Source organism: Paenibacillus phytorum (genome assembly GCF_013141715.1).
GTDB lineage: Bacteria > Bacillota > Bacilli > Paenibacillales > NBRC-103111 > Paenibacillus_E > Paenibacillus_E phytorum.
The window spans coordinates 1-115343 of record NZ_WHOA01000039.1 but is presented as its reverse complement, the minus strand read 5'-3'; the positions used below and the strand labels follow the sequence as shown (position 1 = coordinate 115343).

The 115343-nt window shown below is 47.3% G+C and carries 66 protein-coding genes and 3 pseudogenes (1 of these 69 running past the window's edge); 9 read left to right on the top strand and 60 right to left on the bottom strand.

Annotation, left to right across the window (positions count from 1 at the left end; genetic code table 11):
- From GC098_RS06795 to GC098_RS06755, 9 genes are all read right to left on the bottom strand, one after another.
- Positions 1 to 358, bottom strand: the 5' portion of a protein-coding gene (locus GC098_RS06795; RefSeq protein ID WP_171642209.1) for a hypothetical protein. It extends 26 nt beyond the left edge of the window; the window shows 358 of its 384 coding nt (coding positions 1-358); it begins with the start codon at positions 356 to 358; its stop codon lies beyond the left edge, outside the window.
- Between the two features lie 38 nt (positions 359 to 396).
- Entirely contained in the window at positions 397 to 1680 is a 1284-nt protein-coding gene (gene ectB, locus GC098_RS06790; RefSeq protein WP_171642207.1) for a diaminobutyrate--2-oxoglutarate transaminase, read from the bottom strand.
- Between the two features lie 50 nt (positions 1681 to 1730).
- A complete protein-coding gene (locus tag GC098_RS06785) occupies positions 1731 to 3512 on the bottom strand; it encodes an ABC transporter ATP-binding protein (RefSeq protein WP_171642205.1) in 1782 nt (593 codons plus the stop codon).
- Between the two features lie 3 nt (positions 3513 to 3515).
- Positions 3516 to 5297 (bottom strand): ABC transporter ATP-binding protein, encoded by a 1782-nt coding sequence (locus GC098_RS06780; RefSeq protein WP_246358460.1) that lies wholly within the window; start codon positions 5295 to 5297, stop codon positions 3516 to 3518.
- Positions 5298 to 5321: 24 nt separating this feature from the next.
- The gene (locus tag GC098_RS06775) at positions 5322 to 17999 is read right to left on the bottom strand and encodes a non-ribosomal peptide synthetase (protein WP_171642201.1); all 12678 of its coding nucleotides are present in this window, start codon (positions 17997 to 17999) and stop codon (positions 5322 to 5324) included.
- Between the two features lie 126 nt (positions 18000 to 18125).
- Positions 18126 to 25805, bottom strand: a complete 7680-nt coding sequence (locus GC098_RS06770; protein ID WP_171642199.1) for a non-ribosomal peptide synthetase — start codon at positions 25803 to 25805, stop codon at positions 18126 to 18128.
- Between the two features lie 78 nt (positions 25806 to 25883).
- Positions 25884 to 33566 (bottom strand): non-ribosomal peptide synthetase, encoded by a 7683-nt coding sequence (locus GC098_RS06765; protein WP_171642197.1) that lies wholly within the window; start codon positions 33564 to 33566, stop codon positions 25884 to 25886.
- 31 nt (positions 33567 to 33597) lie between these two features.
- Positions 33598 to 50667, bottom strand: a complete 17070-nt coding sequence (locus tag GC098_RS06760; protein ID WP_171642195.1) for a non-ribosomal peptide synthetase — start codon at positions 50665 to 50667, stop codon at positions 33598 to 33600.
- Positions 50668 to 50697: 30 nt separating this feature from the next.
- Positions 50698 to 51501: a thioesterase II family protein gene (locus GC098_RS06755; RefSeq protein WP_171642192.1), complete on the bottom strand. Its 804-nt coding sequence runs from the start codon at positions 51499 to 51501 to the stop codon at positions 50698 to 50700.
- A gap of 460 nt (positions 51502 to 51961) precedes the next feature.
- Here GC098_RS06755 and GC098_RS06750 point away from each other — a divergent pair, with 460 nt between their 5' ends.
- Positions 51962 to 53548: an esterase/lipase family protein gene (locus GC098_RS06750; RefSeq protein WP_171642190.1), complete on the top strand. Its 1587-nt coding sequence runs from the start codon at positions 51962 to 51964 to the stop codon at positions 53546 to 53548.
- Between the two features lie 189 nt (positions 53549 to 53737).
- Here GC098_RS06750 and GC098_RS06745 read toward each other — a convergent pair whose 3' ends face one another.
- From GC098_RS06745 to GC098_RS06715, 7 genes are all read right to left on the bottom strand, one after another.
- Positions 53738 to 55180 (bottom strand): alpha/beta hydrolase family protein, encoded by a 1443-nt coding sequence (locus GC098_RS06745; protein ID WP_171642188.1) that lies wholly within the window; start codon positions 55178 to 55180, stop codon positions 53738 to 53740.
- Between the two features lie 79 nt (positions 55181 to 55259).
- The gene (locus tag GC098_RS06740) at positions 55260 to 55949 is read right to left on the bottom strand and encodes a 4'-phosphopantetheinyl transferase family protein (RefSeq protein ID WP_171642186.1); all 690 of its coding nucleotides are present in this window, start codon (positions 55947 to 55949) and stop codon (positions 55260 to 55262) included.
- Positions 55950 to 55964: 15 nt separating this feature from the next.
- On the bottom strand, positions 55965 to 57167 hold the full coding sequence (locus tag GC098_RS06735) for an ABC transporter permease (protein ID WP_216625181.1): 1203 nt from the start codon (positions 57165 to 57167) through the stop codon (positions 55965 to 55967).
- Positions 57167 to 57853, bottom strand: coding sequence for an ABC transporter ATP-binding protein (locus GC098_RS06730; protein WP_171642182.1), 687 nt, complete (start codon positions 57851 to 57853; stop codon positions 57167 to 57169). The genes GC098_RS06735 and GC098_RS06730 overlap by 1 nt, the downstream gene beginning before the upstream one ends.
- Positions 57850 to 58959 carry an efflux RND transporter periplasmic adaptor subunit gene (locus GC098_RS06725; RefSeq protein ID WP_171642180.1) on the bottom strand — a complete coding sequence of 370 codons (1110 nt, stop codon included), beginning with the start codon at positions 58957 to 58959 and terminating at the stop codon, positions 57850 to 57852. Before GC098_RS06725 ends, GC098_RS06730 begins: the two co-directional genes overlap by 4 nt.
- Before the next feature lie 254 nt (positions 58960 to 59213).
- Positions 59214 to 61301 (bottom strand): hypothetical protein, encoded by a 2088-nt coding sequence (locus GC098_RS06720; RefSeq protein ID WP_171642178.1) that lies wholly within the window; start codon positions 61299 to 61301, stop codon positions 59214 to 59216.
- A gap of 208 nt (positions 61302 to 61509) precedes the next feature.
- Entirely contained in the window at positions 61510 to 61680 is a 171-nt protein-coding gene (locus tag GC098_RS06715; protein ID WP_171642176.1) for a hypothetical protein, read from the bottom strand.
- Positions 61681 to 61923: 243 nt separating this feature from the next.
- Between GC098_RS06715 and GC098_RS06710 the strand changes: the two genes are divergently transcribed.
- The gene (locus GC098_RS06710; protein ID WP_171642174.1) at positions 61924 to 64347 is read left to right on the top strand and encodes a beta-propeller domain-containing protein; all 2424 of its coding nucleotides are present in this window, start codon (positions 61924 to 61926) and stop codon (positions 64345 to 64347) included.
- Positions 64348 to 64410: 63 nt separating this feature from the next.
- Here GC098_RS06710 and GC098_RS06705 read toward each other — a convergent pair whose 3' ends face one another.
- The 13 genes and pseudogenes from GC098_RS06705 to GC098_RS06650 form a co-directional block, all read right to left on the bottom strand.
- The gene (locus tag GC098_RS06705) at positions 64411 to 65643 is read right to left on the bottom strand and encodes an MFS transporter (protein ID WP_171642172.1); all 1233 of its coding nucleotides are present in this window, start codon (positions 65641 to 65643) and stop codon (positions 64411 to 64413) included.
- A 144-nt stretch (positions 65644 to 65787) separates the two neighbouring features.
- Positions 65788 to 66519 carry a hypothetical protein gene (locus GC098_RS06700; RefSeq protein WP_171642170.1) on the bottom strand — a complete coding sequence of 244 codons (732 nt, stop codon included), beginning with the start codon at positions 66517 to 66519 and terminating at the stop codon, positions 65788 to 65790.
- Positions 66520 to 66931: 412 nt separating this feature from the next.
- A complete protein-coding gene (locus tag GC098_RS06695) occupies positions 66932 to 68164 on the bottom strand; it encodes a hypothetical protein (RefSeq protein ID WP_171642168.1) in 1233 nt (410 codons plus the stop codon).
- A gap of 18 nt (positions 68165 to 68182) precedes the next feature.
- Entirely contained in the window at positions 68183 to 70045 is a 1863-nt protein-coding gene (locus tag GC098_RS06690; protein WP_171642166.1) for a glycosyl hydrolase, read from the bottom strand.
- Between the two features lie 469 nt (positions 70046 to 70514).
- Positions 70515 to 70672: pseudogene (locus GC098_RS39850) on the bottom strand (alpha-L-fucosidase); the annotation flags it as partial.
- A gap of 19 nt (positions 70673 to 70691) precedes the next feature.
- Entirely contained in the window at positions 70692 to 76652 is a 5961-nt protein-coding gene (locus GC098_RS40745) for a rhamnogalacturonan lyase family protein (RefSeq protein WP_171642236.1), read from the bottom strand.
- A gap of 352 nt (positions 76653 to 77004) precedes the next feature.
- Positions 77005 to 77766, bottom strand: a complete 762-nt coding sequence (locus GC098_RS06680; RefSeq protein WP_171642164.1) for an SDR family NAD(P)-dependent oxidoreductase — start codon at positions 77764 to 77766, stop codon at positions 77005 to 77007.
- Positions 77767 to 77928: 162 nt separating this feature from the next.
- The gene (locus tag GC098_RS06675) at positions 77929 to 78879 is read right to left on the bottom strand and encodes an aldo/keto reductase (RefSeq protein ID WP_171642162.1); all 951 of its coding nucleotides are present in this window, start codon (positions 78877 to 78879) and stop codon (positions 77929 to 77931) included.
- A 96-nt stretch (positions 78880 to 78975) separates the two neighbouring features.
- A complete protein-coding gene (locus GC098_RS06670) occupies positions 78976 to 79293 on the bottom strand; it encodes an NIPSNAP family protein (RefSeq protein ID WP_171642160.1) in 318 nt (105 codons plus the stop codon).
- 267 nt (positions 79294 to 79560) lie between these two features.
- The gene (locus tag GC098_RS06665) at positions 79561 to 81318 is read right to left on the bottom strand and encodes an alpha-1,3-galactosidase-related protein (protein WP_246358459.1); all 1758 of its coding nucleotides are present in this window, start codon (positions 81316 to 81318) and stop codon (positions 79561 to 79563) included.
- A complete protein-coding gene (locus GC098_RS06660; RefSeq protein WP_171642156.1) occupies positions 81305 to 81535 on the bottom strand; it encodes a hypothetical protein in 231 nt (76 codons plus the stop codon). Before GC098_RS06660 ends, GC098_RS06665 begins: the two co-directional genes overlap by 14 nt.
- Positions 81536 to 81665: 130 nt before the next feature.
- Positions 81666 to 83046, bottom strand: a pseudogene (locus GC098_RS06655) (NAD(P)-binding domain-containing protein).
- A gap of 106 nt (positions 83047 to 83152) precedes the next feature.
- Positions 83153 to 83494, bottom strand: coding sequence for an ArsR/SmtB family transcription factor (locus tag GC098_RS06650; protein WP_171642154.1), 342 nt, complete (start codon positions 83492 to 83494; stop codon positions 83153 to 83155).
- Positions 83495 to 83768: 274 nt separating this feature from the next.
- Between GC098_RS06650 and GC098_RS06645 the strand changes: the two genes are divergently transcribed.
- Positions 83769 to 84953 (top strand): MFS transporter, encoded by a 1185-nt coding sequence (locus GC098_RS06645; protein ID WP_171642152.1) that lies wholly within the window; start codon positions 83769 to 83771, stop codon positions 84951 to 84953.
- Between the two features lie 54 nt (positions 84954 to 85007).
- Here GC098_RS06645 and GC098_RS06640 read toward each other — a convergent pair whose 3' ends face one another.
- From GC098_RS06640 to GC098_RS06620, 5 genes are all read right to left on the bottom strand, one after another.
- Positions 85008 to 85172: a hypothetical protein gene (locus GC098_RS06640; protein WP_171642150.1), complete on the bottom strand. Its 165-nt coding sequence runs from the start codon at positions 85170 to 85172 to the stop codon at positions 85008 to 85010.
- Between the two features lie 30 nt (positions 85173 to 85202).
- Entirely contained in the window at positions 85203 to 86609 is a 1407-nt protein-coding gene (locus GC098_RS06635) for an MATE family efflux transporter (protein WP_171642234.1), read from the bottom strand.
- 263 nt (positions 86610 to 86872) lie between these two features.
- Positions 86873 to 87253, bottom strand: coding sequence for a TMEM175 family protein (locus GC098_RS06630; RefSeq protein WP_171642148.1), 381 nt, complete (start codon positions 87251 to 87253; stop codon positions 86873 to 86875).
- 246 nt (positions 87254 to 87499) lie between these two features.
- Positions 87500 to 87658 carry a winged helix-turn-helix transcriptional regulator gene (locus GC098_RS41460; protein ID WP_216625180.1) on the bottom strand — a complete coding sequence of 53 codons (159 nt, stop codon included), beginning with the start codon at positions 87656 to 87658 and terminating at the stop codon, positions 87500 to 87502.
- A gap of 6 nt (positions 87659 to 87664) precedes the next feature.
- Positions 87665 to 88123 (bottom strand): VOC family protein, encoded by a 459-nt coding sequence (locus GC098_RS06620; RefSeq protein ID WP_171642146.1) that lies wholly within the window; start codon positions 88121 to 88123, stop codon positions 87665 to 87667.
- 200 nt (positions 88124 to 88323) lie between these two features.
- On the opposite strand from GC098_RS06620, the gene GC098_RS06615 reads away from it, so the two are divergent.
- Positions 88324 to 89079, top strand: coding sequence for a YheC/YheD family protein (locus tag GC098_RS06615; protein ID WP_171642144.1), 756 nt, complete (start codon positions 88324 to 88326; stop codon positions 89077 to 89079).
- Here GC098_RS06615 and GC098_RS39835 read toward each other — a convergent pair.
- The 17 genes from GC098_RS39835 to GC098_RS06535 form a co-directional block, all read right to left on the bottom strand.
- The gene (locus GC098_RS39835; protein ID WP_312880001.1) at positions 89044 to 89301 is read right to left on the bottom strand and encodes an alpha/beta hydrolase fold domain-containing protein; all 258 of its coding nucleotides are present in this window, start codon (positions 89299 to 89301) and stop codon (positions 89044 to 89046) included. The two genes, GC098_RS06615 and GC098_RS39835, sit on opposite strands and share 36 nt — an antisense overlap.
- Before the next feature lie 22 nt (positions 89302 to 89323).
- Entirely contained in the window at positions 89324 to 89527 is a 204-nt protein-coding gene (locus tag GC098_RS39830) for a hypothetical protein (RefSeq protein WP_246358458.1), read from the bottom strand.
- A 286-nt stretch (positions 89528 to 89813) separates the two neighbouring features.
- A complete protein-coding gene (locus GC098_RS06605; protein WP_171642142.1) occupies positions 89814 to 91067 on the bottom strand; it encodes an MFS transporter in 1254 nt (417 codons plus the stop codon).
- Between the two features lie 86 nt (positions 91068 to 91153).
- On the bottom strand, positions 91154 to 91600 hold the full coding sequence (locus GC098_RS06600; RefSeq protein ID WP_376773844.1) for a cupin domain-containing protein: 447 nt from the start codon (positions 91598 to 91600) through the stop codon (positions 91154 to 91156).
- A gap of 100 nt (positions 91601 to 91700) precedes the next feature.
- Positions 91701 to 92144 carry an SRPBCC family protein gene (locus GC098_RS06595; protein WP_171642140.1) on the bottom strand — a complete coding sequence of 148 codons (444 nt, stop codon included), beginning with the start codon at positions 92142 to 92144 and terminating at the stop codon, positions 91701 to 91703.
- Positions 92137 to 92457 carry an ArsR/SmtB family transcription factor gene (locus GC098_RS06590; RefSeq protein WP_171642138.1) on the bottom strand — a complete coding sequence of 107 codons (321 nt, stop codon included), beginning with the start codon at positions 92455 to 92457 and terminating at the stop codon, positions 92137 to 92139. The genes GC098_RS06595 and GC098_RS06590 overlap by 8 nt, the downstream gene beginning before the upstream one ends.
- Positions 92458 to 92600: 143 nt before the next feature.
- Entirely contained in the window at positions 92601 to 93371 is a 771-nt protein-coding gene (locus GC098_RS41115) for a carboxymuconolactone decarboxylase family protein (protein WP_312880005.1), read from the bottom strand.
- 4 nt (positions 93372 to 93375) lie between these two features.
- Positions 93376 to 93765 (bottom strand): MerR family transcriptional regulator, encoded by a 390-nt coding sequence (locus GC098_RS06580; protein WP_171642134.1) that lies wholly within the window; start codon positions 93763 to 93765, stop codon positions 93376 to 93378.
- 71 nt (positions 93766 to 93836) lie between these two features.
- Positions 93837 to 94730, bottom strand: coding sequence for a F510_1955 family glycosylhydrolase (locus tag GC098_RS06575; protein WP_171642132.1), 894 nt, complete (start codon positions 94728 to 94730; stop codon positions 93837 to 93839).
- 121 nt (positions 94731 to 94851) lie between these two features.
- A complete protein-coding gene (locus tag GC098_RS06570; protein ID WP_171642130.1) occupies positions 94852 to 95667 on the bottom strand; it encodes a DUF8832 domain-containing protein in 816 nt (271 codons plus the stop codon).
- A gap of 93 nt (positions 95668 to 95760) precedes the next feature.
- Complete coding sequence (locus GC098_RS06565) at positions 95761 to 96828, bottom strand: sensor histidine kinase (RefSeq protein ID WP_171642128.1); 1068 nt, start codon at positions 96826 to 96828, stop codon at positions 95761 to 95763.
- Positions 96825 to 97520: a response regulator gene (locus tag GC098_RS06560; RefSeq protein WP_171642126.1), complete on the bottom strand. Its 696-nt coding sequence runs from the start codon at positions 97518 to 97520 to the stop codon at positions 96825 to 96827. Before GC098_RS06560 ends, GC098_RS06565 begins: the two co-directional genes overlap by 4 nt.
- 24 nt (positions 97521 to 97544) lie before the next feature.
- A complete protein-coding gene (locus GC098_RS06555; protein ID WP_171642124.1) occupies positions 97545 to 98165 on the bottom strand; it encodes a nitrite/sulfite reductase domain-containing protein in 621 nt (206 codons plus the stop codon).
- Positions 98166 to 98189: 24 nt separating this feature from the next.
- Complete coding sequence (locus GC098_RS06550) at positions 98190 to 100619, bottom strand: heavy metal translocating P-type ATPase (protein WP_171642122.1); 2430 nt, start codon at positions 100617 to 100619, stop codon at positions 98190 to 98192.
- Positions 100620 to 100714: 95 nt separating this feature from the next.
- Positions 100715 to 100918 carry a copper chaperone CopZ gene (copZ, locus tag GC098_RS06545; protein ID WP_171642120.1) on the bottom strand — a complete coding sequence of 68 codons (204 nt, stop codon included), beginning with the start codon at positions 100916 to 100918 and terminating at the stop codon, positions 100715 to 100717.
- A 17-nt stretch (positions 100919 to 100935) separates the two neighbouring features.
- Entirely contained in the window at positions 100936 to 101268 is a 333-nt protein-coding gene (locus GC098_RS06540) for a metal-sensitive transcriptional regulator (RefSeq protein ID WP_171642118.1), read from the bottom strand.
- Positions 101269 to 101487: 219 nt separating this feature from the next.
- Positions 101488 to 101652: a hypothetical protein gene (locus GC098_RS06535; RefSeq protein WP_171642108.1), complete on the bottom strand. Its 165-nt coding sequence runs from the start codon at positions 101650 to 101652 to the stop codon at positions 101488 to 101490.
- A gap of 117 nt (positions 101653 to 101769) precedes the next feature.
- Between GC098_RS06535 and GC098_RS06530 the strand changes: the two are divergent.
- Positions 101770 to 102009, top strand: a pseudogene (locus GC098_RS06530) (MFS transporter); the annotation flags it as partial.
- Positions 102010 to 102247: 238 nt separating this feature from the next.
- Positions 102248 to 102670 (top strand): DUF1801 domain-containing protein, encoded by a 423-nt coding sequence (locus GC098_RS06525; protein WP_171642106.1) that lies wholly within the window; start codon positions 102248 to 102250, stop codon positions 102668 to 102670.
- Positions 102671 to 102930: 260 nt separating this feature from the next.
- Here the strand turns inward: GC098_RS06525 and GC098_RS06520 are convergent, their stop codons facing one another.
- The 9 genes from GC098_RS06520 to GC098_RS06480 form a co-directional block, all read right to left on the bottom strand.
- Positions 102931 to 103737 (bottom strand): response regulator transcription factor, encoded by an 807-nt coding sequence (locus GC098_RS06520; protein WP_171642104.1) that lies wholly within the window; start codon positions 103735 to 103737, stop codon positions 102931 to 102933.
- A 17-nt stretch (positions 103738 to 103754) separates the two neighbouring features.
- Positions 103755 to 105590 (bottom strand): cache domain-containing sensor histidine kinase, encoded by a 1836-nt coding sequence (locus GC098_RS06515; RefSeq protein WP_171642102.1) that lies wholly within the window; start codon positions 105588 to 105590, stop codon positions 103755 to 103757.
- 113 nt (positions 105591 to 105703) lie between these two features.
- A complete protein-coding gene (locus tag GC098_RS06510; RefSeq protein WP_171642100.1) occupies positions 105704 to 107338 on the bottom strand; it encodes an extracellular solute-binding protein in 1635 nt (544 codons plus the stop codon).
- A gap of 40 nt (positions 107339 to 107378) precedes the next feature.
- A complete protein-coding gene (locus GC098_RS06505; protein ID WP_171642098.1) occupies positions 107379 to 108254 on the bottom strand; it encodes a carbohydrate ABC transporter permease in 876 nt (291 codons plus the stop codon).
- Positions 108255 to 108271: 17 nt separating this feature from the next.
- Positions 108272 to 109222 carry an ABC transporter permease gene (locus tag GC098_RS06500; protein ID WP_171642096.1) on the bottom strand — a complete coding sequence of 317 codons (951 nt, stop codon included), beginning with the start codon at positions 109220 to 109222 and terminating at the stop codon, positions 108272 to 108274.
- Between the two features lie 199 nt (positions 109223 to 109421).
- Positions 109422 to 109931: a GyrI-like domain-containing protein gene (locus tag GC098_RS06495; RefSeq protein WP_171642093.1), complete on the bottom strand. Its 510-nt coding sequence runs from the start codon at positions 109929 to 109931 to the stop codon at positions 109422 to 109424.
- Between the two features lie 194 nt (positions 109932 to 110125).
- The gene (locus GC098_RS06490; protein WP_171642091.1) at positions 110126 to 110665 is read right to left on the bottom strand and encodes a P-loop nucleotide/nucleoside kinase family protein; all 540 of its coding nucleotides are present in this window, start codon (positions 110663 to 110665) and stop codon (positions 110126 to 110128) included.
- 65 nt (positions 110666 to 110730) lie between these two features.
- Positions 110731 to 110967, bottom strand: coding sequence for a GyrI-like domain-containing protein (locus GC098_RS06485; protein WP_376773843.1), 237 nt, complete (start codon positions 110965 to 110967; stop codon positions 110731 to 110733).
- A gap of 226 nt (positions 110968 to 111193) precedes the next feature.
- A complete protein-coding gene (locus GC098_RS06480; RefSeq protein WP_171642087.1) occupies positions 111194 to 111832 on the bottom strand; it encodes a cell wall hydrolase in 639 nt (212 codons plus the stop codon).
- Positions 111833 to 112485: 653 nt separating this feature from the next.
- Between GC098_RS06480 and GC098_RS06475 the strand changes: the two genes are divergently transcribed.
- From GC098_RS06475 to GC098_RS06465, 3 genes are all read left to right on the top strand, one after another.
- Positions 112486 to 113904, top strand: a complete 1419-nt coding sequence (locus GC098_RS06475; RefSeq protein WP_171642085.1) for a DUF7948 domain-containing protein — start codon at positions 112486 to 112488, stop codon at positions 113902 to 113904.
- Between the two features lie 82 nt (positions 113905 to 113986).
- A complete protein-coding gene (locus tag GC098_RS06470) occupies positions 113987 to 114391 on the top strand; it encodes a hypothetical protein (RefSeq protein WP_171642083.1) in 405 nt (134 codons plus the stop codon).
- Positions 114392 to 114428: 37 nt separating this feature from the next.
- Entirely contained in the window at positions 114429 to 115136 is a 708-nt protein-coding gene (locus GC098_RS06465; RefSeq protein ID WP_312880000.1) for a glycosyltransferase family 2 protein, read from the top strand.
- Positions 115137 to 115343: the final 207 nt, after the last annotated feature.

Genomic DNA, 115343 nt, shown 5'->3' with positions numbered 1-115343 from the left:
TGAATATGACAAACCAAATAACAAAAAGACAATCCGTCACTAAAAAAGTTGTATTAATAGAAATGCTTTTCTTATGGTTGTTTCTACTACTCAAATGATCTTGCTTACATGTATCATTTGCTTCATTATCCAATAAATGTACTTTCAATTTGTTAAGATGATTGGATGCAGAAAGTAAAGCAGAGATTGAAACAACCGGCCATAAGAATAAAGCTATCAACAATACGGCTAAAGCATTCATTAAGTACTCATTTGGTAAAACAATCTTCCATTTAATGATTATCATGGCTACAAGATTAAAAGCAAGAATACCTAGGCCCAAATAACCTATTATTATTCCTTTTTTCTTATTTCTCATATGAATCTCCATATCGTTGCTTTCCCGCAATTTGGCTATCAGATTAAAGCGTGTTGCCTTATTCCGGATCTCTCAAAGCATTCTTGAACCGCCTGTCTCAAAATGCTGCAGCCCTGCTCAAGCTCCTCCATCGATATAGTTAACGGGGGCATCAGCTTGATGACAGCATCTTGACGGCCCACTCTTTCCAAAATGAGTCCCAACTCATAACAGCGGCTGGCAATTTCTTTGGAAATGTTCTCATGCTTGCTTGCGGATACATCAACGCCCCAGAGCAGACCCATTCCCCGAATCTGGATATCCTCGCTTAACGGAGCGATTTCCTCCTGCAAAAACCGGCTGACAAATTGAGCTTTCAGATGAACCTCCGCCTCTAAGCTATATAACTCCCCGTACTCCAGTGCAGCAGTTGCACCGACAAACGCCATTTGGTTGCCGCGGAAAGTCCCATTATGCTCCCCTGGGTTCCAGATATCCAATTCCGGCTTTAATAAGGTAATGGCCATCGGAAGACCATAGCCGCTTATCGATTTGGACAACACCACAAGATCTGGAACGATACCCGCCCGTTCGAAAGAGAAAAACGGACCTGTTCGGCCGCAGCCAACTTGAATTTCATCGCAAATGAGCAAAATATCATGACGAGTACACAGCTCGCGAAGACGCTGCATCCACTCAATCGGCGCTTCATTCAGGCCTCCCTCCGCTTGCACGGTTTCAAAGATAATGGCAGCCGGCTTGTCGATACCGGAATGGTCATCCGTCAGTACCTCATCTATATATTTGATCGTGTCAAATGTACGCATGTAACCGCATGGAAAAGGCATAAAGGAAACATTGTGTAAATCCGTACCCGCTGCCATTCTGTGGTACAGGTTGCTGGTTGCCGATAAGCTGCCAAGCGACATGCCGTGAAAAGCCCCCATAAAGGAGAAAATACCCGAACGGCCTTTGACTTTGCGAGCCAGCTTTAACGCCGCTTCCACAGCATTCGTTCCGGTCGGGCCGCAAAATTGAACTTTATAATCAAGCTCTCTCGGCTTCAAAATGAGCTCTGAAAATGTATGCAGAAACGACTCTTTCGCCGAAGTAAACATATCGAGGCCGTGGGAGATGCCGTCCGATTCCAAATATTCGACCAGCTTACTTTTGATGTAATCGTTATTGTGACCGTAATTCAAAGCGCCCGCTCCCGCAAAAAAGTCGATAAACGTTCTACCGGACTCAGCGTACAGCATAGAACCTTTTGCTTTCGTGAACACATCGGGAAAAGACCTGCAGTAAGAACGTACATTCGATTCCATTTTTTCAAAAATAGACATGAATTCCACTCCTCTTATCTTTCGATTGATTTCATGAAAGCATCCTTCTCTTACGCGGTGACAGGTTCCGTCTCGTGCTCTTTATGCGATTGCTGCCGGTACAGCTTTGCATATATTCCTTCTCTGGATAAGAGCTGCTCGTGGCTTCCCTTTTCCTTTACGACACCTTGTTCCATCACATAAATGACGTCCGCCTGTTCGACAGTAGATAGCCGATGAGCGATCATCAGGGTCGTCCTGTTTTTCATCAATGTATGTAAAGCACTTTGTACCCAAAACTCGGATTCAGCATCTAGCGCTGAGGTAGCCTCATCGAGCAGGAGAATCGGGGCGTTTTTGAGCAAGGCCCGGGCAATGGCAATTCGCTGACGCTGTCCTCCGGATAACGAAGTTCCCCGCTCGCCTACCATCGTATCGTAACCGTCTGTCAGCTCCATAATAAATTCATGCGCATAAGCCGCTATTGCCGCATCCCTCAAGTCTTGATCCGTGGCATCGGGTTTGCCGAATCGGATGTTATCGCCAATCGTACCGTGAAACAAATAAGGATCCTGTGGAACATAGGCAGTTAGCTCCCGAATTTCGGAAAGCTTATAATGACCCAGCGGTTTGCCAAGCATGCGGATCGTCCCGCCTTTAGGCGGATAGAAGCCGAGAAACAGCTTCATGACTGTGCTTTTACCGCTGCCACTGGCGCCAACGAGGGCGGCTACCTGACCTTTCTGCACGGAAAGTGTACTCCCGGATAGAATGCCAGCAGCAGTACCGTAATCGAAGATCACTTCGCACATTTCCAATTCTGCACTTGGAATCGCCTCCTGCTCGCTGCCCTGCGGGGGTACGGACGAATACCGGTCCGGTTCCGCCCTTTCATCAAGCAGTTCGAATACGCGTGCGGCCCCGGCAAATGAATGCTGTATCAGAGAAACGATGCTGCCAAGCTGCAGAAATACCATCGAAACACCCGTTTGCAGCTGAATGATTTGCCCTAGAACGCCGAGCTCGATCATATTCTGCGAATACATGATAATCCCAACAACGAGCATTCCGCCTAAGCTCATGAAGTTAATTATGAAATTCACTGCTTCAAGAAGACCCGTTTGATGCCCCTGCTTCATCGCTGAAGCTGTGACCTCCCCATTCCTATCATGGAAACGTTTCGTTACCGTACGATGAAGCGAGAACATCTTGATCACTTGCAGACCAGCGAGCAGGTCAGCCAAACGTTCGGTCAAACCGCCGGTTTGCGCTTGAAACCGATCGCTTATTTTTCGTAAAGGGCGTGCGAAGCGCGTATTGATCAAGATGGACAGCACACCGAGCACCAGCAATACCAAGGCAAGCCGCCAATCGAGTACAAACATAACGGTCAGGGAGCCGACCAATGTCAAGCATTCTACAATGATCGATTTCAAATGTTCAGTAAACGTTTGTTCCATCAAGTGCATATCATTCGTCGTTCGCGAAACGATATCTCCGGAATGATGGGATTCATAATAGCTCTGCGGCAGCCGTCCCAGCCGTTCGAAAACGAGCAGCCGGATGTCCACCATCGTTTGTTTCACACTGCGATGATACATATAGCTAAAAAACGGCGACAGTACACTCAGCATGACGAACGTGCCGCCAACGATCCAAACCGCCTTCATCAGCACAGCCTGATCGCGATGAACGGAAAATTCAAGTAAATATTGAATAACAAAAGACATCAGGATAGCAATGCTGGCATTGCTTAGGCTATCTCCGATTAATCCGATGAAATACCTTTTACGGCGCAGCTGCATAAAAGACATCAGTCGTTTAAATTCCTTGTAGGACTGCCTAAGGAACATGACTTAAGCCCCCTCTCTGTCCGCGCTGGCGGTACCATCTTGCAGCACAAATTGTTTGAAGTACAGCTTCTTGTAAGGACCATTGCTGCGGATTAATTGTTCGTGTGTGTTGCATTCCACAATTTTCCCATCGCTCATAAAAATCACACAATCCGCTTTATCAATCGTTGTCAGGCGATGCGAGATGACGAGAACAGCACGGTCTTTCATCACCCGTTCGATCGCTTCCTGAACGATGGCTTCGGAGTGCGTATCGAGCGCGGATGTCGGCTCATCCAGCAGCAGAATCGGCGCATCCTTCAACAGAGCGCGCGCGATCGCAATCCGCTGCTTTTGACCTCCGGACAAGGAACCCCGTTCTCCGATGACCGTTTCATACCCTTCAGGCTGCTGCATAATAAAATCGTGCGCATTCGCTTCTTTGGCCACCCGTACGATATCGTCACGGGTCGCATGAAGGTTCCCGAAACCGATGTTCTCAGCAATCGTCCCCGGAAACAGGTGGGTGTCCTGAGAAACGAGTGAGATTTGGCTGCGAAGCTGCTTCAGATTCCACTCATGTAAGGGCCTGCCGAGCACCTTAATCGTACCGCCCCCCGGCGACAGTTCGTAAAAGCCGCAAAGCAGCTTGAACAGCGTACTTTTCCCGCAGCCACTGGAGCCTACAAGAGCGATCGTCTGCTGATTTTGCAGCCAAAAACTTAAACCATTCAGCACATTCGTTTGTCCGTCATAGGAGAACGTGACGTTCTCAAATTCAATCGGTGCCGCATTTAGATCCACATCTAGGAATGAGTGGATGTCCTGCTCCACCGACATATCAAGAACATCAAACAACCGCCTGGCTGCCCCGGTCACTTCCTGTACCTGAGCGGACAGCACCGGGATCATCGATATGGGCTGAAGAACAAACGAAAACATATACAAGAAAATGATGATGTTGCCAGATGTCAGTTCGCCTCTTTCAATCAAGTAGCCGCCGATGGCGACCATAAAAATGAGCGGTGTTGAAAGCAGTAGAATACTGATTGGCGACATGAGCGCGCGACGCTTTTCGAGCAGCAGGCTTTTGAACAAAACCTGCTGCATCACTTTGCTATACTTTTCGAAAAGCGTATCCTGCCTGTTAAAAGCTTTGACCATCGAGATTCCGCCGATCATATCTTGGGTGACCGCATTAGCAGAGCCCAATTGTTCCTGCAGCTGTTCGGAATATTTGCTGATCGGCCTGCTCAATACGGCGGTAACGGCAATGCCAACAGGCAGCAGGATGAGACTGAACAGGATCAGCTTCCAACTCGTAAGCAAAAGAATCGTAAGCGCACTAACAAAGACGACCGGCATGTAAAATATATTCGCAAAATGGTGGATAAAAAAGTTTTGCAGCACCGTCGTATCATTCGTCAGACGGGATACGAGATCGCCCGATTGCTGCTTCTCTACGGTGGAAACCGGCAGGTTCTCCAGATGATTCGCAACCGCATTGCGCAAATCGCGCAATGCGTAGGCACTAAACCGGGTTGAAGCATATTTGATCAAATACTTCGAGATCACACCGATCAGTGCCATAATGCCAATGAAACCTGCGGAGAACAGCAGTTTATCCGAAGAGCTGTCGACCATTTGCTCAATCAACTTTCCCATCCCGATATCGACGCCTGCAGCCATGAGCGAGGTTACAATCGTCAGAAGAACCCAAAAGCTGTAAGGCTTAATATAGGCCATTAGCCGAAAGAAAATCGGCTTCGGTCTTGGTGGCTGCGACTTGCTTTTTCGACTGGCCAAAGTATCGCTCCTCTTCATCACGGGTTATAAGGATAAGATTTCCTTGACAATCTCTGCATTTTTGGCGGCATATGGCGCATCCAACATGTCTTCATGAGGACCTGCTCCCTCATAGCTGCGGTACTTCGCAGTGGTAGATTGGTTCCACAATGTGCTGCCGCTTAACTTGCTGCTTGGTTTGATTCCATTTTGTACAAAATGGACGTTTGCACGAACGGAGCCGCTATTTTGCAAACCATTCAGGTAGATCATGTAGCTTTTCATTTTTTGAATCACACTGTTTTTGATAAGTTCGTTACTTACATAAGCTTCGTATTTTGCGTTAGACTCGGCTTCCTGGAGCAAAGCGTCGACCTCTTTTGCCACTACCTTTTCGGATTGACGTATAACTTTGCTTTTCCTTGAAGCATCCAACATGATCAGATCCGAGACAACGTACCCTTTTGCCTCCATCGCCTTCGTCAGCTCGAACATGAGGTTGCCGCCGGCGGAATACCCCATAAAGACATACGGCCCTTCTGCCTGAACACTTGTCACAAGCTCGATGTAACGTTCCAGGCGATCCTCGCTCTCAATAAAATCAAGACCGTAGAGGGCATGCGAACCGATCTGCTCCGCGAGCTCTTTAAACACAAAACCGATGCCGCCGACCGGCGGGAAACAGAATACTTGACGATCCGTTTTCCGGTTCAATAAGGTAATAGGTTTGTTAAAATCGATCCTCAGCTCTTTGGAGTCCATGTATTGAGCCATTTGTTCAACGGTCGGATGCTGGAATAAGTACTGCAGCGGTAATTCCTCCCGCATCGATTCGTAAATTCGCGTCACAAGCTGTATAGCTTTCAGCGAATGGCCGCCAATTTCGAAAAAGTTGTCGTGAACGCCAACTTGCTTCAGGCCAAGGATCTCCTGCCAAATAGCTGCGAGCCGCTCCTCAGTAGCGTTACGAGGTGTGACATATGCTGCGCGTGCCAATGTGCTTTCATCCGGTTTCGGCAGCGATTTTTTATCCAGCTTACCATTCGGAGTCAGCGGCATGGCTTCCATGCGGATGAAATAACTCGGGACCATGTAAGCCGGCAGCTCGGAGGAAAGATACGCTCTCAGCTCTGCCATGTCCGTACTTTCTCCCGCAACAATGTAGGCGCAAAGCACCTTCTCCCCGTTCATCTCTTCAGTCACGACGACAGCTTCCTGCACATGTTCATGTCTAAGGAGATTAGCTTCTATTTCTTCCAGTTCGATCCGGTAGCCCCTAATTTTCACCTGCTCGTCGAGGCGTCCGATGTATTCGATCGTACCATTTGACAGGAGGCGGGCAAGATCTCCCGTTTTGTACAATCGTATATTTGTGCCTGCTTTGGTTGTGAATGGATTCGCTACAAATTTTTCGGCAGTCAGGTCATCACGATTCAGATACCCTCGGGCCAAACCGTCTCCTGCGATACACAGTTCGCCAATGATGCCAATCGGCTGTAGATGATGGCTGGTCTCATTCACAATGTATACTTGTGTATTTGTGATCGGACGGCCGATTGTAATGTCCTTATCCGGTGCCAGATCACGCAGGAATGTGGCTACGACGCTGCTTTCCGTAGGACCGTATTCATTCACAAGCTCAATGTGCGGGTAAAGCTGTTTGCTCCGCTCAATCACATGTTTGTTTACCTTCTCGCCGGCAACCGTAATGATACGCAGCGATTCAGCTTCTTCGGTGTTCATACACTCGAGCAGCGCTGCATACAAGCTTGGCACGCTGATAAAATGCGTAATGCGATGCTCCGCGATTTGCTTTTTGAGGGCGAAAGGGTCTTTCGCTTCTTCTTCCTGCGGCAGGATGACCGTAGCTCCCGCCAGAATCGGTGTGAAGAAGCTAGTCACGAAGCCATCGAAAGCAAATGAGAACAGCTGCAATACTTTATCGTTTGTGCTCAGCGCATATTCCGACTTTCTCCACAAGAGATTGCCGGCGATGCTGCGGTGTTCGATCATGACGCCTTTCGGTTTACCCGTCGTACCTGATGTATAAATGATGTAGGCCAAATCCGTCAGCGCATTGACCTGCTTTAGATTGGAGCCATCAGCAGCATAGTGCTGATCGTCGTTCAGATCCAGCAACTCTCCGGAGAAAGCCGGCTTTAACTCCCCGCTCATGCCCGCGATCACCCGCTCCTGAGTCAGCACGATCGCAGTGCCGCTATCCTCTAGCATGTAGCGAATCCGCTCTTGCGGATACTGCGGATCAATCGGCACATAAGCTCCGCCGGCTTTCAGTATCGCCATGATACCGACGATCAGCTCGAGCGAGCGGTCGGCCATAATGCCTACCCGCATCTCCTGGCGAACGCCCTTATCCCGCAGCGTTCTTGCCAACTGGTTGGCCTTCGTATTCAACTCCGCATAAGTCAGCTGCCGGCCCGCACAGACGACTGCCGTTTGCTTCGGAGTTCGCGCCACCTGCTCCTCAAACAGCCCGTGCAGCGTATTATTGTTTAGCACGTCAGTCTGAGTTGAGTTGAAGAGAGCTATTTGCGAAAGCTCATCTTCCGTCACTATGTCAATCTCAGCTAACGACGTATCGGGACGATCTAATAAGTTATCGATCAGTTTTAACAAATGGCGGCCCATACGCTCTACCGTTGCTTTGTTAAACAATTTTGTGCTGTACGCTAGATTAAATCCGATCTCACCTTCAGTCTCAACCGCTGTTAACGCGAGATCGAATTTGGCGACTTTATGCTCGAGAGGGAACGGTTTGAACTGCAGTTCGTTAAGTTCGATCACCGCTTCATCTGTATTTTGGAAAATAAAGATCGTATCGAACAGCGGATTACGGCTTAAGTCCCTTTGTACGCCCAACTTTTCTACCAACAGCTCGAACGGGTAGTCCTGATGCTCGTAAGCATGCAGCGAGGTTTCCTTGACTTGCTGAAGGAAGTTCTGGAACGTCAATCCGGCTTCTGGACGGCTCCACAGCGCTAGCGTATTAACGAACATCCCGACGACGCTTTCCACGTCCGCATGCGGTCTGCCGGCAATTGGCGTTCCCACCACAAGATCATCCTGACCGGAATATTTGGCAAGCAGCACGTTAAATGCGGCGAGCAGTACCATATACAGCGTCGTTCCCTGTGAAGCTGCCAACCGGTTCAGCTGCTCCATCCTTTTAAGACCAGAGCCGAAAACGATATAATCCCCTGCGAAGCTTTTCACTTGCGGTCTAGGGTAATCAGTCGCGAGATTTAGCAGCGGCACTTCGCCGGCAAACTTGCTTAACCAGTATTGCTCATGCCTCTGCATGACACCGCTTTGGAATTGCTCATTTTGCCATACCGCAAAATCCTTGTACTGGATAGTCAACTTCGGCTGCTCAGCACCGGCATACATGGCAGCAAAATCATTCACGATGATGCCGCTCGATACACCGTCTGAAACGATATGATGCATATCTAAGACAAAGACATGCTTATCGTCCGCTCGTCGAATCACAGCTGCTCGAATCAATGGCGCTTCACTTAGGTTGAATGGACGAATGATAGACTGTACGAGTTGAACGGCAGCTTCGTCTGAATCAGCCTCGAAGACCTCGATTTGAGTATGAAGTTCAGCATCCGTATGCACCATCTGTCTCGGCTCCCCGTCCACCGTATGGAATGAGGTGCGGAGCGCTTCGTGCCGACTAACGAGTGCCCGATAAGCCTGCTCAAATCTCCCAAAATCCAACTCGCCTTCGATCAGCATCACATCCGGCATGTTATAACCGACGCTGCCCGACTCAAACTGCTGCAAAATGAACATCCGTTTCTGAGCGGATGACAACGGGTAATATGGCTGCTCTTCAGCAGGCTGAATCGCGTGGTAATCGTGCGATGCGGATTGGTCAATAAACTTAGCAATCTGCTGCACCGTCGGCATCTCGAACAGCGTACGGAGCGGCACTTCCACACCCGTTTCACGGTGAATCTGGGCGAGGAGCATCATCGCCTTCAAAGAATGGCCGCCCAATTCAAAAAAGTTATCATGAATGCCGATCCGGCCGATTCCGAGTATAGGCTGCCAGATGCCGCAAAGCGTACGCTCCGTCTCATTGGATGGTGCCATATAGTCGTGCTCTTGCCCACCATCCGGCTCCGGAAGCGCTTTGCGGTTAATTTTACCGTTTGGTGTCAAGGGAAGCTGATCCATTTGGACAAAGTAAGAAGGCACCATATAACCTGGAAGCTCCTTGCTTAAGCTTTCCTTTAGCTCCGAAGCTGGCATCATTTCGTCTGAAACGAAGTACGCGCATAAGTACTTTTGAGTATGGGAATCCGTCCGATCGATGACTACGGCTTCTTTGATATCTGCTTGTTTCAGCAAATTCGCCTCGATTTCGCCGAGCTCGATCCGGTAGCCTCTGATTTTAACTTGATGATCTACCCGTCCGATATATTCCAAATTGCCGTCTGGCAAGAAGCGTGCCAAGTCGCCCGTTTTGTACATGCGAATACCTGTTTCGCTGCGGAAAGGGTCCTCCATAAACACTTTCTTCGTTCTCTCCGGGTCATTCAAATAGCCGCGCCCAACCCCGATGCCAGACACACATAATTCGCCTTGAACGCCAATCGGCACAAGCTTCATATAAGGGTCAACGATGTAAACATGCAGGTTTTGCACCGGCTTGCCGATCGGCACTGTCTCCAGCTTCGGCGCCTCATCCATCTCGTACAATGTAATGTCGTCCGACGCTTCCGTTGGCCCGTATGCGTTGACTAGCTTCACGTGCGGATAGCGCTCGAACCATTTTCGCGCCAGTGGAGGTTTGATCGACTCGCCAGTCACCAGCACATATTGCAAGTCGGGAAGCGGAATGGCTTCCGGCAAATCCAACATCGCGGTCATATAAGAAACGACTACCTCCAGAACGGTTGCCTTATCTTCCGCTACATGCTTCATAAATTCACGTGCATTCAACACGAGTTCATGACTGTACATCGCCGTCCGTCCACCAATCACCAAGGCGGTAACCAACTGCCAGACGGAAATATCGAAGCAGTGCGGGGCATTCTGGACAATGACACTTTGTTCATCCAGATGGAAGGCGCTGATCATCGCATCCATATGATTCAGCATGCCTGCATGCTCCAGCATGGCGCCCTTCGGCTTTCCGGTAGAACCGGATGTATAAATGACATAAGCAAGATTCCCCGATACGGGTACAGGAAGCTTGACATTCTCTTCCTCTACCTGACGGATGACCTCATCGTCCGTGTCGATCGGAATGATTACTCCGTTATAGTCATGCTGGATTGCAGGTGTTACGTATGGCATTTCGGTCAACAGGCACACAGCGCCAGAATCAGCAAGCATATCGCGTATTCTTTGCGGCGGATAGTCTGGATCGATAGGCACATAAGCGCCGCCCGCCTTCCAAATGGCCAGGATGCACACAATCATCTTTGGTGAACGGTGCAGCAAGATGGCACCCAAATCCTCCTGCTTCATGCCTTTTAAAAGCAAGTAACGAGCTAACCGGTTTGCCCGCTCATTCAACTCGCGGTAAGTGATGTGCGTACCTTCGAAGCTGACCGCGATGCGATCCGGTGTTTGCGCCGTTTGTTGTTCGAACAGCTGCGGCATCGTAACATCCAGGTTGAACGGTTCTCTCGTATCGTTAAATACATGGATGATCTCATGCCTCTCCGCAGCGCTAAGTATATCGATCTCAGCTAGTTTCATATCGGGGTTCGAGACGATTTGATGGATCGCCCGCAAATAATGGCTAGCTAATCTTTCCATCGTCGCTCTGGTAAATAACCGCGTGCTGTATTCCAAATTGAAGCGGATTTGATCCTCTTCTTCCGTTGCTTCCATCGAAAGATCGAATTTGGCAATTCGGCTCTCCGTTTCATAAGGCGTAAATTGGAGCCCTTCCATTTGTGCCGCCCGAACAGAAATGTTCTGCATGCTGAACATGGTGTCAAACAACGGGTTACGGCTTAAATCACGGGCCATGTTCAATTTGTCGACAAGTGATTCGAAGGGATAATCTTGATGCTCGAATGCGCTGAGCGTCGTGTCTTTCACCGATGCCAAGAACTGCTTGAACGTTTGCCCGCCTTCCGAGCGGTTACGCAGTGCCAGCGTGTTTACGAACATGCCGATAACCGGTTCAAGCTCTGCACGGGGTCTTCCAGCGATCGGTGTTCCGATCACGATATCTTCCTGCCCGCTGTATTTGGACATCAACACATGATAAGCCGCTAACAGCACCATGTACAGCGTTGTGCCGGTTTCGGCGGCAAGTCCTTTGAGCTCGTCGGTCAGCTCTTTACCTGAGAGGGCGGTCATATAATCGCCCTCAAAGCTTTGGATGGATGGTCTGGAGAAATCGGTCGGCAAATCAAGCACCGGAATTTCCCCTTCAAATTGAGATAACCAATAAGTCTCCTGCTTTTGCATTAATTCCGACTGGAAAAACTCGTTCTGCCACACAGCAAAATCTTTATAGTGAATCGAAAGCTCCGGCAATGGTTCGCCTTGATACAAACGAACGAATTCATCAACGAGAATAGCCATCGATACGCCATCGGAAATGATATGGTGCATATCGAAAAGGAATAAATGACGTCCAGGCTGTAGATGAATCAGACCTACGTGAAGTAAGGGCGCCTTCGTTAAATCGAACGGTCGTACGAACTGTTCTACCAAACGGTCTACTTCCGTATCATCTTGAACGCAATCTATATATTCAATCTCAAATTGCAGATTACGGTGAACGATTTGGACCGGTTCGCCATCTACGACAGAGAAAGAGGTTCGCAGCGATTCGTGTCGTTCAACCAAGCGAATGAACGACTGTTTGAATCTTTCAAGGTTCAGCTCACCTTCGATGAACATGCTACCTGGCATATTATAAGCCGTTCCGGAGCCTTCAAATTGCCCAAGTACAAACATCCGCTTCTGAGCGGAGGAAACCGGGTAATAGTCACGCGGCTCCACTGGCTTGAGCGCCGTATACGCCTCTCTATCGGCCTGTGCGATATGCAGGGCTAGCGCCTCTATCGTCGGAGACTCGAAGAGCACCCGCAGCTGCACATTAACTTGAAGCTGCTGCTTGATCCGCGCCAGCAGCGTCATCGCCTTCAGCGAGTGGCCGCCGAGCAGGAAGAAATCGTCGCGGATGCCGACCTGCGGCACGCCAAGTACGTCCTGCCAGATGACGCAGAGCAGCTCTTCCGTTTCATTGCTTGGCGCTGCGTATTCCGTTTCGGATCCTAAGCCACCTTCCGGCTCGGGCAGCTCTCGGCGATCGATTTTGCCGTTAACCGTCAGTGGCAGCTTCTCCATCTGCACCACGTACATCGGCACCATGTAGGATGGAAGCTCTTGCGCCAGAAACGCCTTTACTTCCGGCGCACCCAGCTCCTGCTCCACCACGATGTAGGCGCACAAGAACTTCTGCCCGTTCGCGTCCTCGCGTGCGATCACTACGGCATCCTTCATGGCAGGATGCTTCATCAGCTCCACCTCGATCTCACCCAACTCAATCCGGTACCCCCGGATCTTCACCTGCTGATCGATGCGGCCCCTATATTCAATCGTCCCGTCTGGCAGCCATTTCGCCAGGTCGCCGGTGCGGTACATCGTCTCTCCCGCTATGAATGGGTTCGGTACGAAGGTCTCGGCCGTCAGCTCCGGCCGGTTCGCGTACCCTCGCGCCACGCCATCACCGCCGACGTACAGCTCACCCGGCACGCCGACTGGCTGCAGCTGGTTGTACTTGTTTACGATGTACGCAATGGAATTGCTGATCGGACGCCCGATCGGAATGCTTCCCTCGTAATCGCGTTCGATCGGAAATGTCGTGGAGAACGTGGTGTTCTCCGTCGGCCCATAGCCGTTAATCAAACGCAGACCTGGACACTTGCTGCGCACATGATTAATGTGGCTTGGCGACAGCGCATCTCCGCCGACCAGCAGCTGTCGCACACCCGCGAACAGCTCAGCATTCTCCTGCGAAAGCTGGTTGAACAGCGGTGAAGTGAGCCACATCGTCGTGATTCGATTTTCGGCGATAACCGCGCCGAGCTGCTCACTATCTAGGATGACGCTCTTATCGGTTAGGTAGAGCGTACCTCCGTTCAGCAGCGCCCCGAAGATCTCGAACGTGATCGCATCAAAACCAAGCGCTCCTGTCTGCAGGATCCGCTCATCCGCACTCCACTGAACGTAGTTCGTTTCCTTAACTAGCCTTACGACGCTGCGCTGCTCGATGAGCACCCCTTTTGGCTTGCCGGTGGAGCCAGACGTGTAGATGACATACGCCAGATCGCGCGATGAGCCGGGCAGCTCCAGGTTGGAGCAGTCGTTATCATAAGGGACAACCTCATCGTCAAGGATGATCACTTGAACAAAAGCAAATGCCGTAGTCTGCTGACGCAGGTGCCTCTCCGACAGGATGATACGAGCTCCGCTATCTTCGAGCATGAACTTCATGCGCTCTACAGGCACATCGAGATCAAGCAGCAGGAAGGCGCCGCCAGCCTTTAGAATGCCAAGCAGGCCAACCATGAGCTCCAGCTTATGTTCCGCCATCAGGCCGACGACATGATCGGGCCCTACTCCTTGTGCTATCAGCGTCCGAGCTAGCCGGTTCGCTTGCTCATTGAGCTGACGGTAGGTCAGCTGCTGACCCTTCCAAGTGATGGCTGGATGATCAGGTGTTTGCTGTGCCTGCCGCTCAAACAACGCAGCAATGGTCATTTCACTCGGGTAATCCGTTTGCGTATCGTTGAAATCAACCAGAATTTGTCGTCTTTCTTCCTCTGAGAGCATGTCGAGCTCCGCCAGCTTCCTCTCCGGTTCCTGTACAATGGATTCGAGCAGTACGAGGTAGTGGCGTCCCATTCGCTCGACGGTTTCCCTTTCAAAAAGATTCGTGCTGTATTCGATATGAACGGTCAGACCGTTCGCCGCTTCCTTCGCTTCCAAGGACAGATCGAATTTGGAAATGTAATTCTCAACAGCGTACGGCTCAACATGCAGCTCTTCGAATCCGGCCTCCTGCACATCAATATTTTGCACCATGAACATCGTGTCGAACAGCGGATTGCGGCTAATATCACGCACAATGTTCAGCTTTTCGAGCAGAGATTCAAACGGGTAATCCTGATGGGTGTACGCCATCATCGCGTTCAACCTGACTTCCGCTAAAAACTGCTTAAATGTTTTGTGGCCCTCAGGCTTATTTCTCATCGCCAACGTGCCGACAAACATGCCAATGATGCCATCCACATCAGCATGGGATCTTCCGGCTGTCGGCGTGCCAACTACGATGTCTTCTTTTCCAGAATATTTGGAGAGCAAGATGTTATAGGCGGCAAGCAGCACCATGTAAAGCGTTGTTCCTGTTTCCGCAGCGATGCGCTTTATACCATCCAAAATTCGTTTTTCCGCCTGCAGCGATAAATGATCGCCCTCAAAGCTTTGCACCGTAGGTCTTGCATAATCAGTCGGCAGCTCCAGCTGCGGCAGTTCCCCTTCAAACAAGTCAAGCCAGTAAGCTTCCTGTTTTTTCAGTTTCTCGCTGTGAAGACTGTCGTGCTGCCATACGGCAAAATCTTTATATTGAACGGAAAGCTCCGGCAGCGATGCTCCATGATACAATTCTGTAAATTCTTTGACGAGGATCGACATGGACACCCCATCCGAAATGATATGGTGCATATCACACATGAATAGGTGATGCTCATCGGCAAGCTGAATCAACCCTACGCGGAGCAGCGGAGCCAACTGTAAATCGAACGGCTGAATAAATAAACGGATCAACGCCTCGACCTCGACACGAGATGGCTCTCCCCCATCAACCTCCGTATAACTGATCTCAAACGGAACTGATGCGTGTACTCTCTGAAAAGGCTCTCCATTTACCGTTTCGAACGATGTTCGCAGCGTCTCATGGCGTTCGATCAATCGGCGGAACGCCTCTCCCAAGCGATTTCTATCCAGCTTCCCTTTCAAAATGAACATGCCAGGCATATTATAGCCTGTGCCTGATCCTTCAAATTGATTGATGATATACATCCGCTTTTGTGCCGAAGAAACGGGGTAAACATCCTGCTGCGGTGCAGGGCGAATCGCCATAAATCCGCCACTTTCTACGTCTACAACTTCTATAAAACGAGCCACCGCTTCAATATTCGGCGTCTCGAATATCAAGCTTAACGGTACTTCCACATCGTACGCTTTGTGCAGCGCTGTGAGGAGCGACATCGCCTTCAACGAATGACCGCCAAGCGCGAAGAAATCGTCCAGCATCCCGACCTGGCTGCAGCCGAGTACCTCCTGCCATATTTGCGCGATCCCCTCTTCCATTTCTGTTCTCGGCGCTACGTAAGCCGTGCCTGAGTCCAGCCCGCCTTCCGGCTTCGGCAGCGCTTTGCGGTCGATTTTGCCGTTGGCGGTTAGCGGGATTTTGTCCAGCTTCACAAAATGCGACGGGATCATGTACGCCGGCAGATCGCTGCCGATATGCGCCCTAAGCTCGCTCACGGTCAGCTCCCCGTCTGAGATGAAGTAGGCGCACAGGAACTTCTGCCCTTGTTCGTCATCCTGCGCCAACACCGTCGCTTCCTTGATCCACTCGTGCCGCAGCAGCTGCGTTTCGATCTCGCCGAGCTCGATGCGGTGCCCTCGGATCTTCACTTGATGGTCGATCCGTCCGAAGTATTCCATCTCGCCACTGGGCAGCAGACGCGCAAGGTCGCCAGATCGATACAGCCGTTCCTCCGGCTTGTAAGGATTCGCGACGAACCGCTCTGCCGTCAGCTCCTCGCGGTTCAAATATCCGCGTGCGACGCCGTCTCCGCCTACATACAGCTCGCCGACGACGCCGATCGGCACCAGCCTGCGCTGCGCATCGAAGATGTAGCTCGTCAGCGTCGGAATCGGACGGCCGATGTTGCTCAGGTTCGTTTCGATTTCGCGATCGGTTATTTCTTTATAGGTAACATGCACGGTCGTTTCAGTAATCCCGTACATATTGATCAAGAGTGTGTCCGGATATTTTTCCTTCCACGGCTTCAGCATGACCGGGTTCAGCGCTTCCCCGCCGAAGATGACGTAACGGATGGCTAGCTCCTTGCCCGGCTGCTGAAGTTCCTCTTGGATCAGCGTGTAGAATGCAGTCGGCGTTTGATTCAGTATCGTCACTTGCTCCTGCAACAGCAGCTGCGCGAATGCTTTCGGGTTTTGCGCGGTTGTCTTCGGCACAACTACACACCTGCCGCCATACAGCAGCGCGCCGTACATTTCCCACACGGAAAAATCAAAGCAGAAGGAGTGAAATACGGTCCACACGTCGCGTTCGCTGAAATCGAATTGCAGCCGGTCATGAACGAGCAAACGCACGACATTCTGATGCTCGATCATAACGCCCTTCGGCTTGCCGGTCGTGCCGGACGTGTAGATGATGTAGGCCATATCATGCGGCACATTCACTGGTTCCAGGTCAGCAAAATCCCAGGCGTACAGCTCATCATCACTCATATCGAGTACGACGCCGTCATAAGGTACTTTTCCTGCTAGATGCGGCTGCGTCAAAAGGACGCGTGCCCCGCTGTCCTCCAGCATGAACTGCGTACGCTCCGGCGGATAATCCGGATCGAGCGGCACATAGGCACCTCCGGCTTTGAGCGTCGCAATGATGCCGACGAGCATATCGAGCGAGCGCTCGACAAGCAGGCCCACCCTAACGTCCGGCCATACTCCGTAGCTGCGGAGGTTGCGGGCGAGGCTGCTCGCGCGTTCGTTCAGCTGACGATACGTCAGCCGTTCCTCGCCGCAAGATACAGCGATGCGCTCCGGCGTCCTTTGCACCTGTTCCTCGAACAAACCATGTATCGTTTGATCCTGCGGGAACGCCGCCCCAGTTTGATTGAATTCGTCCAGCAGCGTCATTTTTTCAGCCTTGGAAACAAGCTCAAAATCCGCCAGGCTGCGGTCCGGCTCATTCAAAGCCGATCGCATAAAATGAATCAGGTGAAACACAATTTGCTTCATCAAAAATTCGCTATACATGCCGGTATTGTATTGGACGACCAGTTCAACATGCTCCTCGGCTTTTGAGAACTGAAAAATAACGTTGGATTGGACATGATCAACGATGCTGCGGTCATGAATGCTATCGAGCAAAACGAGCGTAGGCAGGTAATGTTTGTCTTCGCTCCCTCTCGGCAGATCGAGCAGTTCCGCCAATTTCGCAAAAGGAAAATTTTGATGCTCATTGGCAGATAGGATGATTTCTTTTACAGCTGTCAGCCATTGCTTGAACGTACAGTTATCCTGGTTGAAGGTCGTTTGCAATAGCAGTAGCGAGTTCACCAGAACGGAACTTTGCTTGTTTTGCTTGAAAACAGGCATGCCGACGATAATCTCCGATTGGGACGTATACCGATGCAGGATGTATGTAACACCAGACAAGAGGATCATATAAGAAGCAAAATCGGACTTACTCGTGATATTCTGCAGCTTTTGCGAGAGCTCTGACGGGAAGTCATATTTCATAGCCGACATTTTGTCGGGAAGAGCAGCTGATCGATCGGCATCCCTCGGAAATTCCGAAAGAACGATTTCACCCTGCAGCTTGTTCAACCAATACTGCTGCTCTTTCTCAAATTGACCGCCGGCAAGCATCATATTTTGTGAATATTTATCGATCATGAGCATCCTCCTGAGAGTTTTCCATAGGAAAACTGACTTCGTAAGCATTAGCTGAGTTTTGCTTTAGCAAAACTAACTTCGTAAGCATTAGCTGAGTTTTGCGTAGCAAAACTTACTTCGCTATGGCTAAAATAGAAACTCCACTGCCCCATCCAACACATTTTCCAGCTTGTCGTAGTGCGTAAGTAGAATCTCTCTCAACAAAATGTCCGGATTTTCCGTAACCTGCTGCAGTAACGCTTGATAATCGGTCATCATCCGTTCAATCGTCTCTTTATTAAACAAATGGATGCCGTATTCCGCATGGAGCACAATCTCACTCTCATCCTCGATCGCTTTGACAGACAAGTCGAACTGGGCGATTTTGTTTTCCCTGTGGTAAGGCTCAAAACTAAGACCGGCAAACTCCGAAGCCTTCAATTCCTGGTTCTGCACACTGAACACCGTATCGAAGAGCGGATTTCGGCTTAAATCCCTGCGCAGCTCCAATTGATCAATAAGCATCTCCAGCGGGTAATGCTGGTGTTCCAGAGCAAGCAATGAACTTCGCTTCACTTCCTCCAAAAACTGTGCGAACGTTTTGCCGCTTTCCGGCTGGCTGCGTATCGCGAGCGTATTAACGAACATACCTAGGATGTTCTCCGTTTCAGCAAGCGGCCTGCCTGCTACCGGTGTTCCAACGATTACATCCGTCTGCCCGCTGTATTTGGAAAGCAGTACTTGATAAGCAGCAAGTAACATCATATAAAGCGTGGCTCCATAATCGGACGCTATTTTGTGAATTTGATCATGCAATGGCTGCCCTAACCTAACGGTGACTGCATCCCCTTCAAAACTTTGCACGGCTGGTCTCGGAAAGTCGGTCGGCAGCGCCAACACCGGAATATCGCCGGAGAACGTCTCAAGCCAGTACGCTTCATGAATACGCATCGACTCGGAAGAGAGCATGCTGTTCTGCCAAACGGCGAAATCTTTATAATGAACCGTTAATTCAGGCAGATCATCTCCGTGATACAGACAAGCGAATTCATTCAACAAAATGCCCATCGACACACCGTCGGATACAATGTGGTGCATATCAAACAGCAGTAAATAGCGCTGAGCACTTACATGTACGAGCTTGACTCTCAGCAGCGGCGCCTTTTGCAGATTGAATGGCTGTACAAACTCCGTAACGATCGATTCCAGTCCATCCTCTGTGCTTCTGGCGTACTCAACCTGAAAATCAACTTCCGTATGTACGATTTGCACCGCTTCGCCGTGGGCCGTCTCGAATGTCGTCCGAAGTGATTCATGCCGGGCAACCAAGCGCCGGAACGTTTGCTCGAATCTCTCCAGATCCAATTCGCCTTCTATGAACATGACGCCTGGAATGTTATAGCTCGTGCCCGAGCCTGTAAATTGGCTCATAATAAACATCCGCTTCTGGGCTGAGGAAACCGGGTAATAGTCGCGTGGCTCCACTGGCTTAATCGTCTCATATGCATCCCTATCGGCTTGTGCGAAATGCTGGGCCAGCGCCTCTATCGTTGGCGACTCGAAAAGCACCCGCAGCGGCACGTTCACTTGAAGCTGCTGCTTGATCCGCGCCAGCAGCGTCATCGCCTTCAGCGAGTGGCCGCCGAGCTGGAAGAAATCATCGCGGATACCGACCTGCGGCGCACCAAGTACGTCCTGCCAGATGACGCAAAGCCGCTCTTCCGCCATGTTGCGAGGCGCTGCATAATCTGTGCCTAGCCCCAAGCCACCCTCCGGCTCAGGCAGCTCGCGGCGATCGATTTTGCCGTTAACGGTCAGCGGCAGCCTCTCCATCTGCACCACGTACGCCGGCACCATGTAGGATGGCAGCTCCTGTGCCAGAAACGCCTTTACTTCCGGCGTACCAAGCTCCTGCTCCGCCACGATGTAAGCGCACAAGAACTTCTGCCCGTTCGCATCCTCACGTGCGATCACTACGACATCCTTCATGACGGGATGCTTCATTAGCTCTGTCTCGATCTCGCCCAATTCAATCCGGTACCCCCGGATCTTAACCTGCTGATCGATCCGGCCTCTATATTCAATCGTCCCGTCCGGCAGCCATTTCGCCAGATCACCGGTACGGTACATTGTCTCTCCCTCTTTGAATGGGTTCGATACGAAGGCCTCGGCCGTTAGTTCTGGACGGTTCGCATACCCTCGCGCCACGCCATCACCGCCGACGCACAGCTCGCCCGGCACGCCAATCGGCTGAAGTTGGTTGTACTTGTTCACGATGTACGCTGTGGAATTGCTGATGGGCCGCCCAATCGGAATGCTTCCCTCGTAATCCCGTTCGATCGAGAATGTTGTGGAGAACGTTGTGTTCTCCGTCGGCCCATAGCCATTAATCAAAAGCAGACTCGGACACATATAGCGCACGTGATTAATGTGGCTCGGTGACAGAGCATCTCCGCCGACCAGCAGCTGTCGCACACCCGTGAATAACTCGGCATTCTCCTGCGAAAGCTGGTTGAAAAGCGGTGAAGTGAGCCACATGGTCGTGATTCGATTGTCGGCGATAAACGCGCCGAGCCTATCGCTATCCAGAATAACGCTCTTATCAACTAGATACAGCGTACCTCCGTTCAGCAGAGCGCCAAAGATCTCAAACGTAACCGCATCGAAGCCAAGTGCGCCTGTCTGCAGAATGCGCTCATCTTCGCTCCACTGAACGTAGTTCGTCCCCTTCACCAGCCGCACGACGCTGCGCTGTTCGATAAGCACGCCTTTCGGCTTGCCTGTAGAGCCGGACGTGTAGATCACGTAGGCTAGATCGCGCGGTCCTCCCAGAGACAGCAAGTTCTCGTTAACTCCACTATTCGCATACAATGCGTCATCATCGAGGTCGATCACATGTTCAGCGAGCGCCACCTGTGCCATCCAGTACAATTTCCGTTGCGCCAGTACGATGTGGGCGCCGCTATCTTCGAGCATAAATCTGATCCGGTCCGCAGGCATCTCTAGGTCAAGCAGCAAATAAGCGCCACCCGCCTTCAGAATCCCCATCAGACCGATCATCAGCTCAATTGAACGATCCGCCAGCAGGCCAACGACCTTGCCTGCGCCAACCCCCTGCTTCCTCAGTTCGCTTGCAAGTAGATTCGCCCTCTCGTTCAGTTCTCGATAAGTGAGTTGTTTGTCTTCATAAACGACAGCCGGATGATCCGGCGTCAACACTGTCTGCTTCTCAAACAGCGTGGCGATCGTCTCGCTGTTCGGATAATCAGAGCTTGTATCGTTGAATTCTTGGATGATTTGCCACGCTTCTTCATCAGTTACCATGCTTAGCTCAGCCAGTGATTGATCTGGCACTAATGAGATATTTTCTAACAAGCATACGAAATGGCGCGCCATCCGCTCCGCTGTCTCCATCGCAAACAAATTCGTGCTGTAATCCAGCTGGAACTCCAGATTTCCCGCTCCTTCCCGCACTTCCAGTGTCAGATCGAATTTGGTGATGCCGCTTTGCCACACGTGCGGCGTAAAGGTCAATTCCCAAAAGCCAGTTCCGCCCTCTTGGCCTAGTCCAGGATCGATGCTCTGCATACTGAACATCGTATCGAACAGAGGATTGCGGCCGGGATCGCGCCGAATATTCAACCGATCCAGCAGCGAATCAAACGGATACTCCTGCGCTTCAAATGCTTGAAGGGCATACTCCTTTACTTCCGATAAGAAGGTGCGGAATGTTTTCCCGCCTTCCGGACGGCTTCGCAGCGCCAGCGTACCGACGAACATCCCGACGACATATTCCAAGTCAGCCTGGGAACGGCCGGCCGTCGGCGTTCCTACAACGATATCTTCCTGTCCGGAATACTTGGAAAGCAGCACATTATAAGCAGCAAACAGAACCATATAAAGCGTTGACCCATTTTCCGCAGCCAAACGTTTCAATGAGCCGAGCATTTCAGTATCAACTTCAAAGCGTATATGGTCACCTTCGAAGCTCTGCACCGCAGGACGAGGGAAGTCAGATGGAAGCTCCAGCTGCGGCAGCTCGCCAGCAAACGAATTCAACCAGAACGCTTCTTGCTTGCGCAGTGATTCACTCTCCAGCTGAGCCTGCTGCCAAACCGCATAGTCTTTATATTGGATGGACAACTCAGGCAAAGTACCACCGCCATACAGCTGAACAAACTCCTTCACAATGACGGACATTGATACGCCATCTGAGATAATATGATGCATGTCGTACAGGAACAAATGCCGCCGTTCCTGGAGCTCTACGAGCGCCACACGGATCAATGGCGCCTTTTGCAGATCGAACGGACGCATAAAACGTTCGACCATACGTTCAATGACTTTGTTTTCTGCTGCCAAATCCTCGGCGCCTTCAGACAGTCGTGAGAACTCTACAGTGAAATCGACGTTTTCATGAATCTTCTGAACCGGCTCCCCGTCGATCAACTCAAAGGACGTGCGCAGCGCTTCGTGCCGCAGAATGAGGCGCTGGAAAGCTCCCTCGAACTGGTCGCGATCTAACCCGCCTTCGATGATGAACACTCCGGGCATATTGTAGCCTGTACCTGCATCATCCAAATCTTGCAGCACAAACATCCGCTTTTGTGCGGAGGAAACCGGATAATACGGCTTTTTACCCGCTGGTTGGATCGCTTTCCTGACATCCTCCTCCGCCTCGCGGATCTTGCGTGCCAACCCTTCCGTCGTAGGCGATTCAAACAGTTCGCGCAGCGGTATGTTGACGCCGAAATGCTTGTTCAAGCGCGACATTAGCGTCATGGCCTTCAGCGAGTGACCGCCGAGACTGAAGAAATTGTCATGAATGCCGATGCGAGCAATCCCCAGCACTTCCTGCCAAATCGCAATAAGCGCTTCTTCCACGACATTTGTTGGCGGTACGTACTCCGTACCCGACACGAATTCCCCATCAGGCTCAGGCAGCGCGCGACGGTCTGTTTTGCCGTTCGGTGTCACAGGCAGCTTATCCAGCTCCATAAAAAACGACGGAACCATGTATTCCGGCAGTTCTTTAAGCAAATACGCCCGCAGCTCTAGCGAATGGAGCGGTCTATCTGACACATAATACGCGCATAAATAGGTTCCGCCCTGCGCATCTTTGCGGTCCAACACGGCTGCAGCCATCACCGAAGGATGATTCAGCAGCTGTGATTCAATTTCACCAAGCTCAATACGGTGCCCGCGGATTTTCACCTGATGGTCGATACGGCCGAGAAACGCAAGATTGCCGTCCGGCAGGAAACGAGCCAGGTCACCTGTTCGATACATACGCTCGCCATTGCGGAATGGATTTTGCATAAATTTTTCCGCAGTCAGCTCGTCGTTGTTCCTGTAACCACGCCCCACATTATCACCGGCAATAAATAATTCTCCCGGTGCGCCGAACGGTTGAAGCTGCAGTCCGTCATTCAAAATATAGATGCCGTTGTTCGCAATCGGCCTTCCAATCGAAGGCAGCTCAGGAATGTCTCCGTTTGGCTCCATCTGAAAGACGGTAACGACGTGGGTCTCCGACGGTCCGTAATGGTTGTGGAGATACACACCATTTTTTTGCAAAAAGGAACGAAGCTGATTCGTGACCACTAGCTGCTCGCCGGCAGTAATGATATGTCGTACACAGGACGGAAAACCGCTGGCGTATTCTTGCTCATTAAATATAAATTTCAAGAAGGAGACCGGGAGGAACAAGACTTCAATTTGCGCCTCTTCAATCAAATGAAGCAGCTTGTGCACCTCTCGCTTCGTATCTCCGTCGATCAGATATAATTTCCCTCCCGAACACAATGTTGAAAAAATCTCCTGGTAGCACACGTCGAAGCTCATCGTTGTGTATTGCAGAACGGTACTGCCGTAATTGACTTTGTCGTGGCGGAAAACATGGTGAAGCAGGTTGACCATATTGCGATGCTCGAGCATGACACCTTTCGGCTTGCCTGTCGTACCCGACGTATAAATGATATAGAATAAGTTGTCGGCGCTGCAGCTTAACTCCAGGTTGCTGCCCTCCGAGTCATATACGTAATCGCTAGAAATATCGAGGATTTCCCCGCCAAACGCTACCTTTTCGTATAAATGGCTTTGTGTTAGCAAAATGGACGCTCCGCTGTTGTGAAGCATATAGCCCACGCGTTCTTCCGGCAGCTCTGGATCGATCGGCACATAAGCGCCTCCCGCTTTCAGAATCGCCAGAATACCGACTACCAATTCCGGTGATCGTTCCACCATAATCCCGACAGCTTGATCCGCTCCAACGTTTTTACCTTGAAGCGTTCTGGCTAATCGGTTGGCCCTTTCGTTCAGTTCACGATACGTCAATTGCCGTTCCCCAAATACCACGGCCACTTTTTCCGGCGTTTTCTCCGCCTGCTCCTCAAACATACGATGAATGGTCAAATGGCTTGGAACTTCTTCCCTCGTATCGTTTAGCTTCAGAAGAAGCTGCTTTTCTTCATCGGTGACCATAGCAAGATTCTGCAGGCGTATCTCCGGATGTTCCACGATCGTCCGTGCGACGGTGTTCAAATGCCCTTCGATGCTACGCAGAAATTGCGTGTCGTACACGTTCGCGTTATAGTTCAGGCGCACCGCCAGCTCCCGGCCTGGCATAACCAACAAGTTCAAATCGTAGCTCGTCTGCTCGATCATACTCACATCCGTTGCTTCAAATCCTAATTGGCTTTCGAGCGATCCATTTTGCACGGACTCTTCTACGGGATAGTTTTCGAAAACGAGAATATGATCGAACAGATTACTCTTAAGCACGCTTTGCGCCTGAACCTCAGCAAGCGGCAAGTAGGTGTACGATTCGGCAGCCAGCGCACCCAGCTGCACACTTAGCAGCACATCCGAGAATGATTGATCCGCGGACGATTTCACGCGTACCGGAATCGTATTAATGAACAAACCGACCATTTTCTCTATGCCAACAACCTGCGACGGTCGACCGGAAACGACGGAACCAAATACGACATCATGGGCATGACTGTACCTTTGCAGCACGATGCCCCAGATCGTCTGAAACACCGTGTTCAACGTTACCTGATGCTTGCTCGCCAACTGCTGCAGCTTCGCAGTCAGCTTCTCATCGAACCGGATCGTCAGCTCTTCCTGCTTATATCCGCGCATAGCATTATCCGATACTGCAGCTGTCATCTGCGGCACAGACGCCAGTTGTTCGTATCCGGACAGCGCCTCTGCCCAAAAGCGTCTCGCTTCTTCCTTGTCCTGTCGTTCCAGCCATTTGATGTAGTCGCTGTATGGATACGTCCTTTCCAACTGGTTCGGCGCTTGTTCCCGCAAGGAGGCATAGATTTGAAAAAGTTCGCCGACGATGATACCGAGGCACCATCCATCCATTAGAATGTGATGGTGGCTCCAAAAGATTTGATATTCGGACTCACCCGTCTGAATGACGGAGACACGCATCATCATGTCCTTGGACAGATCGAACCCCCGCCCCAGATCTTCCTGTTTAAACCGCTCTACAAATAGCCCACGTTCCTGCTCAGGCAAACTGGTGACATTTTCGAAATGGACCTGAATCTGTCGCTCTTTCAGCACCACCTGCACGGGACGTTTCACTTTTTCATAAAGGAACACGGTGCGAAATACGTCATACCGCTGAGCGATTCGGTTTAAGCTGACCGAAAACAAGCCAATATCGAGCGTCCCTCGTACGCGGATGGACATTTGTTCGAAGTAAGCATTCGATTGACCCTGCTCGAGCAAGTAATGAAACAGCATCCCTTCCTGCATCGGGGATAAAAAATACATGTCTTGGACGTGTTCTTTTTTAAATTGGCTCATACAGCGGCTTCTCTCCTTAGAATTTACATTAGGGACGTAAGCATTTGCTATGCTATCATTTCGCGCATCTAGCCATGATTACAGCTTCTCGCCAAGCAATTCGAAGATATCATCGACGTCGTCGGTGGTCAGCCCTTTGGAGCTGAAATCACTCGCGGTCCGCTCGCTTTCCTCTTTGTTCCTACAGTGATCGATGATGCGGAGCAGATGATACTTGAACGCAGCGGATAAACATTGCATGGTGGATTCCTCATACTGTCTCGGGCTATACGAAAATCGGAAGCTCATCTCGCCGTTTGCTATCATTCCGTTCATGATGATTGGATACATGCGGTGTGAATTCGGATTAATCGGTTCTCCCATGTCATACGGGGACGGACCGAACGCATCATGGACGAGATTCGCATCGAACTGACCGAGATAATTGAAGCAGATCTCCGGCTTTAGCTTAAAATGCAGCCCGGACCGTTTGTCTTCCGGTGTCAAATATTTCAGAATGTCATAGCCGATTCCCTTGTTCGGAACCTGTCTGAGAGTCTCCTTCACCGACTTGATTTCCCTGGATAAATCACCATCCGTCAGATCAAGCACGATCGGATACATGGAGGTGAACCAGCCGACTGTCCGGGAAATGTTGACGTCTTCCATCATCTCTTCGCGCCCATGGCCTTCGAGTTGAACAGCAATACGATCGGTCTGACCCCACTCTTGAACCGCCAATCCTACAGCGGTTAAAAGAATGTCGTTCATTTCCGTATGGTAGGCATGATGGACATGCTTCAGCAGATGCTCGGTCTGTTCCCTGGTAAGCGCCATTTCTGCCGTTGCGCTCTCGCCTAATGTACAGGTTTCAACCGCAAAATCTTTATACAATGAGCCAACTGATATATTTTCCAATTGCTTCCAATAATCAATTTCCTGCAGCAATTCCTTGCTTTCCGCGTAGGCCGTTAACCGCTGAGACCAATATTGGAACGAATCCGTTTTTTCCTGAAGTGCGGTGTCTTCGCCTGCAAGGGCCTGCGCATAGCTTGTCGCCAAATCTTCAAAGAGGATGCGCCATGAGATACCGTCAACGATTAAATGGTGAGCGGCAAGCAGCAGGTGATCACCTTCAGCTGTTTGGAACAGAGCAGCTTTCAGTAGAGGACCTTGACTCAGGTCGAAGCTTTGTTGAATGTGATTAGCTGCCGATGCAATGCGCACTTCTGTGTCAGAATGATCCGTGAAATCGAACCGTTCGAATCCGTACATCTCGCCTTCTAGGCCGCGGTTGAACTGAACGATCCGCCCGTCCTGCTCGTCGTAAACCATACGAAGCGCATCATGATGCTGGACAAGATCCCGCAGCGCTTTCTCCAAAGCCAGCGAATCGAATCCGTCAGACTTATGCAGCATAACGGATTGATTCCAGTGATGCTGGTTTGCAAAACGCTGATCGAAAAACCATTGCTGAATCGGTGTCAATCCGACTTCACCCGTTACTGTCTCCTGACTGATTTGGCGCTTGACCAGCGCAACTAAGCCACTCAACTCCTCGATCGAAGGGTATCGGAACAGATCTTTCATCTCAAGCTGCAGCCCGTGATTGAACAGACGTGATGCTACTTGAATGCCTTTGATCGAATCGCCGCCGAGATCGAAGAAATTGTCACGTATACCAATCCGGTCCGATCCCAGCACTTCCTGCCAGATGTGCACCAGCTTTTCTTCCAACTCGTTTCGAGGCGCAATGAACTCGGCACCTGTCTTCAGCCCACCCTCCGGCTTCGGCAGCGCCTTTCGGTCAACCTTGCCGTTAGATGTCATCGGCATTTGCTCCAGCCTTACAAAATGTGACGGTATCATGTAAGCCGGCAGATCCTCGGATGCATGCGCCCGCAGCTCCGCCACGGTCAGATCCTGATCCAACAGCAGGTACGCGCAAAGGAACTTTTGCCCCTGCTCATCGTCCAGCGCTATCACGACGGCCTCGCGAATCGCCTCGTGTTTCAAAAGCTGCGTCTCGATTTCGCCCAGTTCGATCCGATGCCCGCGGATTTTAACCTGGTGGTCGATTCGGCCCAAATATTCCATTTCTCCGCTGCGCAATAATCTGGCGAGATCGCCAGATCTGTACAGTCTCTCCTCCAGCTTGTAGGGATTCGCGATGAACCGCTCAGCTGTCAACTCATCGCGGTTCAAGTACCCGCGAGCTACGCCTTCTCCGCCCACATACAGCTCTCCCGTGACGCCAATCGGAACGAGACGCTGCTCGCTATCAAAGATATAGCTTGTCAGTGTCGGAATCGGTCGGCCGATGTTGCTTAAGCTCGTCTCCATGTCCTGTTCCGTTATTTCTTTATAGGTAACGTGAACGGTCGTTTCTGTAATGCCGTACATATTAATCAGCTGAGTCTGCGGGTACTTTGCCTTCCATGGCTTCAGCATGATCGGATTCAGCGCCTCGCCGCCGAAGATGACATAGCGTACCTGCAGATCGTTGTCCTGACGTCCAAGCACCTCGTGAATCAGCGCGTAGAACGCGGTCGGCGTCTGGTTAAGCACAGTTACACCCTCTTGGCGCAGCAGCTGTGCGAACTCCTTCGGATTCTGTGCCACCGCTTTTGGCACAACGACACAGGTGCCGCCGTACAGCAAAGCGCCGTACATTTCCCAAACGGAGAAATCGAAGCAGAAGGAGTGGAACACAGTCCACACGTCGCGTTCTGTAAAATCGAACTTCATCTTGTCATTCAGCATCAGACGAACGACATTGCGGTGCTCGATCATGACACCCTTCGGTTGGCCAGTTGTACCGGACGTATATATGATGTATGCCATGTCCTCAGGCTGATTTACTGACTCCAGGTTCGAGCCATCTCCGCTGTATAGCGCTGGGTCACTCATATCCAGCACCGTCCCATTAAACAGCACTTTACCAGTCAGTTGAGGCAGGGTCAGCAGTACGCGGGCGCCACTGTCGTCCAGCATAAATTGCAGCCGTTCCTGAGGGTAGTCCGGATCGAGCGGCACATAGACGCCGCCGGCCTTCAACGTGGCGAGTATGCCCACGATCATATCGAGCGAGCGCTCTACGAGCAGACCTACCCTATCGTCAGGCAGTACGCTGAGACTACGCATTTCCCGGGCTAGCTGGTTGGCTCGCTCATTCAACTCGCGGTAGGTCATCCGATCCCCGCCAAATACGACCGCGATGCGATCTGGCCATTTCGCAGCCTGTACCTCGAAAAGTTCGTGCAGCGTCATTCCTTCTGGATACTGAGCAGCGGTGTCGTTCAACTCGACCAGCAAATGTCTCTTCTCCGCCTCACTCAGCATATCCATATGAGAAATCGTCTGGTATGGGTTAGCAACCGCAGTATGTAAAATATTCAGAAAATGATCGGCCATACACTTCACGGTTTCCTGCTTGAACAACTTGGTCCGGTAAATGAAGCAAAGCTCGATCCCCTCTTCGTCTTCTCTCGCTTCAATCGTCAAATCGAACTTCGCGATGGGATTGTCTAGTAGGCCTGGCGATATCGACAATCCGTCCAGCTCCATGGCTTCAAGCTCAATGTTTTGCAGGACAAACATCGTATCGAACAACGGATTGCGGCTCATATCTCTGCGCACATCGACCTGCTCAACCAGCGTTTCGAATGGATAATCCTGGTTATCGTAAACATGAAGCATGTTCATCTTGACCTGTGCCAGAAATTCGGCAAACGGAAGCTTGCCTTCTACCCGATTACGGAGCGCCAGCGTACCCACGAACATGCCAATGATCGATTGCAGATCGGGGTGGGATCTGCCTGCAATCGGAGTCCCTACGACGATATCTTCCTGTCCGGAATACTTGGCAAGCAGCACATTGTAGGCTGCCAGCATGACCATAAAAAGTGTAGTGCCCGATTCCGACGCGAGACGTCTGAGCGCCTCCTGCATCTCTTTGCCGATATGGACGATGACCTTATCTCCTTCAAAGCTTTGCAACGGCGGTCTCGGGTAATCTGTTGGGATTTCAAGAACAGGAACATCCCCGCCAAACATCTCGACCCAGAAGGTTTCCTGCCGTTTCATTACTTCGGATCCGAACCATTCGTGCTGCCAAATGGAAAAATCTTTGTACTGAATCGCAAGCTCCGGCAAGTGGTTCCCTTGATACAGGAGCATGAATTCCTTGACGATAAGACCCATCGAGGTACCGTCGGAAATAATATGATGAAGATCGAACAAGAAGAGGTGCTGTTCTGCAGCGAACCGGATTAACTCCACGCGCAGCAGCGGTGCCTTGCATAAATTAAACGGGTGTATGAAGTCGTTCAACATCTCCGCAGCGTCTTCTTCGTTCGCCTCTTTTACAGGAATTCGCAGCTCAACCTGCGGATGTACGATTTGCACAGGCTCCCCGTCCACCGTATCGAAGGAAGTACGCAGCGTATCGTGCCGCGCCACTAGAGCTTGGAATGCTTCGCGGAACCTTTCTACATCCAAGGGTCCTTCCAGCAGCATGGCCCCTGGCATATTGGAGCTGGTACCTTCAGGGTCAAGACGGTTCAGCACGAACATCCTTTTCTGCGCGGATGATACCGGATAATAATCACGCTGCTCCGTAGATCGGATCGCTGCATAGACTTGTTCGTCTGCGCCTTGAATATACTTGGCAATCTGCCTAATTGTCGGACTGTCGAACAGTACCTTGATCGGTACTTCCACCTTCAGTTCCTGATGAATTTTCGAAATGAGCATCATCGCCTTCAAAGAATGGCCGCCGTTTTCGAAAAAATTGTCCGTGACACCGATATACTCCGTCTTTAAAATCTCTTGCCAAAGCGGCAGCAGATTAGCTTCCGTAAGGTTAGCCGGCGCTTCATACACGGCAGCGGATTTCAATTTCCCTTCCGGCTTCGGCAGTGCTTTGCGGTCAATTTTGCCGTTTGACGTAAGCGGCAGGCGTTCCATCGGTATAAAGTAGGAAGGCACCATATAGGCCGGAAGCGCCTGCAGTAGGTCGTCTTTAAGCTCAGCTGCTGCTGCCCCTGTTTGGAGTGTATAATACACAGCAAGCGCTTTTTCTCCCCCACCGTCTTCGACTACGAGCACTACAGCTTCTTTCACTCGGCGATGCCCCAGAATCGCGGCTTCGATTTCTCCGAGCTCGATGCGGTAGCCGCGAATTTTAACCTGATGATCGATCCGATCGATAAATTCGATATTGCCGTTCGGCAGCCACTTGGCCAAATCGCCAGTTTTGTACATTTTCGTGCCTGGAAGGAAGGGATTGTCGATGAATTTTTCCAAGGTGAGCGCTTCTCTGTTCCAATACCCTCTGGCTAACCCTGCTCCTGCTACGCACAATTCACCCTTCACCCCAACAGGCAGCAGCTGGTGATGTTGATCCAATATGTATACCTGAGAGTTAGCGATCGGATGACCGATCGTTACCGACTCTCCAGGCACAAGGTTACGGCAGACAGTCGAGATGACGCTATTTTCCGTCGGACCGTACTCGTTGACAATTTCCGCTTCTGGAATGATTCTCTTCGTTTTCTCTAGCAAATAAGGCGAAATGCTCTCTCCGCCGAGAGTTACAGCTTTCAGCGATGAGGCTCCCTCGACTTCCATCGAATCCAAAATCGCAGCATACAAACTCGGGACGCAGCTAAAATGGGTAATCTGCATGGAAGAGATTCGTTTCTTCAGCGCCAGCGGATCTTTCGCTTCCTCATCACTCGCTAAGACAACCGTCGAACCGGATACAATCGGAGCGAAAAAGCTGCTGACAAAGGCGTCGAACGAAAACGATAAAAACAGCAATACACGATCATCCGTGCCGAAACCATATTCCTCTTGTCTCCAACGGATCGTATTCATGATGCTTGCGTGTTCGATCATAACGCCCTTTGGCTGACCAGTCGTTCCTGATGTGTAAATCATATAAGCCAAGTCCGCTGGCCCGCTTGTTCCCGAAAGATTGGAAGCATCGGCAGCGAAATTCATCTCGTCTTGCAGATCCAGGAATTCGGGATGGCCCCCTTCGATCTTGTGCATCAAATTCGTTTTGCTCAATAGGAGCTGCGCTCCGCTATCTTCAAGCAAATAGCGGATCCGATCAGCGGGATATTCCGGATCGCATGGCACATAGGCTCCGCCAGCCTTCAGAATGGCAAGCAGACCGACAGACATTTCTAAGGAACGTTCCGCCATGATGGCAACCATTCGGTCCTTGCCAACGCCTTTTTCTTTTAATACCCGAGCGAGTTTGTTGGCTCTTTCGTTAAGCTCCCGGTACGTCATGCTCAAATCTCCGCAAACAATAGCCGTTTGATCCGGTGTTTGCTCCGCCTGCTGCTCAAACAACGCATGGAGCGTTTGCTCTTGGTCCTGCGGATAACGGATTTCCGTATCATTGAAGGAGTGGAGAATTTGCCGTTTCTCTTGCTCTGTTACGATTTGAATATGCTTCAATAGCATCTGGGGATCGGTAACGACCTGAGCGATGATCTGCTTCATATGCCCCTCGATGCTGTTCATCCATTCAGCCGCATAAACAGCTGCATTAAAGCTAAGCTTGATCAAGAGTTCAGCGCCTGGTGCCATAACGATATTCAAAGGATAATTGGTCTGTTCCTCGACATGCACATCCTTGATAGCGAAGCCCAGCGCTCCCTCCCAACCGTTATTCTGCAGTTCTTTGGCGACAGGGTAGTTTTCAAAAATAAGGATATGATCGAATAAATCCTGCTTGTGTCCATTCTGGCTCTGAATTTCGTACAAAGGAACGAAATGATTGGCCTCCGAAGCCAGCGCATTGCGCTGAGCTTCGACAAGCAGGCTGCCAAACGTTTGCTCATCTTGATAGGAAATGCGTACCGGAATGGTGTTAATAAACAATCCGACCATTTTCTCTATGCCCTTCACCTGCGAGGGGCGTCCGGAAACGACGGAGCCAAACACAACGTCGTTCGTATGGTTATATTTGCTTAGAATCAAACCCCAAATCGTTTGAAAAACGGTGTTTACCGTCGTCTGGCAGCTGCCGGCAAGCTGTGTGATCCGCCCCGTCGTCGTTTCGTCTATAACGAAGCTGATCTCTTGCTTTTGATACAAACTGTCCTCAGGTGTGGAAGCTTTAGGTATATGAGCGGATTGCTCGTATCCGTCCAAATACGTTTGCCAATAGGCCAGAGATTCGTCTTTATCCTGCTTTTCCAGCCACTTGATATAATCGCTAAAAGGGTATGCCGCTTCTTGAGGCAGCGTCTTATCATGCTTCAAAGCTTCATAGATTTGAAACAGCCGGTTGATGACAATGCCAAGTCCCCACCCGTCCATCAAGATATGATGGTGGCTCCAGATGAACTGATATTCCTGTTCAGCCGTTTGGAATACAGCAATATGCATCGGTATATCTTTGGCCAGGTTGTAGCGGCCAGCATTCCGTTCGCTGATAAAAGACGAGATACAGATCCGCTGCTCCCTTTCATCCAGATGATCGATTTGTTCGAAGTGAAGCTGAATCGTTCTTTTATTTAAAACGACCTGCCTTGGGCGCTGAAGATTTTGATGCACGAAAGCTGTACGTAAAATATCGTTTTCTGCGATTAATTGGTTAAAGCTTTGTTCGAAAAGGCCGACATCGAGCTGCCCGCAAATCTTTGCTTGCAGCAGGTTATGATAGGCGCTCGAATCAGGATCCATGATTGAATGAAAGAGCATCCCTTCCTGCATGGGAGTGAGCGGATACACTTTTTGGATTGTGTCTGATTTTTTCATTATTCACCTCTAAAGAGTTCGCACTCCGGAATCAAGACTCGAAAATATCAACCAAACCATCCAATTCTTCCAAGGAAAGCTCATGATCGCCGAGGTCGCTCGGGGTCAGCTCAGGTCCTTGTTTATTAACGCAGTGATCCATAATTTCCAGGAGGTGCTTCTTGAAGCTGTTTTGCAGCTGCGTTATCGTCGTCTGATTGTACTCCTGGATATTGTAGCCAAAACGGACACTTAGTTTGCCGCCTTGAATCATCGCGGTAACATCGAGCGTAAACAAACGCTCCGCATCCGGACTCATCGGTTCTCCCATATCATACGGCGACACCGTGAACCATTTTGTCGTTACGTCTGAGTCGAACTGGCCCAAATAGTTGAAGCCAATCTCTGGCTTCGGCGCCAGATTCAAACGCAGCTCCTCCGGAGACATGAATCTCAGCAGATCGAATCCGATACCCTTGTTCGGAATACGCCTTACATGCTCTTTGATCCGCTTAATATGGGAGCCCGTATCGTTCGATCCTTTCAAGTCAAGTACAATCGGGAACTGTGCTGTGAACCAACCGACCGTTCTCGATACATTGACCTGCCCCTCCAAATGTTCCCTGCCGTGCCCTTCCATATTGACGATCACGCTATCCTGCTTCGTCCAGTCTTGAACGCTTAAGCCTAAAGCCGTCAACAAAATGTCCGGAATGTCGGTATGATAAGCTTGATTAACTTGCTTCAATAACCGCTCAGTCTCTTCCTCGTTCAGCTCAAAAGCGGTGCTTCGCGTATGAATGAGTTTCATTTCTTCCGCTTTTTTGTCTTTCGGCAGCGCAACCTCGGACAAATCGTTGATTTGCTGCCAGTAATTCTTTTCCTTTGCCACTTCTTTACCTGCAGCATAGGCCTTCAAATGTTCCGTCCAAACTTGATAGGAATCGGTTTTATCCTGAAACAGGATGTCCTCATCGTTCATCGCTTGTTCATACCCTAAAGCAAAATCCTCCAGAATAATACGCCAGGAAACGCCATCGATCACGAGATGGTGCGCGACGATTAACAGATGGTCACAACTTATCGTTCTGAACAACGCCAGCTTGACCAAAGGCCCCTCGTTCAAATCAAAACTTGACTGCAGGCGGCTCGCCTCTTCGGTAATAACCGAAGACTCATCAGCTTGGTTCCTTACATCGATCACGTTCAGGTGTACCAAGGGTTCCACCAAACCGCGGATCTGTGCAACGACTCTATCGTTATCTACCCGGAAAACGGTTCTTAGCGCATCATGATGCCGGGTAATTTTGGTGAATACTTTGCGGACAACTGACTCCTTAAATCCATGATTACTCTGCAGCATGATCGATTGATTCCAATGATGCATGTCAGTGAATCTCTGGGCGAAGAACCATCGTTGGATTGGAGACAGCTCCAATTCCCCGACAACCGTTTCTTGGCTGCTCTTACGGCCTAATGTTTGTACGTAGGAACTAACTTTTTCAATAAAGGGATTTTGGAACAAATCCTTCATTTCCAGCATCAAATCATGTTTATACAGTCGCGTTGATACCTGGATCGCTTTGATCGAGTCGCCGCCAAGCTCAAAGAAATTATTCTTGATGCCGATTGGACGAACGCCCAGTACTTCTTCCCATACTTCCGCAAGCAGACGTTCCAGATCATTTCTAGGCGGTTCATATTCCGTGCCTGTGATGGCTGTGCCCAGTTCAGGTTCGGGAAGCGCTTTGCGATCAATTTTACCGTTAGGCGTCAGCGGCATTTGCCCCAGTTGAATAAAATACGATGGGACCATGTAATCAGGCAGTAATTCGGCTAGATGCTCTCTCATGTTCGAAATGGGAGCACTGGATCTGCCTGTAAAATAAGCGCACAAGTAATGGTGTCCGTGATGGTCTTCGTGTGCGATGGCGATCGCTTCTTGAATCAAGTCGTGATCCAGCATGACAGATTCAATTTCCGATAATTCAATACGGTAACCTCTAATTTTTACCTGATGATCGATCCGTCCCAAGTACTCGATATTTCCATCAGGCAGCCAGCGGGCAAGGTCGCCGGTATGGTAGATATGTTCACTTGGAGCAAACGGATTGTCCGTGAACTTCTCGTCCGTCAGCTCTGGCTTATTCACATATCCCCTAGCCAATCCGACACCGCCGATGCACAATTCACCAGGTACACCAATCGGTTGCAGCAGGTTATCTGCACTCATGATGTACACCTGCGTATTTGGAATCGGGTAACCGATCGGTACCACCCCCGTATGCAGCTCTGAGTGATTAGCATTCCAAATGGTTGCGCAAATCGTCGTTTCGGTCGGACCGTACGCATTAATGTACTGCACTTTCCCTTCCCACCTACGGATCAATTCGAACGAGGTGGCGGATCCTGCGGTGATCACCTTTTTCAGAGAACTCATCCGTTCCGGATTCAAGTGTGTCATGTAGGTCGGCGGCAAGGTAAGAATGGAGATCCGGTGTTCACTTATATAATCTTCAAACCTTGTGTAATTACCGATGATATCCTTGGACAACACATAGAGCGAAGCTCCCGTCAGCAGCGCCATAAACATTTCCCAAACCGAAGCGTCGAAGGAACTGCTGGCAAATTGTCCGATCCGTTCAACAGCCGTCACACTGAGTTGATTCTCAAAAAATGCCTGTAAATTAGCAATACCCGCATGCTCGAGCATAATCCCTTTCGGTTTGCCTGTTGTCCCCGACGTATAGATGATGTACGCCAAATCGTAGGATGTACTTGCTGAGCCCAAGTTGGTGTCCAATTTGAAAGTCAGATCCGTTTCCTCAAGCGCTACAACTTCGCCGGCAAATCCTACTGGACATTCCGCCTTCTGCGTAACAATTAATGACGCAGCGCTGTCTTCAAGCATGTAGCGAATCCGATCTGCCGGATAATCGATGTCGATCGGCAGATACGCGCCACCGGCTTTAAGAATGGCCAGTATGGTGACGATCATATCAGCGGAACGCTCCATCATGACGCCAACAATGCAGTCTGCGGCGACGCCCTTCTCGCGTAATACCCTCGCTGAGCGGTTTGCCTTGGCATTCAACTGACGGTAAGTCATCCGCTCGTTTTCCCAAACGACAGCCACATGATCCGGCGTCTTTTCCACCTGCCGCTCGAATAGCTCCTGAATCGTACAGTTCTGCGGGTAATCGGCTTTCGTTTGGTTGAAATCTACGACAATTTGCTTCTTTTCCTCCAAAGAAAGCATGTCAATTTGCGCTAACTGCGCATCAGGCTGATCGGCAATTTCCTGTAAAACACGAACGAAATGCCCTCCTAATCGCTCCATCGTTTCCTGTTTGAACAGCGCCGTGCAGTACTCGATCATCAATTCCAATCCGTCTTGATCTTCCATAGCTAGCATGGTTAGGTCGAACTTCGATGTCGTATGCGGAACCTCATGCGGAATAAATGTTAATGGCTTGATGCCGATCGATTGGTTCCCGATATTTTGCATAATAAACATCGTATCAAACAGCGGATTGCGGCTTAAATCGCGCTGCAGCTCCAGCTTTTCCATCAGCGTTTCGAACGGATAGTCTTGATTCTCGAAAGCCATAAGCGCCTGTTCTTTGACTTCGGCCAAAAACTGCCTAAACGACTTGGAGCTTTCAGGCCGATTCCTCATGGCAAGCGTATTGACGAACATCCCAATGACACGTTCCAAATCAGCATGCGACCTGCCAGCAATTGGCGTTCCGACCACAATATCCGTTTGATTGGCGTATTTCGACAACAGCACATTGTACGCAGCAAGCAGTACCATATAGAGTGTCGTGCCGCTCATCGCCGCCAGCTGGTGAAGCTGTCTCAGCAGAGATTTATCCGCTCTGAACGTTACGCTGTGTCCAGCGAAGCTGCGTATGGACGGTCTTCCATAATCCATAGGCAGATCGAGCAGCGGAATCTCACCGTCAAACCTACTTAGCCAGTATGATTCCTGCGCTTTGATCGTTTCCGACTGGAACAGACGGTTTTGCCATGCCGAGAAATCCTTATATTGAATTCGCAGCTGAGGCAAAGGTTCCATTTGATACAACTGTACGAATTCTTGAATGAAAATACCCATCGACACCCCGTCGGAAATGAGATGGTGCATATCGAACAACAGCAAGTGGCGTTCTTCCTCCAGCTTCACCAGTCCGACTCTGAAGAGAGGTGCGGTCTTCAAGTCAAAAGGCCGGACAAAGCGCTCGATCATCTCATCTATCGTCGGAAGCGAATCTGCCGCATACTCAATGTAATCCACTTGTATCTCGAGATTAGGATGCACCCTCTGGGCCGGTTCTCCGTCGACCGTATCAAACGAAGTGCGCAGCGTTTCATGGCGGTCTACTAGGCTTTGGAAAGCTCCTTCAAACTGCTGGATATCGAGCTTGCCTTCGATCAACATGGCACCTGGCATGTTATAGGTGGTGCTTCCGCTATCCAGCAAATTCAAGATGAACAATCGCTTCTGCGCGGACGAAAGCGGGTAATACGGCTGCTCCGCCGCCAATTGAATCGACTCGTACCGAGAGAGTCCTGCTCCTTGTAGGTAAGCTGCAAGCTCCTTGACAGAAGCCGTCTCAAAGACAGCTCTCAACGGAACTTCGACCTGGAATTCTTTATACATTTGAGAGACTAGTGTCATGGCGCTGAGCGAATGGCCTCCAAGGTCAAAGAAGTTATCGAGCATACCGATTTGTCCGATTTCTAGTAAATCCTGCAGCAAACCAATCAATTTGGCTTCCGCTGCACTAGAAGGAGCAACATATTCTTTTTTGACCATAAGATCCGTATCCGGCTCCGGCAAAGCATGCTTATCTACTTTCCCGTTCGGGGTAAGCGGCATGACTAACAGCTGCATGAAGTACGACGGAACCATATAGGCTGGCAGTTTTTTCCCTAAGTGCGCCTTTAAATCATCAAGTGTAAACACATCATCTGCGGTAATATAAGCGCATAGATACGTATGTCCGCGATGGTCGTCCTTCGCTAACACAACCGTTTCGTTAATGAGCGGATGCTGCAGGATGACAGACTCGATCTCGCCGAGCTCGATGCGGTAACCTCTCACCTTCACCTGTTCGTCCAGACGACCGATGAAATCGATCGTTCCGTCAGGCAATCTGCGGGCAAGATCTCCTGTCTTGTACATCCGTTCATTTCCGTTATCCCCGGCTGCAAACGGATTCCGCACAAACTTCTCGGCAGTCAGATCCTCGCGGTTTAAATACCCGCGCGCCAAACCGTTACCGGCGATGCACAACTCGCCGATGACGCCGATAGGCTGCAGACCGCCTTCTCCACTCACAATAAAGATTTGCGTACCGGCAATCGGTCGCCCGATCGTAATCTCTTTGTTTGGCTCTAGGCCTCTTTCGTACGTTGCTACAACACTGTTCTCCGTCGGTCCATATTCATTCACCAACTCGATGTGCGGGTGAAGCTGCATGCTGCGAGAGACCACGTTATCGGTCACTTTCTCCCCGGCCAACGTCACAATACGAAGCGAGCTTGATTCTTCTTCGCTCATGCACTCGAGCAGCGCTGCATACAAGCTTGGTACACTGATGAAATGCGTAACTAGATGCGCAGCGATTTGCTTTTTCATGAGCAGCGGATCCTTCGCTTCCTCTTCCTGCGGCAAGATGACCGTTGCACCGGCAATGATCGGCGTGAAGAAGCTGGTCACGAAGCCGTCAAAGGCGAAGGAGAACAACTGCAGCACCGAATCGTTTGTATCCAGCGCGTATTCGACTTTTCTCCATAACAGATTACTGACAATGCTGGCGTGTTCGATCATGACGCCTTTAGGCATTCCTGTCGTACCAGATGTGTAAATGATATATGCCAGATCAGTGGGATCATTAACCTTCGGCAGATTCGAACCGTCAGCGTTATAATGGCGCTCGTCATGGAGATCGAGCCATTTTCCGTCGAAGGCAGTATGAACATCTTCACTCATGCTTGCGACCAGATGCGACTGACTCAGGACGAGTTTGATGTTACTGTCCTTCAACATGTAGCGGATCCTTTCCACAGGATACTGTGGGTCGATCGGCACATAAGCCCCGCCCGATTTCAGAATCGCCAGGATACCAACAACCAGTTCTAATGAACGATCCGCCATAATGCCTACACACGACTCAGAAATGACGCCTTGATCGCGGAGTGTCCTCGCCAAACGATTAGCTGCGGCATTTAGCTCCGCATAGGTCAATTGCACGCCTGCACAAACGACTGCTGGCTGATCTGGCGTCCTCTCCGCCTGCTCCTCGAACAGCCCGTGCAGTGTCTTGCCTGTAGGCAGATCTGTCTTTGTTTCATTAAATGTAACAAGCAATTGGTGCAGTTCCGCTTCGTTCAACACCGTCATGTCAGCCAGATAGATATCCGCGTTATTAACCGCCGACTGTAACAATTGAACGAAATGTCGTCCGATCCGTTCCACCGTTGCTTTCTTAAACAATTTGACGCCGTAATCAATAAACAATTCTAATTCGTCATTTACTTCTCTGGCTTCAAATGTCAGGTCAAATTTGGCAATGCCGTCATGCATAGCTGATGCAACCAATTTCAAATTGTCGCTTGAGCCATCCGATTGTGAGTGCGTCTCGATGTTCTGCAGGATAAACATCGTATCGAACAGCGGGTTACGGCTTAGATCCCGAGCCACGCCAATGTGTTCCACCAGCCGCTCGAACGGGTAATCCTGATTCGTATAGGCTTCCAGCGCACGATGCTTCACTTCGGCTATTAGCTCACGGAAGGTTTTTTCCGCATCGACCCGATTCCGCATAGCCAGCGTATTAACGAACATCCCGAGCACGCCCTCTGTGTCCGGATGCGATCTCCCTGCAATTGGGGTTCCGACTACGAATTCGTGCTGCCCGGTGTATTTGGCTAGAAGCACGTTATATGCGGCTAGGAGCACCATAAACAGGGTGCTGTCGGTTTGCGCAGCAAGCTGTCCAAGCTGCTTGCAGAGCTCACTTCCGACGACGATATGAACACGATCGCCTTCAAAACTTTGCACGGCAGGTCTAACAAAATCGGCCGGCAGATTGAGCACCGGAATTTCTCCTGCAAACGTGTCTAACCAATAGGTCTCTTGCTTTTTAAAATCATCGGTTTCGAACCAGTCATTTTGCCATACGGCAAAGTCTTTATATTGAATCCCTGGATCAGAAAGACGCTCACCCTTGTATAACCGCATCCATTCGTCCATCATAATGCCCATGGATACACCGTCTGAGATGATATGGTGCATATCAACAAGGAATAAGTGCCGCCCATCGGCAAGTTTGGCCAGACCTGCTCTAAGGAGCGGAGCTCTGTTAAATTGAAATGGACGCACAAACCCTTTTGCGAACTCTGCAAGTTCGATTTCATTGGCATTGATGGTTTCAACAATGGTTTCGACCGAGAATTCAATGTCCGTATGAATTTGCTGCATCGGCTCGCCATGTATCGTTTCAAAGGAGGTTCGAAGGATCTCATGTCTGGCAATAAGCTCCTTCAGAGCTGCTTCCAGCCTAGTCACATCTAACTCGCCTTCAAGAATGAAAGCCTCTGGCATGTTATATCCGGTACCTTCGCCTTCAAACTCGCTGAGTATGTACATCCTCTTTTGCGCCGATGATACTGGATAATAGTCTTGTTCATCCAATACCCGCTCAATGGATACATATGCCACTTTTACGGCCGTTTGGATATACACAGCGATCGCTTCGACGATCGGAGTATCAAACAATACCCTTAAAGGAACTTCCACTTGGTAAGCCTTGTGCATCGCGGAAATAAGCGACATCGCCTTTAGCGAATGACCACCTAGTGCGAAGAAATCGTCCAGCACCCCGACCTGGCGGCAGCCGAGCACCTCCTGCCAAATTTGCGCGAGCTCCGCTTCCAGCTCTGTTCTCGGCGCTACGTAAGCCGTGCCTGAGTCCAGCCCGCCTTCCGGCTTCGGCAGCGCTTTGCGGTCGATTTTGCCGTTGGCGGTAAGCGGGATTTTGTCCAGCTTCACAAAATGCGACGGGATCATGTACGCCGGCAGATCGCTCCCGACATGCGCCCTAAGCTCGCTCACGGTCAGCTCCCCATCTGAGATGAAGTAGGCGCACAGGAACTTCTGCCCTTGTTCGTCATCCTGCGCCAACACCGTCGCTTCCTTGATCTGCTCGTGCTTCAGCAGCTGCGTCTCGATCTCGCCGAGCTCAATGCGATGCCCCCGGATCTTCACCTGATGGTCGATCCGTCCGTAGTATTCCATCTCGCCGCTGCGCAGCAGGCGCGCAAGGTCACCGGTTCGATACAGCCGTTCCTCCGGCTTGTATGGATTCGCGACGAACCGCTCAGCCGTCAGCTCCTCGCGGTTCAAATATCCGCGGGCGACGCCGTCTCCGCCCACATATAGCTCGCCGACGACGCCGATCGGCACCAGTCTGCGCTGCGCGTCGAAGATGTAGCTCGTCAGCGTTGGAATTGGACGGCCGATGTTGCTCAGATTCGTTTCGATTTCGCGATCTGTTATTTCTTTATAAGTAACGTGCACGGTCGTTTCGGTAATCCCGTACATATTGATCAGCAGCGTATTCGGATACTTCATCTTCCACGGCTTCAGCATGACCGGATTCAGCGCTTCCCCGCCGAAGATGACGCAACGGACGGCAAGCCCCTTGCCCGGCTGCTGAAGTTCCTCTTGGATCAGCGTATAGAACGCGGTTGGCGTTTGATTCAGTATCGTCACTTGCTCCTGCCGCAGCAGCTGCGCGAATGCTTTCGGGTTTTGCGCGGTTGTCTTCGGTACGACAACACACCTGCCGCCGTACAGCAGCGCCCCGTACATTTCCCACACGGAGAAATCGAAGCAGAAGGAGTGGAATACCGTCCACACGTCACGTTCATTAAAATCGAACTGCAGCCGGTCATGAATGAGCAGACGCACGACGTTCTGATGCTCGATCATAACGCCCTTCGGCTTGCCGGTTGTTCCGGACGTATAGATGATATAGGCCATATCGTGCGGCCCATTCACCGGTTCCAAATCTGCAGAATCCCAGGCATACAGCTCTACATCGCTCATGTCCAGCATGACTCCGTCATAAGGCACCTTGCCAGCCAAATGCGGCTGCGTCAGCAGGACGCGGGCCCCGCTGTCCTTCAGCATGAACTGCGTGCGCTCCTGCGGATAGTCCGGGTCGAGCGGTACATAAGCGCCGCCGGCTTTGAGAGTCGCAAGGATGCCGACGATCATATCGATTGAGCGCTCGACGAGCAGGCCGACCCTTACGTCCGGCCCCACTCCGTGGGTGCGAAGTACGCAGGCCAAACTGTTGGCGCGTTCATTCAGCTGGCGGTACGTCAGCTGTTCCTCGCCGCAAGATGCAGCGATGCGCTCCGGCGCCATTTGCACCTGCTCCTCGAACAGACCGTGGATCGTTTGATCCTGCGGGAACGCCGCCCCTGTCTGGTTAAATTCGTCCAGAAGCTGCGTTTTTTCCACATCAGAGAGCATATCGATATCCCCCAATTGGATATCTGAATTCGCTGATACAGCTTGAAGAATTTGCAGAAAATGCTGCGCCAGCCTTTCTGCAGTCGCACGATGTAATAAGGCTGTGCCATATTCGAGATGGAACGCGATCCCGTCTTCCCCTTCAGCAGCTTCGAGCGACAGATCGAATTTCGCTACGTTTCTGTCTAAACTGTAAGGTGAGAATGTCAGATCGGCGATTCGAATGGCTTCATCTCCCGTATTTTGCAGCACGAACAATACATCGAACAGCGGATTGCGGCTTAAGTCGCGTCGAACGTTCAACTTATCGACCAACTCTTCGAAAGGATAATCTTGATTTTCAAAGGACCTCAGAGATGTTTCCTTTACCTCAGCCACAAATTGTTTGAACGATTTACCAGCCTCCGGATGGTTTCTAATTGCCAGCGTGTTGACGAACATTCCGATTGTACGTTCCACATCTGCATGCGGCCTTCCGGCGATTGGCGAACCGACTATGATATCCTCTTGACCGGAATATTTGGCCATGAGCACGTTGTAGGCTGCGAGCAGTACCATATACAGCGTCGTACCGGATTCCGCCGCTAGTTTGTGCAGTTCCTGCATTAGCTCCTTGCCGGAATCAAATGTGACGCGATCGCCATCAAAGCTTTGTACGTGCGGTCTTACATAGTCGGTCGGCCAATCAAGCACTGGAATTTCACCGGCAAAAGCGTCGAGCCAGTATGCTTCTTGGCGCTTCAAATCCTCACTTTGCAGCCGTTCGTTCTGCCAAACGGCAAAATCTTTGTATTGTATGCGTAGCTCAGGCAGACTTGCCCTCTCATACAGATCGGTAAATTCACGAATGAGCACCGAAACGGAAATTCCATCCGAGATGATGTGATGCATATCGCACAGCAGCACATGGCGTTCAGCAGCCAATCGTACAAGACCGACCCGCAAGAGCGGCGCCTGACTTAAATTGAACGGCTTGATGAAATCGCGAACCATTTTAGCTACGTTCTCTTCATTCGCTTCCATAACTTCAACGTCGAATGACACATGGTCATGCACCTTTTGTACCGGCACGCCATCCACCGTATGTAGCGAAGTGCGAAGCGCTTCGTGGCGCAGAATCAATCCCCGGAATGCTTCTGTTAACCGTTCATGGTCCAACTTTCCTTCAACCAGCATTACATCCGCCATATTATAGCTTGTGCCTGTTTCATCCAGTTGATGGATGACGTACATCCGCTTCTGTGCTGATGATACGGGATAGAAATCCTGCCCTGGCACAGGCGCAATTACTGAATAGCTCTTCTCATCCGAAACGATCATGTAGGCTGAGACAGCAGCAATCGTCGGATTTTGGAACAAAGTACGCAGCGGTATTTCTGCACCGCAAGCTTTGTGCATTTGCGAGATGAGCATCATCGCTTTCAGCGAGTGACCTCCGAGCTGGAAGAAATCGTCATGAATGCCGATTTGGTCGACGCCGAGCACCTCTTGCCATACAGAAGCAAGCTTCGCTTCCATGACATTCGTCGGTGCAGCAAAAGTGGTTCCTATATGAACACTGCCTTCGAGTGCCATCAGTGCTTTGCGGTCCAGTTTACCGTTTGGCGTAAGCGGCATTTTATCCAGCTGTACGAAATGGGACGGGACCATGTAAGCTGGCAGCTGGCCTGTCAAGTGTTCGCGAAGCTCCGGAATCGTCAGCGTTCTGTCCGCAACGAGATATGCGCACAAATATTTTTGCTGCGCTTGGTCGTCTCTGGCGATAACAACGGCTTCCTTGACGCTTTCATGCTTCAGCAGGCCCGCTTCGATTTCTCCGAGCTCGATGCGGTAGCCTCTAATTTTCACCTGATGGTCGCCCCTGCCGAGGAATTGAATGTTACCGTCCGGCATCCATCTGGCCATATCCCCTGTGCGGTACATACGTTCACCAGGTTCAAATGGATTATCGACAAACTTGTCTGCAGTCAACTCAGGCTGATTGTAATAACCCCGAGCAACCCCGATTCCGCCGATACACAGCTCACCAATGACACCGACCGGCTGCAGCTTCAGTTGCGGGTCAAGCACATAAAACTTCATATTCGGCAGTGGCTTCCCAATCGGCACATTGCCGAAATACGGCAGTGATGCATCGGTGTGTTCATAGAAGCTGGAATCGATACAAGCTTCCGTCACGCCGTAGCTGTTCACAATCCGCATCATATGACCGAATCGTGCTTGCAGATTGGTAAAATCTTCAGCAGAGCAGCTGTCCGATCCCAAAATAAGCAAATTCAGCTGACTCATGTCCAAACCGTGATCGTAAATATATTGCATCAACGGTACAATCAGCGCCGGTGTCGATTCAAAAATATTGATTTCATAGTTCTTAATCAGCGAGTGTATCGAAGCTGGATCGAGCTTTACATCATTTGGACAAATGATCAGCTTACCGCCGTTCAGCAGCGCTCGCGCCATGTCCCCGGCAAATACGTCGAATGCAAAGCTCGCCATCTGCAGCAGGCTAACCTGGAACGTATCCAGTTTGTATGCCTCTCTCCAGGCGAAAGCAACATTCGTGTAGCTGCCGTGTTCGATCATAACGCCTTTTGGTTTCCCAGTCGTTCCCGAAGTATAGATGATATAGGCCAATTGATTCTCTCTGTTAACAATTCCGAGATTGGTTGAAGCCTCAGAGTACAAACCATTATCCTCAAAACATACAATTTCTTTATCAAAAGATACCCGGCGTGCAATCGCGCGCTGAGACAACAATAGTTCCGCACGGCTGTCTGCCAGCATGTACCCAATCCGTTCATCCGGATACTCGGGATCAATCGGCAAATACGTGGCTCCCGCTTTCCAAACAGCGAGCACGCCGATGATCATGTCAATCGAACGATCAACCATAATTCCTACGACGCTTTCAGACTGAATTCCTTTGGTACGGAGCTTCCGCGCGAGCTGATTCGCCATGCTGTTAAGCGTCCTGTAGGTAAGAAGCTCCTCTTCACAAACAACCGCTACATGATTGGGTGTTTTCTTCGCTTGTTCTTCAAAAAGCTCTGTGAACGTTTTGCCAGATGGATACACCCGCTTCGTCTCATTGAACCCTTCTAAGAGAAGCCGGTTTTCATCCCCCGTTACCATGGCAATATCAGCTAGTTTGATATCCGGACATTCCGTAACCGACTTCAAAATTTCGATATAATGCCCAGCCAGACGTTCCATCGTCGACTTCGCAAACAGCTTCGTACAATACTCCAGCTGGAATACAAGTTCCAGTTCCTTTTCCGTTGCTTCCAGTGACAGGTCGAATTTAGCGATACGGTTATCCGAAATGTACGGTACGAAGGTTAATGAGTCGCCCAGCTCCAACATCATCAGGTCTTTCATCTGAAGGCTGAACATCGTATCGAACAAAGGATTCCTGCTCATATCCCGTGCCACATCCAGCTTTTCCACCAACAGCTCAAACGGATAATCCTGATGTTCAAAAGCGTGCAATGCGTTTTGCTTTACTTCTTCCAGGAAATTGCGGAAGCTTACGGCTGGGATCGGCCGGTTGCGGAGAGCAATCGTATTAACAAACATTCCGATCGTATGCTCCACATCAGGGTGAGGTCTACCTGCCACCGGTGTGCCCACAACGATATCGTCTTGACTTCCATATTTAGCGAGAAGTACGTTGTACGCCGCAAGCAGCAGCATGTACATTGTCGTGCCCGTTTCTGCGGCAAGACGGTTTAGCCGAGTCATCAATTGATAGCCCGTACCAAACATGATGCTGTCACCTTCAAAGCTTTGAACAGACGGTCGCGGAAAATCGGCTGGCATATTAAGTACAGGAATATCACCAGCAAAAGCTTCCAGCCAATAGGCTTCCTTCTTTATCATGGCACTTGACTCGAATGATTCGTTCTGCCAGACCGCAAAATCTTTATAAGGCACCGGCGTTGTAGCAGGCTCTAAACCGCGGTATAAGTCCGCCAATTCACTAATGAGAATCTCGATCGACAGTGCATCGGAAATGATATGATGCATATCAAACAAGAAAAGGTGACGATTTTCACCGATTTTTGCAAGTCCTATTCGGATTAGTGGGGCTTGATCTAGTTTAAACGGCTGGACAAACTTGGATACGAGAAAATCAATAGAATCATCGGACCCTTGTAAATCATGTTGAATGCTAAAATTGATGTGGTTATGTACTTTTTGTACAGGGTGTCCATCGATGGTGTGAAAGGAAGTGCGAAGCATGTCGTGACGAACAGCCAATCGGTTAAAGGCGGCTTCCAATTGTCTTGGATTCAAAGGTCCTTCGACGGTAAAAACGCCAGGCATATTATAAGTCGTTCCCGTGCCTTCGAATTGGTTCAACACATAAAGTCGCTTCTGAGATGAGGATAGGGGGTAATATTCTTGTTGTCCCGCAGGTAAAATTGTGGTGTATGTACCTTTGCTAGCTTGATCGATATATGGTGAAATTGCCGTAATCGTCGGCGTCTCAAACAAAACGCGAAGCGGCAGCTCTACATGAAATAACTGATGAATGCGCGAAATGATCTGCATGGCTTTTAAGGAATGGCCGCCCAGCTCAAAAAAGTTGTCCTGCACGCCGATTCGTTCCTGCTCCAATATTTCTTGCCAGATCAAAACAAGCTTTTCTTCCGTATCGCTGTTTGGCGGCATATATTCACGGCCAGTCACAGCGAGCCCTGCAGGCTTAGGCAGCGCTTTGCGATCTATCTTTCCGTTCCCAGTGATTGGCATTCTATCCAAATGTACAAAATGGGAAGGGACCATATACGCCGGAAGCTCCAGCGCTAGGTGCATGCGCAGTTCAGAAACCGTCAGCTCCACCTCGCTAATCAGATACGCGCACAAATATTTTTGCGCCTGCGCATCGTCGACTGCGATAACGGTAACCTCATGAATCATTGGGTGCTCAAGCAATCTCGTTTCGATTTCGCCCAATTCGATACGGTGTCCGCGGATTTTCACCTGATTGTCGATCCGGCCCAAATACGCCATTTCTCCGTTCGGGAGCATTTTCGCCAAATCTCCCGTTTTATATAACCGTTCCCCGGGCTTATACGGGTTCATAATGAAACGCTCCTGCGTCAGTTCATCACGGTTCAAATAGCCTCGGGCTACGCCCGCTCCGCCGACATACATTTCACCCGTAACACCCATGGGCACTAATTTCCTGTTTTGGTCAAAAATATAACAGGTCAACGTCGGAATCGGCGAACCAATATTACTTACATTCGTTTCGATTTCCTGTTCACCAATCTCTTTAAATGTAACGTGCACCGTTGTTTCCGTAATGCCGTACATATTAATCAGCTTCGTCTTGGGATACTTGTTCCTCCATGGTTCCAGCATCTTCGGGTTAAGCGCTTCTCCGCCAAATATGACGTAACGGATTGCCAGCAAGCTGTCTTCCAGCAGCAGCTCTTCATTGATCAACGAATAAAATGCTGTAGGCGTCTGATTTAGCATAGTTACTTTTTCATCTCGGAGCAGCTGAGTAAATTCCTTCGGATTTTGCGCAATAATCCTCGGAATCACTACGCATTTCCCCCCGTACAAGAGGGCGCCATACATCTCCCATACCGAAAAATCAAAGCTAAACGAATGGAACGCGGTCCATACGTCATTCTCGCTAAAGTCAAACTGCAGCTTGTCGTTAAACAGCAGACGGACCACGTTACGATGTTCGATCATTACACCCTTTGGCTTTCCAGTCGTACCGGAGGTGTAGATGATATAAGCCATGTCGGATGGCTGATTCACGATCGGCAAATTGGAACTATTACCTGAGGAAAGCAGCTCCCCATCGATGGTCAATACAGTCCCCGCGAAAGACACTCTTTCCTGCCACTGCACTTCAGTCAGCAATACCAGAGCCCCGCTGTCCTCAAGCATAAACTGGATTCGCTCTTCCGGATAATCAGGATCCAGAGGCACATACGCTCCACCCGCTTTAAGTATCGCGATAATGCCTACGATCATTTCCACAGAACGATCCAACATAAGACCAACCCGATCGTCAGGCTTCACACCGTGATCGCGAAGCATTCTCGCCAAACGGTTGGCACGTTCGTTCAGCTCCCGGTAGGTAAGACTTTCGGTACCGAACACGACCGCAATGCGATCCGGCACGTTTTCCGCCTGTTTTTCAAACAACCCATGTATGGTTTGATCCATTGGATAATCAGCTTCAATACCTGATAAAACATGCAGCAGCTGGTTTTTTTCCTGCTCCTTGCAAAGCTCCAGCTCAAACAACGGTTTGCCCGGATTCTCTAATACATCCTTTAGAAGCACAAGCATGTGCTCAAACATGGTGGAGATTTCTTCACTCGTAAATAAGCCTGTACGATAATCGATGTCCAGCTGCAGCTGGTCTATATCCATACGATCTTTGATATGTATGATGAAATCGTTGGCTTCGTGCCCATTGCCAAACGGTTCCGTAACGTATTCGATCTGTTCTTTTTTCTGCCATTCCATCACCTGATATTCCACGAAAACACCGAACAGCCTGCTGATGTCGCTGTGCTTTTCCCGCAATTCGTTGACCAATACGTTATAAGGGTACTTTTGATATCTGAATATGTTCATCTGCTTTTTGCCGACTTTGCGGATAAACGACAAAGCATCTAGCTCAGGCTCCACTTGCATTCTAAAAGGTGTCGTACTAACGAACATACCCAGCATATTTTTTTCTTTCGCATTCGTCCGATTGGAAAAATTGGTTCCGAGTACAATATCCTCATGAGAGGTGACGCGATAAATATATGTGTACAGCATGGCGACAAACAACGTAAAAACACTGACGTTATGTTCTTTGCAAAATCCCACAATATCATCACGAAGCGTTTGAGGAATAATGATCGATTCTCTCGCCGCTTCGGTGCTTACACGGTATAAATCGTATGTTTTCAAACTCGTAAATTCTGGGATTGTCTGAAATTCCTCATGCCAAAATTTTTGATCTTTCAGGTATCGGTCCGATGCTTCATAGTCCGGCTCATTCCGAACGTAGTCCACGTACGACGGGCGATTCTCTTGAACAGTGTCCTCACCATTCACAAGGCCTACGTAAATATCGATGATTTCGTTAACGGCAAGCACCATAGATATCCCGTCCGATATCAGATGATGAATTTTAATATATACCCGACCCTCGTCACCACTAATTTTGAATATAGCGAACTCAAACAAATCAGCATCATGCAGCTGAAAAGGCTGCTTCAACTCTCTTTCGCCCCATTGCCGTACCGCTTCGCTGGCATCATCAAGGCTGCTGTAATCGTAGAATGGTATTTCGAAAGGGACGAATTCAGTCATATATTGGCGCGGTTCGCTGCTGTGCTGGTCTACTACACGTAGACGAATCGTATCGTTCAACCTGACGAAGTCGTGAATCGCTTGCGCTAACAGCCCGTAATTCAATCGTGCGTCTTTCAGATTAAACGTACCGCCTAGATTGGAAATACTCGTGCCCGGATAAAATTTCTCCGTATACCAAATTCTTTTTTGCGCATGAGTTAACGGGTGAGTCGGTTGGTTCGACATTAGGTTCCCTCCACCATGTTTAATAGTTCTCTACAGCCAAATTACGTTACCGGTATGAACGACTTGCTTTTGGGTCGGTTTCGCAGGGACTTTGTGAAAGCTATCGTAAACCGTCTGCATGATGTTTTCTTGTTGGTTGTGCAGAAAAAAATGATCTCCATCAAACATATGTAGAAAAAATTCGTTATTGGTTTGTTCATTCCAAGCTGCCAAGGAAGCAACGCTCACATCGTAATCGGCATTCCCGCCGAATGCGGATATCGGACAACGCAGCGGTTGATCCTGGATGTAAGAATACGTCTCACATACTTCAAAGTCGGCCCTCAGCCTCGGCATCAGCAGCTGCATCAATTCGTCATGCTGCAGTACCGCTTCTGGCGTGCCATTCATGCATTTCAATTCCATTTTGAACTCATCATCTGCAAGTTGGTGAAGCTTTTTCTTCGTATAAGGTAGCCCAGGGCCAGAACGTCCTGAAACAAATAGATGAACAGGCTGTTTCCCATATTTTCTATTAATTTGGCGGGCTGTTTCGTAAGCAATCAATGCGCCCATGCTATGACCGAAAAATACAAAGGGCGTTTGAAGCAACGGCCCAATTTCCACAACAATCGCTTGGACAATTTGCGACAATGAGGTCATTGGGGATTCAAGTCCCCTGCTCTCTCTGCCAGGTAACTGAACGGGGCACACCTCAACATCCTTTGGGAAAAAACGGGACCATTCACGAAATACCGAAGCACCTCCTCCAGCGTATGGAAAGCAAAACAATCGAAGGTTGGCACGGGAATTCACATTTGCATTTAAGAACCATGAATGAAGTTTGGTTGTCATATCTCTACCTCTTCCACTCTAATAAATTGTTTTTATAATAAAAAGAACACTTCTAACCTAGAAATTGCTATTTCCCCCCTGTCCAGAAACGTACACCTGACCTCTTTAAAGTTAATGCTGAATTATTAGCGTAGTGTTAACTGAATAAGAAATATTTATAAAGAAAATAATGGTAAATATTAAAGTTTATGTGAACGAATTGTTAATTACAGGAAAGTTAACATGGTGAAATATCGGGATGTTACCTGCATTAAACCCCGGATAACCATAGAGAAAGGGCTATTTAGACCAAACTCTTCTGTTATTTAAATTAAAATTATCTTTATAAAAATAAATTATAATGCATGTAAATATCCCATCTTCATAAACAATTAAAATACATAAATAGGAAAATAATGAGATAATTGAATCGGCTGGCCAGCCAATTTGATTACTATTAAGAAATGAGAGGAATGAAATCATGAAGAAATTTACCACTTCCATCATTCTAGCTTTCATACTAGTCATAAGCTTCGTTATCGCTCCTGCCTCCGCTGCCGTTTCTAACCCTAACTTAAACCGTGTCCCAGGCACATGGTCACCGGGAGTAACCCCAGCCAACTTGAATGCGAAATTGCCTGTCATTTTATTCGTACAAGGACTCGGGGGTAATGCAGGCTCTTGGTATGACACCAATGATATGTATCAAACAGCTTACAATAACGGCTATCAGACTGCTTTTATCGAACTGAACGATTCGGCCGGAACTCCCAAAAATATGTGGGACAATGGACAGCTGTTAGCTCAAAAAATTGCCGTCATCTCCCAATACTTTAATAAGAAACTTGTGATCGTCGCACACAGCAAGGGAGGCGTGGATACGCAAGCTGCTCTTGTGCACTACAATGCCTATCCTTACGTTACAAATGTGATTACACTGAGCTCTCCGCATCATGGTTCTGAGTTGGCCGATCTTGCTTATTCAAGCTGGGCGGGGTGGCTAGCCGACCTCATCGGCTACAAAAACGACGCCACTTATTCCATGCAAACCTCCTACATGAACTACTTCCGCTCTGTTACCGATTCGAACCCTAATAGTTCTTACAATAAGTTCTATACATTGGCTGGAAAAGGCTGGGCCTCATCACCTAGCAGCTCCTATTTTGCCGGCGGACTTTACTTGTCGCTATTCGGAAATAACGACGGTGTGGTTACTGTAAACAGTTCCTATGTACCTAAGGGCACTACGGTCAAGATCGGAGATTGGGATCATAATACGATCCGCAAAGGATCCACCACATTCTCTTTATTCAAACCGTATTTAACAGCCACTAGCACAGCATCGGCAAAAGCTGCTGTTCCTAGCGACCTCGTCACGACTGCAAGCAATAAACCAGCTGATGCTTCGCAAGAGAATACGGTCGGGACAGCGAGCAATTTATTAGTACGTGGCGGAGCGTACAGCGGAACTTCCAGCGAAAGCTTTCTTGTTGAAAACGACGTTAAAAGTATTACTGTGGACTGGATCTCCGATCAGAAAGCAGATCAAGTGGAACTGATTTCCCCTTCAGGCGGTCAAACGAGCGTAAATGTCAAATCTTATCAAGATGAGCAGGTGTTCAAAAACACTTGGCATCACATTGCCGTGGTGAATAATCCCAAACAGGGAGAATGGACACTTAAGACTCACAGCCTTAAATCAGGCGGCTACCTGATGACAGTTCGATATGATTCAAATTTGGACAAATCCATTCGATTGAAGCTAAACGATGACAAGACAAAGATACAGGTCGAACGCGATAAGGCTTCATTGCAAGGAGACAAGCTTAAAGTCCAATATCAAGTTGATTTTACTCCTGAGGGCAGCAACGCCGACAAAAAGCAAACTACCAAATTAAAAAATCTCGCAACCATCGATTCGAACAGTGATGTAGATCTATCTGACGTAAGCAGTCCAGGTGTCTACCAAGCTTCATTCGTCATAAAGGGACAAACAGAGAAAGGTGTTCCTTTCGAAAGAACGCTGATTCGTTCCATTTACATCGATGAGAAGGGTGACAGACACTAAACGGAAGGCAACTTTGGAGGATTTGGCGGAAGTATCTAGGTATAACGGGAAAACATCCCTCTAATTAGGTAGTTTCAAGAGAAATTAAGAAATTAACTGGAAATTATACCTCTAAATTGTAAGGGCTCTCCCTCAGGTCGATTCTGACCTTCTGGGACAGCCCATTTTTTATTATGAAACGTTATAAAATCATTTTTTCTCAATGGTTACTTCATTAAATGGCGGTATCGGTTCATCCAAAATAGTAGATGCCTTTTGATTCAAATATTTATCGAAAAATGCGAGCACGTAGCTATTAATGATATGCCGTGCCTGCATGGGGGGCAATTTCAAGCCATCCATAAGCCGAAGTCCGGGGGACCATAAATAATAGTCCGTAAAGCTCATATGCTTGATCCCACGGATGGTTACCGCATAACCGCCACCGTTTCCGAACAAGACGCGATTTCGAATCGGTATCTCCGTTTTATATTTATCGTATGCTTGTTTGGTAACTCCGATCTTTGCCAATTGCTGTTCGGTCGGTTCCACATCCGTATTCGTCTCTAGAACCTCCGTCTTCATCTGCATGAAGGGTTGTTTTAGGCCGTTTACAATGGTTTTGCCGAATGGAGTTCCATCCATGTTGATACCGGCTTTTAGCCGTTGATCCGCATAGAGCGTTTGGATCGTTGCCGCCCCTCCAAAGGAATGGCCTAGCATGCCGATTTTATCCACGTTTATTTTTCCGGTTAGCAGACCCTGCGGATCTTGTTTATTCAGCTTTTCGAATTGGTCCAGTACAAACTGAGCATCCTTCACCCATACATCGATCATTCGATCCCAACCGTCAATGTCGATTACGGCAGGAAGCTTATTCGTCTTGGGAGCGATGCGCTGATCAGGAAACACCGTAGTCATCGCATAGTAGGGATGCTGAATCGCAGCAACAAGATAGCCGTTGCTTGCCAGTTCCTCCATTTGAGACGTACTCGTAAACCGTGTGCCTGGCAGCCCATGCGAGAACACAATGAGCGGATATTGGACTTGTTCTGCAGAGAGCGGGGACACCACATAAGAATTCGTTTTTATATAGCGCAAATAATGGAAAATGAATGCGGGGATCTTGTATTCCTGCTGCAGCGCTAGCCCAAACTGACGATACTCAGGTATATAAAGTGCCTTAGCTGAGGCATGATCGATTTGAGCAGGATACCACAATTGAACAAGAAGCTCTCGCCGATCATTAGGGGTGTCCGTTAATATTTCCTCTCTTGACGGATCGGTCCAATGATAGGTGACTGTCCCTACCGAATAAGGACCGGATGGAGAGTCGATTTTAAATACGGGAAGCAGGATGGGCAGTATAGCAGAAACAGCCAATAAGAACGGCAGCAGGAAGCTCCGAATTGAATGGGGCTGCTTACTTCGCTCTTTATTGCGTCTTGTCTTTACAAACAAATACAGTAAATAGCCTGCTGTCAGAGCGTAGAGCGGAACCATTTGCCATCTGTAGCCTTCGAAAATGAAATGAAACAGGGCAATACCAATAGCCAAGCAGCCTGCTACGCCAACCGCTTTTCGCCTAAACCATCTATCAACGATCCATAGCATTACATTGCCTACAAGCAACATGATCTCGAATATTCGCATGGAGCCCTCCCTTCCGGTCATCTCTACCATTATGTTCCAATTACACACATAATATAAGAATTCGGATAGGATTGGAAATTTATGTCTCGAGCAAGTCGACGTCAACGTGAATGACTTTATCAGGAAAAAGTCGTGATATCGCACACAAGGATAGTTTATAGGCCGGATCAATCTCATATTGTTTAAAATGATATTTCGCTATTTCGTCTCCGGCGATCAGCTGAATATCGGAACCTTGCTTGTTAATGCTGAACGAATCCAAAGAGAGGCTAAGCCCTCTCCCATCTGCTTTGATTAAGCTTTCCTTTAACGTCCAGATGTCAAAAAAATAGGCCAAACGATGCGAGGTGGGCAAAGTCATCAATTGCTCGTACTCCGCTGTGGAAAAAAATTGACGAGCGATTTGCATATCCATCGAATGAACCTTCTCAACATCGATTCCCACAGAGTCTGAATCAATGGCGCAGACGACCCAGTCTCCTGAATGTGAGACATTGAAGTAGACGGAATCTGTACCGTCAAGGTAGGGCTTTCCATAGGCATTCATGCCAAAACGAATCTTATGCCGAGGCAGCTTCGTCATCGTGCCAATCGCATACTTAACCAACAACTCACCCACCAACGAACGAACAGCATCATCATATTTCAACATCCGCCGAACCTTGCTTTGTTTCTCCAGCGATAATTGATTAAACATCCAGTCAAACTTCTGTCTATCCAGTTCTTCCGATAGATGCACAGCAAAAACCTGCAGCGTGAGCAGATACACACCCTCCTACTTCGCTTATTCGTATCTCAATGATTCAATAGGCTGCATGTTGGCCGCCTTTTTCGCAGGATACCAGCCAAAGAACAGACCTACAGCCGTAGAAAATCCAAAAGCGATCACGATCGTCCACCCTGACAAAATGAATTGCCATTTGGTGATGAGCGAAAAGGCAAACGAACCTAGTACGCCGATTGAAATACCAACCACCCCGCCAAGAAAGCAAAGAATGATTGCCTCCATCATAAACTGCTGTAAGATCAGCCCTGGCGTAGCTCCAATTGCTTTGCGGGTGCCGATTTCCCTCGTGCGCTCCGTAACGGACACTAGCATAATATTCATGACGCCGACACCGCCGACTAACAAGGAAATGCCTGCAATAGAACCTATCAGGATCTGCATAACATTAAATACAACGTCGAGGTTTCGCTGGAAATCCTCTACCTTCTGAACTTCATAATCACTGCTTTCTGTGTTATGCGCTTTGGCTAAATGGCTCGTTATCGCTTTTCCCGACTTATCCTTTTCCATGGAATTCGTGGTGTTTGCAATCACCATCAGTGAGTCCAGTTCATTGTTAGTGCCCTCTTTGAGCAGAGGCAAGGAATCATAAGGCATATAAGCAGAATAATTTTTACCATCCAGTCCTGATAAAATCGATTTATCGGACTTGTACACACCAACGATCTCGTATTTATTCCCATCCAACGTGATCTTTCGATTTACAGCCTGTTCTGCGGAGCCAAACTGACTAATTGCATAGTCTGATTCTACGACGATCACCTTTTGGCGCGACTTTTGTTCGCTTACGGTAAAAAACCGGCCCGATTCCGTTTTCAAGTTCATAAATTTGACGATGTCCGCAAACGTGCCTGTCACGTTAAAATTGATCGTCGAGTCCCCCGATTTGGAAGCCATGGTCATGGCTAATGAGCCTGAAGCAGCTTGAACGCCTTCTAGCCTGCTCACCTGCTTTAAATCCGTCATCGTTATTTGGATCTTATCGGCTTTAGTCGCGGTAGTGGACGGCGTTACGAAGAAAACGCCTGGAGAGTATTTAGCGAGCTCCGATACGACGGAGCCTTTGCCAATTTGGCCGATGGATACAACCAAGACGACGGATGCAACACCGACGATAATGCCGATCATCGTAAGCAAAGAACGGAGTTTGTTCACTCTCAAGCTGTCCAAGGAAATCAATAGATTTTTCCATATACTCACTATCGCTCACTTTCCTTTCGGCGATCTTCGATGATTTCCCCATCTCCGAAGCGGAGTATGCGTTTGGCATGCTCCGCAATGTCCATTTCATGGGTAATGACAATCACCGTAGATCCTTCATCGTTCAGTTGAGTGAATAGCGCCATAATCTCATGAGACGACTTTTGATCCAAGTTACCTGTCGGCTCATCGGCCAGCAGTATCGCTGGATTCATCGTCAACGCTCTTGCTATCGCGACACGCTGCTTTTGTCCGCCGGACAATTCGCTCGGGCGGTGATGAACGCGACCTCCCAAGCCGACTTTCTCCAGCAAGCTGCTTGCCCGTTCCGTACGAACCGAAGAGGCAATGCCTCCGTACAGCATCGGGAGCTCCACATTGCTCTGAACCGTTTGCCTGGCGAGCAGGTTGAAATTTTGGAACACGAACCCAATCTTCTTATTCCGAACCTTGGCTAATTCTTTTTCCGTCAACGATTGGACTTCTTGACTATCCAACTTATAGGTACCACCACTTGGAATATCCAAGCAACCCAAAATGTTCATAAGCGTCGATTTACCAGATCCCGAAGGTCCGATGATCGCTACGTAATCCCCTTTCTCGATCGTCAAATTCGTCGGTTTAAGGGCTTGAACTTCCAACGCGCCGTTGCGATAAACTTTATGAATTCCCTCCAATGCGATCATTTTATGACCACCTGCACGCCTTCTTTCACGTCAGCGGAAGGTCCTTCAATAATCTGATCACCTGGTTGCAGTCCTTCGAGAACTTCGACAAATTCGTCGTTTTCCTCCCCAAGCTTAACGTTGGTTCGAACAGCTTTATTCTCAACAACCTTAAATACGTAAGACTGTTGACCATCCCGCTTTACAGCGCTAAGAGGTACGATATGGTGAGCAGCGTTCTCGATGGTTATTTGAACGGTCGCTTTATATCCGGGACGAAGCTCTACATCCGACTGTTCGAGATCGACCCTGAACTCAACGACTGACTCCTTGGCATCCAGCTCGGATGTGACGGCAACTGGTGATATATAGGAAATGCTTCCTGCATAGGTATTCGTGAATGCGTCGCCCGATACCTTAACCTTCATCCCTACTTTAGCTAGGTTGGCATCGTTTTCCGCCAAGTTCGCTTTGATCTGTAATTGAGACACGTTTGTAATCATAAATGATGATGTTCCCAGCGTGATCTCTTGTCCTTCTTTGACGGAAATCCCAGTCACGATGCCATCGATATCAGCAAGTAATTGATTCTTTTCAAGCTTTTTCTGGATGTCATCGATATTGGACTCTGCGTCTTGAATTTTTAGATCGTACAATTTCGCATCAACAGCACTATTTTCGTCAAAGGATTCCAAACTCACAGCTGAGCCTGTTTCGCTCATTTCTTTTTTCACCGTTTCGAACGTTTGCTTTCTCACTTTTTCCTGATCTTTCAGAAACTTCTCCTTCTCAGCGAGATTCAATTGAAGTTGATGCCTCTCTTGTTTCAGCTTCGCATTCAAATCCGTCGTTGACAACGTAAGCAGCTCCTGACCTTTTTTGACAGGATCGCCTTTTTTGACGTGAATTTTCTCAATGATACCGCCGGATGTTACAAATTGTTCCTTGATAACTTTTGACTCAATCTTACCATTCGCGAATACTTCTTTCGTTATATTCCCTTCTTTCGTTGTGGAGACTTTTACGGCAACCGCCGTACTTCCTTTTGAGGTTAAAACACCTGTAACTAGTACTGCAACAACCACTAGGACGACAACCAATACTCCCCAAAGCGCTTTTCTCAACACGATCATTCTCTCCCCATTCTTTAGGTATCTAAATGTATGCTTTTGTGCCAAAAAGCACTAAAGCTTCTTGGCATAAAAGCATGAGATGAATAGTTGAAACCCTTCTTGAAGGAGTGGAACAATCACAGATGGATGACTAGAAGGATGAATCATGAATATATTAACCTTGTTATGTTTTCTGAGTGTTATTTCCAAATAAAGGTTTTATTGAGATAAATGCGAAGTCCTGACGCTCCGATCAAATGCTCCCCACTTTAGTCCGTTGTAATGAACCAGTCCGCCTTTTGGGTTGCCAATAGCTTTCTTTGCCCTTGATATTCTTCATATAAACTAAGTTTATACTGCTTCAAGAAAGAAGATTTGAATATCAAATCGGCATCTGTTACTTGTATTTTAAAGTTCTCATGTTTGCCGATTTTCAGCTTCGTCCCCACTGTTTCGGGCGTTTCACCTTCGACTGGATCGAAATCCTTCATCTCGAACGACTTCTCAAAGGACTTTTCTCCGCCACCGTCTTCAAACACAAGTACCAGCTTGTGTCCGTCTACATTCGTTTCTAGATAGCCTTCGCGGCTGATTTCATAATTGAATTTAAGGGTAAACGTGCTGTTTTCGACCATTGTTCCAAATTGATAGAGTGAAATCTGATAAGGGTATACGATAACGTTCTTCAGTGAGTCCTTCACATCAACCTTCATTTCAGGAAGCATGAACGCCACGGGTTTCACGTAAGAATCGGGTTTGCCTCCGCTTTCCGTCAGCTTGCCTTCCGTTACGGACTCACCGATGATCAGGTGCATGTTTTCCGTAGAAAACCCTTTAGGAAGCGAAGCGGATACGTTCAGGAGTGCAGTGCCATTCGGACTTACTTTATTTTTGACTTCGGCAACCGAGGCTGGAAGCACCGTTCCGTCAGCTGCCCTGAAATGAGCGACTAGCTTTGTGGGCGCCGTATATCTTTTCTCCATATTCGTCGCTTCTACTTGTGCGATAACCAATGAGCTTGCCTGGCTTGTATAGCGATTAAGGCTGCGGATCTTAAAGCCGGTTTTTCTACCCGCATCGTCAAGGATGTACGGCTGATCCAAACTGTGGAAGGGAATCGCCTGCAGCTCGGATTGACTAGTAAACTCAACCACATCCGTTGTGACCGTGTCGCTTTCTTTCTCCTGCAGCACCAACTTCATTCGCGAATACTTCGATGTATAAGGAATTTTTCCTACCATTTGCAAATTCAAAGACGAATCGGATGCGATACCGACTACATTCGCCGTTTGCACGACATTGGCTTCGATTTTAACCGCATCGTCTAGAAGAAAGTATCCGGTCAAGTTCGGTATGGACAGTGTATCCGGACCTTTATTGCTTAAGGTAATATCTGCGCTCACTAGATCCTGATCTTCCCATGGGAGCCGGTATAAAGCATTCATTTCAGCGGTATAAACGCCGGATTTGCTTGTGAAAGAGTAGGCTTTGCCGATGGAACCGCCTTGATTCAAGGTTGCGGCAGGAAGCTGAAATGCGGCCACAGGCAGATTGACTTTCAAATCGGTGTCAGTCTCCGTTATGACTAGCTCCCAATGATCCGAAGAAACGGCAACCGGAATCGTTCCGGATAACTGGATTTCTTTGCTTTCTTTCGGTTTGATAGCTAAATCTTTGAGTCCTTTCGCTTCCAAAGGATACAGAAGTCCTTCCGGTGTGCGAATCGAAAATAGGTAGGCCGGAATTGTAATCGCGTTAGCACCTACATTCTCTAGTGTTAAATAAACGGTAGGCACAAGATATTTTTCGTTTTTGTTGCTGACGAGCTTCTTGATCGAAGCTTTTAAGTCCGTTTCTCCCACTCGAAGGATCGATCCCTCTTGGGATGGGGTCACATCCGTGTAAGTATCGGGTACGGAGACTTCACCGAGCACTCTTTCGAATTTTGTCCGGTTCAAATCCCAATTCATAAACTCAACAACCAAATCTTGAAGCTGCGTGTTTTCATTCACGTTTGCATAATAAGTCATGTCCACACTCGAGCCTGGAGCAACGTAAGTCTTGTCTTTATCAGAAGGAAGTGAACGTGCGGGGAATTGGCTGCCTGATTTGTTTTTTAAGCGGATCCAATAATCGATCACTTTTAATGCGCTGCTGCCTCCATTGTGAATCGATATATGGATTACAGCCAGCTTACTGTTCTGAGATGTCGTCAAATGAATTTGCTTTAATTCAAAGTAACTTTGTTCCGAAATGGAGACCTTTCCAATGATCGCGGATCCCTCCCCATTGGCAATAGCGGGTGTTACAGTGCTTAGAGTGAGCGAAATGGAAAATGCCAATGCTGCCAGTTTCATGATAGGCGACTTCATAATCATTATTTCATCCTTTCTCCAATTTAGGGATTTTTTGAAAGTATTCGTTGCAAATAGCGATAATCCTCTGGCTTCATAATTACTTCATTTTTAACCAGAGTACTCAAGCGGAAGAATTAAAAAAGGAGCAACTGCGAAAGCGTGCTCCATGACTATGGTTACTTGGAATTTATGAAGTAAATCTTGAATATTACCGAACTAAGCCAACTCTATTGATAAAAGGAGGTTGCAATTTCATCAACCAACTTGTTTCGTTTTCTTTTTTTACTTTCGGTAAATCCCATTCCATCGGCACGGATTGTTCGATTTCCGCTTTTCTTTGAGCCATCATTTTTTCCAAAGCATAAGTGTTGATATCCATGAGTTTTCTCCCTTCGCGACTGAGTTATATGATTAGTTTAGTTTTTTTTTATTTACACGGTATTAAATACAAATAGATTAATTGTAAATGCCATTTCCATCATTCCTTGTAAATTGCTGGTTTGGATAACAAATAAAAATATTTTCGAATCGCTGAAACAAATCAGAAAGCTCATCCGTTAAGAGGATATAGATGAAAATAATGGAAACCCTCAAAACTTATGAAAAAAAAAGGATGAAAAAGATGAAGAAAAAAGGTTTGGTCGCCGGCCTCTTGCTTTCCGCTACGATCTTAACGTCCGCCTTTGTCCCCGTTACCACTAACGCCGATCAGGCACCAGTGGTCCGGTTTGAGGGCCAGCCGATCGCATTCTCGCTGCAGCCTAAATTAATAGATGGTATTCTAATGGCGTCTGTTCGGGATCTAGCAAAGGCTTTAAGCATGGAAGTGACATGGAATGCAGCAGAACGGCTTGCGGTTGTTACTGGTAACGGGTTCGAGCTGAAGCTCCCATTGAATTCGGATTATGCCTACGTGAACGGTAAAGCAAACACCATTTACGGCAGCACGCAAATGGTAGATGGTTCTATGTACGTTCCGCTACGCTTCTTTATGGAAAGCGCAAATCATGTTGTTCGCTGGGATTCGGCAACCAGCTCAGTGAACGTCACGAAGCAAGCTGACAGCTTGCCGGTAGTCGGTACCTATGACCACTTGGTCACACTTTTGACGCAGAATGAAAGCAGTGGGTCCGCCAAAGTTACTTTAACAACAACAACATCCAAACAAGCTAAATCTGAATCCTTCGGCAACGCTTCGGCTCCAACAAGTGACAGTGTTTCTGTTGTGGTCCAAGATTCGGCCAGTGTAGCGGTACCCAGCTACTCCGGCACGAACGTGCAAGTGCAAGGTGTGGATGAATCCGATGTCGTCAAGACTGACGGAAAGTACATCTATACGGTAAACAAGCAGCGTATCGTAGTCACTCAGGCTTATCCCGCCGACCAGATGAAAGTGCTGAGCATTCTCGATTTCCCGGGAAATCAAGACACTCAGTTCCAGCCAAGTGAAATCTACGTGGACGACAAGTATCTGATCGTGCTTGGTAATTCTTATCAGAACTATAAACCGATCCCTTATAATAGTGCAGGCGGCGTCACAGGGAAGAAAATGATCCTGCCTATGAGGTCCCAGGGAACCGCAAAGGTCATGGTTTACGACCTCACCGACCGGAGCAGCCTGAAGCTCCTGAAGGAAGCTGAGCTTGAAGGAAACTACGTTTCTTCCCGCAAAATCGGATCGTCGCTTTATTTTATCTCCAATAAGTACGTGAATTACTACCAATACCGGGAAATGACGGATAAAGAAGAAGCGAAGACTGGGCTAGTTCCTGCTTATCGAGATTCGGCGGCAGGCGATTCCTTTACCTCTATTCCGCTCAATCAGGTCTATTACTTGCCGAAAGCCCTGGATCCTAACTATGTGCTCATCGGAGGCATCAACCTGAATGAATTGAAGCAGACGATGAATGTCACTTCTTACCTCGGCTCAGGCCAGAACGTGTATGCATCCGAAGAGAACTTGTATATCGCCGTGACGAATTATGAACAAATGCGAATCCAACCAATGAGGATGCCTGCTGGTGATTCTGCTCAAGGCATACGAGTCGGTGAGCCGAACGGGGCCAGCCCTCCTGTTGAACCTCCCCAGCAGGAAACGATTATTTATCAATTCGGACTGAACGCAGGTAAAGGAGAGTACAAACATACTGGCAAGGTGCCCGGACGCTTACTCAATCAATTTTCCATGGATGAGCATAACGGCCATTTCAGGCTTGCTACAACTACAGGCGAAATGGGTCGGACAGATGAGGGAATATCAAAGAACCATGTATTCATACTTGACGCGAACCTGAAAGAGAAAGGCAAGATCGAAAACATCGCTCCAGGAGAGCGGATTTATTCCACCCGCTTCATGGGCGACCGGGCTTACATGGTTACTTTTAAAAACACAGATCCGCTATTCGTCATAGATTTAAAAGATCCCGCTGAGCCGAAATTGTTAGGTGCGTTGAAGATTCCTGGTTACAGCGATTATCTGCATCCTTATGACGAAAACCACATTATTGGCTTCGGGAAAGATACGACCGAGGTCGACAACAAAAACCCGAATGGACCGCAGTCTATTGCTTATTACCAAGGCATGAAAGTGGCGCTGTTCGATGTAACCGATGTGAATAATCCGAAGGAGAAATTTAAGGAACTAATCGGGGACCGCGGTACGGATTCCGAGGTGCTGCACAATCACCGTGCCTTGCTCTTTAACAAGGAAAAAAATCTGCTTTCCTTCCCGGTTAACGTAATGAAAATCGACTCGAATCAGACAACAAACAATTCGAAGAAGCCTGCCAGCGCATACGGCAATTTTGCTTTCCAAGGAGCGTACGTCTACAACCTTGATTTGGAAAAGGGCTTCCAGTTCCGTGGCGGCATAACCCACCTTACTCAGGAAGATCTGCAAAAAGCCGGACAATACGTTTATGCCGGCGACAAACAGGTACAGCGCGTTCTATATATTGGCGAGACGCTGTACACCGTCTCGAACGGATTCATCAAAGCGAACGATCTCAGCACGTTGCAGGAAAAGAACTCGGTAGTAATTCCGTAGTCCTTGTCACGACGAATAAAGCCCCGATTCCTACAAGGATCGGGGCTTGTTCGTTCTCTAGATTCATTTATTTCCAACAACTGTGTCTCCAATGCTCGGTTGCCGGACGTCCATTGATTTTCGTTTGGCAATGAACAACGTCAAGATCCCGCTTGATATTGTAATAATGGCGAGTGTCAGTAAAAATGTAGAGATCCCGAACCAATCGAGACAGGCGCCGGTCGCAAGCAGCGAAATCTGGAACATGACGCGGTCAAGCATGCCTCGAAATGAGAAAAAGCGGCCTTGTGCTTCTTTGGGCACTTTGATTTGGAAGAGTGTCGATACCATCGGAAAGAAAAAAGCGACTGCGCAACCAAACAATACGAAGGAACCGAGAACCGCATAGCTGCTTTCGCTGAAGGACATTCCTGCAAAAGAAAGAGCAAATAATAACATGAAAAGCGTAGAGCTGGTTACCAGATTCCGCATGCCGATCGCACGCTTTGCAAATAGACCCGCAATCAAAATGCTCGTGCCTTCTAAAGAATAGATCCAGCCCATCAGTTCCGGTTTGTGCTGAATTTGACTAAACTTCAGTACAAGCAAATTAAAACCGCCTAGAAACAAGGTAATAACTCCGCTATTGATAAGTGCGATGAATATAGACGGTTCTGCCCGAATGAGTGGAAATAACTCCGTAAAGCGGATTTTCTCCTGCTTTCTTGTAGCCGCTGAATCCGCAGTATTTGGAATCCTCAATTGTGTAATAAGCATCACGAGAATGACATAAAAAGCAAGCGACAGCGCGTAGACCGTGTACAAATTCATCATGGATACCAATATACCTGCTGCAGCAGTACCGCCGATTCTCGCTATTGTAATCACGTTAAAGTTTAAGCTGTTCGCTTTAAGCAGCTCGGAAGCCGGAACGACGGAAGGCAGCGCTGCTTGTACGGTAGGCATATAAACAGTAGCCGCTACTTGCATGATGACGACGGACAACAGCATAATGGCGACGGATTGGTAGTGAATAGCCGCAAACATGACAATCGGAGCCAGACAGCGGACAAGCCCTGATATAAACAATATTTTTTTCTTATCATAGCGGTCTGCCCACACCCCGGCTTGCGGCGAAATGAGCACACCGAGAAATAAACCACACATCAAGATCAAGCTCTTGCCTAAATCCGACGGAACGTGGCTTTGCATAAATTGCAAATTAGCAATGATACTTGTCCAAATACCTGCGCCTTGAATGGCTTCTCCGATCATCATGAAAACAAATGTCCGATTCCGAAGTAACGATTGATTCATACCTAATCTCCAATCTATGATGACACTCAGAATCTTCCAATTATAGCACGTACGTTCGCCATCTGTCTATTAGAACACGAGGACGAAGAGGATCTCCGGCCAATGATTAATTTTAAGTCAAATGGGTTCGAATTGTTGTACAAACTAATACAAACTACAACATTTACTAGCAAAATAGCCTTTAGGCGTTGCCGCGATTGAGATAGCAATGGCGATGATTAAGGTAATGTTCAAACGGGTTTGGGATGCGATTCTTTCAATCGGAACACGCTGGACATAAGTGAACCCGCTTTCTGTTCCCGTAGACTGAAAATAATATGCCGCATCCCTCAGGTACTCTGTGGTATGGTGCTTGCCCAGCTCTTCTAAATCAATGGGCGGATCCTGACCCTTACTTCGGAAGAGGGCTAGACCCTGTCCGTTATGAATCATAAAATCTTCGTTGATCGTACGATGAAAAGCTTCATACATCTTGCCCGCATCCAGGAATACGACCATCATGAAATCGCTATTGCCCGCCGTTTTGAAAATGACGGGAATCAGCTCTTCGTCCCCTGTCTGATCCCGATACATCTGATTATGAAAAATGGTGGAAGGAAAAATGCGAATGTTATAATCCTGGTTAAACTGCCCGCGCCAGAAGTCAGGCAAGTATGCTTCATTCTCATAGATAACCTGGAACATCGTATCCACTTTTGTACTCGTTCCCTTTTCCAAGATCATCTCATCGCGCTTCGAGTAAAGAACAATATTGTTGATAAACAACTGATTATTGGAGACCCATGAATTTATGTCCTGTTGTATGCTGGGAAAATCAATGTATTTCGGATTCGAATGGAACTTTTGAACTTTCTCACTGAGGAAATAAAGCAGCATTTACCTTTTGATCATGTCAAAATGCTTCTCGTAGCTTTCCATCGTATTATGCAGCATAAGGGTATTATACTTAACGATTTCCTTCCGGACGTTTTGTTTGGAGACAGTGAAGGAATATAACGTAAGGGTGCTCAAAAGCAAAGTAATGCACAGAAAGCCTGAGAGGAGTCGAAGAAACAACGAGGTGGATCTATTCTTGATATAGAGGATCGGATGAAGTATTCTCATGCAGGCTCCGCCTTTCTTGATAATACCATTTAATCAGAGGAAGTACTGGCATGTAAAGGCGGTTTTTCGCTTGGTCTGAAAATGAGAAAACCTCTATCGAGGCAATTCAAGGATGAGCGACCGCGTTTAGAGGTAGGTTTTATCGCCAATAAGAAAGCCCGCGCTAACGCGGACTAAGATTCCACTATGCATTTACTATGGGGGCGATCTGGTAAATATGAATTTGCCCCATCAAACCATATGGACGAAGGACATATTCGGGTGAATACGCCTGTCCCGTAGGACGAAAAGACCACCAATCAACCCAAGTCGAATTTGGCCCGGCCTCATGCAAAGGACCTAGTAGATTTCGGGGACTGCCAACAACCTCGATATCAATGGAGTTGATTCCATTTGTGAGTGAGCCCGTAAGTTCTACTCCCCTCGCAGGTCGCCATGGGATTGGCTGCTCATGCTGTCCGTTTATTTTAATAGTTAACGTGACTGCCTCATAAGGGCCAAGTTCCAACACGATCCGATTGCCTTCCTCAAGATTCACATCAAGCTCGAAGTGGTAGACCATACTTCCGCAATAGTGCGGATAACCTTGCAAGCACCAGTCTCCAAATCGTAGACTCGTTGGTTCCTTAACCAGACTCCAATTGCTGTCAAGAGCGAAGTCGCCGATTAGAAATGCATCCTCGATCTCCATGTCATGTGTATATTCGCAACTGATCTCCAGCATATTCTCTCCTTGAAGCAGTAATGGAAGCTTAAGTTTTGACATACTGCGGTCCAAATACCAGCCCTCCGGCTTATCTGATATTATTTGTCCGTTGAACAGAAAGCGAAACCTCTCCGCTTGCTCGAAGACAATAAACGTATCGGTTACCGGGATGTCCTTCACGTGAAAAGCGAACCGGAAAGTGATTGGTGTGCCATTATTTACATGAGAATCATGGATCCAAAAATGTCTCTGAAGATTGCCATTGGCAAAAACCTGTCTCATATGCAGCTTCTCGCGAACGAGTTGTTGCGCTTGCCAAACACTCATCATCTCTGACCATGATTCATCTTTGATCCGGTATTGGCAGGAGTCAAGTACAATCGCGTTTGGACCTGTCTTCGTGAACCGGGTAACTGGCCCTAGGCTGGTCAATGGCTGCAGATTACCCCATTTTCGTTCTGCTGGCAACGTTATCTCTCTCGAACCAGATAAGATATACAATTTGGAATCTGCCTGACCGAAGTGCTCTTGGAAGATGATATCCCCATTGTGAGATTGAACAGGCTTCTCCCAACTTTCACCTGTAAGCGGGTTCCATTCCTCTATCCGTCCACTTCCTTTGATTCGAACTTCTACCTCACATCCGGATTCTCGGTCATTATTCACAACAAATAAAATCGTACAGTCCGACAGCTCTCGACGCATGCACAAAAGTTGGTCGGCCTCTTGTCAGTTATGGTCTATTAAGCTAAGCGTACGGCCAGCATAAGATCCCAGTTCTTTCAGAAGCTCATGTTTGGTATAAAGCCGATGAAATCGTGGGTGCTGTTCTCCATCTATACACATTGGAACCTCTCCGTATGATAGTACACTTCCTCCTGCATCCAGGTAAGTGATCAGCAGTTCATACGTCGTTCTAAGCAAGTTATGGAGTCCGGGCAGTACGACAACCTCGTAACTTGCTTGTCCAACGAGTAACCTATCTTTATGTACACTACCTATCTCCTTCAGGATCATTTCGTCTCCCAGATCAAAATCATAGTGTTCGCCAAGGAGTTGTCGGATGAGATCGTTGAATTCTCTGTTGTACTCCTTCAGTTCTTCGGTATTTCCGGCTTGATTGAGCCATTCGGTCGAGCAAACATCCTGGCCGAGTTTCGTCCACACCGAGGTCGCCGGGTGAATCACCAACACATCCCTGACCACAGTGCCTTCACTAAGCACTCCCCCAAGCCGTGCGAAATAGTCTTCCATGACACGATTATGTTCCCACCAGTTTACATTATAATTAAAAGAAGGCGGATAATCTCGCTTGCGGCATCCACGAAGAGAATATAGTGCCAGGTGATGGGTCAAAAAGTTAACACCAAGCGCGAACTGCCAATCCCCGATCCATTTGCGGCTTTCAAACGTCAAGCCCCATCCTGTGACGCCATACGTTTCCGTAATGACCTTTTTCTTTCCATATTGATTCGCGACGCTGGACACCTGCTTGATCGTCAGGCTTTCATCCGTTTGCTCGCATAACGTATCGATTCCGGGGACATCCATATAACGGTAATGAGGCATGACAGCCCCGCAGTGTCGGACCGCACCGACGATATCTCCTTCATCACAGAAATGCCCAGCAAAGGAAAGACCATTCATTCCACACCAATTGCCGATCTGCTTCGTGTAGGCATCGCAGAACATTTCGGTGACTGTCTTCCAGTAGTCATGGCGGATCTTCGAGGAGAAGGGACCAAAGAAAAAAAAGTAAGGGAGTGTATCCCAAATCTCATAACCGTTCCTATCTGAGAAAGTTTGGGGTAAGAGATCCGACCAAGATATCCAAGTCAGCCCCGGTTCATTAAGCTGCTCCTGAAATCCTCGAATGGATGGTTCATCCGTAAAAATCCCTGGCACCGTGCGCCCAAACTCCTCTCCCACGGCTTCCTTATAGCAATCATATGTCGTCTCGATAAATAATCTGGCTGACTGGGGATTCATATTGTCCGGATAGGTATCACCGTGACACCACTCATTCGGCGATGCGATATGACGGCGCATAACCAAGTAAACTTCCTCTCCCCCTAGCAAACTAATCGGATTTTTCCAATTGTGTATTCTTTTGCAGCTAAGCAACTCGTTACCGAGAATACTCGCTTGATAGACTGCCTGAATGGAATCGTCTGTTTCATAATCGCGGCAAATAGTTAATGATAATGCTTTAGCCCGCACGGCGTCGCCGCCTAATCGGGGCACCCTACCTCCGCCCATTCCTGAAGAATAGCGGTCTTCATCATATAACCACGCAGAAACGCCTTCCTTCTTCGCTTTTGCAACTGTCTCTTTAATACGTTCTATAAATTCATCACCTAAGTATGGCGTTTCCAGCCCTTCCCTTACGTGGATCATAAAGCCGCCCATTCCCTGTTTCTTGAATCCTTCAATTTGTGCGTCCAATTCGTTCTGCGTAAGCAAACCGTTCCATGACCAGAACGGTACGGAGCGATGTTCCATAGGAGGCCTACTAAATTTTTCTCTTAGCAGGTCGTAACCGGTTGGCTCTTTCTTTATTAATTGACTATTTTGCAATCCTGACTTTTTCATTCATATGACCTCCGTGGTTGAACTGACTCAGGAGATCTGTGTTGCTCAACTCTCCGCTGTACCTATTTTAGAGCCCTTTTCGGAGGGCGTATATAAACAAAAACCTACAAATGTTAGCTTTTTTAAGATTTCGTAAAAAAATACCAACTTTCTTAAAAACTGCTCATGTACAAGTTTACCAAAGGTATCTTGGGTAGTCCCTGGATCGGCTTCGATATGAACAAACGGGAACCTGGCTGAGAAGGAGTTTTCACAATCATACTTCGAATAGCGATGGCTGGTTCCCTCTCGAAACTGTATACAAAATGTATGCCGGTTATGAGCGGTTATGCGGCTTTCTCTCAGCCGGTACATATCGAGAGCGGTAATTAACCGCTCAGCAAGTACCAGCAGGCTCACACCAACACGAATAGCAAGCCTAATCCGCGAGTGACCACGAATTAAGCTTGCTTCATCAATGAATGATCAACACTAAACCGATATTACGTCTCCAATCATATTCCCTGCCATGAGAACCGGCGCCATCGAACCAACTTCAACAAGCGGGCCGTACTGCGTAAGCAGTTCGGTTAACTGAGCGGTGTAAAAATCGTCATAAGCTTCCTTGTCTTGGTAACAAGGCTCATGTCAAATTAACCACATTATGTTATTTGAGTTTTCCCACTAAAACGCTAGCTGTTTGGGTCGTTGTGTTTCCTGCTAAGTCAGTAGCCGTATAGGTGATAGTGTATGTGCGCCCATCACCTTTACCTGATCTCTCTGATCGAAGCATAAATTCCGTGTCCAATGTACCGATTTGCGCTCCTTGAATGTCATCTGACGTATCTCCGTCTCCTAACCCATTATCAGGTTCGCTGCTTGTAATGGAAGTAAGAACAACAGATGAGTTGCCAGAAAGGGTATCATTTGCGCTAATCATTGCTTTCACGGGAATCATTTCGTGATTTGCCGGCCACAAAGCAGTTTGATCCAGAACCAGATTGAATGTAGGTGCCGTTTTGTCAATTTTCACGATTACCGTATGTGGAGATTCAGCGTTACTTTTCTTGTCAACGCTCCAGTAAGTGAGAGTATGCGTACCCTCATCTGTGATGATAATGGAAGTACCTTGCTGCTCTGCACCGCCATCGACCATATAGTAGGTGCCGCCTACGCCGGATCCGTTGTCACTAACGGTTAGCGTTACTGTTACGTCTTTGTTCACCCAGCCTGCAGGAGCGTCATCGGTAGTCGTTGGTGGTATTGCAGGTGCTGGCTCGTTCACAATCGTAAGATGCGGTGCAGCCGGCTCTTCCATACCAGCTCCAAGGTAAAAACTAGTATGAGGAGGTTGATTGTAACCGGTATTTTGCCATGCGACACCTAAGCGGTAAATCGGATCATGCATTAGCGTACGCAGCTTTGTATTGGTCACCGTGCTCGTCGTATAAATACGCAGCTCTGAGCTGTCTGTATTTCTCCACACGATTTCTTCTCGCCAATCTCCTAATAGGTCGGCTTGCAAGTTCGGCGTTGATTTCGTGCTGTTGTTTGACAACGCCCCTTCAGCTGTAAACAACCGATTCGTCGTATGGTTCACATAGTCCCATTTATCAACGTGGTTGGCGTCTAAAAGCTCGCGGTTCAGGTCGCCATCCCACCAGATGCCGAAGTTCGTTGAGCTTGGAATGGTCGTGCTGATCAATTCGCCTTTCGCGCTGTAAAGACCGGAGATCGGAATATGCTGCGCATTCGTTATTGTTGCAGACCATACCTCTTCGCCCAAATAGTTCGGATCGATGTCCGCCGACATGCCGCGTCCGGTATCCATCCCCGTCCACACGCCCCAAAGAATTTCGCCCGTTTTTGCATCCCGGAAGTCCATACCATAAGGAGAATCTAGATGCTCATGCACATTGAAGAATTCTAACCCTGGTCTGGAAGGGTCCAGGTCGCCCAGATGCTGCGCGTCCCCGTGACCGAGTCCGGTATTATATAGCGGCGTACCATCATCATCGATGGCCATAGCCCCGAACGTGATCTCATCCTTACCGTCGCCGTCTACGTCGCCGATGGACAAGTTATGATCTCCTTGTGCTGTATAGGCTGCTCCAAGCCCTTCATCGTTTGAATCGAAACGCCATTTTTTCGTTAATGCTCCATTTTTGAAATCGTAAGCAACAATCACCGTTCTTGTATAATAGCCACGGCTGAAAATCAAGCTCGGGTGCTCACCGTCGAGGTAAGCAATTGCTGCCAGGAAACGGTCCACCCGATTGCCATAAGGGTCGCCCCAATCCGAAACGACTCCGCGAGGCGGATCGTAATCCGTCATTGCGATTGCTTTTCCAGTCAAACCATTAAAGACGGTTAAATATTCAGGTCCCTCCAGCACATAACCACTGCTGTTCCGGTGATCGGCCGTTGCGTCACCAATAGCCATACCTGTTCCGTCAATTGTGCCATTGGCTGTTTTGAACGTAACTTCTGCTTTGCCGTCCCCATCCAGGTCGTAAACCTGGAACTGTGTGTAGTGCGCTCCAGCGCGAATGTTCGGTCCAAGGTCGATACGCCACAGGCGAGTACCGTCCAGCTTGTAGGCATCGACATAAACGTTGCCGGTATATCCGGCCTGAGAGTTATCTTTGGAGTTGGACGGATCCCACTTCACGATCAACTCGTACGTGCCGTCGCCATCCACATCGCCGACACTAGTGTCGTTCGCACTGTAGGTGTAGGCTTCTCCGGATTTCGTGATGCCGCCCTCCGGCTTCTGGAGCGGTATGGCCATATAATTGTTTTGCCATACAGATGCTTCTTTCGAAGCCACTTTCTCACTACCTCCGATAACGGTTTTCAGAAGATATACAGATTTATCCGTTCCCGCTTCATCGAGCAGATTTGTTGCGCCTGTGATCGGTTCCGCATTTACTTTGACACCGCTGCGGTACAGATTGAATGCGATGTTAGATGGGTCTGTACCAAGCATTTTCCAGCCTACATAGACACCATTATCTTGTTTAACTGCTACAAGCGCGCGATCAAGATACTCGGCTTGCCGATACAGTACGGTAACAGCTGGAGTTGCCAGTGTTTCGGACTGCCCGGATACACCTCCTGCGCTTACGGCAGATACCTTGTAATAGTACGGAATGGTCGTAAGTACTGTCGCATCGGTATAGCTGGACTGGCTCGATTTTCCAATCAACTCGAAGGCGCCGTTGTTAGACTCAGCACGGTAAATGTTATACGTTTTGGCTCCTGCGACCGTATCCCAGCTAAGGGTGAGATCATTCTTATTCACGCTCACCGCTTGAAGATTAACAGGTATCGCAGGAATTGGAACATTTGGATCAATCATGGATACGGTGAGAGATGTGGATGGGCCGGTTTCCGTTGAGGCCAAGTCCACTGTCGTCACTTGGTACTCGTACTCCATCCCAACATCAACAGTGTTATCAACATAAGTGCTCGTCGTTGTGCTGCCCAGCAGCTGGAATTTTGACGTACCGCTTACCTTGCGGTAAACATTGTATTTCGCGACGTCCTCTACCCTGGTCCACGAAAGGGAAACGGAAGGACTTTCTGGATCTGTGTTCTTCGCATCGATTTTCAAAGCTGTAGGCGCCATTAATATCGGTGTAATTTCCAAACCATTTACGATAGCGGTTGCACCGCCGAACTTGAAGTTCATTTGTCCATCACTAACGGAAGTCTGTGAAATAATTTTTTCAACGACGGATTTGTTGCCCGCTGTAACGGTCCCAAAGTCTGTCCCTTCGATGGCAACGGTTGTTCTTGCACTTCCCAAATAATCGCCAACGTAAAGTTTAACGGAATAAAGACCATTCGGCAGATCCACCATGAATTCCCAGCCGACGTTGAAGTAGCCGAGCCAATCACGGAGCAGGTCGGTACCGGTCGTACGATCACGACCAATCATTCCTGTTGGGTTCTTGATGCCGTAGCCTTTCTCCGCCGTGTATGTGGAAGAAAGGTTAACGCCAGTATAGCCATCTTGAACCGGAGAGGTAGCCAAACCGAAGTCGAACTTAATCGTCGCATGCTTTGTTTTGATGACGATGACATCTGACTGCTCGGACTCCCCTTTGCCGTTAACTGCTGTAACGACCACGTCATAGATTAGCCCTTCCGTCATACCTTGAATCGTAGTCGTCGGAACTGTCGACGTCCCCACTAAGACGTAAGCGGTGTCTGATGCTAACTTTCTATAAATCTTATATATATCCGCACCTTCTACTGCATTCCATGTCAATACAGCTCCTGCGTTGCTCACACTGCTTGCCACTGCACCGATCGGCTTCGATGGAACTGCAGCAGGAGGTGCAACATCCGTGACATAGGCGGAAAGTGGAATGTTCAAGTCTTTAATCCCACCTGACAGAAGACGCGCGATTTGGATTGCGCCATATTCCTGGAAGTGCGTATCGTCCGCATTACCGCTAGGGAAGGCGGTGTAGGTACCAACGGGTACATGGAGGAAGACCGCTAGCGTTCCAATTGGGCCGATAGTGTCATAGTACGCATGACTTAATGCGCTGAGATCCGCGAGTTTTACATCCATTTCTTGTGCCAGTTCTTTCATAGCAGCTACGTAGGTCGGGAAGCTGACATTGAAGATGCCGGTTGTCGCGTTAAAATCCCTGCGGCCGACAGGCGTAACTAAAACTGGTATAGCTCCACGCTGCCTAGCGCCATTGATATACGTCTTCAGATAGTTTTTATAATCTTCGGGAGATGCATACCGTTCTGGCACGGAGATTGTCGCATCATTATGACCGAATTGGATCAAGAAGTAGTCATTCGGCTTGATCGCTCGCAAAATGTTATCCAACCGGCCTTCCGTGAGGAACGTTTTGCTGCTGCGTCCTCCGATGGACTGGTTGCTGAAAGTGATGTCGGAAGTGAAATAGCGGGAAATCATCTGCCCCCAACCGGCTTGAGGCTTCCAATACGAATCGTAGGTCTGTACCGTAGAATCCCCTGCGATATAAACCGTTGGCATTTCTCCTGCCACACGATCCGCTAGCTTTGAAATGACAAGCCCATTAATTTTGGGCGCAGAACCCGAGAAGCTGATATTCAACTGACCATCAACCAGGGCAACTTCGAACATCTGCTCCAAATAATCACCAGCTGCCTTAGGTGTGAGCGCAATTTTGTTTGCCGTCATTCCTTCTACGGAAACAGCCACTTCCGTTGCCGCATTGGCATCACCTGCCGTAACCGTAACAGCGTAATCCCCGTTTGGCAGATCCACGTTGAAGGAGGTGCCAGCCGGCGATAGATAATCGGATTCCAGTGGATCCGATGTGCCACTGTTACCAGAGCTGACGAGCGAAGGATTGGCAAATCCGTATTTCAGTTGGGCTGTGTAGGCCACTGGAGTCGTTATACCGAAATAGCCGTCAGCTACGGCCCCAGGACCGAAGTCTAATTTCAACGGCAGTCCAGCTGGAAGCACATTAGGCGCAACATATACCGTGCTTGCTGCCACGCTCGAGGCTTCAGACACCCCTGCCGCATTCGTTGCTTTTACCTGATAGTAGTGAACAGTCGATGTGTCTGCCGTAGAATCTGTGTACGTTGTCGATGTTACTATGCCGAGCTTGGTGTAAATTCCAGTAGCAGAATCCGAACGGAATACCGTATAACCCGTTGCTCCATTCGATGCTGACCATTGCAAGGACACTTTGTCCGAAGTAACACCGCTTACAATTAAATTGGCAGGAGCAGCCGGAATGGTTACTGTCGGGACCACTGCCGCCGTTACCGGACTGCTTGCTGCGGATTCAAGACCCCCTGCATTCAGAGCAGTCACTTGATAGGAATAGGTATTTCCTACAGAAACTGCCGTATCGGTGTAAGAATTAACCGTCACTTGTTTGATAAAATCATAATTCGTGATGCTATTCGTCGCACGGTACACGTTGTAATAGACCGAATCCGTTACACTGCTCCAACCCAGTGATACAGAAGCTGCACCCGGTGTGGAATTAATGTTTGTTACAGCGAGTGATTGAGGAGTCGAAGGAGCCGTCGCTGCTGGCACCTGTTCAATGACGAGACCGTTCAAATAGCCAGCGCCTGTGCCGCTGTAGCCTGTAGAGATGCCAACTGTTAATTGACCGTCAGTTACCGTGGTGCTGTAGGTTGCTTGTGCAATAGCTACCTTCGTTGAAATCGTTCCTTTCGTCACCCCTTCGAGGGCAACCGTAGTTTTCGTTGTGGACGTACCTGCGAGCAGATCGCCCGAATAAATCGTCACGTTATAATTGCCGTTCGGTACATCCGCTAAGAACGTGAAGGGTGTTCCCAGAATAAAATCGTTCGTCAAATCCGTACCGCCTGATCGATTCCTTGAGGCTCCTGCCGGCAACGCTGTTTCAAGCCCATATCCCCGTTCCTGCGTATAGGTCAACTGATCATGAACTTGAGTATAGCCTGCCATGACCGGGCTGCTCGCTGAACCGAAATCAAATTTCTTTACAAACGCCTCTGCCGCATGGGCAGTAGATTCACCATAAGGCAGAGCTGGGAGCATATTGTAGGAAACCATAAGACCACACAATAGAGTTGCTACTATTCGACTTGCTTTCATCTTCATCATACTGAGTCCTCGCCTTCTATGTGTTTTTCCTTCTCCTATGATGTCTGTTCACGTTGCTTACGTCATACCTCCATCCCATTGGCAATGTTTTCCTCTTCACATCATAGATGGTTTTTTTCTTCTTTCCCATTTAAAAAAACGTTCTCTTTGTTTAAAAAACAGTTATTTTGAATGCGCTTCCAAATCGGTGTATAGCGAGTATTTAAATGCATTATTAAGCAAAAAAAAGGTACACACAGCCTGAACACTTTTTTCTAAGTGTCCAGTCTATGGGTACCAGTTTACTATTCCAGAGGCGTTTATTGTTCCATGAAGTAATGCTGCTGTTTCCAGCCAAGAACTCCTAGTTTCATATCGTCGGCATTACGTTGCCGCCATTCACGGGAATAAATGCTCCCGTAATAAAACTCGCCAAATCAGATGCCAAAAACGCTACCACATTGGCGATTTCCTGATCGGTACCCCGGCGTTTCATCGGTACATTGCTTTCATACGACTCTTGGCGTTCCGTAAGGTTTTCCCGATCCTTATCGCTGATCGTCCAGCCTGGTGCCACTTGGTTAACAGTCACTTGATGTTCGCCGACTTCCTTTGCCAGTACCCGGTACAACCCGTCCATCCCACGTTTGCCGCTCACGTAAGCAGATTGGGAAGGGAAGTTTTGCATGGAGCATTCCGTGTTAATACCGATAACCCTGCCCTTTTTGCGTTTCACCATGTCCGGTAAGAATGCTTTTGCGAGCAGTACACTTTGTATAACGCACGATTCAAACTGGCTGATGTAGTCTTCCATTGGTTGATCGAGTACCGATGTCCATTTGTACTGTACAACGGCATTTGCAACGACAATATCTACAGCCCCCGTAAGTCCGAGCGCGCGCTCCTTCATCGCAGTGACCTCATCCGCTTTGGTCACATCGGCTTGAACAGTAACAGCACGGCGCCCGATACCTACGATCTCAGCCTGTAATTCGGCCGCCTTCGACTCATTCTGAATGTAGTGAATGACAATATCCGCGCCACATAGAGCCAATGTTCGGGCCATGACACGGCCAAGCTGTCCCGAAGCCCCGGTAATAAGCGCTGTTTGACCTCTCAAATCAATGTTCATAAAGACTGCCCCTCTCATTGTCATGAAGTGCATTAGCACTTCATCCAGTTCTCTTCTCACCTATACCGATTGCAATGTCAATCAACTTCCAAGTAAGATCGGCCTCCTGCGACTAACGCATGAGGCCGATCTGGATGAACGCTTAACAGAGTGTGTCAAGCCTTATTCAATAGCTATTTTACGAATTTCCGCAAGTGTAGCTTCATCCAAAGTCACATCAATGGCCGGCAGTACGCTTAAAATGTGACTCGGCTTGCGAACGCCTACAAGAGCACTGGTCAATGCCGGATGAGCGAGATCATACGCAATGGCAAGCTGAGGCATGGTCATGCCGTACCGGCTCGCGATACCTTTTAGCTTCTCGACGCGGTCCACGTTTTTCCTCAAACCCTCCCCAGTATGTGCAGCGTTGCGGGAGCGCCAATCGTCATCTGAGAATTTGGTGTCGTAGGTATAATTTCCTGACAGGAGACCTGAAGTTAGCGGGCTGTAGGCGACGACTCCGATTCCTTTCTCCAGACAGAACGGCAGAATCTCCTTCTCAACGGCAGGCCTCAGGATGGAATACGGCGGCTGAAGAGAATCAACATGTCTTACGGAAAGTGACGCTTCCAATAACGAAACATTGTAATTGCTTACGCCTACATAACGTACTTTACCATCTTGTACAAGCTTATCCATGGCGCGCATAGTCTCTTCCGCCGGAGCGTTCGCATCCGTATCCGGCCAGTGCATTTGATACAAATCGATATATTCGGTACCGAGACGACGCAGCGATGCTTCCGCTTCGCGAAGGATGGAGTCGTAGGTTCCGTTCTTGGAAATGTTTTTGTTCTCGTCCCAAACGAGACCGCATTTGGTTGCCAACACCACTTTGTCACGGTCGCCCTTCAACGCTTTCCCGATAACTTCCTCGGAATGGCCCAGACCATAGACAGCCGCAGTGTCAAAAAAGTTGATCCCGTTGTACAAAGCGACGCGCACGCTTTCTTCTGACAGCTCATCATCCTGGTTGCCCCAAGCGCTGGCCCAACCTCCTCCCCCGATTGCCCAGGAGCCGAAGCCAATAACTGAAATTTCCGGACCATTCTTGCCAAGTTTACGATATCTCATGAGTATAACTCCTCCTACTTCCACACCAATTTTGATTATTACTGTTTATCGTATATGCTACAGCTATGCCGTTACCGTGCGTAAGTTTGCGGAGCCCTATACTTTAAAATATTCCGCTCGTTTCATAAAAATCTGCTCGACGCGTTCAACAATTTTTCCGTCCTGCTCGGATTTTTGTTTCACTTCGTTCCATTCCTTGTCCTGCGAGAAAGTTTCCCACTGTCTTGTCCGTTCTTCCATGCTTTCGTATTTCATCGTGTAATATAGCTTGGGTTGTTCCTCCAAATCCTCCCAGAAATCACACACCTGCATGCCGAGTCTGGCAAAAATACCAAGCGTATGATCGGAAAAACGCTCTCGAATCGCATCGATTCTGCCCGGAAGAATCGTATAAATTCTCAATTCGTAAATCATTCGTTATTCACCTCCGATCATCTAACATTTTCAATTATAGATAATGATTCCTGTCATGAGAAGAAGTGAATAAATTTAAACTAAGTTACTTTAAGTTAACTGTAGGCTTTAAATAGGCAGGTAAATCAGACCGCCGAATACTATGTAAATACTACTCGGTTGCTTTCGTGGAACAATGAGAAAAAACGACCCGTGTTCGCATCTATTACGCGATAGGGTCGTCTTTATTTTTCTCGATATTTTTTTGTTGGATTAAGGTATATTAAATTACAAAGGTGCCATCAGTCCTAATCGGATGGATCGGTTCAAGCCCTCGCCGGCGAAAACGTTGTCCTTGATTATCACATCGCTGCATGCTGTCAGACTAATCGCGTCGGTTATCATAGGGGATTGCAGCAAATTGACGGAACTGGTGATCGTATTATAGGCAAATATCAAGTGTCGTGTACTCTTGGCGTCCAGCACCGCCGCGTCCTTCATCTCAAACCGATTGCACTCAATAACAATATTCTGGTGAACGGGATGTTCAGACCGTACCTCCGTATTCTCCGGGGCGATGTAGATCACGGGATGCCTGGATTCTCCGCATTCGACAAATACATTGTTGCGGATCATCAGATCCTCCACTCTACCGGATTCGTACCAATTCTCAGCATCGTCGGCGACTAGGATAGCGCTCATAGTCATGCGCTCGAAAATATTGTCTGCGATCAATACCCTTTTACGTGTTGTTACCAATACACCACGAGTCGGAATCCGGGCCATATAGTTGTTTACAATCTCGACTTCCGGCGTCCATGTCACATTCTCAACTACATCGTCATCCATTATTCCTTCCGGCGCTAGTCCTTCTAGTGTCACTAGAATCTCACGCGGGTTAACGAGCTTGGCAGAGGCAACCTTAGCGCTGGCATAAGCCCTAAGTGAGCTAGCACGCACGAATTCAATCTCATCTCCAGGGAAGAAGGCATCATACCCATAGCTCTGTGCATTCATAAATCTAAGAAGTACCTGATTGGGAGCGGCTTTCTCTGCCACACGCAGATGCGTACCGTGTACGTTGATTGCATCGTCGTGAGCCCCGACGAACCTGCTGTCCGCAACCCTTATCTTCCCACGGCAGCTTGATACATGAATGCAGTCTGCGAAAGCCGCGACGGTTCGACCAGTCTCCGGACGCGGCGCCACGATCATACTATCGAACGATATGTTCTCACTGAATTGGCAAACGATGCCTAATCCGTGCATAAAGTGCATACCCACATTTCGCCAAGCGGTATTCCTGCTCCTGAGGACGAATGCACCAACCTGATTTCGTATGCCGTCGCGTGTCTGCAGAATCCAGCCGGGTGCTGCAAAAGGGACGTAGCCATCGCCATAATGGAACCGCAACCATCTTGGTTCAAGCTCCTCTACGTATAATGCCAGATCTGTCAGATTATCGATCCGCCATGTCGTATTGGATGTATGATCGTAAGCCTGCATAGGTCCACTGCTGAAGCGCCAATTATCATCTTTCCAAAGAAGCATGCCATTTTGAATGTCATAGTGGCTGTCATGATGGACCCTTACATCCAGATAACCGTTTCCTACAGCCTCCACTTTCATCTCCACAACGGTCGGATGTTCGTAATCCGTATTAAGGTTACGGATCGTGACATTCTCGCACCCGTCTAGTACGAACATCGTTATCTTGCTATGAAAGACGAATAAGGAGCCATTGCCCTCGAGTGTGATATTATTTAACCCTTTGATTAGAATGCCGATCGTTTTCGTAACATCCGGATTTTCTTCCTCACTGGTCGTGTTGGAGATATAATAGGGGAATTTGGCTGTATGTTCGTCGTAGAAATCATACCTTCCCTTCGAGCAATTCACTATAACCGGGCCATTGATCTGGGAGGCAGCTTCAAGTGCTTGCCGCATGGGGATTACCGTATCTTTCCTCGAATCCGGAGTTCCTCCGTAGTCACTGAGATGAATGACAGCAGGCTCAAGGTCTTCCATATCTTCAGGAGTAAGCATCGATGAGATCATCCTTCGCGTATAAACAAGGAAATGCTTCTCTGGACAAGCAGAACATTTCTTTGATCGATTCAAATCGATTAGTTACTTTTCTATTCTTCACGTAAGCGCAGATTCCTGCGCAATTTTCTATAACCGCCCCCACTGTTCTGTCAATTGCTCCGTTTGTTTTTAAATCTTCACCGTAACACTGTCGCCATATCTGATATCGACCCATACATCGTTCTCCTGCCACTCTACCATTTCCGCACTCCTTTCATGCATGCAAAAGGGACAGGCGAATCATAAGTCGATTCAGCCTGTCCCTTAAAAAGCGGCATTGCCCTTAAGACAACGCCGATGTAATTCTAGCTGCAGCATGAAGATGTCGATGTCACCGGTTTGGTAATTGGTGAACAACAAGAATTTACTTCATCAGAATTTACTACCCCAGCTCCACTTTTTTCAGGTTCACAGCACGAGCTACTTTTGATACTACATACCCCCGTTTCAGGCAGTTCAAGTTCAACCCTCTCAGCTGCTTCACGATCGCCAACTAAAGCTGCAACAACGGATCTCACTTGTTCATACCCTGTCGCCATCAAGAAAGTCGGTGCTCGACCATAGCTCTTCGATCCAACAATATAAAAGTCCTTCTCTGGTTGTCTTAGTTCATTCTCCCCGTGTGGTCTAACCGTACCGCAGCTATGAACATTCGGATCTATTAGAGGTGCTAACTCTAATACACTTTCCAAGCCTGGATCTGAAATCACTCTAACTTCTCTTAGGAAGGAAAAATCAGGACGGGAACCTGTATTCGAAATGATCTCATCAATCGCATCAATTTGGGCCAATTCGCTGTTTAAAGAACCAACAACCTGAATTTTTTCTCCATCCTTTTTTAATTCTTGAATATGAAAAGGCGTCATCACTTTAACTTTACCTGATTCAACTAGCTTCTGAATACGTGTTCCGAGTTCTCCTCTCGCAGCAAGCTGATCTTGCTCCCGCCCCCCGTAAACATCCTCAAGCCTAGATTTTCTTAGTACCCAGACAATTTCAGTCTCCTGTACCCGCTCCTTAAGCTCTCCGAGTTCCAAAAGTGTATTGATCGCGGAATGACCGCTACCAACAACAAGAACTTTCTTTCCACTATAGCGATTTTTATACTTACCAAGAACATCGGGGATACCGTAAAATACTTGTTTACTTAAATTTTGTTCCTCCGTTGTCCATACACCTTCAGAAATGACTGGATTCGGATTTGTCCAAGTACCCGAAGCATCGATGACAGCTTTGGCCTCAACCAAGAAGCGCTCCCCATTTTTCTGGGCATGCAAGACAAAGGGAAGGTCATCACGGCCCTTTGTTTTCACCTTATTTATGCCTTTGCGGCTCACAGCAGTCACTTTCGTGTTCAGGTAACTCAGCGAAAGGCTTAAAATAGTTCTCTACCATCTCAAATCCAGTAGGGAGTTCCGAATGATTCGGGGCTATCCAACCATGTGAGGTAAGTAGCTGTCGCGCTGCTTTATCTACATTGAATTTCCATTGAGAAAAGAGACGTACATGAGCCCATTTAAGGACACTGGCCCCCACCGCATTCCCTGCATCAAACAATACAAAGGATTCACCTCGTGTAACTAAATGTGCCGCTGCGGCAAGGCCAACAGGCCCAGCACCTATGATCGCTACAGGTAATTTCGCTTTAGATTGAACTGTATTTTCACTCATTGATGATACCTCCATATCATAGTTTTCTTTTTAAGAGCAAGCACATGCACAGCAATCACTTTGATTTTCAAAATATATCGATGTATACATCAAAAAAAATTGATATAATGTCTAAAAAAATTTAAGAGCGACTCGGTCTAAAAATGCAGCATAGCTCTTCTGAAAGCAATCCGTTCACTTCGGAATTATTGATCTCGTAATAGCTCCAGGTGCCGATGATTTCTTTTGTAATTAGATTGGCGTCTAAAAGGATCTTCAAGTGATAAGACAACTTGGATTGAGCCATCTCCACGATTTCGCATAGGTCGCAAACGCACGTTTTTCCCCGCTGTGTTAACTCATACATGATTTGCAGTCTCTTGCGATCCGCCAAGGCTTTAAACTTTGCTTCATACGTTTCAAAAAATGAGTCGCTCGGTGCAGTATTTATCTTCACTTCATGTATTGGAATTATGGTTTTCATTGTTTTCACCCGATTCATTAATCAATTATTTTTGATTTAATAACAATATATACCATTGCAAGTTAGAATGCAATCACATAATCAAATTTTTTTGATTAATAAATTCAATTACCGCTTTCGGTTGACAGTTATCATCAGTTCCATCAATCTTTTGGATTTGGCAATTCTGTTCAGCCCTTTCTATATGAATATTCGAGTTTATGACAAAACTTGTCACCATTATGCTTTACGATAGAAAACGTAAGTAATACAAAACCATTAGGAGTGATCGACTATGCGTAGATATACCGCCCTGTTCTTCTTAATCATGTTTATGATCGGAACCGATACGTTCCTCATCTCGCCCTTACTCCCAACGCTTCAGACGCAATTCGGCGTATCGACGGGAATCGCAGGGTGGATGCTTGGCGCCTACACGCTAGGCTCGGCCTTATTCGCCTTGATCGCCGGACCTCTGTCCGACGGCTGGAACCGAAGAACCGTTCTTTTGAGCGGCTTGCTCGGTTTCTCCGTCTCAACGATTCTATGTGGCTTCGCAGACAGCTTCTGGACGATGTGCCTTTTCCGCTTCCTTGCTGGCGTCAGCGCGGCGTTCACGGCACCCCAAGTGTGGGCATCCATTCCCGCCATCATGCCGGCGTCCAGAGTGTCGAAGACAATGGGCATCGCCTTCGCCGGACTAGCTGCTTCTCAGGCACTTGGCGTGCCGATCGGAAGCTGGCTCGCTGTCGCCCATTGGTCCGTTCCTTTCTGGACGATTGGAATCGCTTCGTTGCTGCTCATCGTCGTCGCCTTCTACTCGTTGCCCGACATGAAGCCTAATACGTTCGAACGGACGTCAATCCTTCACCGGTATGTCCCGCTGATCATGAGTGGCAAGGCAAGGAGCGGCTTCCTTGCCTACCTTCTCCTTCACTTAGGAAGCGGTACCGCATTCGCCTTCATTGGCAAGTGGATGGCCGATCGCTTCGAACTTCCAATTGGACAGATCGGTACTGTGATGATGTTCCTCGGGTTTGGTACTTTGCTGGGAAGCATGATTAGCTCTTATGTGACTGGAAAGCTAGGTAATTCGAACGCGATTATAGTAGGAATGTCGATGCTCATGGTACTATACACAGTTATGCCCCATCTGACGAACCTCCGTTTCGTGACGATCATCTATCTGATCATTTTCGCGACCCTTGGGATTATCTTCCCGATTGTCATGGGTGCGCTCACTTCGCTGAATGCCTCCATCCGGGGAACAATCTCCAGCCTGGCCAACTCGACGATGAACAGCGCTAACACACTCGGCGCATGGATAGCTGGCCTACTCTATGTCCAGTTCGGCGGATATTCATCGATCGGCATCTTCTCGGCGGTCTGCCTGGCGCTGTCGCTCGGGACGTTCCTGTTCGGAGGCGTCCTTGGGAGGAAAGCAGAGCATACAAGCCAAGAATCGGCGTCCGCTTCCTAAGACAAGGAAGACATTTCGGTCAAATGAAATGCAGCAATAACTTCCCATTCTTCGTTAAATTTCGCACCGTAACAAGGCTGCCGATCGTTCCTGCGGCAGCCCTAGTATAAATAGTATAAACGCATGGAAGACATACACGCCAAAAGCAGCTCCGCCTAACGTTTGAAAGACGGACCCGCTTCGATTCCATTTTTCACGGAACAACACAACCAATTCCAAACATAGGCCAACGGCGACGTTAATATGGTATCACTTCCCGCTTGCGGGCTCTACCAAGCGGTGCCTGTACCACCGCTCCCCGCGATAACGCCACAGGAAGATCGCACCGCGCACTCCCCACTCCAATTGCATAGCCGCCCACACCCCGAACACCCCGTAGTTTAGCGTGATACCAAACACATAGCCGAGCACAACCCGAAACAACCACATGGTCAGCATCGAAGAGATGGAGGTGAAACGAGAATCCCCCGCTGCTCGCAACGCACCCGGCAGCAGAAAACTGATCGACCATAGAGGGATTTGGGCTAACATATTGACCAACATAATGAGATACAGATCATCCATGATTTCGGCCGGTGGGCGGAACAGACTAACCAGAGGCTTAAAGAACGGGATCAATATAAGCCCAGTCACTAGAAGGGAGCCAGACGCCAGCCACAGAAACGACCTCGTAAATTTGCGGGCATCCTGAATATTCCCCCTCCCAATGCATTGCCCTACCACAGTGACTAGTGCTGTAGACAATGCAATGGCGGGAATTTGTAAAAGCATAGCGAATACGGAACTGATGGCGTTAGTTGCAATCGCGTAAGTGCCTAGACTGACGATGTAGATTTGGGTTAACATTTTCCCCCCGTTAAAGAACAGCTGCTCCGCAGCGAACGGCAGCCCGATGAACATGATTTTCTTAAACATGGAAAAATTCCAGTTCATCAATTCCTTAAGGCGAATTCGCAGGCTGTCATCCATACGGAGCAGGTAGAACAATGCGCATGCCGCTGCCAAATAACGGGAAATATTCACGGCCACGCTCAAACCTAGAACTCCCATTTCCATAAAATGGACGAACAAGACGTTCAGCAATACGTAAGAAAGATTTAGGATTAGGGACAACCCCAATGTCACTCTAGTCCTTCCGATCCCCCTCAGCGCTCCGCTGACCGCTTCCTTGAACGCGATCCCGAGATAAGATAAAGCACTTCCCACTAGGTAAGTGCCGGCATGGTCAAACACCTCCGGATCCGCCGTTCCAAAGAGTAACTTCAGGATCGGATGATAAAATAGGAGGACGACCAGGCTGAGCGTCACCGCAACCAGAGTCACCGCGGAAAGCGAAGCCGCCGCCGCCTTGGATAACATCTTATCGTTCCCACTGCCCTTGTACTGCGCCACCACCACTGTGCCTCCTGTCGCCAAGGCGACGAAGATATTAACCAGGAAGAGATTGAGCGAATCGACCATACTTACTGCGCTGATTGCCGCCACCCCCGACGAACTGATCATCGCAGTGTTCACCAAGCTTAAGCCGACGAGGAAGGCCTGGTCGATGAGGATCGGGAGAAGCAGCGATATGACCTGTCGGTAATCAATAGATTCCCCTGAAAGATATTTGTTCAAAATAGCATGGCATCGAGCCTTATAACGAAACGGAATCATACTAGATTCACTTCCCATCCGAAAACGTCCAACGAAACCGGCCAGTGTGCCGGTTTCGAATTCCCTTAGCTGATTCGAGGTGCCGACGAAGAGCGAATTAACCTCGCTAACCCGACCACGCATGCCCCGAACAAATCATACCAACAATATTCAACAGTTACCTCCGCTATCCTGCCCGTACGTAGTTGAATAGCAAAAAAAGGACCCTCAGCAACGGGCTGAGGGTCTAAGTTTTATATTTTAAAGGGGGTCGACGTTTTCCGTTAGTTGAGAGGCATTTTATCCATTTTTCTTAAGAATAAAATAGATGAAGGGAAATGAAGGCCCGGGTATTCACCCATCAGCGCTGTTGGGTAAGGAATGAAAGCAATAAACATCAGGAAAATGCCGTTCAGAAAAATCGTTTTACGATCTATGTGTTTAACTTCATGAAACAATTGATGATGAGACATCCACCAAACAATTAGAACCAAAAAACTGATCATATAGCTGAGAACAGCAGGAAGAATATGGATAAAATCCTTTACGAGCCCCCAATCTCCTTCGGCTGATTCGATCTTGGGGACTTTAAATTCAAGAATTAAAATGGTCATCACGATAGCTATGACGCCGTCACTCAGAGCCTCAAGCCGGGTCTTGGTCATTAAGAGTTAGCAATAACGCTATAATGCTTCATTTCTAAGATCGCATTGAAGAAGGGTTTAACTAATACAAAGAAATGCTGAGCTGATTCTGGCGCTATGTCATACCGGATGATTTCCACTACCATGATATATCCCGCCTTCATAGGTTTTTTGATGGATGCAATCCACATCCAAAATTATATAGGGTGGCACCTCAGCTAACAATAAGGCACATTTTTGTTCGTAGAACGTTGCCATGGCTGTAGGCTATTCGTCTGACGCCCCCACCGCCCTCACTTGCAGATCGAATTCGCTCATACGTTGTTTACCCCATTCGCACATAAGCTCAAGAATCGGCTCAACGCTCTTGCCATACTCGGTGAGGGAATATTCGACTCTTTTAATCCGCTCGTCAGTAAGATACAACAGGTACTAATCATTTATCTGACGCATCGCACCTAAAACCAGATTATACCCATCAGGGTCTTGTATGTATGCATTTTTAAACTCCCACTTTCCGTGCACTCCAGTAAAAGGCTCAATCGCAATAATTCCACTTTTGCCACGTACTTCTTCAACTAGTGAGTCCAGGTCATCCCAAGTAACATGAATAAATGAATCCCAACCGTAATCAGGACCTTCCCATTCGGTCGGATAATCAGGACGCTTTTTTGAGGTACTATTTGGTCGCACATCATCTGGTGAAACAGCTTGTTGTAGAATAAAAAGCATGCCATCTCGCTCAGCGTGCCCCCATTCGTCTACCTTACAATCCAAAACATCACGATAGTATTCCTGCGATTTCTTTAAATTTGAGACCAACCTAACTTGAATTGTTTGACCGAATCTTGCTCTCTGATTTGTGGATACCTCCGCAACTTGCTCGTTCAATATATATTTCTCCTTTCGATTTCAAAGATTTTCTTAAAAACATACATGATTATATTCGAGTATATACCATAATTTCCCTGCGATTAAGGACGGGAATGTTCGATTGCTCTGTAAAGAAGTACGACTCCAATCACGTCTAGGCAAATGTTGTGACAAGCAATTATCAAAAAGCGTATTCTGTGACATAGGAGGTTATCGTTATGAAATACAGGAGCAAATCTGTCAGAAGCAAATGGATTAAAACTAAATGGCTAGTTAAGCATAGAAAGCTAAAAAAATACATCCCTCGTACGATGTTATTCAACAGTAAAACGCTTAATTTGATGCTGTCGGCTTTTTCTACCCTATATTTTAAACCTACCGACGGTACAGGTGGAGCAGACATCATTCGAATCAAAAGAAAAGATAGTGGGTATCAAATTCAACTTAAATCCGTTAAATCGTACTACTCAAGCAGGAAAGGTTTATACATGAAGCTTCGCCGATTTTCAAAAGGAAGATCATTTTTGCTTCAGCAGGGTATACTCTTGGCCAAAACGAAGGGGAGACCATTTGACGTTCGTGTTATGGTTCAGAAAACGACAAAAGGAAAATGGGTAAGCAGCGCTATATTCACAAAAATAGGCAGGACGGGTAAGGTCGCCACGAACTATCATCAAGGCGGAAGGCTTGGTTATTTCTTTCAAACAATGGCCGGAGCAGGATATAAAAGCGCATCTATCCGAAGAAAGAAAACAAAACTAGAATGGTTGGGAAATACCGTCGGAACTCAGTTCGATTGTTATAAGAACGGCTTTAGAGAGTTAGGCTTGGATGTTGCTTTAGATGTTAAAGGAAAACCTTGGATCCTTGAAGTTAACACGAGACCCCAGTTTTATCATTTAAAACACATGAAGGATAAAAAAATGTATCGTCGTATTTTAACTTTTTCCAAGCAGTATGGAAGGTCTAAATAAATAAGAAAATATTTCCAATTTATTAAGAGACTGCCGACGGTGCTTCTCGTAATCCCCGGCCCAATCAGTCAATGGGCAAAGCAGAATTTGATAGGCGAGAGAGAATGTGCCTCGCTTAATGGCTTGCTGCGCCACGATTGCGGCCAAGTTGCCTCCGACGCTTTCCCCCGCCACGGTGATTCTCGATGGATCGAAACCTAACGTTGCTGAGTTGTCGTACACCCATTGTGCCGCATAGATAGCTTCATCGACGGTAATTTCTTACTGCGAATGTTCCGTGCGGACCGTCCAACTGGACATCTTCCGTGCTTGCCAGCACAACGTTTTCAGAAATGGCGTTAGCGACAACGACTTTTCTGAGTTCCTCCGGGGACATGTTATGCAGAGGTGGGAACCCCGCGATATCCTCCAAAAATCTTTTTGTTTGTGCAGGCATCAGACTGTTCATATTCTATTCCTTCTTTCGTTTTATTTTCAGGTTTTTGTTGTTTTCTTGTTCCGTGAGTTAACAATAATTCATTTTTTCTGAATGCGTAAGAAGGCACTTTAAAGTGGTCTACCTACTTAAAAGTGGCTTTTTTGCTGTCTCTGGCATCGAACCGGGTTGTGCAGAGAAAATAAAAATGCAGCATCCTGGGGGACGCTGCATCTTTGTGTGAAACCCGATGAGTAAATAAAATATGTTAGCATGAGTCTTGTAAAATGAACTTCGTAACGCCAAATTCACGTCCACGTCAAGACTGTCCTTGCAGTCTCCGATCCAGCATGCCCTGCACGAACCACGCATATACGGCATACCCCGCCAATATAGCAACCGCCGTAAGAATAAAGGGCAGCGAATAATGATTTCCAGCCAAAATATAGCCCGCCCAGTAAGAGGCGATAGTGTTGCCGATGCTGCGCGATACCGTCCGCATGACTGCGAACAAGTTGCGGTCTTCTTCGGCAACAGCCGACATGCATTCGCTGTCCATCAAGTTGTTTAACATCGTGAAGCCCGTCCCGCGAATGAGCAGCAGTACCGCAAATACGTAGGACGGCATGGCGAGCGCCATCAAGGCCACGACAAACATGTTATATAGAAACAGAAACACAAACGTCCTGCGGCTGCCCCATCTCTCTACAACGTACGGCATAACGATCGATCCGATAAAGAAGAAAAATCCGGACAACGCGAGCAAACTGGAGATGTTACCGTCCTCCATCTGAAACCGGAATTTCAGGATGACGTTCAGGAACGGGCTAAGCAGCCCGAACGTAAATCCGGAGTTGAAAATAAGCAGCGAAAGCAGCAGCAGAAAATACATCGCATGCCCTCGCTTCGGCAGGTCCGAAGGCTTCGTTGGTTGAACATCGCTGATCTTTACTGCCGCAGCGTCTTTCACTCTTGCATGTGTAGAAGGAAGCAACAATCCCCGCAAAATGCCTGAGAGCGCTAAGCAACCACCAGCAACGAAGAATGCAAACTGGTATAACGTGGTATGCCCAGGCAGCCAATTCGGCAGGTAGCCGCCGAGCCATGTGCCGAGGCCGGTAAAAAACGTAAATACGGCGAACAGTAACGAATACGCGCTCGTCTCTTCTTTCTTGCTACGGCAATATTGGAAGATCAACTGAATTTCGGAGTTCACGATCGCCGTAATGCCGAGCGACCAGATGAGCTGTGCGACGGTAACCGCGCTAAGGCTGGTTCCGAAGCCGAAGAGCGCGAGCGACAGGAATGCCAGGAGCATGCCTGTGACGAGCATCGTTTTGCGCCCGACTCTCTTCACGATGAAACCCGCAGGCAGACTGGCCAGGCCAATTGTCAACGCCCCCAGCGATGTTATTCTACCTATGTCACCTTTGGAGAAGCCGAGGTTCAAGAGATGTAAATTCAGGATGAGGCTAAAGATTCCTACTCCGATGCCAAACAAGCTCTCGGTCGCGATGAACCGCTTCACGCCAGGAGATAAATCACGAACTAAATTTATGGTATACGTCCACATGGATGCACCTTTCCTCTTGCTACTGTATGTGCTCTATCTTACATGGCGGCGGCATCCGGTTCAATCCACACAATTAATTCCGAGAATTACTCATCGCTCTTTTCCCATTTGACCGGTTGTTCCAGGATTACTCCATCTGTCTCCACCCATTGGGTAAGGCTGTTCTCTTTGGCTTGAATAACGATAAAATACAGGTCTTCCGAAGCCGACGTATTCTGCAACACTCTCACTCCGTCAGGAGCGATTCGAACGGAAGTTCCTTCGAACACATCAAATTCGTTTCCGTCCACTTGAAATTGACCTTGTCCTTTAAGAAAGATGTAGAGTTCCTCATTTTCTTGGTGTTTGTGATAGAAGGGGACTTCCGCCTTTGGTGGCAGATTATTGAGTGAAACTTCCATACTCGTAAGTTGTAAGGAATCTTTTAGAAAGATTTTTCCTTTTAGCATTCCTTCCGTGACGTTTCCAAAATTCGAAAATGCACCTGCATGGTTAACGGAGTAATTCGCTTGATTTGACTCCAATTTGTTCACCTCTCCTTAGATCTAATTGTATCAGTAACAAAGTGACAACTGTCCTTCGAAGAGCGACCCAAAGACGCCCTCTGAAGTTTATCCTAAATCAAATGTTAAACTAAAAGGCTGCCAAAGTTTTGCCTGTTTCAAGCAGGCTCTTTAAATTGCTTAGAATAACAGGCCAGCCATTATTAAATCCTTCAATCTTGCCTTCATCTTTACGAATATCCTTTTCTAATAATTCCTCGTGTCGGAGCGACAGTTTTACAGTAGCGTCCATGGGTGTTAATTCATAAGTAACCGTAGACATTCGCTCTACTTCAACGTCCTTGACGCTCCAGGTAATTGTGAGTAATCGATACGGCTCATATACAAGAACTTCACCATAATGTTCAACTTTATCTTTATTCATCAATTTAAAGCTGGATCCAACTTGCCAATCCGAGACGATTTCACGACCGAAAAAATACTGCTTGGTGAATTCACTGGTAGTTAGGGCTGCCCAAAGCTTCTCGGGCGTAGTTGCGATGTAAGTCGTGTAAACGAATGAAGTTTTATTCATGATTAGTACCCTCCTCTAAGGCTTGCTTTAGTGTGTTTAATGCATCGATCCGGTGACGCTCAAACTTGCCGATCCAACGTTGATAAATTTCCCCGATAGGTACTGGATTAAGATAATGCAGCTTTTCACGGCCTTGCCATACGATAGTAACTAAATTTGCCTCTTCCAGCAGCAATAGGTGTTTCGTAACAGCTTGACGACTCATTGTCATTTGTTTACAGAGTTCTCCTAAGGATTGTCCGTTATTCGCGAACAAGAGGTCGAGTAATTCTCTGCGTGTTCCATCTGCAAGTGCTTTAAAAAGTTTGTCCATGCCTTTATTATATGCAACTATTTAGTTGCATGTCAAGCTATAAAAAAACCTGTAGCATATGCCACAGGAACTAGACCGTGGCAAGCCTTATAGAATAAACAAAAAAAAGGAGCCGCCAAATGGCAGCCCTAATGGAGTCTAAATTAATGCGATAAGAAGATCTCTTTCGCAACGGTTATTGCGTTTAACACTTTAGGAAATCCCGTGTAAGGGGAGCATTGTAACAGTGCCTCAATAATTTCTTCTCTCGTTAGACCTATACGAATTGCGGCATTGAGATGAACACGCAGCTGCGGCTCACATCCACCTTGAGCAGTCAAGGCTCCTAACGTGACGAGTTGACGTTGTTTAGGATTTAATCCTGAGCGGCTGTAGATTTCACCAAACGCAAAATCGATGATTTGTTCAGCTAATAGCGGGGCAATATCAGCAAGTGAATCAACAACCGCGTTGCCATGTTTGCCGTCAATTTCTTGAAGTTTAGCCAAGCCTCTTTCCCTTCGTTCTCCTACACTTTGTAGCAGCTCGTCCTCGATGTTTACTTCGATATTTTGTTCAGCAAATAGTTGTTTCGCAACGCCAACGGCATTTAAAGCACGGGGAAAGCCGCAAAACGGAATGCAATGGGTGGCAATCTCTATAATTTCGTTCGGCGTAATCCCAACTTTCAAGCCGAAGTTCATGTGCCATTTGAGTTGATTTGGAGTATCGCCTAATGAAATTAACGCTGAGATCACGATTGTTTCTCTCTGTTGATAGGTGAGTACGGGATTACTGAAAACTTGCCCGAAAAATTCAATGATGTATCTACTGATGTGCGGGGATACGTCACTTAAACCATTGACGACTCCTTGGATACCTTCTTCATCAGTTTCTTGAAACAGTTTTTTTCCAGTTTCATATGGTGAGTTCATCACTTTAGCTACCTCCAGTCAGTGAGTTTTCTTGTTCCCATTGACGATAAATCTCTATTTTTTCGTTAATGACTTCATAATGTTCTTGAAGCCTCTCGATCTGATCTGCTAACTTGTTCTTGTGGGATTCCAGCAGAACTCTCCTTTCTTTGGTCGTAGCGGAACCTTGTCTTCTCAGATCGGCGATCTGTTGCATTTGCTTAATGCTCATTCCTGTGGTGCGAAGCCTTACCAAAAAACGAATCCATGCTAGATCGTTTACAGAATATTGACGGCGACCATTCGAACCCCTAGCTATCGCATGAATCAGACCGTTTTTCTCATAGTAACGCAGGGTGTGGGCGGTGATACCAGTAAGGTTAGAAATGGCTTGGATGCTCAAATATTGTTCCATAGTGTAAGTTTACATCTTAGAGCGCGCTCTAAGTCAATAGAACCACGATAAGACGATGTATATTTTCACTATTATTTCGAAATTCCATTGCCCTTATCGGCAATTTTGGTCCATTTCACTCCCACATCTTTGCTCATAAATATATCTTTATTGAAAGTTGCCAACACGATTTCATTCGAGTCAGTAGGATTTTGAGCCATATAAGAAATGGCATCCCCTTTTTCCAAGGTAGGAAGTTTGATTTCTTTCTTTTCTTTACTGCTTAGATTGAATTGAAACATCGTCGGAGAATTAGCCGCAGCTATAAACAATTCACCGTTATTACTAAATGCTGAAGATGCTACAACTAGTCCCGGGAACAACATTTCGAAGTGATTTCCAGAATCATTGGAAAGATATAGTCCTTCCTTGGATCCGAGTGCTATCACCTTATCGTCAGTTGGGTGAGTTGCCAAGGTTAAAGGTTCTCCAGAAAAACCGTTCATTTCTGATTTACTCCACGTTTTTGCTTCATCTTTTGTATAATACAATCCTGCCGATTTCATCTTTGGATTGGGTTGTGCATTAAATACATAAATGGTATGAGTCTTATAACCCACCGTCATTCCATGGAAATCGCTATTTCCCTCCAAATCGAGTTTCGTTATTGTTTTCCCCATATCGGGACTCTTCACGATTCCTATGGGGTTTTTCAGGTTAGAGCCGACTCCGGGATGACCACTACTATAAAAACCATTATCAACAGCGACAAAACCCATATAATCGTTTTTCGGAGCATCGACATGGCTCCATTTACTACCCGAGTAAACAACCAAACCTGTATGCGAAGGAATCATAATTTGTTTTCCATCAGTACTATAACCCAAACCGTGTATATGCTCCATTGACACTTTAGAAGCAGAGCAAGCTGATAGCATTAATGAGGCTGCGATAATTGAAGAAACGAGATTAACTTTATATTTCATTTTCTTTCCCCTTTTCTTGATAAGTCCTTTATAGATGTTTATGAATAGAAAAGGACAACCCACCTGTCAGAGCTTCAAAATGTACGAATAGCCCAGTTGAGGAAACTGGGCAACAATCACATTACGGTACTTTTACAACAAACGGTACGGTAAATACTTTACCATTTTGCTGGAATTGTCCCCAAATCTTATATACGCCGCTATGCGGGAACGTCGTCATAAATTTGGCATCCGGTCCTGACGCCTTTTCCTCTGTCGGATGCACGTGCAGATAATTTTCTGCATCTTGGGTTAAGATCACGACGTGTCCTACAGCTCCTAGGTAAGGCTGGAGGTCTGTTACAGGCTGCTTCGTCTGAGCGTCTTTAATATTGAAGTTCAAGTTTAGCTCCATGCCCGCCATAAGGTGATCAATAGACAGCGTGACTTCCTTACCGTCAACCCCTTTAGTTAGTGTTGCATCGGGATCAATGGCTTTTGGTGCCGGAACGTTTCCTTGGATTGTAAACCACTGACTCTTATTCATTGCCCCCATACCGGTTGGCGTTATGTCTGCAATCACTTTGTAATCGCCAGCTGTTGGAAATTGAGTCGTAACTGTAAACTCGCCGTTTCCTTTATTATCAGGGTGAATGTGGTTGAAGAATGACAAATCCTTACTTACAATGATAAGGTGCATCTGTTTTTCATGGACTGTATCCAACTTATCGATTGGTTTGCCGTTTTTGTCCTGAATCTTAATCGTAATCGCCGTATCTTGGTTCGGCTGCGGTTTATCGGTAGAAAGTTTAAACTGAGTCTGGACATTTCCTTCTTGCTTCGAGTCAGCCTCTTTTGCCATCTCGCTATGCGAAGAATGGTCCATTGAACTGCCTGATTTTCCGCATGCCGTTAAGAGCGCAGCCGTAAGTAAAATTGAAATCGCTACTTTTTTCATGATTTCCTCCTCATATAGGTAGGAGATAAAGTCTCTCCTCTTTTTATCTCCTTATTATAAAAGGTACTTGTGTAGATCTTGTGAGGATCGGTATTAATTCTTAGGGAAATGTATCGCTACAGATGTTCCTTCACCAACCCGACTTTCCATTCGAATGGTTCCTCCATGTGCTTCCACCAATTTTTTTGCAATCGTTAATCCAATCCCAGCCCCTCCTGATTTACGATCGCGGGATTTTTCTACGCGGTAAAAACGTTCAAATACAAAACGTAGATCATCTTCATTTATACCAATCCCAGTATCCGATACAATAATAACCACTCCGTGTTGTTCTTCCTTCACTTCAACAGTTACTTGTCCCCCTCGGGGCGTAAACTTTAGCGCATTCGTTAAAAGATTCACCACAATTTGACCTAATCGCTGCCTATCCAAGGTAGCTTCTACATTTGTTAAACCTTCAAAAAAAAGGTTAACTCCCTTTTGATCAAAAGAAGCCCGGCTCGCTTCGATATTCCGATGAACGATTGCTGAAACATTTTCATCATGCAGCTTCAGTTTGAAATGTGGGGACTCCATCTCCGTTAATTGCTCTAAATCACCAACAAGGAACCGCAAACGTTCAATCTCCTCGAAACATGATTCTAGGCGCTGGGGAGTTGGCACCCAAACGCCATCAATCATCGCTTCCATATGGCTTTTAAGTGTTGCAAGCGGCGTTCTTAATTCATGCGCCACATCAGCAGTCATCGTTTTACGTAATTGCTCCTGGTGCATGAGTTGTTCAGCGAGATGATTAAGGGATCCACCTAGATCAGCGATCTCATCATTGCCTTTGACTGTCGTTCTTGCATCAAGCTCTCCACTTGCCATTCGCTCTGCAACCTTTTTCATGTGGATCAGAGGGGCTGTGAGCCTCTTAGCGACAAAAAGACTTAACAGAACCAAGAGCAAAATACCCAAAATGGCAGACCAAAGAACAGACTGGACTAATGCCTGCTCAAAATGGGTATCAAATGCTGGAGAGTTCATATCCATAGCTTGATGTTGATACAAGGAGAAGTGGTAGTGTGTCTCTAAGATAAACGCTATCGTTGAGATGAGCAAAACACCGGAGGCTACACCAATAAATGCGATGACGATTCGTGCGTATAATCCCTTCATGATGATTCTCCTCCAGTAAACCTGTAACCTACAGAAAAGACGGTAACGATGTATTGAGGCTTTTTGGGATCAGATTCTATCTTTTGACGGAGGTTTTTGACATGCTGATCGATCGATCGAGTATCGCCTTCAAAATCAAAACCGAGTACTTTTTCAATTAATTCCTCCCGTGTAAAGGTTCGGTTTGGATGATGTGCCAAAATCAACAGCAATTTATATTCATTTGGAGTCAGACTTATCAGATTCCCCATTTTATAAACTTCATGTTTCATCGGTCGAATGACAAGGTCGTCATTATGAAACGAGATGATTTCTGCAAGAAGTGTATCATCTTGCGTGCGACGCAATATGGCTTTTACTCTTGCTGTTAATTCACGTGGGCTAAATGGCTTCACGACATAATCATCCGCACCAAGTGTTAATCCTTGGACGCGGTCATCTTCAGAAACTTTCGCAGTTAGCATGATAACAGGAACAGGAGAAAACTGCCGTATCGCTCTGCATACATCTTCCCCGGACATGTCCGGAAGCATCAGATCCAATATAAGAAGATCAACATTTCCGCCGCGAACGAGTTCAAGTGCTTTGTTCCCTGTACCGGATTGAATAATAGCATATCCTTCATTTTGCAAATAGGATGCTACAACTTCACGAATCTTTTCTTCATCATCAACGATTAAAATTGTCTTCATAAATCGAACAAACCCCCGTTACACTCAGTCTGCAATTGCCTCATGCAATACCTCGATTGTTATCCGATTGATAAATTTCGAGAACTTTTCCTTCATTTTGCCATGTTGTTGAAAATGATGGATGAGCTTTTGAACAATCGGAATCAATCTGTCTGCTTGAACATCGGACATTAGCAAGACCGCAAAAGATGGTTTTAACGATTTGGGCTCACCGCCAACATAAATATCAAACGTATCTCTCATTTTGACCACACCGATATCTTTCAAGAGTGGCTCGCTCGTTCCGAGTGCACAACCCGCATAGCCGATTTTCAAAGGTGTTGGCGTTTCGATCCCTGAGATCGCTTTGTTTAACGTTTCAGCCATTTCAAGCCCTGCATCTTTTGCTCCACGGCAAAAGTTACACGTAATGAGGCTCTTGGTCACAAAGCCAGTAGGATATATTTCTAATCCAATGTCAGACAACTTTTCCTTCACTTCATCCATTCGATCTTCTTGCATTTCAACATATAATTGTTTAAATGTCGTTAATTCTATTTTAGCATCCGCACCGACGATCGATCCCAGAACCGCCAATTGTTCTGGTTTAAAGATGGTTCCCCCAGTTTGAAGCCCTGGGGTAACTGCAAACTTCATCATCTGCATGTCTTCCTCTCCCATGAGTGCCGATTATAACTTCACTCGTTGCAAGCGTAGAGCGTTTAACACAACTGATACTGAGCTGAGTGCCATTGCAGCTCCAGCTACCCAGGGTGCCAAAAGTCCAAGTGCCGCAATCGGAATCCCGAGCGTATTGTAACCCAGTGCCCAAAACAGGTTCTGTTTAATGTTCGTCATCGTTTTACGGCTCATATAAATGGCGTCTGTAATGCTTGTAAGTTCTCCGCGCATCAGAGTCACGTCTGCTGCTTCCATCGCAATGTCAGTGCCGGTGCCGATAGCTATGCCGACGTCTGCAGTCGCAAGAGCAGGAGCATCGTTGATGCCATCCCCCACCATGGCCACTATCTTTCCTTGTCCTTGAAGCTTCTTCACTTCTTCGGCTTTGCCTTCCGGAAGAACTTCCGCGAGAACATGATCAATGCCAACTTGCTGCGCTATTGCATGTGCTGTTCGTTTATTGTCACCTGTCATCATGATGACTTCGATGCCCATTTGTTTTAAGCGAGAGACTGCTTCTTTCGATGTGTCTTTGATCGAATCCGCTACGGCTACCATACCTGCGTACTTGTTATCCACCGCTACAAGCATTGCGGTTTTACCATCTGACTCGAGCTTTTCCATAGCAGTATCTGCTTTAACGAAGTCGATGGCTTCACGCTGCAGGAGCTTACGGGTTCCAACCAGTACTTCCTTGCCTTCTACGATAGCTCGAATTCCGTAGCCGGGAATAGCTTCAAACTGCTCAGTAGCAGTCAGTAGGATACCTTTAGCAACAATCCCAGCAACAATCGCCTCAGCAAGCGGGTGTTCTGATTGTTTTTCAGCAGAGCCGATTAGTCTAAGAATTGTATCCTCTTCATTCATGTTTTCAATTTGAACGTCTGTAAGTTCCGGTTTGCCTTTCGTTACTGTACCCGTTTTATCAAGCACGATGGTTTGCACTTTTTGCATGGATTCTAAATGTTCCCCGCCCTTAAACAGAATGCCAAATTCCGCCGCGCGACCGGATCCGGCCATAATCGATGTTGGTGTTGCAAGTCCTAAAGCACAAGGGCAAGCAATGACAAGGACAGCAATAGCCTTTTCTAGCGCAGCTGCAAACTCGCCAGGAGCAACCCAGATATACCAAATCAGAAATGTTACAACAGCAATTCCTACAACAATCGGGACAAAGATACCTGATATCACATCTGCAATACGCTGAATAGGCGCTTTAGAGCCTTGGGCTTCTTCTACAACTTTGATAATTTGAGCGAGAGCTGTCTCTTTCCCAACACGCGTTGCTTTTATTTTTAAGCTGCCGTTTTTATTTACTGTAGCGCCAATAACGGCGTCACTGGCTTTTTTCTCCACAGGGATACTTTCCCCCGTAAGCATGGATTCATCAACAGCCGACAAACCGTCTACAACTACACCGTCGACTGGGATCTTCTCACCCGGTTTTACAAGAACAATGTCCCCAATGACAACTTCTTCAACGGGTATAGCTATTTCTTCACCGTGCCGAATGACTAACGCTGTTTTCGCTTGAAGCCCCATCAATTTCTTGATGGCTTCAGAAGTTCTCCCTTTTGCCAACACTTCAAATAATTTCCCTAAGATAATCAAAGTAATAAGAATTGCGCTTGTTTCGTAATACATATCCGGCGCATGGTGGTGGACATCTGTAGAAACTGCCCACTGAAGTGTTAGATATAAACTATAGAAGTACGCGGCTGATGTTCCGAGAGAAACAAGCACATCCATATTGGCGCTTTTATTACGAAGGGCTTTGTATGCCCCTATATAAAATTGACTACCGATAATGAATTGTACCGGTGTGGCAAGAACAAGCTGCACCCAAGGATTCATCAAGAACTCTGGCAGGTAAATCCACGCTGTAAATGTAAAGTGGCTCACCATAGCCCACAGAAGTGGCAACGACAGGATTGCCGATATCGCTAGCTGTATTTTCTTGTGGCGTATCTCCTTTTGCTTATAATCACCTTCAGCCGCCACTTCCTCTTTACGTATGGCTTTGTATCCCAGCTGATCAACTTTGTTAACCATATCGCTTACCGAAACTTCGGCAGCGCTAAACTCAACATGGGCAATTTCTAATGCGAGGTTAACAGTTGCTTTACTGACCCCAGGCATTTTATTTAATCCTTTTTCAATACGTGTGGCGCACGCCGCGCATGTCATACCTACGATATTAAAATCAACTGCTTCCTTTACGGTGCTGTAACCTAGATCCAGTATTTTTTCTTCCATGGCAGATACGCTGATTTGAGTCGGATTATACGTTACAGAAGCTTTCTCAAGTGCAAAATTCACGTTGGCATCTGCAACACCTTCTAATTTCTTCAAGCCTTTTTCTATCCGGTTCGCGCATGCCGCACAAGTCATGCCAGTAATTTGCAGACTCGCTTGTTGCTGCTCTAATGGTTTCGCCATTTCTGTCTCTCCTTCACCACATACCCCTGAGGGGTATATTTTCTTGAAAAAAAATAGGTGTTACATTGGAGCCGCATGAAGCGGCTCATTTATCTTTATTTCGCGACGTCATAGCCTTGATCTTCGATTGCTTCTTTTATAGCGTCCAAAGAAACTTTGGACTCATCGAAATCTACAGTAACGGATCCACCACTCAAATCAACTTTGCCGGAAGCGCCAAGTTTCTTAACTGCGCCTTCTACGGAATTCACGCAATGACCGCAGGACATACCCTCAACTTTAAGTGTAACTGTTTGCATATCTAATCTCTCCCTTATTATTTCATTAATTTATTCATGGTAACCATAAGTTCTTTAATAACCTCATTATCGCCTTCTTGAATGCGTTCGATGACACAGCTGTTTAGATGATGCTCGAGAAGCAGTTTCCCAACACCGTTTAAAGCTGATTGAACCGCAGCAATTTGATTTAACACATCGTCACAATACGTATCCTTCTCAATAAGACCTTTCACACCGCGAATTTGTCCTTCGATGCGATTGAGCCTAGAAATCAAATTGTTTTTTGTTTTATCAGAATGATGACTTTTTCGATCACTGCCCGAATGACAACTGTCCTCATTTAATTCTTGTTTATCAGGTTGTTCCATAGCATTTCCTCCTCACATTTAAAATATACCATACCCCCATACCCTATATCAAGCCCTTTTTTAAATTTTTCCATTTCAAATTTCAATCTTTTCAAATACAAATAATAACGCCAGTGTAACGGATATCCCGCTTCACCTGGCGTTATTTTATTAACTCACTAGCATATAACTGCAGAGCCCCATCAATATCTCCGTTAATTACTGCTAATTCGTACGTCATTAATCCTCTGTTATTAGTGCCAAATCGGCAAGTAAATAATAAGTTTCTTGGTCCGTCCCGAATACGATAACTCGCCCTTCGCTGTCGTAATCTATATCATTTACTTCTGAATAGAGCAGCGATGTTACGTTGCCCGTTCTCTTGCTGATTACGTGATATTTCATCGCGCATGCCTCCCCGTTTCATCTAACAATGATTATACATCAAAGCTATTTCGCGAAGATGCGGGAATTAATGGATCAAAGTTCGAATAAAGAACGGAAAATGAAAGGAAGAGAATCATGACTGCCAATCAATCTGCTTCTGCATCTACGCTGCTAAGCAACCGGTTCGTGCAAGCGATTTTTATTTCCACGTTGTTTCTGCAAATCGGTATTTGGGTGCGAAATATCGCCATCCTGCTTTTCGTCAAAAAAATGACTAATGATGACACGTTCTCCGTTTCGCTTATCTCCGTCGTGGAGTTCGCACCGATCTTCGTATTTTCGTTTATCGGAGGCCGTTCGCAGACCAATGGGCGATCAAAAACGCGATCTCGCTCGTTCCACTGTACTTTATCGCAGGTTTATTCTTCCTTGTAGGCGTAGCGATTCTCGTTCCTCTGTTTAAGTTGAAAGGCGGCATTCAACCTGTTCCAGTGAAAGCCGCGGGCAACTAGCTGTTAGGGGCATTTGTTTGGTAAAATGAACGTTACGAGCAATAACTATGGCAAGCAAGAACGTTTTTGGAGTAATAATTAAACGAGGAGTGGTCTCTACTATGTACGAACAAAAAACAAAAGAAACGGACAGCAGTGTTCTTGAGTTTATTGAAAATGTAGAAAGCCTTAAGAAGCGTGAAGACGCATATAAATTATTAGATATTTTTACGGAAACGACAGGTTATGAGGCGAAGATGTGGGGACCCAGTATTATTGGATTTGGCTCCTATCATTATAAATATGAATCTGGTCACGAGGGCGTTGCACCGCTAGTTGGTTTTTCACCTCGAAAAGCCAAAATAAGTTTGTATTTTGCGACGGGTGACACAAAACGAGAGGAGTTATTAAAGGACTTTGGAACACATACGGCAGGAAAAGCGTGTGTGTACATCAATAAAGTAGCAGATATCAATGTTGATGTATTAAAAACGTTAATAAACCAATCTGTAACATTTTTGAAAGAATTCTATCCGAATAATTAATGACTGAAAAAATGTGCGTTAAGAAAAGCGGCTGTCCTATAAGTCTTAATTGGAAAAATGAAAACTCATTTTATGATTTTTGCAGTCTGTCTGCTACTTCCATTGGAAAAATCCAATAGAAGTATGAATTTCGTTCTGAATACCAATTCGAATTTCCCAGAAGATCAGTAGGCCCTAAGGGGCTGTCGCTAGTAGATTCTACTTTTGAGACGGCCCCTTTCCTTTTATTAAAGTCGCCTGTGTCTATTTATTTGGGAACCCTATAAGAACTTGTTGCGATACTCGGTCGGCGTCATACCATACTGCTTTTTGAAGCTCTCTCGGAAATGATCCTGGTCTGTATATCCGATCCAGTCGCAAACCTCGTAGATTTTGATGGCGGGATCCTTCAGCAGCCGCGCCGCTTCCTCCATTCGAAGACGAATGATCGCATGATTGATCGTCATACCGGTTACTTCTTTAAAGAGCAGATTCAAATATTTATCACTTAATCCGACTGAAGCGGACACATCGGATAGCGCCAATTCCTTGCGCGTGTATGCTTCTTTCACATACTGAAGCGCTTGCTCGACCAGCTTCTTCTTTTTCAAACTTCCGGACCATTCCCCAAGCGGCAGCGTTTCTGACAAATTCGGAAGTTTGTCCTTGGCGGCTTGTTCAGTGAGAGCCAAGGCTTGACGCTCGGCCCGTTCTTTGCGCAGCACCTCAACCCCGTGCGCAAGAACTCTTTCAATCTCGCCCGGGTCGATCGGCTTCTGAACATAGTCAAGCACCTGCAGTTTAATTGCCTGCCTGGCATGCTCAAACTCATTGAGTCCGGATAATATAATACAGCGAATATCCGGATTGCGAGCTTTTACGGCCTCAATCAACTCCAGTCCATTCATCTTAGGCATCCCAATATCGGTCAAGAGAAGATCCGGTTCCTCGCGGTCCAGCCAGGCCAGGACCTCCTCTCCATTCTCAACGGCACCCAACAAATCGATTCCTATTGCTTGCCAGTTAATGGCGTGAACCAACGTTTCCCGAACGATCTTCACATCTTCTGCAATCAGCAGCTTGAACATTCAGACCCTTCCTTTCTTCATACCGGCTGCTCTGGATGATAGGGCAGAACAACTTCAACACAGGTTCCCTCGTCTACCCCTATATAACGCAAACCATAAGCTTCACCAACATGCAATTGGATTCTCCGGTGTACATTCATAGTACCGTAACCGGTTCCTATGCCGCTATTTTTAGTGCCGACATCTCGCACAGGCTGTTGCTGAAGCATAAGGTTCATTTTATCTGCATCGCAGCCTCGTCCATTGTCTTCGACACGCAGCACAAGCTCCTCCCTCTCTAATCGGGCTGAAATAGTGATTCGGCAACCGGAATGACGAACGGCAAACCCGTGAATGATAGCATTTTCAGCCAGAGGCTGCAAAATTAAGTGTACGATATTTGCAGACAACAGCTTATCCGGCACTTGGATATGGACGTTCAGATCATCCATCATCATCTTTTGAATGAGGAGATAGGCTTCAACCTGCTTGACCTCACCTTCCAAGGAAATCCAGGTTTGGCCACGATTCAGGCCGTAACGAAAGACGTTGGCAAGTGAACGAACGATCCGGCTCGTTTCCTGATCTCCCGCCATAATAGCCCGGCAGTTAATTAAATCCAAGGTATTATATAAGAAATGAGGGTTGATCTGGGCATGCAGCAGCTCCAGTTGAAGCTGGCGGCGTTCAATCTCTTCGGTAAAAGATTTCTCGATCAGACTATGTAGGGTCACGAGCATGGCAGCGAACTTTTGGTTCAGCTCATCCACCTCATAGATTCCAGTGTTTTGATAAGGAAGTGGCATTTTAAATTCCACAACTTCTGGACGCTGGATAGCGTTAACCAGTCTGGTGATTGGAACGGTGACCCGCACAACGATTCTTCTGAGCCAGAAGCCCGCAACTAGCAAAGCAGCCAACGTTATAGCAACACCTAAGGCGGATATCGCGAAGGTGTACTGGCTGAAATGGCTCTCTGGAACGACCGATAACAACTTCCAGCCGTTCTTCAGTGTTTCGAACATGACCCTGTGGCTTTCTCCGTCGATCCTGGTTATGATCGACCCCTTTGCTCCGATCAGTGAGCTCACATAGGGAAACTTTGCTGCGTTCTCGAGAAATTCATAGCGCTCGCTGTAGATAACTTGATTCGTTTCATCCAGCAGCAGATGGTAGCCCTTCTCCAAATGAGCATTGTCAAACATGCTCTTGATGCTCCGGGTATCCGCGCCGACGATCACCGTACCGAGGCTGCGGCCGTCTTTGAGACTCGTCTTTTTCCTCGCGGAATAGATCATAGCGGCATTCATCGGATCCCTCTTCTGGCCCCACCATACGTTCTGACGCTCCCCGCTGCTCAGTCGGTGAAACCACTCCTGACCCTGCAAATCTTCATTCTTGAAGATTCCTGTTATCGGGTAGAAATCATCTGGCGCCATGTGATAAAGCCCGCTCCCCGGTTCCAATGCAAGAGAAACCACGTAGGATTGTTGCGCAACGTCAGGTGACCCAAAGTCATTCAAGAGGGACAACAAAGACAGATTCTGCAGGTTAGTCTCAAGTGTGTAATAATTATCGGCCGCCTCGAAGGTTTCCTGATAAGTGGCCTCGAGCAGATTCTCTATCGATTGATTACTTAAAATAAAAGCGGCAACATTATTCATTGTATCGAACTGGTATTCGATATTCCTATACACGAATTTCATCGACTGTTCCGCCATCTTGAGGGTATGGTCGTTCTGAACCCGGATGAGGATGTAACTGGCTGCCGTTGCAAATAAAGCGATGAAGGTGACAATCAACACAAAGATCGGAAGACTGAGCCTTGACAGTAATCCTGATTTGCCGTTCCGTTTTTGTATCTGAATCGCCATCATCCCCATCCCTTTCATTGGCGCTATGGCTAAAGCCCCGTCAACCGATGATTATCGGCCGAGGGGCTTCCCATACTCTTCTAAAGCTTCTGCGAGAAGGCCATGCTTTCCTTCTACTTGCCCGACTTTTTCTTCAAGGATTCTTCGAGCTCATTTAATATTTTTGTGCCTCCCTGTGACTTCCATTTTTCTGCAAATTCGTCAAACTTCTTGATGTCTGCGCCCATAATGATTTGCGTAAAGACAGAATCGCGCAAGGTATTCAGCTCCACCAGTTTAGCTAATTTGGTTGGGGAATCCAGATAGTTGGAAGCATCGGTAATTTGGAACTTATTATTTATTGCGACATCCAGTGCCTGTGACTGGCGGAGTGGAAGCGACTCTAGGTAACGCGGCCAGCCTTTCAAGCCGGGAGCAAACAGATAGCTTTGAATACCACGGAAGTTCCCGTTCTTATCCTGCTGTGTCTTGGGATCGATTAGATCAGTAACCACCCTCATCTTGCCGTTATCGATTTTATAGTCTTCCCCTTCAATGCCCCACACGGTAAGCATCTGATTCTCAAGCGATAACGAGTTCTCGATCATAGCCAGTACTTTCTTAGGATCTTTCGTCTTAGCGCTGATCGCATGCATTTGGCCGAATGGAGCACCTGCAGGGGCTACAGCTTTGCCATCCGTACCTACAAGCGAATCAGTCAGAGTCAAATATTTGTATGGTTGACTTGACTGATCGGCGAGTTTTCCATCTGCTGCGAGTTTACCACTTTTCTTTAACTCGTTTGTTTCAACTTGGGTATCGTAATCGTTCGGCGTGGACCACCAGCCCATCCAAGAGAACAGCTTGCCGCTATACAGCTTCGCCCTCAGCTGCTCTTCCTTAATCGTTGCGAATTCTTTGTCGATAAGTCCTTCTGCATACATTTTTTGAAAATACTGCAGGGCTTCTCTCATCTTGGGATCGATATCGTAATTGCTAAATTTGCCTTCCTTCTCGGTAAAAAAGCCAGGTGTCACACCAAACGCGCCGAAAATATGGTCAAAAGAATTATTCGCGTATTTCTGCTGACCGATTTGTGCCGTATAGCCTCCGAGCGGGATCACGTCCGGTTTCTCTGCCTTGCTTTTTTTCAACAAATTGTAGTATTCATCAAGAGTTTTCGGAACCTTAGCCCCCATACCCTCCACAAAATCCTTGCGCAGCACAAGATTCCAGCGGTATCCTGAGCCAGGTCCGCCTTGATAAGGAATACCGTAAATTTTACCGTTTACTTTCGCCTGTTCGAAAACTTCCTTCGGCACTTCCTTTAGAATATTCGGTGTATCCTTCTCATTGATCAGTGTCGTAAGATCGGCGAAAGCGCCTTGCTGCGCATATTTTTGGAAATCGTCGGCAAAATCAATTCGTACAACATCGGGAATTTCACCGCTCGACATCTTCAGATTCAACTTCGTTTTATACTGCTGAACGTCAACCATTTCGGGAATAATCTTAATGTTCAGCTTCTTCTCAACGGCTTGCTTGACGGCATCTTTCGAGGGATCGTAAGGCTTGGATATGTCTTGGGCTTTTAACCATTTCAATTCATAGGGCTCTTCTGTTTTCGGCGATGCCGAAACTGCACTTCCTGAAGGTGAAGACGAAACTGCTGGAAGATCACTGGATTTGCTGCACCCCGCAACCGATACGGTTCCGACTAATATGGCGGCAAGCACGCCGTTCGACCAAACTTTCACTTGATTTGACATGAAAAATAGACCTCCTTGATTTATCTTTGATATGTTCACTTTAACCTTTCACCGAGCCGATCAACATGCCTTGCTCAAAATGCTTTTGAATGAACGGGTAAATAATGAGCATCGGCAGGGCGACAATAATAATAGCAGCCATTTGGATGCCTATCGTAGGCGGAGGCGTTGAGCCTGCCGCTTCAAGCAGCTCCGGCGGGAGGCTGGAACTGGCAATAATCGTGCGGAGTACGAGCTGCACAGGTGCTTTGTGCCAATCCGTCACATAGAGCATCGCATTAAAGAAATCGTTCCAATAGACGACCAAATAAAGGAGTCCAATCGTCGCTATGACCGGTTTGGATAAGGGCAGAACGATCTGCCACAGGACCCTGAACTCGGATGCCCCATCCATTGAAGCGGATTCTCGCAAGCTATCGGGGATGCCTTCAAAAAACGATTTCATTATGATCATGTTAAAAGCACTGAAGGCCATAACCAAGATCAGCACATAACTTGTATCTAGTAATCCTAACTGTTTCATGGTGATATAAGTAGGAATCATTCCGCCCTTGAATAGCATGGTGAAAACAAAGAAGAGCATGATCACCCGCCGACCGGGCAGCTTTTTCTCCGCGAGCGAGTAAGACGCCGTTATCGTAAGGAACAGCGCAAGCAAGACCCCACCCGCTGTATTGCGAATCGTATTGCCGTATGCCGAGTAAATAAGCGAGCCTTCCTGCAGCAAGTACTTGTAATACTCCAAACTGAAGGAAGTCGGAAACAGAATCAATCCATTTTTCTCGCTGAAAATATGGTACGGTGTAATGGATACGGAAATAACATACCAGAATGGAATGACAATGATAATAGTCAGTAACGTTAGAACGATATAATTGGTGGAGACAAAGGCCTTCTCGCCTTTTGTAAGCTTCATCGGTTCTCTTTCCTTTCTCAGAAAATGCCGGAATCATTGATTCGCTTGGCGAACTGATTGGCAACCAGCATCATCACAAGTCCGATTGCGCCCTTGATGACGTCAGCCGCAGCGGCAAGACTGAGACTGAACTGCTCGATACCTACACGGTAAATGTACGTATCCAGAATATCTCCGACCTCAAAGACCATCGGATTGTACAAGTTGATCACCTGGTCCAACCCAGCGCTCATGATATAACCGACCCTCAGGATGAAAATAACGATGATGGTTCCCATAATTCCTGGCAAAGTAATGTGAATAATTCGCCCAAAGCGTGTGGCCCCATCCATAATAGCCGCTTCGTACACTTCCGGATTAAGCCCAGCGATGGCGGCAATATAGATGATCGCTGCCCAGCCCATCTCTTTCATGGCATCCGTAACGACAAGAATCGTTCGGAAATAAGCAGGTTCGACGAGCAGATAAGCGGGATCGCCGCCGAAGAATTCGATGATTTTATTAATGACTCCGGTTTCCGGTGAGAGGAGCAACGTGATGATCCCTCCGTAGACGACCCAAGACACGAACCTCGGCAGGTAGACGGCCGTTTGAAGTGATTTTTTGAACCATGCAACTCTAACTTCATTCAATGCAAGCGCTAACAGGATCGGGCAAAGAAAGCCGCTGATCATTTTGTACAAGCTGATAAGCAGTGTATTCTTGAATGCATGGAGGAACATTTCGGATTCAAATAACATCCGAAAATATTTGAATCCAACCCATTCGCTTCCCGAGAATCCCTGAATAGCGTTGTAATCCATAAACGCAATGCTGATGCCATAGAGCGGGAGATAGTCAAAAATGAGAACCCATACAACAGCGGGCATCAGTAGAATATATAACAGCCTATATTTCCATAACCTCCTCGTATGCTTCAGTAGCGGCTTTTCTTTTGTCTCGGTGATCTTGGCGGTCACCATCTCCATCTCTTTATCCTCCTAACCTCTGCCGCACCCGGCTAAGAAAGTGCTTACATGATTTAGCTTAGCGGAAATCGCGGGGGACGAAAACCGGAGTGAAGGACAATAATACAGGGGAAAAGTCCTATGTATAGAAAAAAAGCATATCTGTGCCTATACGGCAGAGATATACTTCAGAAACTTCAAAGGTTAAGGTGGTCTCGGTTTATTTCGTACGAATAGGGAAATACAAGTCTATCTCTGAGTTTGGATCATCTGACTGCGTATAACGCTGATCATAAAACTCGAATTCATATTTACCAGTGCGGGAACCACCGTCGTATTCGTATGGACTGTTCGGTAGCCAGTGTCCCCAAAAATGCCCAAAGGCATCACCAATACCATCAAGAGGACCCCGATGCGTCAGCACGATATAACGCGCAGCCGGTACTTCGATGCGCGTCATGCCCTCGGGTATGCCACCGTCCTGAGAGATTTGCACAGCGGCCGTATAATTGAACGGCTCGCCGGGCGCGTTGTCCGGATTTTGCAGCATGAGTCCGAAGCTTCGCCAGCCGAGCTGGCTAGGAACTTCTGGAATGCGCTTACTGAAATCACCCCACAGCTTAGCAATGGCGTTCTCGGACGGTGGCACAGACATATCAAAATGAATCGTTTCGGTAATGCCAACAACGCTGAAGGCAGGTTTTTCGATGATTTTAGTTTCGATAATCATGAGTGGTCATTCTCCTTATTTTGGTATGGGGGTGGCACTTGCTTGTTCTGCATGGGTTTTTTATCTATATTAAAATTATAGAGCACATATGTTCCCTTGTAAACGCTTTTTATGTTTTTATTGAAAGTAATTCTTCAACGAGAACGAAAATAGAAGCCGCTACAAAGCGGCTCTTATTTTCGTTCTCCGTTCAATTAAGGCTTAATAAAAACATTAAAACTAGAGTTACTTATGATTTCTTCTACGATCTCTTTTGATTGTTTTAAAGTAGTGTCATATATAAATTGGTTATTAGATGGCAACATATCCAATTTATTTAGTAAAAATAAAGAGCGTTCTAAGGAATCAACATCCCCCCTAATGCTGAGACGTTCAATTAGCTTTTCTTTATCTGCTCTCAGTACAACATACTTTAATTCTACATTTAAATCTGATAAACGTTTACAAAACCAATCTAGTTCATCCTCCACTACAAAATCAATAATTACATTTAAGTTATGGTGTATAAAAGTCCTCGTTAAAGCCAGGATGTTCTCCCATGTTAGACTTAATCTTTCTTCCCATGAAGGTTGCAATTCTCCCTTGAACATATGAAGTAAATCATCTCCCTCAATAAGAACGCATTGTTTAACATTGCGTGCAAGTTCTTTCGAGGTAGTTGATTTACCAACCCCAATTGGACCAGATATGAGATAAATTATCTGTTTCTTGTCTTTTCCTTGCAAATCAAACATCCTCTCAAGAATGATAAATAGCAATATCCGTTAGGTAATAATTCCCCCTGTATGCTTAGAATAAATCATTGCAAAGGAAGAAGCACTTCAGCCTTGTCGGGCCAGGATGGGTTTTCAAAATAGTATATCTCTAATGCCAGAGCTCGCCTGTCACTTTGTTGGCCGTTGGCATCCAAATAGTTATGAATGACTTGATATGGATCACCTTCGGACTTTACTTTCGCATAACGATGAGGAGGAATCGTAAAACCGATCATTCCTTTGGGCACTTCCGAAAGGTTATCGACTTCCATACAGATCAAGTAAGTAAATAGAACCTCTGAAGTAAAACTCGGACTAATCGGAGTTCACTAGTAATCAATCCTTTCGATTTATATTATTGCACTATAAATTCAAGGAATTTTATTGAATATCCTTTATTTTCCATTGCATATCTTAGCTGGTTTTAGCGTAATGACACAAACTTTAAATACAATTTACAAAAAAAGCCGCGATTTACGCGACTTTTTTTGTAAATTGTATCTACTCTTAAAGGGTAAATACGTGATTACCAATGATAATCTTGGCGGTTCTTTTTTTGCTCCAAGATGCCTGGGCAATATCAGGATTGTAAAAATAAAGGGCCCCAGTTGTTGGATCCATACCATTCAAAGCGGCTTTTGCCGCGCTGTAGGCTGACAAATTGGGTTTAAGGTTAAACTGGCCATCATCAACGGCTGAAAATTGACCAGGCTGATGGATAACCTCAGTGATGGAATCAGGAAATTTTTCGGACTGAACTCGATTAAGAACGACAGCTCCCACGGCAACTTGTCCTACAAAGGACTCCCCTCGGGCTTCGGAATGAATGATTCGCGCCAATTCATCCAGCACCGACTGTTTGGGTGAAATCGTTTTATTTAGTTTAGACAGAGTTAAGGAATCGGCTTCACCATCAACTGACAAGCCATAACTGGCTTGAAATTTCTTTACCGCATTCTTAGTCTGGTTACCGTAATAACCGGTAATTCCAGTTTTAAAGTAACCGAGTGCGCTTAATCGTTCTTGCAAATCCAGTACTTGGTCACTTTGTGTGCCCTGACCTAACGATTGCGCACCGACCGGTGCGGCCATCCCCATTACACCAAGGGAACAGACGCAGATAAGAGCCTGTAGTTTCTTCTTCATGTTTCAAGATAACCTCCTCTTCCTTTTACGCGCCGCACAGGCAACGACATGCAGCATTACAAATTTAGGGGTGTTGATCCGACTCAAGATGTCGCCTTACACGCTCTAAAAATAGGGAACAGCACCAGGCTGTCCCTATAGACTTCGGGAGAAACACCTATTAAGGGTCGCAAATCACAAAAAGGAGCTCTGCCAACAGGCTACCTCCCCCTCTCGTTTTCCTTTAGTTGAATGAATAGTGCTAAGTTTTCTCAATATAATAAATCGCTTGTTCAGTTCCGAATCTTTTCATTATTTTGTTCTACAACCTCATGAGCAGCACATTCCGCTACAACGTTACAATTTCGGAAGTCTCCTGATCCACGGACCCCCAAATCCTAGGCGCTGCATATTTAAAAATAGAATGAGCCGCGTCTTATTTAGTGCTGTTCATTTTCTTCGACTGCCAGCTTTGGGCGACGACTCTATCAATACCGTCCCAAATTAAAAGGCTGCAATAGGAAACAAGTATGCCCTGGTTTGATCATTAATAACTGCCTATTTATTAATATTAAGGGTGCATACCCAATCAAGCAATTATAGACATGCGTATCTATGTATCAGTGTACATGAAATCATGGCATGAGCCTATCAGAAAGGGGAAACAAGATCCCATGCAGCCTGAGGAAGAGACGAAACAGAGTATATTGGAGACTTTTGGTCTTCCTATAGCGTTTGTTACCAATGGTGGACAGTTGGATGATGCGGTTCGTTTCTATGCGGAAGGCAGAGAATTTCGTTATACCTTTAGCCAGGAACAAGTTGGGGTGAGCTTCTTGGAGTTTGATCCTAAACTATCGTTTTTTCATAAACCGAGTCTGGCTCGGCGGTTTTTGAATGCCCGTTCTGACGTGACCCCTGAAGGAACATCACCGGAAACGGAACGCGGTAGCGATCCTAATGAACATTCCTCGAATCTCCCCATCTATCGGGAAGTCGTCTACCGGCAGGTGTGGCCAGGCATTGATGTGGTATTTCAAGGACACGAAGGGAATATGAAATATGATGTGATGCTGCAGCCGGGTGCCCGGATGGGGGATATTCGGTTCATCTGTGAGGGGGCAGACGAGATCCGGATCGATGATGCCGGTAATTTGTTGATCGTTACCCCCTTCGGGACGTTCATGGACCTCAAACCGGTGGGTTATCAGAAAAAGGATCACATCCAAACCCCAGTCGGATACCGGTTTGTAATTAGGGCCGAAGCGGATGGAAGCCAAAGCATTGGATTTGAGATGACCGAAGGCTATCATACAGTTGATTCTTTGGTCGGTAACGCATACGCGACTGAAGATACTAATTCCGCCAATTTCCCCACTACTTTAGGCGGTATTAAAGAAGAATTTATTATAATAGTGAGAATTACCTGCCCCGTAATGCAAGGACCGCCGGGACTTCTAGGGGAATCCGGACCTGTCAGTTTACCAGAACCTCAAATAACCCTAGGACTGGAAGGCTACCTTGGGCCTCCTGAATCGCAAGGATTACAATGTGAGCCTGTACCTTTCGGGCCGCCGGGTTCTCGAACACACAATAAACGAAAACGAATAAGTAAAACGAATAGAATAACATGCACCCACTCACTGAGAGCGGATCTTGTTTCATTAGACAAAAAAATAAAAAAAATGATTCAAGGAAAAAACATTATCGGTTTGGGATCAAGACGAGTTGTATATGATCTGGGTAATGGTTACGTTCTAAAGGTAGCCAAGTCTAAATATGGGATAAAAAGTAACAAGAAAGAAGTAACGATATGCATGACATCTCCCTCCGAGATAAAAAAACATCTTGGCCACATCCTAAAGCACGATGATAGATACAATTGGATAATAATGAAAAACTATAATAAAAATTTCCGGAAAAATAAGGAAAACATGAGAAAATTTTTTGATATGAAAGGGAAATTTAGGAGAAATCGAATAATTCCTTATGAGATTTCAGGTCGTGATGGACCCAATTATCAAAACCTGCGTCTAAATTCTGACGGGGAGATCATTGTGATTGACTATGGAAATTTTAAATATCAAATTTAATTGTTGCCCAAAGTTTTGTAACTTATTAACGCGGTTGAATAGAATAACACCATACCTTATGACGGGAGGGGTACATTGTTACATGAAGAAGAAGATTAAAAAAATGAAAGTTATCGGGGCAGGTAAGTGGCGACTAGTACTTGATTGGGGAAATCGCCGTGTAATAAAAGTTGCTAAATCTAAAAATGGGATATCAAGCAATAAGCAAGAAGTAATTGTATATAAGTCAGCTCCATCTCGGATCAAAAAACACCTGGGAACAATCACAAAGTATGGGGATGGATATCGCATTTTAGTAATGAAAAAGTACAATCAGATGTTTCCCAGATCAAAAAAATATAAGAGAAAGCTATTCGCTTTGAAAAGCACATTCATGAGGAATGGAATCATTCCTCATGATCTTAATTCTAATAACTTACGTTTAAAAAATAATGGACTAATCGTTATTATTGATTATGGGAATTTTGAAAACCGCCGCAAAAAGTGAAAAGCACACGTATTTTTAAATTCTGGGAGGAGATATCGTGAGCCAAAGAAAGCGGGGAATATCGATCATCACGTGTACGAATAGGCCAAGTTTTATTGGTAATGTCTTGGAAAATTATGAAAGACAGCGTTACCCGATAAAAGAATTAATTATCGTATTAAATAAAAGCGGCATGAAATTATCCAAGTACCGCAAAAAAACAAAAGACCATAAAAATGTTTCCGTTTACAAGAGACAGGAAAAAGTCTCTTTGGGTGAGTGTCTGAATTACGCAATAAAACGAACGAAGCACCCCTATATAGCAAAATTCGATGATGATGACTACTACTCCAAGCATTATTTGACAGAGCAGATAAAGGCAATGCGTCGTTCGAAAGCGCATGTTGTGGGAAAAAGAGCTTATTTGGCTTTTATCAAAGCGAATAATCTGCTCATCCTCCACTCACCCAAAAAACAACATAAATTCGTGACATGGGTGACCGGTGGAACCCTATTATTTAAAAGGCGTGTTTTTAATAAAGTCCGATTTCCAAAAGTTTCGATAAATGAAGATGTGATCTTTGCAAACAGATGCAGGATTAATCGCTTTAAAGTATACTCCTCAAGTCCTTACAATTATGTAATGATCCGCAGAAAAAACAAAAAAGGCCACACATGGAAAGCCAGTGACGATCATCTCCTATCAAGAAGCCAGATAGTTGCAAAAACCAGGAATTTCCGAAAAATGAGCACCCGAGCAAAATAAGATATTTCAAATCGATCTAAAACATATCATTTATATAATGTCCTTAATCCAATAACATCCTCCTCTATTAGAAATTTCGGAATACGTTTGTCAGCTTCATATAGCATCCATAAATTCTTCAATGTCATAATAAAAACCCTCCCAAGTATAAGTTATCTCTAGCTTTGCTAGAATAGGGAGGGTTTAATCTTTGTTGTCTATTATTGT

Coding starts and splice junctions, on each gene's coding strand:
- ectB (WP_171642207.1), bottom strand. CDS start 1,680: ATGTCTATTTTTGAAAAAATGGAATCGAATGTACGTTCTTACTGCAGG.
- GC098_RS06785 (WP_171642205.1), bottom strand. CDS start 3,512: ATGTTCCTTAGGCAGTCCTACAAGGAATTTAAACGACTGATGTCTTTT.
- GC098_RS06775 (WP_171642201.1), bottom strand. CDS start 17,999: ATGATCGATAAATATTCACAAAATATGATGCTTGCCGGCGGTCAATTT.
- GC098_RS06770 (WP_171642199.1), bottom strand. CDS start 25,805: ATGAGCCAATTTAAAAAAGAACACGTCCAAGACATGTATTTTTTATCC.
- GC098_RS06765 (WP_171642197.1), bottom strand. CDS start 33,566: ATGAAAAAATCAGACACAATCCAAAAAGTGTATCCGCTCACTCCCATG.
- GC098_RS06760 (WP_171642195.1), bottom strand. CDS start 50,667: ATGTCGAACCAACCGACTCACCCGTTAACTCATGCGCAAAAAAGAATT.
- GC098_RS06755 (WP_171642192.1), bottom strand. CDS start 51,501: ATGACAACCAAACTTCATTCATGGTTCTTAAATGCAAATGTGAATTCC.
- GC098_RS06750 (WP_171642190.1), top strand. CDS start 51,962: ATGAAGAAATTTACCACTTCCATCATTCTAGCTTTCATACTAGTCATA.
- GC098_RS06745 (WP_171642188.1), bottom strand. CDS start 55,180: ATGCGAATATTCGAGATCATGTTGCTTGTAGGCAATGTAATGCTATGG.
- GC098_RS06730 (WP_171642182.1), bottom strand. CDS start 57,853: ATGATCGCATTGGAGGGAATTCATAAAGTTTATCGCAACGGCGCGTTG.
- GC098_RS06720 (WP_171642178.1), bottom strand. CDS start 61,301: ATGAAACTGGCAGCATTGGCATTTTCCATTTCGCTCACTCTAAGCACT.
- GC098_RS06715 (WP_171642176.1), bottom strand. CDS start 61,680: ATGGATATCAACACTTATGCTTTGGAAAAAATGATGGCTCAAAGAAAA.
- GC098_RS06710 (WP_171642174.1), top strand. CDS start 61,924: ATGAAGAAAAAAGGTTTGGTCGCCGGCCTCTTGCTTTCCGCTACGATC.
- GC098_RS06705 (WP_171642172.1), bottom strand. CDS start 65,643: ATGAATCAATCGTTACTTCGGAATCGGACATTTGTTTTCATGATGATC.
- GC098_RS06700 (WP_171642170.1), bottom strand. CDS start 66,519: ATGCTGCTTTATTTCCTCAGTGAGAAAGTTCAAAAGTTCCATTCGAAT.
- GC098_RS06690 (WP_171642166.1), bottom strand. CDS start 70,045: ATGAAAAAGTCAGGATTGCAAAATAGTCAATTAATAAAGAAAGAGCCA.
- GC098_RS40745 (WP_171642236.1), bottom strand. CDS start 76,652: ATGAAGATGAAAGCAAGTCGAATAGTAGCAACTCTATTGTGTGGTCTT.
- GC098_RS06680 (WP_171642164.1), bottom strand. CDS start 77,766: ATGAACATTGATTTGAGAGGTCAAACAGCGCTTATTACCGGGGCTTCG.
- GC098_RS06675 (WP_171642162.1), bottom strand. CDS start 78,879: ATGAGATATCGTAAACTTGGCAAGAATGGTCCGGAAATTTCAGTTATT.
- GC098_RS06670 (WP_171642160.1), bottom strand. CDS start 79,293: ATGATTTACGAATTGAGAATTTATACGATTCTTCCGGGCAGAATCGAT.
- GC098_RS06665 (WP_246358459.1), bottom strand. CDS start 81,318: ATGCTTACTCCTGAAGATATGGAAGACCTTGAGCCTGCTGTCATTCAT.
- GC098_RS06660 (WP_171642156.1), bottom strand. CDS start 81,535: ATGGGTCGATATCAGATATGGCGACAGTGTTACGGTGAAGATTTAAAA.
- GC098_RS06650 (WP_171642154.1), bottom strand. CDS start 83,494: ATGAAAACCATAATTCCAATACATGAAGTGAAGATAAATACTGCACCG.
- GC098_RS06645 (WP_171642152.1), top strand. CDS start 83,769: ATGCGTAGATATACCGCCCTGTTCTTCTTAATCATGTTTATGATCGGA.
- GC098_RS06635 (WP_171642234.1), bottom strand. CDS start 86,609: ATGATTCCGTTTCGTTATAAGGCTCGATGCCATGCTATTTTGAACAAA.
- GC098_RS06630 (WP_171642148.1), bottom strand. CDS start 87,253: ATGACCAAGACCCGGCTTGAGGCTCTGAGTGACGGCGTCATAGCTATC.
- GC098_RS06615 (WP_171642144.1), top strand. CDS start 88,324: ATGAAATACAGGAGCAAATCTGTCAGAAGCAAATGGATTAAAACTAAA.
- GC098_RS39830 (WP_246358458.1), bottom strand. CDS start 89,527: ATGAACAGTCTGATGCCTGCACAAACAAAAAGATTTTTGGAGGATATC.
- GC098_RS06605 (WP_171642142.1), bottom strand. CDS start 91,067: ATGTGGACGTATACCATAAATTTAGTTCGTGATTTATCTCCTGGCGTG.
- GC098_RS06595 (WP_171642140.1), bottom strand. CDS start 92,144: ATGAATAAAACTTCATTCGTTTACACGACTTACATCGCAACTACGCCC.
- GC098_RS06590 (WP_171642138.1), bottom strand. CDS start 92,457: ATGGACAAACTTTTTAAAGCACTTGCAGATGGAACACGCAGAGAATTA.
- GC098_RS41115 (WP_312880005.1), bottom strand. CDS start 93,371: ATGAACTCACCATATGAAACTGGAAAAAAACTGTTTCAAGAAACTGAT.
- GC098_RS06580 (WP_171642134.1), bottom strand. CDS start 93,765: ATGGAACAATATTTGAGCATCCAAGCCATTTCTAACCTTACTGGTATC.
- GC098_RS06575 (WP_171642132.1), bottom strand. CDS start 94,730: ATGAAATATAAAGTTAATCTCGTTTCTTCAATTATCGCAGCCTCATTA.
- GC098_RS06570 (WP_171642130.1), bottom strand. CDS start 95,667: ATGAAAAAAGTAGCGATTTCAATTTTACTTACGGCTGCGCTCTTAACG.
- GC098_RS06565 (WP_171642128.1), bottom strand. CDS start 96,828: ATGAAGGGATTATACGCACGAATCGTCATCGCATTTATTGGTGTAGCC.
- GC098_RS06560 (WP_171642126.1), bottom strand. CDS start 97,520: ATGAAGACAATTTTAATCGTTGATGATGAAGAAAAGATTCGTGAAGTT.
- GC098_RS06555 (WP_171642124.1), bottom strand. CDS start 98,165: ATGCAGATGATGAAGTTTGCAGTTACCCCAGGGCTTCAAACTGGGGGA.
- GC098_RS06550 (WP_171642122.1), bottom strand. CDS start 100,619: ATGGCGAAACCATTAGAGCAGCAACAAGCGAGTCTGCAAATTACTGGC.
- copZ (WP_171642120.1), bottom strand. CDS start 100,918: ATGCAAACAGTTACACTTAAAGTTGAGGGTATGTCCTGCGGTCATTGC.
- GC098_RS06540 (WP_171642118.1), bottom strand. CDS start 101,268: ATGGAACAACCTGATAAACAAGAATTAAATGAGGACAGTTGTCATTCG.
- GC098_RS06535 (WP_171642108.1), bottom strand. CDS start 101,652: ATGAAATATCACGTAATCAGCAAGAGAACGGGCAACGTAACATCGCTG.
- GC098_RS06525 (WP_171642106.1), top strand. CDS start 102,248: ATGTACGAACAAAAAACAAAAGAAACGGACAGCAGTGTTCTTGAGTTT.
- GC098_RS06520 (WP_171642104.1), bottom strand. CDS start 103,737: ATGTTCAAGCTGCTGATTGCAGAAGATGTGAAGATCGTTCGGGAAACG.
- GC098_RS06515 (WP_171642102.1), bottom strand. CDS start 105,590: ATGGCGATTCAGATACAAAAACGGAACGGCAAATCAGGATTACTGTCA.
- GC098_RS06510 (WP_171642100.1), bottom strand. CDS start 107,338: ATGTCAAATCAAGTGAAAGTTTGGTCGAACGGCGTGCTTGCCGCCATA.
- GC098_RS06505 (WP_171642098.1), bottom strand. CDS start 108,254: ATGAAGCTTACAAAAGGCGAGAAGGCCTTTGTCTCCACCAATTATATC.
- GC098_RS06500 (WP_171642096.1), bottom strand. CDS start 109,222: ATGGAGATGGTGACCGCCAAGATCACCGAGACAAAAGAAAAGCCGCTA.
- GC098_RS06495 (WP_171642093.1), bottom strand. CDS start 109,931: ATGATTATCGAAACTAAAATCATCGAAAAACCTGCCTTCAGCGTTGTT.
- GC098_RS06490 (WP_171642091.1), bottom strand. CDS start 110,665: ATGTTTGATTTGCAAGGAAAAGACAAGAAACAGATAATTTATCTCATA.
- GC098_RS06480 (WP_171642087.1), bottom strand. CDS start 111,832: ATGAAGAAGAAACTACAGGCTCTTATCTGCGTCTGTTCCCTTGGTGTA.
- GC098_RS06475 (WP_171642085.1), top strand. CDS start 112,486: ATGCAGCCTGAGGAAGAGACGAAACAGAGTATATTGGAGACTTTTGGT.
- GC098_RS06470 (WP_171642083.1), top strand. CDS start 113,987: ATGAAGAAGAAGATTAAAAAAATGAAAGTTATCGGGGCAGGTAAGTGG.